The organism is Ornithinimicrobium cavernae, from assembly GCF_003121625.1.
GTDB lineage: Bacteria > Actinomycetota > Actinomycetes > Actinomycetales > Dermatophilaceae > Ornithinicoccus > Ornithinicoccus cavernae.
The window spans coordinates 56,659-169,808 of record NZ_QDDJ01000005.1; the positions used below are offsets into that span (position 1 = coordinate 56,659).

Annotated in this window: 110 protein-coding genes (1 of these 110 running past the window's edge); 60 read left to right on the plus strand and 50 right to left on the minus strand. The window is 72.1% G+C overall.

Annotation, left to right across the window (positions count from 1 at the left end; genetic code table 11):
* Positions 1-38 precede the first annotated feature (38 nt).
* Positions 39-629: a 2'-5' RNA ligase family protein gene (locus DA085_RS06530; protein WP_202619130.1), complete on the plus strand. Its 591-nt coding sequence runs from the start codon at positions 39-41 to the stop codon at positions 627-629.
* Complete coding sequence (gene cobU, locus DA085_RS06535) at positions 626-1,153, plus strand: bifunctional adenosylcobinamide kinase/adenosylcobinamide-phosphate guanylyltransferase (RefSeq protein WP_109472160.1); 528 nt, start codon at positions 626-628, stop codon at positions 1,151-1,153. The genes DA085_RS06530 and cobU overlap by 4 nt, the downstream gene beginning before the upstream one ends.
* 29 nt (positions 1,154-1,182) lie before the next feature.
* Here the strand turns inward: cobU and DA085_RS06540 are convergent, their stop codons facing one another.
* The 3 genes from DA085_RS06540 to DA085_RS06550 are packed head-to-tail and all read right to left on the minus strand — an operon-like array spanning position 1,183 to position 3,682.
* Positions 1,183-1,941, minus strand: a complete 759-nt coding sequence (locus DA085_RS06540; protein ID WP_237565343.1) for an adenosylcobinamide-GDP ribazoletransferase — start codon at positions 1,939-1,941, stop codon at positions 1,183-1,185.
* Positions 1,938-3,035, minus strand: coding sequence for a nicotinate-nucleotide--dimethylbenzimidazole phosphoribosyltransferase (cobT, locus tag DA085_RS06545; RefSeq protein WP_237565344.1), 1,098 nt, complete (start codon positions 3,033-3,035; stop codon positions 1,938-1,940). The genes DA085_RS06540 and cobT overlap by 4 nt, the downstream gene beginning before the upstream one ends.
* A gap of 56 nt (positions 3,036-3,091) precedes the next feature.
* The gene (locus tag DA085_RS06550; RefSeq protein ID WP_109472161.1) at positions 3,092-3,682 is read right to left on the minus strand and encodes a mycothiol transferase; all 591 of its coding nucleotides are present in this window, start codon (positions 3,680-3,682) and stop codon (positions 3,092-3,094) included.
* A gap of 98 nt (positions 3,683-3,780) precedes the next feature.
* Between DA085_RS06550 and DA085_RS06555 the strand changes: the two genes are divergently transcribed.
* On the plus strand, positions 3,781-4,785 hold the full coding sequence (locus tag DA085_RS06555; protein WP_109472162.1) for a helix-turn-helix transcriptional regulator: 1,005 nt from the start codon (positions 3,781-3,783) through the stop codon (positions 4,783-4,785).
* Positions 4,786-4,900: 115 nt separating this feature from the next.
* Here the strand turns inward: DA085_RS06555 and DA085_RS06560 are convergent, their stop codons facing one another.
* Entirely contained in the window at positions 4,901-6,130 is a 1,230-nt protein-coding gene (locus tag DA085_RS06560) for an RNA polymerase sigma factor (RefSeq protein WP_202619131.1), read from the minus strand.
* Between the two features lie 86 nt (positions 6,131-6,216).
* The gene (locus tag DA085_RS06565; RefSeq protein ID WP_109472163.1) at positions 6,217-6,606 is read right to left on the minus strand and encodes a YciI family protein; all 390 of its coding nucleotides are present in this window, start codon (positions 6,604-6,606) and stop codon (positions 6,217-6,219) included.
* Positions 6,607-6,737: 131 nt separating this feature from the next.
* Here DA085_RS06565 and DA085_RS06570 point away from each other — a divergent pair, with 131 nt between their 5' ends.
* Positions 6,738-7,148, plus strand: a complete 411-nt coding sequence (locus DA085_RS06570; RefSeq protein WP_109472164.1) for a VOC family protein — start codon at positions 6,738-6,740, stop codon at positions 7,146-7,148.
* Between the two features lie 27 nt (positions 7,149-7,175).
* On the opposite strand, the gene DA085_RS06575 is transcribed toward DA085_RS06570, so the two are convergent.
* Positions 7,176-7,409, minus strand: a complete 234-nt coding sequence (locus DA085_RS06575; RefSeq protein WP_109472165.1) for a hypothetical protein — start codon at positions 7,407-7,409, stop codon at positions 7,176-7,178.
* A 90-nt stretch (positions 7,410-7,499) separates the two neighbouring features.
* Between DA085_RS06575 and DA085_RS06580 the strand changes: the two genes are divergently transcribed.
* Entirely contained in the window at positions 7,500-8,393 is an 894-nt protein-coding gene (locus DA085_RS06580) for a universal stress protein (protein ID WP_109472166.1), read from the plus strand.
* Positions 8,394-8,399: 6 nt separating this feature from the next.
* Here DA085_RS06580 and DA085_RS06585 read toward each other — a convergent pair whose 3' ends face one another.
* The 6 genes from DA085_RS06585 to DA085_RS06610 form a co-directional block, all read right to left on the minus strand.
* On the minus strand, positions 8,400-9,131 hold the full coding sequence (locus tag DA085_RS06585; protein ID WP_109472167.1) for a type 1 glutamine amidotransferase: 732 nt from the start codon (positions 9,129-9,131) through the stop codon (positions 8,400-8,402).
* Positions 9,132-9,258: 127 nt separating this feature from the next.
* On the minus strand, positions 9,259-10,413 hold the full coding sequence (locus DA085_RS06590; protein WP_109472351.1) for an ABC transporter ATP-binding protein: 1,155 nt from the start codon (positions 10,411-10,413) through the stop codon (positions 9,259-9,261).
* Positions 10,414-10,454: 41 nt separating this feature from the next.
* Positions 10,455-11,528 carry an ABC transporter ATP-binding protein gene (locus DA085_RS06595; RefSeq protein ID WP_109472168.1) on the minus strand — a complete coding sequence of 358 codons (1,074 nt, stop codon included), beginning with the start codon at positions 11,526-11,528 and terminating at the stop codon, positions 10,455-10,457.
* Positions 11,529-11,538: 10 nt separating this feature from the next.
* Positions 11,539-12,480 carry an ABC transporter permease gene (locus tag DA085_RS06600; protein ID WP_109472352.1) on the minus strand — a complete coding sequence of 314 codons (942 nt, stop codon included), beginning with the start codon at positions 12,478-12,480 and terminating at the stop codon, positions 11,539-11,541.
* Positions 12,481-12,499: 19 nt separating this feature from the next.
* Complete coding sequence (locus DA085_RS06605) at positions 12,500-13,510, minus strand: ABC transporter permease (protein ID WP_109472169.1); 1,011 nt, start codon at positions 13,508-13,510, stop codon at positions 12,500-12,502.
* Positions 13,511-13,630: 120 nt separating this feature from the next.
* Entirely contained in the window at positions 13,631-15,349 is a 1,719-nt protein-coding gene (locus DA085_RS06610) for an ABC transporter substrate-binding protein (protein ID WP_109472170.1), read from the minus strand.
* 174 nt (positions 15,350-15,523) lie between these two features.
* Between DA085_RS06610 and DA085_RS06615 the strand changes: the two genes are divergently transcribed.
* The 11 genes from DA085_RS06615 (at position 15,524) to DA085_RS06665 (ending at position 29,353) form a co-directional block, all read left to right on the plus strand.
* Positions 15,524-15,946: a (deoxy)nucleoside triphosphate pyrophosphohydrolase gene (locus DA085_RS06615; protein ID WP_237565345.1), complete on the plus strand. Its 423-nt coding sequence runs from the start codon at positions 15,524-15,526 to the stop codon at positions 15,944-15,946.
* 31 nt (positions 15,947-15,977) lie between these two features.
* Positions 15,978-17,882: a translational GTPase TypA gene (gene typA, locus DA085_RS06620; protein WP_109472172.1), complete on the plus strand. Its 1,905-nt coding sequence runs from the start codon at positions 15,978-15,980 to the stop codon at positions 17,880-17,882.
* Entirely contained in the window at positions 17,879-18,763 is an 885-nt protein-coding gene (gene mshB, locus DA085_RS06625) for an N-acetyl-1-D-myo-inositol-2-amino-2-deoxy-alpha-D-glucopyranoside deacetylase (protein WP_237565346.1), read from the plus strand. Before typA ends, mshB begins: the two co-directional genes overlap by 4 nt.
* A gap of 46 nt (positions 18,764-18,809) precedes the next feature.
* On the plus strand, positions 18,810-19,325 hold the full coding sequence (locus tag DA085_RS06630) for a flavin reductase family protein (RefSeq protein WP_237565347.1): 516 nt from the start codon (positions 18,810-18,812) through the stop codon (positions 19,323-19,325).
* 19 nt (positions 19,326-19,344) lie between these two features.
* Positions 19,345-20,130, plus strand: coding sequence for a class I SAM-dependent methyltransferase (locus DA085_RS06635; protein WP_109472355.1), 786 nt, complete (start codon positions 19,345-19,347; stop codon positions 20,128-20,130).
* A gap of 328 nt (positions 20,131-20,458) precedes the next feature.
* A complete protein-coding gene (locus DA085_RS06640; protein ID WP_109472173.1) occupies positions 20,459-22,063 on the plus strand; it encodes a xanthine dehydrogenase small subunit in 1,605 nt (534 codons plus the stop codon).
* Complete coding sequence (gene xdhB, locus DA085_RS06645; RefSeq protein WP_109472174.1) at positions 22,060-24,525, plus strand: xanthine dehydrogenase molybdopterin binding subunit; 2,466 nt, start codon at positions 22,060-22,062, stop codon at positions 24,523-24,525. Before DA085_RS06640 ends, xdhB begins: the two co-directional genes overlap by 4 nt.
* A 1-nt stretch (position 24,526) precedes the next feature.
* Complete coding sequence (xdhC, locus tag DA085_RS06650) at positions 24,527-25,402, plus strand: xanthine dehydrogenase accessory protein XdhC (RefSeq protein WP_109472175.1); 876 nt, start codon at positions 24,527-24,529, stop codon at positions 25,400-25,402.
* Between the two features lie 382 nt (positions 25,403-25,784).
* Positions 25,785-27,509: a VanW family protein gene (locus DA085_RS06655; RefSeq protein WP_109472176.1), complete on the plus strand. Its 1,725-nt coding sequence runs from the start codon at positions 25,785-25,787 to the stop codon at positions 27,507-27,509.
* A 127-nt stretch (positions 27,510-27,636) separates the two neighbouring features.
* Entirely contained in the window at positions 27,637-27,966 is a 330-nt protein-coding gene (gene fdxA / locus DA085_RS06660; RefSeq protein WP_109472177.1) for a ferredoxin, read from the plus strand.
* Positions 27,967-28,066: 100 nt separating this feature from the next.
* Positions 28,067-29,353: a citrate synthase gene (locus tag DA085_RS06665; protein WP_109472178.1), complete on the plus strand. Its 1,287-nt coding sequence runs from the start codon at positions 28,067-28,069 to the stop codon at positions 29,351-29,353.
* 134 nt (positions 29,354-29,487) lie between these two features.
* Here the strand turns inward: DA085_RS06665 and DA085_RS06670 are convergent, their stop codons facing one another.
* Complete coding sequence (locus DA085_RS06670; RefSeq protein WP_237565348.1) at positions 29,488-30,360, minus strand: hypothetical protein; 873 nt, start codon at positions 30,358-30,360, stop codon at positions 29,488-29,490.
* Between the two features lie 101 nt (positions 30,361-30,461).
* Between DA085_RS06670 and dapE the strand changes: the two genes are divergently transcribed.
* From dapE to DA085_RS06695, 5 genes are read left to right on the plus strand one after another with little or no spacing between them, the layout of a single operon-like run.
* Positions 30,462-31,538, plus strand: coding sequence for a succinyl-diaminopimelate desuccinylase (gene dapE, locus DA085_RS06675; protein ID WP_109472179.1), 1,077 nt, complete (start codon positions 30,462-30,464; stop codon positions 31,536-31,538).
* A gap of 58 nt (positions 31,539-31,596) precedes the next feature.
* On the plus strand, positions 31,597-32,325 hold the full coding sequence (locus tag DA085_RS06680) for an LOG family protein (RefSeq protein ID WP_109472180.1): 729 nt from the start codon (positions 31,597-31,599) through the stop codon (positions 32,323-32,325).
* Complete coding sequence (locus DA085_RS06685) at positions 32,322-32,666, plus strand: DivIVA domain-containing protein (protein ID WP_109472181.1); 345 nt, start codon at positions 32,322-32,324, stop codon at positions 32,664-32,666. The genes DA085_RS06680 and DA085_RS06685 overlap by 4 nt, the downstream gene beginning before the upstream one ends.
* A complete protein-coding gene (locus DA085_RS06690) occupies positions 32,653-33,087 on the plus strand; it encodes an SRPBCC family protein (protein ID WP_161958436.1) in 435 nt (144 codons plus the stop codon). Before DA085_RS06685 ends, DA085_RS06690 begins: the two co-directional genes overlap by 14 nt.
* Positions 33,084-34,283, plus strand: coding sequence for a hypothetical protein (locus tag DA085_RS06695; protein WP_109472183.1), 1,200 nt, complete (start codon positions 33,084-33,086; stop codon positions 34,281-34,283). Before DA085_RS06690 ends, DA085_RS06695 begins: the two co-directional genes overlap by 4 nt.
* Before the next feature lie 134 nt (positions 34,284-34,417).
* Here the strand turns inward: DA085_RS06695 and DA085_RS06700 are convergent, their stop codons facing one another.
* Both DA085_RS06700 and DA085_RS06705 read right to left on the minus strand, forming a co-directional pair.
* Complete coding sequence (locus DA085_RS06700) at positions 34,418-35,221, minus strand: enoyl-CoA hydratase/isomerase family protein (protein WP_109472184.1); 804 nt, start codon at positions 35,219-35,221, stop codon at positions 34,418-34,420.
* Positions 35,218-36,045 (minus strand): PaaX family transcriptional regulator, encoded by an 828-nt coding sequence (locus DA085_RS06705; RefSeq protein ID WP_154402121.1) that lies wholly within the window; start codon positions 36,043-36,045, stop codon positions 35,218-35,220. Before DA085_RS06705 ends, DA085_RS06700 begins: the two co-directional genes overlap by 4 nt.
* A gap of 143 nt (positions 36,046-36,188) precedes the next feature.
* Here DA085_RS06705 and DA085_RS06710 point away from each other — a divergent pair, with 143 nt between their 5' ends.
* Entirely contained in the window at positions 36,189-36,356 is a 168-nt protein-coding gene (locus DA085_RS06710) for a DUF3117 domain-containing protein (protein WP_109472186.1), read from the plus strand.
* A 6-nt stretch (positions 36,357-36,362) separates the two neighbouring features.
* On the opposite strand, the gene DA085_RS06715 is transcribed toward DA085_RS06710, so the two are convergent.
* A complete protein-coding gene (locus DA085_RS06715; RefSeq protein ID WP_109472187.1) occupies positions 36,363-36,995 on the minus strand; it encodes an O-methyltransferase in 633 nt (210 codons plus the stop codon).
* A 118-nt stretch (positions 36,996-37,113) separates the two neighbouring features.
* Between DA085_RS06715 and sigE the strand changes: the two genes are divergently transcribed.
* From sigE to DA085_RS06730, 3 genes are read left to right on the plus strand one after another with little or no spacing between them, the layout of a single operon-like run.
* Positions 37,114-37,692: an RNA polymerase sigma factor SigE gene (sigE, locus tag DA085_RS06720; RefSeq protein ID WP_237565349.1), complete on the plus strand. Its 579-nt coding sequence runs from the start codon at positions 37,114-37,116 to the stop codon at positions 37,690-37,692.
* A 47-nt stretch (positions 37,693-37,739) separates the two neighbouring features.
* Positions 37,740-39,272, plus strand: a complete 1,533-nt coding sequence (locus DA085_RS06725) for a S1C family serine protease (protein WP_109472188.1) — start codon at positions 37,740-37,742, stop codon at positions 39,270-39,272.
* Positions 39,273-39,279: 7 nt separating this feature from the next.
* Positions 39,280-39,672 carry a twin-arginine translocase TatA/TatE family subunit gene (locus tag DA085_RS06730; RefSeq protein WP_237565350.1) on the plus strand — a complete coding sequence of 131 codons (393 nt, stop codon included), beginning with the start codon at positions 39,280-39,282 and terminating at the stop codon, positions 39,670-39,672.
* An 83-nt stretch (positions 39,673-39,755) separates the two neighbouring features.
* On the opposite strand, the gene DA085_RS06735 is transcribed toward DA085_RS06730, so the two are convergent.
* The 3 genes from DA085_RS06735 to DA085_RS06745 all read right to left on the minus strand — a co-directional run bounded on the left by DA085_RS06735 (position 39,756) and on the right by DA085_RS06745 (position 42,920).
* Positions 39,756-40,889 (minus strand): Mrp/NBP35 family ATP-binding protein, encoded by a 1,134-nt coding sequence (locus tag DA085_RS06735; RefSeq protein WP_109472189.1) that lies wholly within the window; start codon positions 40,887-40,889, stop codon positions 39,756-39,758.
* A gap of 95 nt (positions 40,890-40,984) precedes the next feature.
* Positions 40,985-41,593, minus strand: coding sequence for a DUF1003 domain-containing protein (locus DA085_RS06740; RefSeq protein ID WP_419866502.1), 609 nt, complete (start codon positions 41,591-41,593; stop codon positions 40,985-40,987).
* Positions 41,586-42,920 carry a magnesium transporter MgtE N-terminal domain-containing protein gene (locus DA085_RS06745; RefSeq protein WP_109472360.1) on the minus strand — a complete coding sequence of 445 codons (1,335 nt, stop codon included), beginning with the start codon at positions 42,918-42,920 and terminating at the stop codon, positions 41,586-41,588. Before DA085_RS06745 ends, DA085_RS06740 begins: the two co-directional genes overlap by 8 nt.
* Positions 42,921-43,057: 137 nt before the next feature.
* On the opposite strand from DA085_RS06745, the gene DA085_RS21815 reads away from it, so the two are divergent.
* The 3 genes from DA085_RS21815 (at position 43,058) to DA085_RS06755 (ending at position 44,979) form a co-directional block, all read left to right on the plus strand.
* A complete protein-coding gene (locus tag DA085_RS21815; RefSeq protein WP_272914477.1) occupies positions 43,058-43,180 on the plus strand; it encodes a hypothetical protein in 123 nt (40 codons plus the stop codon).
* 76 nt (positions 43,181-43,256) lie between these two features.
* On the plus strand, positions 43,257-43,907 hold the full coding sequence (locus DA085_RS06750; protein WP_202619132.1) for a YflT domain-containing protein: 651 nt from the start codon (positions 43,257-43,259) through the stop codon (positions 43,905-43,907).
* A gap of 52 nt (positions 43,908-43,959) precedes the next feature.
* Positions 43,960-44,979 carry an LLM class flavin-dependent oxidoreductase gene (locus DA085_RS06755; RefSeq protein ID WP_109472190.1) on the plus strand — a complete coding sequence of 340 codons (1,020 nt, stop codon included), beginning with the start codon at positions 43,960-43,962 and terminating at the stop codon, positions 44,977-44,979.
* A 13-nt stretch (positions 44,980-44,992) separates the two neighbouring features.
* On the opposite strand, the gene DA085_RS06760 is transcribed toward DA085_RS06755, so the two are convergent.
* Entirely contained in the window at positions 44,993-46,486 is a 1,494-nt protein-coding gene (locus tag DA085_RS06760) for an aminopeptidase P family protein (RefSeq protein ID WP_109472191.1), read from the minus strand.
* 60 nt (positions 46,487-46,546) lie between these two features.
* On the opposite strand from DA085_RS06760, the gene DA085_RS06765 reads away from it, so the two are divergent.
* Positions 46,547-48,058, plus strand: a complete 1,512-nt coding sequence (locus DA085_RS06765; RefSeq protein WP_237565351.1) for a threonine/serine exporter family protein — start codon at positions 46,547-46,549, stop codon at positions 48,056-48,058.
* A gap of 63 nt (positions 48,059-48,121) precedes the next feature.
* Here the strand turns inward: DA085_RS06765 and DA085_RS06770 are convergent, their stop codons facing one another.
* A complete protein-coding gene (locus tag DA085_RS06770; RefSeq protein ID WP_109472192.1) occupies positions 48,122-48,805 on the minus strand; it encodes a hypothetical protein in 684 nt (227 codons plus the stop codon).
* A 74-nt stretch (positions 48,806-48,879) separates the two neighbouring features.
* Between DA085_RS06770 and DA085_RS06775 the strand changes: the two genes are divergently transcribed.
* Positions 48,880-49,740, plus strand: a complete 861-nt coding sequence (locus DA085_RS06775; RefSeq protein WP_109472193.1) for a PHP domain-containing protein — start codon at positions 48,880-48,882, stop codon at positions 49,738-49,740.
* A 9-nt stretch (positions 49,741-49,749) separates the two neighbouring features.
* On the opposite strand, the gene DA085_RS06780 is transcribed toward DA085_RS06775, so the two are convergent.
* A complete protein-coding gene (locus tag DA085_RS06780; RefSeq protein WP_109472194.1) occupies positions 49,750-51,267 on the minus strand; it encodes a DEAD/DEAH box helicase in 1,518 nt (505 codons plus the stop codon).
* 209 nt (positions 51,268-51,476) lie between these two features.
* On the opposite strand from DA085_RS06780, the gene DA085_RS06785 reads away from it, so the two are divergent.
* Positions 51,477-52,172 carry a ferritin-like fold-containing protein gene (locus tag DA085_RS06785; RefSeq protein WP_161958437.1) on the plus strand — a complete coding sequence of 232 codons (696 nt, stop codon included), beginning with the start codon at positions 51,477-51,479 and terminating at the stop codon, positions 52,170-52,172.
* A gap of 94 nt (positions 52,173-52,266) precedes the next feature.
* On the opposite strand, the gene DA085_RS06790 is transcribed toward DA085_RS06785, so the two are convergent.
* From DA085_RS06790 to DA085_RS06800, 3 genes are all read right to left on the minus strand, one after another.
* The gene (locus tag DA085_RS06790; protein ID WP_109472196.1) at positions 52,267-52,548 is read right to left on the minus strand and encodes a GlsB/YeaQ/YmgE family stress response membrane protein; all 282 of its coding nucleotides are present in this window, start codon (positions 52,546-52,548) and stop codon (positions 52,267-52,269) included.
* A gap of 151 nt (positions 52,549-52,699) precedes the next feature.
* On the minus strand, positions 52,700-52,924 hold the full coding sequence (locus tag DA085_RS06795) for a DUF3107 domain-containing protein (protein WP_109472197.1): 225 nt from the start codon (positions 52,922-52,924) through the stop codon (positions 52,700-52,702).
* 44 nt (positions 52,925-52,968) lie between these two features.
* Positions 52,969-53,661: a TetR/AcrR family transcriptional regulator gene (locus tag DA085_RS06800; RefSeq protein WP_237565352.1), complete on the minus strand. Its 693-nt coding sequence runs from the start codon at positions 53,659-53,661 to the stop codon at positions 52,969-52,971.
* Here DA085_RS06800 and DA085_RS06805 point away from each other — a divergent pair.
* Genes DA085_RS06805 through DA085_RS06815 form a run of 3 tightly spaced genes read left to right on the plus strand, consistent with a single transcriptional unit; the run spans position 53,656 to position 60,609 of the window.
* The gene (locus DA085_RS06805) at positions 53,656-53,982 is read left to right on the plus strand and encodes an MGMT family protein (protein WP_109472198.1); all 327 of its coding nucleotides are present in this window, start codon (positions 53,656-53,658) and stop codon (positions 53,980-53,982) included. The two genes, DA085_RS06800 and DA085_RS06805, sit on opposite strands and share 6 nt — an antisense overlap.
* A 16-nt stretch (positions 53,983-53,998) precedes the next feature.
* Positions 53,999-57,322 (plus strand): UrvD/REP family ATP-dependent DNA helicase, encoded by a 3,324-nt coding sequence (locus DA085_RS06810; RefSeq protein WP_161958438.1) that lies wholly within the window; start codon positions 53,999-54,001, stop codon positions 57,320-57,322.
* Positions 57,319-60,609, plus strand: a complete 3,291-nt coding sequence (locus DA085_RS06815) for an ATP-dependent helicase (RefSeq protein ID WP_237565353.1) — start codon at positions 57,319-57,321, stop codon at positions 60,607-60,609. Before DA085_RS06810 ends, DA085_RS06815 begins: the two co-directional genes overlap by 4 nt.
* A gap of 61 nt (positions 60,610-60,670) precedes the next feature.
* Here the strand turns inward: DA085_RS06815 and DA085_RS06820 are convergent, their stop codons facing one another.
* Positions 60,671-62,740: a phosphotransferase gene (locus DA085_RS06820; protein WP_109472200.1), complete on the minus strand. Its 2,070-nt coding sequence runs from the start codon at positions 62,738-62,740 to the stop codon at positions 60,671-60,673.
* A gap of 83 nt (positions 62,741-62,823) precedes the next feature.
* Between DA085_RS06820 and nudC the strand changes: the two genes are divergently transcribed.
* From nudC to DA085_RS20885, 5 genes are all read left to right on the plus strand, one after another.
* A complete protein-coding gene (gene nudC / locus DA085_RS06825) occupies positions 62,824-63,780 on the plus strand; it encodes an NAD(+) diphosphatase (protein WP_109472201.1) in 957 nt (318 codons plus the stop codon).
* Between the two features lie 107 nt (positions 63,781-63,887).
* Complete coding sequence (locus DA085_RS06830) at positions 63,888-65,924, plus strand: ATP-dependent DNA helicase UvrD2 (protein ID WP_109472364.1); 2,037 nt, start codon at positions 63,888-63,890, stop codon at positions 65,922-65,924.
* Positions 65,925-66,023: 99 nt separating this feature from the next.
* Positions 66,024-66,206 carry a hypothetical protein gene (locus DA085_RS06835; protein ID WP_109472202.1) on the plus strand — a complete coding sequence of 61 codons (183 nt, stop codon included), beginning with the start codon at positions 66,024-66,026 and terminating at the stop codon, positions 66,204-66,206.
* A 229-nt stretch (positions 66,207-66,435) separates the two neighbouring features.
* Positions 66,436-66,699, plus strand: coding sequence for a WhiB family transcriptional regulator (locus DA085_RS06840; RefSeq protein WP_237565372.1), 264 nt, complete (start codon positions 66,436-66,438; stop codon positions 66,697-66,699).
* A gap of 34 nt (positions 66,700-66,733) precedes the next feature.
* On the plus strand, positions 66,734-66,886 hold the full coding sequence (locus tag DA085_RS20885) for a hypothetical protein (RefSeq protein WP_154402123.1): 153 nt from the start codon (positions 66,734-66,736) through the stop codon (positions 66,884-66,886).
* A 70-nt stretch (positions 66,887-66,956) separates the two neighbouring features.
* Here DA085_RS20885 and DA085_RS06845 read toward each other — a convergent pair whose 3' ends face one another.
* Positions 66,957-67,835: a hypothetical protein gene (locus tag DA085_RS06845; RefSeq protein ID WP_109472204.1), complete on the minus strand. Its 879-nt coding sequence runs from the start codon at positions 67,833-67,835 to the stop codon at positions 66,957-66,959.
* A gap of 146 nt (positions 67,836-67,981) precedes the next feature.
* Positions 67,982-68,155 (minus strand): DUF5679 domain-containing protein, encoded by a 174-nt coding sequence (locus tag DA085_RS21300; RefSeq protein WP_109472365.1) that lies wholly within the window; start codon positions 68,153-68,155, stop codon positions 67,982-67,984.
* Between the two features lie 187 nt (positions 68,156-68,342).
* On the opposite strand from DA085_RS21300, the gene DA085_RS06855 reads away from it, so the two are divergent.
* Complete coding sequence (locus DA085_RS06855; RefSeq protein ID WP_109472205.1) at positions 68,343-68,963, plus strand: M48 family metallopeptidase; 621 nt, start codon at positions 68,343-68,345, stop codon at positions 68,961-68,963.
* 96 nt (positions 68,964-69,059) lie between these two features.
* On the opposite strand, the gene DA085_RS06860 is transcribed toward DA085_RS06855, so the two are convergent.
* Complete coding sequence (locus DA085_RS06860; protein ID WP_237565354.1) at positions 69,060-70,532, minus strand: zinc-dependent metalloprotease; 1,473 nt, start codon at positions 70,530-70,532, stop codon at positions 69,060-69,062.
* Positions 70,533-70,655: 123 nt separating this feature from the next.
* On the opposite strand from DA085_RS06860, the gene DA085_RS06865 reads away from it, so the two are divergent.
* The 3 genes from DA085_RS06865 to DA085_RS06875 all read left to right on the plus strand — a co-directional run bounded on the left by DA085_RS06865 (position 70,656) and on the right by DA085_RS06875 (position 73,376).
* Complete coding sequence (locus tag DA085_RS06865; protein ID WP_109472206.1) at positions 70,656-71,756, plus strand: NAD-dependent epimerase/dehydratase family protein; 1,101 nt, start codon at positions 70,656-70,658, stop codon at positions 71,754-71,756.
* Between the two features lie 67 nt (positions 71,757-71,823).
* The gene (locus DA085_RS06870; protein WP_237565355.1) at positions 71,824-72,258 is read left to right on the plus strand and encodes a molybdenum cofactor biosynthesis protein MoaE; all 435 of its coding nucleotides are present in this window, start codon (positions 71,824-71,826) and stop codon (positions 72,256-72,258) included.
* On the plus strand, positions 72,255-73,376 hold the full coding sequence (locus DA085_RS06875) for a YlbL family protein (RefSeq protein WP_109472208.1): 1,122 nt from the start codon (positions 72,255-72,257) through the stop codon (positions 73,374-73,376). The genes DA085_RS06870 and DA085_RS06875 overlap by 4 nt, the downstream gene beginning before the upstream one ends.
* Before the next feature lie 64 nt (positions 73,377-73,440).
* Here the strand turns inward: DA085_RS06875 and DA085_RS06880 are convergent, their stop codons facing one another.
* Positions 73,441-73,959 carry a PPA1309 family protein gene (locus DA085_RS06880; protein ID WP_237565356.1) on the minus strand — a complete coding sequence of 173 codons (519 nt, stop codon included), beginning with the start codon at positions 73,957-73,959 and terminating at the stop codon, positions 73,441-73,443.
* 170 nt (positions 73,960-74,129) lie between these two features.
* Between DA085_RS06880 and DA085_RS06885 the strand changes: the two genes are divergently transcribed.
* Complete coding sequence (locus tag DA085_RS06885) at positions 74,130-77,303, plus strand: UPF0182 family membrane protein (RefSeq protein WP_237565357.1); 3,174 nt, start codon at positions 74,130-74,132, stop codon at positions 77,301-77,303.
* Positions 77,304-77,576: 273 nt separating this feature from the next.
* Positions 77,577-77,837, plus strand: coding sequence for a 30S ribosomal protein S20 (gene rpsT / locus DA085_RS06890; RefSeq protein WP_109472211.1), 261 nt, complete (start codon positions 77,577-77,579; stop codon positions 77,835-77,837).
* Between the two features lie 288 nt (positions 77,838-78,125).
* Here the strand turns inward: rpsT and DA085_RS06895 are convergent, their stop codons facing one another.
* Positions 78,126-78,578 carry a CoA-binding protein gene (locus DA085_RS06895; protein ID WP_109472212.1) on the minus strand — a complete coding sequence of 151 codons (453 nt, stop codon included), beginning with the start codon at positions 78,576-78,578 and terminating at the stop codon, positions 78,126-78,128.
* Between the two features lie 126 nt (positions 78,579-78,704).
* Here DA085_RS06895 and DA085_RS06900 point away from each other — a divergent pair, with 126 nt between their 5' ends.
* The 3 genes from DA085_RS06900 to DA085_RS06910 all read left to right on the plus strand — a co-directional run bounded on the left by DA085_RS06900 (position 78,705) and on the right by DA085_RS06910 (position 81,601).
* Complete coding sequence (locus tag DA085_RS06900; protein ID WP_154402124.1) at positions 78,705-79,163, plus strand: hypothetical protein; 459 nt, start codon at positions 78,705-78,707, stop codon at positions 79,161-79,163.
* A 103-nt stretch (positions 79,164-79,266) separates the two neighbouring features.
* Complete coding sequence (locus DA085_RS06905; protein WP_109472214.1) at positions 79,267-80,286, plus strand: LLM class F420-dependent oxidoreductase; 1,020 nt, start codon at positions 79,267-79,269, stop codon at positions 80,284-80,286.
* A gap of 241 nt (positions 80,287-80,527) precedes the next feature.
* The gene (locus tag DA085_RS06910) at positions 80,528-81,601 is read left to right on the plus strand and encodes a type IV toxin-antitoxin system AbiEi family antitoxin domain-containing protein (protein ID WP_109472215.1); all 1,074 of its coding nucleotides are present in this window, start codon (positions 80,528-80,530) and stop codon (positions 81,599-81,601) included.
* 83 nt (positions 81,602-81,684) lie between these two features.
* Here the strand turns inward: DA085_RS06910 and DA085_RS06915 are convergent, their stop codons facing one another.
* From DA085_RS06915 to DA085_RS06930, 4 genes are all read right to left on the minus strand, one after another.
* Positions 81,685-83,304, minus strand: coding sequence for a Na+/H+ antiporter NhaC family protein (locus DA085_RS06915; RefSeq protein WP_109472216.1), 1,620 nt, complete (start codon positions 83,302-83,304; stop codon positions 81,685-81,687).
* A gap of 123 nt (positions 83,305-83,427) precedes the next feature.
* Positions 83,428-83,838 (minus strand): DUF2255 family protein, encoded by a 411-nt coding sequence (locus DA085_RS06920; RefSeq protein ID WP_109472217.1) that lies wholly within the window; start codon positions 83,836-83,838, stop codon positions 83,428-83,430.
* 43 nt (positions 83,839-83,881) lie between these two features.
* Complete coding sequence (locus DA085_RS06925) at positions 83,882-85,654, minus strand: acetyl/propionyl/methylcrotonyl-CoA carboxylase subunit alpha (protein ID WP_109472218.1); 1,773 nt, start codon at positions 85,652-85,654, stop codon at positions 83,882-83,884.
* A 60-nt stretch (positions 85,655-85,714) separates the two neighbouring features.
* Entirely contained in the window at positions 85,715-86,458 is a 744-nt protein-coding gene (locus DA085_RS06930; protein ID WP_109472219.1) for a FadR/GntR family transcriptional regulator, read from the minus strand.
* Between the two features lie 228 nt (positions 86,459-86,686).
* Between DA085_RS06930 and DA085_RS06935 the strand changes: the two genes are divergently transcribed.
* Both DA085_RS06935 and DA085_RS06940 read left to right on the plus strand, forming a co-directional pair.
* Positions 86,687-88,372 (plus strand): L-lactate permease, encoded by a 1,686-nt coding sequence (locus DA085_RS06935; protein ID WP_109472220.1) that lies wholly within the window; start codon positions 86,687-86,689, stop codon positions 88,370-88,372.
* A gap of 71 nt (positions 88,373-88,443) precedes the next feature.
* The gene (locus tag DA085_RS06940; protein WP_109472221.1) at positions 88,444-89,706 is read left to right on the plus strand and encodes an alpha-hydroxy acid oxidase; all 1,263 of its coding nucleotides are present in this window, start codon (positions 88,444-88,446) and stop codon (positions 89,704-89,706) included.
* Positions 89,707-89,734: 28 nt separating this feature from the next.
* Here the strand turns inward: DA085_RS06940 and DA085_RS06945 are convergent, their stop codons facing one another.
* Both DA085_RS06945 and DA085_RS06950 read right to left on the minus strand, forming a co-directional pair.
* A complete protein-coding gene (locus DA085_RS06945) occupies positions 89,735-90,940 on the minus strand; it encodes a cysteine desulfurase-like protein (protein WP_109472222.1) in 1,206 nt (401 codons plus the stop codon).
* 115 nt (positions 90,941-91,055) lie between these two features.
* Positions 91,056-91,478 (minus strand): MerR family transcriptional regulator, encoded by a 423-nt coding sequence (locus DA085_RS06950; protein WP_109472223.1) that lies wholly within the window; start codon positions 91,476-91,478, stop codon positions 91,056-91,058.
* A 61-nt stretch (positions 91,479-91,539) separates the two neighbouring features.
* On the opposite strand from DA085_RS06950, the gene DA085_RS06955 reads away from it, so the two are divergent.
* The 3 genes from DA085_RS06955 to DA085_RS06965 all read left to right on the plus strand — a co-directional run bounded on the left by DA085_RS06955 (position 91,540) and on the right by DA085_RS06965 (position 96,009).
* Positions 91,540-92,724, plus strand: coding sequence for an acyl-CoA dehydrogenase family protein (locus DA085_RS06955; RefSeq protein WP_109472224.1), 1,185 nt, complete (start codon positions 91,540-91,542; stop codon positions 92,722-92,724).
* 26 nt (positions 92,725-92,750) lie between these two features.
* Positions 92,751-94,343: an acyl-CoA carboxylase subunit beta gene (locus DA085_RS06960; protein ID WP_109472225.1), complete on the plus strand. Its 1,593-nt coding sequence runs from the start codon at positions 92,751-92,753 to the stop codon at positions 94,341-94,343.
* A gap of 118 nt (positions 94,344-94,461) precedes the next feature.
* The gene (locus DA085_RS06965) at positions 94,462-96,009 is read left to right on the plus strand and encodes an alpha/beta hydrolase domain-containing protein (RefSeq protein ID WP_109472226.1); all 1,548 of its coding nucleotides are present in this window, start codon (positions 94,462-94,464) and stop codon (positions 96,007-96,009) included.
* Between the two features lie 66 nt (positions 96,010-96,075).
* Here DA085_RS06965 and DA085_RS06970 read toward each other — a convergent pair whose 3' ends face one another.
* The 6 genes from DA085_RS06970 to DA085_RS06995 are packed head-to-tail and all read right to left on the minus strand — an operon-like array spanning position 96,076 to position 101,093.
* A complete protein-coding gene (locus DA085_RS06970) occupies positions 96,076-96,912 on the minus strand; it encodes an EamA family transporter (protein WP_109472227.1) in 837 nt (278 codons plus the stop codon).
* A gap of 9 nt (positions 96,913-96,921) precedes the next feature.
* Positions 96,922-97,929 (minus strand): hypothetical protein, encoded by a 1,008-nt coding sequence (locus DA085_RS21925; RefSeq protein WP_337189764.1) that lies wholly within the window; start codon positions 97,927-97,929, stop codon positions 96,922-96,924.
* Positions 97,926-98,570 carry a Maf family protein gene (locus DA085_RS06980; RefSeq protein WP_109472228.1) on the minus strand — a complete coding sequence of 215 codons (645 nt, stop codon included), beginning with the start codon at positions 98,568-98,570 and terminating at the stop codon, positions 97,926-97,928. Before DA085_RS06980 ends, DA085_RS21925 begins: the two co-directional genes overlap by 4 nt.
* Before the next feature lie 27 nt (positions 98,571-98,597).
* A complete protein-coding gene (locus tag DA085_RS06985; RefSeq protein ID WP_109472229.1) occupies positions 98,598-99,281 on the minus strand; it encodes a PadR family transcriptional regulator in 684 nt (227 codons plus the stop codon).
* A 37-nt stretch (positions 99,282-99,318) separates the two neighbouring features.
* Positions 99,319-100,080, minus strand: coding sequence for an ABC transporter permease (locus DA085_RS06990; RefSeq protein WP_109472230.1), 762 nt, complete (start codon positions 100,078-100,080; stop codon positions 99,319-99,321).
* Positions 100,077-101,093, minus strand: a complete 1,017-nt coding sequence (locus DA085_RS06995; RefSeq protein WP_109472231.1) for an ATP-binding cassette domain-containing protein — start codon at positions 101,091-101,093, stop codon at positions 100,077-100,079. The genes DA085_RS06990 and DA085_RS06995 overlap by 4 nt, the downstream gene beginning before the upstream one ends.
* Positions 101,094-101,278: 185 nt before the next feature.
* On the opposite strand from DA085_RS06995, the gene DA085_RS07000 reads away from it, so the two are divergent.
* A complete protein-coding gene (locus tag DA085_RS07000; RefSeq protein WP_109472232.1) occupies positions 101,279-101,869 on the plus strand; it encodes a DinB family protein in 591 nt (196 codons plus the stop codon).
* A gap of 22 nt (positions 101,870-101,891) precedes the next feature.
* On the opposite strand, the gene DA085_RS07005 is transcribed toward DA085_RS07000, so the two are convergent.
* From DA085_RS07005 to DA085_RS07020, 4 genes are all read right to left on the minus strand, one after another.
* Positions 101,892-102,818, minus strand: coding sequence for a transglutaminase-like domain-containing protein (locus DA085_RS07005; protein WP_109472233.1), 927 nt, complete (start codon positions 102,816-102,818; stop codon positions 101,892-101,894).
* Between the two features lie 68 nt (positions 102,819-102,886).
* Positions 102,887-103,447 (minus strand): dihydrofolate reductase family protein, encoded by a 561-nt coding sequence (locus DA085_RS07010; protein WP_109472234.1) that lies wholly within the window; start codon positions 103,445-103,447, stop codon positions 102,887-102,889.
* A 67-nt stretch (positions 103,448-103,514) separates the two neighbouring features.
* A complete protein-coding gene (locus DA085_RS07015; RefSeq protein ID WP_109472235.1) occupies positions 103,515-104,387 on the minus strand; it encodes a MerR family transcriptional regulator in 873 nt (290 codons plus the stop codon).
* 3 nt (positions 104,388-104,390) lie between these two features.
* Positions 104,391-106,076 (minus strand): DUF885 domain-containing protein, encoded by a 1,686-nt coding sequence (locus DA085_RS07020; protein WP_237565358.1) that lies wholly within the window; start codon positions 106,074-106,076, stop codon positions 104,391-104,393.
* Positions 106,077-106,133: 57 nt separating this feature from the next.
* Here DA085_RS07020 and DA085_RS07025 point away from each other — a divergent pair, with 57 nt between their 5' ends.
* Entirely contained in the window at positions 106,134-106,559 is a 426-nt protein-coding gene (locus DA085_RS07025; RefSeq protein WP_109472236.1) for a PPOX class F420-dependent oxidoreductase, read from the plus strand.
* Between the two features lie 30 nt (positions 106,560-106,589).
* The gene (locus DA085_RS07030) at positions 106,590-107,291 is read left to right on the plus strand and encodes an MOSC domain-containing protein (RefSeq protein WP_109472237.1); all 702 of its coding nucleotides are present in this window, start codon (positions 106,590-106,592) and stop codon (positions 107,289-107,291) included.
* Positions 107,292-107,389: 98 nt separating this feature from the next.
* Here the strand turns inward: DA085_RS07030 and DA085_RS07035 are convergent, their stop codons facing one another.
* From DA085_RS07035 to solA, 3 genes are read right to left on the minus strand one after another with little or no spacing between them, the layout of a single operon-like run.
* The gene (locus DA085_RS07035; protein WP_109472238.1) at positions 107,390-107,617 is read right to left on the minus strand and encodes an acyl-CoA carboxylase subunit epsilon; all 228 of its coding nucleotides are present in this window, start codon (positions 107,615-107,617) and stop codon (positions 107,390-107,392) included.
* The gene (locus tag DA085_RS07040) at positions 107,614-109,221 is read right to left on the minus strand and encodes an acyl-CoA carboxylase subunit beta (protein ID WP_109472239.1); all 1,608 of its coding nucleotides are present in this window, start codon (positions 109,219-109,221) and stop codon (positions 107,614-107,616) included. Before DA085_RS07040 ends, DA085_RS07035 begins: the two co-directional genes overlap by 4 nt.
* Before the next feature lie 24 nt (positions 109,222-109,245).
* Positions 109,246-110,394 carry an N-methyl-L-tryptophan oxidase gene (gene solA / locus DA085_RS07045; RefSeq protein ID WP_109472240.1) on the minus strand — a complete coding sequence of 383 codons (1,149 nt, stop codon included), beginning with the start codon at positions 110,392-110,394 and terminating at the stop codon, positions 109,246-109,248.
* 90 nt (positions 110,395-110,484) lie between these two features.
* Between solA and DA085_RS07050 the strand changes: the two genes are divergently transcribed.
* The 4 genes in view from DA085_RS07050 to DA085_RS07065 are tightly spaced (at most 47 nt apart) and all read left to right on the plus strand, a layout consistent with a single transcriptional unit that may run on beyond the window.
* A complete protein-coding gene (locus DA085_RS07050; RefSeq protein ID WP_109472241.1) occupies positions 110,485-111,243 on the plus strand; it encodes a biotin--[acetyl-CoA-carboxylase] ligase in 759 nt (252 codons plus the stop codon).
* 9 nt (positions 111,244-111,252) lie between these two features.
* Entirely contained in the window at positions 111,253-112,065 is an 813-nt protein-coding gene (locus tag DA085_RS07055; protein ID WP_109472242.1) for an enoyl-CoA hydratase/isomerase family protein, read from the plus strand.
* Positions 112,066-112,112: 47 nt separating this feature from the next.
* Positions 112,113-112,796, plus strand: coding sequence for a response regulator transcription factor (locus tag DA085_RS07060; RefSeq protein WP_109472243.1), 684 nt, complete (start codon positions 112,113-112,115; stop codon positions 112,794-112,796).
* Between the two features lie 8 nt (positions 112,797-112,804).
* Positions 112,805-113,150: the beginning of a sensor histidine kinase gene (locus tag DA085_RS07065; RefSeq protein WP_109472244.1), read on the plus strand. The gene runs 704 nt beyond the window's last position; 346 of the gene's 1,050 nt are visible here — the first part of the coding sequence; its start codon is at positions 112,805-112,807; the stop codon falls past the right edge of the window.

Consider the following 113,150-nt stretch of genomic DNA (forward strand, 5'->3'; position numbering starts at 1 on the left):
GTCAGGGGGAGCGCCGGGCGAACGACAGAATCGGCAGGGTGTCCACCCACCGCGCTGCCACCGACGCCTGGAGTGGGGACCACGTGGACCGTGGGCACACGGTCCTGGCGGTGCCCGTGCCGGAGCTGGATGACTTCGTGCGCCGCCGGACCGCGCACTACGACGCGGCCTACCTGTCGGCTGACCCGCACTTCGGTCAGGCCCACGTGACGGTGCTCGGCCCGTGGGTGCGCGAGCCCACGTCGGCAGACCTGGCGATCGTGGCCGGGATCGCCGCGGCGGCACGTCCGTTCACCTACCGACTGGCCCGCACGGGTGTCTTCCCCAACGGCATCATCCACCTGCTGCCCGAGCCCGCGGACCCCTTCGCGGCGCTCACCGCACGGGTGTGGGGCAGCTTCCCGGACCACGCACCTTACGCCGGGCAGTTCCCGGACGCCACGCCCCACGTGACCCTCGACGCCGTCGGCCCCGGTGTGGACGAGGCGGACGTCCGGGCACTGCTCGGCGACCTGGTCCCGGCGCACTGCCGTGCCGACCAGCTCCAGCTGCAGTGGTGGCAGGCTGGGCACTGCCACGTCCGGTGCACGTGGCCGCTCGGAGTGGCGACGACAGAAGGAGCAGTATGAGGGTCCTGGTCACCGGGGGCGTCCGCTCCGGCAAGTCCCACCACGCGGAGACCCTGCTGCGCCAGGAGGCGCGCGTCACCTATGTGGCGCCTGGCCCCGACGAGACCGAGGAGCCCGACCCGGACTGGGCGCGCCGGCTGGCGGCCCACCGGGAGCGCCGCCCGGCCACCTGGACGACCGTCGAGACGACCGACCTCGCGACCGCGCTCGCGGAGAGTGACGAGGCCGTCCTGGTGGACTGTCTCGGCACCTGGCTCACCCGGACGATCGACCGGCGTGCCCTGTGGGAGGCGCCGGTCGAGGAGGTGACGGCCGTGGTGCGCCACGAGGTCGCCGGCCTCGTGGCCGCCCTGGAGCGGTCGCAGCCGGTGGTCCTGGTGACCAACGAGGTCGGACTCGGCGTCGTGCCGGCCCACCGCTCCGGGCGGCTGTTCCGCGACCTGCTGGGAGAGGTCAACCGCGAGGTCGCGACGGCCTGCGAGGAGGTCCACCTGGTGGTCTCCGGGCGCGTGCTCGTGCTCTAGCCGGACCGGGTGGACGAGCGGCTCTGCCGTCAGGCGAGCCCGAGCAGCAGGATCGCCAGGCTCAGCTCGACGCAGGCACCGAGGACGTCACCGGTCACGCCACCCAGCCTCCGCACCGCCACCCGCAGCGCCACCGCGACCCCCAGCGCCGCGAGCACCGGCGCGAGAAGCCCACCGAGATGGAAGCCCGGCAGGAGCGCGACCGCCCAGACGAGACCTGCGGTGACCAGCCACGCGAGCCCAGACGCCACCGGGTGGACCGCGCCGGCCACCGCCGCGCCCAGCCCGTCGGGCCGCGCCGCCGGGACACCGCGCACGCAGGCGAGGGCCAGGCTGCTGCGCGAGGCCACGACGGCTGCGGCCGCCAGCAGCGGCCCCCACTCCTGAGCGGTGAGCGAGGCCAGCGCCACCACCTGGAGTCCCAGGACCACCACGAGGGCCACCACCCCGGAGGGACCTGCCGTGCCCGAGCGCATCACCTCCAGCGACCTGGCCCGGTCGGTGGAGGCGGTGAGCCCGTCCACCGTGTCGGAGAGGCCGTCGAGGTGCAGCATGCGGCTCGCCCACGCCAGCAGGGCCACGGCGAGCAGGCCCACCGCCAGCGGCGGGAGGTGGCCCTCCCGTCCCCACCAGACGAGCACCGCCACGCCGACCGCGACCGGCACGGCGGTGAGCGGGGCCGCGAGCATCGCCACGCCGGCCACGGACCGGTCGACGACCTCAGGGGGCCGCACCGGGATGCGCGTCAGCGTGCCGAGTGCCAGGCGCCAGCCGTCGCGCAGGCTCACCCGAGCTCCTCCAGCAGGGCCACGTCGCGGAGCAGGGCGACCGCGCTGTGGAGCAGGGGGACCGCGGCGACGGCACCGGAGCCCTCACCCAACCGCATACCCAGGTCCAGGAGAGGGGTCAGTCCCAGGGCCTCCAGGGCCAGTGACTGCGCCGGCTCGGGGGAGCGGTGCCCCGCCGCGAACCACGCGGCGGCGCCCGGGGCGATCCGCTCGGCGAACAGCCCGCAGGCGACTCCCATGAGGCCGTCCAGCAGCGCAGGGACACCCTCGCGGGCCGAGGTCACCAGAAACGCTGTCGCGGCGACGAGGTCCGCGCTGCCGAGGGCACGGAGGGTCTCCGCGGGGTCCGCGGACCGGGCCCCGACCCGGGCCAGGGCCTGGTCGACCACCTCGGACTTGTGCGCCAGGGCGATGTCGTCGACGCCGGTGCCGCGCCCCACGACCTCCGCAGCGGGCCGACCCAGCGCCGCTGCCACCAGGGCCGCCGCCGGCGTCGTGTTGCCGATGCCCATGTCACCGGTGAGCAGGAGGTCCGCGCCCGCGGCGATCTCCTCCCTGGCCACCGACTCACCCGCGGCCCACGCCGCGTCGAACTCCCCGGCCGTCAGGGCGTCGTCCAGGTGGATCGGCGCGCTGCCCTGCCGCACCTTGTGCCGCTGGAGCGCGGTGCGCACCCCGTCGTCGAGGTCGGTGAAGTCATCGCTGCAGCCCAGGTCCAGCACGCGGACGTGCACCCCGTGGGTCCGCGCGAGGGCGCTGACGCCGGCACGTCCGGCCAGGAAGGTGCGGACCATGGCGCCGGTGATCTCCGGGGGAAAGGCCGAGACGCCGTGCCGGGCCACACCGTGGTCCCCGGCGAGGATGACCAGGCGCACCGAGGCCAGCGGGGCGGGGGGCACGGATCCCTGGGCGGCGCTCAGCCAGACGGCCACCTCACCGAGCCGCCCGAGCGCGCCGGGAGGGGTGGCCAGGGCGGCCAGCCGCTGGGCGGCCTGCTCGCGGGCGGCGGCAGAGGGTGCGGTGACTCCGGTGATGACAGGCTCCTGGGGCGGTGTTGGCGGGGACGACCCAGCGTAGGGCGACGCCCGCACCACGCCGCATACCGCCCCCGGTGCCGCATACCGCCCCCGGTGCCGCATACCGCCCCCGGTCACGACACGGGACGCCACCCGGGCGGAGGGTTCTCACCCACCAGGCCGTCCACCGCCTCACGCAACAGGTCAGCGTGACCGGTGTGTCGTCCATACTCCTCGATGAGGTCACAGACCAGGCGGCGCAGGCTCGCGTGGTGGCCCGCCCCGTCGGACAGGGCGGTCGGCTGGTCGAGGCCCCCGTCGGCGATCGCGTCCCGGAGCCGCTGCCTGGCCCGGGCGACCTTGCCGTCATAGAGCGCGTAGAGCACCTCGGGCTCGTCGTCGGCCGCGGTGGTGAACTCCCACTCCGGCTCCGCGTCCCAGACCTCCGGGTCCCACGGTGGCCCGGGATCCACGTTGCTCAGCTTGAGGAAGAACGTCTGGTCCTCCACGAGCGCCAGGTGCTTGAGCAGCCCGCCGAGGGTCAGCGCAGAGGCCCCGACCCGCGTGGTGAGGCCGGCGTGGTCCAGCCCGTCCGCCTTCCAGCGGAAGGTCGTGCGCAGCCGCTCGAGCATCCCCAGCAGGTGCTCGAGCTCGCTGCCCGCCAGCGGTGGTTCCCAGGGGGTAGCAGCCTCGGCAGGAGCGGTGTCAGCGACGGGTTCGGTCATGGTGTGCCTCCTGTGCTCGGCGCCGACCGTGCGGCCAGCCCCCGTGGGCCGACCGTAGACTCGATCCCGGACGATCAACGGCAGGGACGGAGAGGTCAATGCGGTCCGAGGTCAGCCCCACCGCCCGCGCGCTGCTCACCCTGGAGCTGATCCAGGGGAGACCGGGCATCACCGCGGACCAGCTGGCCGACCGCCTCGGGGTCAGCTCGCGCGCCGCCCGGCGCTACGTGGCGATCCTGCGCGAGGCGGGCATCCCGATCGTGTCCACCAGCGGCCCGGCCGGTGGCTACAGCCCGGGGAGGGGGCTGCGGCTGCCGCCGGTGCTGTTCAGCCAGGACGAGGCGCTCGCCCTGGTCATGGCGGTGCTGGACGGTCACCACCCCGCCGCGGACCCCGCTGACCCCGTCGGCGCGGCCCTCGGCAAGATCCTGCGCGCCATGCCGGAGCGTGTGGCCGCGCAGGCGGAGTCCGTGCGCAGGACCGCGGCCGCGGCCCCCGACAGGACCGCCGCGCGCCCGGACCCGGAGACGACGGCCACGCTGGTGAGCGCCTGCGCGGACCGCCGGGTGGTCGAGCTCGCCTACCGCTCAGAGTCCGGCAACGAGTGGACCTCGCAGGTCGAGCCGTGGGCCCTCGTGGTGCGCTACGGACGCTGGTACCTGCTGTGCCGCGCCATCGAGCGCGACGCGGTGCGCACCTACCGGGTGGACCGGGTGCAGCGGGCCGGCCTGCGCCCGGACACCTTCGAGCCGCCGGCGGACCTCGACCCGGTGGCCGCCCTCGAGCGGCACCTCGGCGCGGGGTGGGAGTACCCCACCGAGGTCGTCATCGACGGGTCGCTGGACCTCTGTCAGCGGGTGCTCGGCCCGGTCGCGGGGGAGCTGACAGCCATCGACGCGACGACCACCCGGCTCACCGGCAGCACCAGCAACCCCCACGGGTATGCCGAGCGCCTGGTCTCCCTGCCCGTCCCCTTCCGCGTCGTGCGGGGACCGGAGCTGCGCGCCGTCGTGCGGGAGCTCGGTGAACGCCTCGTGGCGGCCGCGGAGCAGGCGGCGCCGCCACACGCACTGGCAGTTCGCGAGGCAGGGCGACAGGGCTGAGCACGACCACGGCCCGGCCGCCGACGAACTGCCAGTCCGTGTGGTGATCGGTCGGGCGCGGGGCCGGCACCGTGACCTCGAGCGCTGTCGGCGGGGGCGCGCGAGGGCCCGCGGGTCAGGTGAGACGCGCGAGCCTGGTGTTGAGATAGCGCTGCTCCGGGAGGCTCTGGGTCAGCGAGGCGGCGGCGCGGTAGGCCTCGACCGCCCCGGACACGTCGCCCGCGAGCTCTCGCAGGTGGGCCGCGGCCGCCAGCACCCGGTGGTTGCGTCGCTGCGCCGGGTCGTCCAGCAGGGGCTGGAGGCGCTGCAGGCCGGCCCGGGGGCCGTGCGCCATCCCGCTCGCGATCGCCAGGTTGAGGGTGACGGTCGGGGACGGGGCCTGCCGCTCGAGCATCCGGTAGAGCGCGCAGATCTGCAGCCAGTCCGTCTCCTCCCACGTGGCCGCCCCCGCGTGCACGGCGGCGATGGCCGCCTGGAGCTGGAACGGCCCGACCGGCCCGCGCGGCAGCACCCGCTCGACGAGGGTGGTGCCGCGACGGATCGCCAGCCGGTCCCACCGGGCCCGGTCCTGCTCGGCCAGCGGGACGAGGTCGCCGGTCGGCGAGAGACGGGCGGCCGCGCGGGCCCGGGTGAGGAGCACCAGCGCCAGGAGGCCGGTCGTCTCGTCGTCGTCCGGCAGGGCGCGGTGCAGGCGCTCGGTCAGGCGCACCGCCTCACGGGTCAGGTCGGTGTCACCGAGGTCGGTGCCGCCGTAGTGGCCCTCGTTGAACATCAGGTAGAGCGCGTGGCGCACGGCGTGCAGCCGGGCGGGCAGCTCCCGGGCCGGGACGGCGTCGAAGCGTGCGCCCGCCCGTTCCAGCGTCGCCTTGGCCCGGCTGATGCGCTGGGCCATCGTCGTCTCGGGCACCAGGAACCCCGCGGCGACCTGTGCGGTGCTGAGCCCGGCGACCGCCCGCAGCGTGAGCGCGACCTGCGACGGCGGCGTGAGGGCCGGGTGGCAGCACAGCAGGAGCAGGTGCAGCGTGTCGTCCCGACCGTTGCCGGCCGCCTCGTCGGCCCCGGGCGCCACGGCAGCGCCCGGGGTCAGTGAGTGGTCACGCAGCTCACGCTCCACCCGGGCGTTCTCGCTGCGCAGCCGGTCGATCATCCGCCGGGAGGCCACCCGCACCAGCCAGCCGCGCGGGTTGTCCGGGACGCCGTCCCGCGGCCACTGCTCGGCCGCCGCCAGCAGCGCCTCCTGCACCGCGTCCTCACACGCGCCGAGGTCTCCCGAACGGCGCAGCAGGGCAGCAAGGACCCGTGGGGCCTCCTCGCGCCACACGTCCTCCAGCCCTGACAACCTCACCTGTCCAGTCTCCTCGCCCGCAGGGCCGGTCCCCGCCCCCAGCGGCAGCGGCGGGGAGACCGGCCTGTCGGCATACCGGCTGCCGGTCAGACGTCCTCGCCGCCGGGCCACATGACCGGTCGCAGCTCGACGGTGTCGCCGGGACTGGCGAACTGCCGGGCGATCTCCTCCGCGCGGGAGCGGTCGGCCACGTCGATGAGGAAGTAGCCGGCGAAGTGCTCCTTGGACTCCGCATAGGGACCGTCGGAGGTGATCGGCCCGCCGTCCCAGCGGTAGATCGTGCTCGTGGCGGGATCGCCCAGCGCCTCGGCGGTGACCAGCTCGCCACGCTCGCTGAGCTCGGAGAGCAGCGCCTCGAACTCCGCGTTCATCTGGGCGCGCACCTCCGGTGACTGGGCCTGCAGCTCGGCGTTGAAGTCGCCGGTCGGGTGGCCCCACGGCTGCGGGTTGGAGTGGATCAGGATCACGAACTTCATGGTGCACCTCGTCGTCGTGGAGGGTGGCGGGTCCACCCTCTCACCGAGGACGTCGGAGCCGCGCGCCGATCCTCGACACCGTCGCGCAAACCGCTTGCCGCGGCACGGTCCGGAGCGTGAGGCTGGAGGCCATGACCTCCTTCATCTCGCACACGACGATCGACTGCACGGACGCCTACGCGCTGTCGACCTGGTGGCAGGGCGTGCTCGGCTACGTCGAGGACGCCGACGACCCGAACGAGCCCGGGCACGAGGAGTGCCCGATCTCCGACCCCGGGACCGGGCACACGCTGCTGTTCATCGAGGTGCCGGACCCGACGCCCGGTAAGAACAAGTTCCATCTGGACCTCCGGCCCCGCGACCTGACCCAGCAGGAGGAGGTCGACCGGCTCGTCGCCCACGGGGCCACCGTGACGACGGACCACCGCGGGCTCTACGGACCGGGCACCGGCTGGGTCACCCTGGCCGACCCCGAGGGCAACCTGTTCTGTGTCCTCAGGTCGCCGGCGGAGCGGGCCGCCGTCGCCGCCGAGCAGTCCTGAGTCCGCGGTCCGCGCGGCAGCGCCGAGTCAGCGACCGGCTGCGCGGTTGCGCGGGTGCTGGCGGGCGACCCGCTCGTTGCCGCGCCGGTAGTTGCCCGTGACCCGCGCCATGAGCAGCTGCTCGTCCCCGGCGCCCACGTCGTCGAGGAAGTCCGCCGCCCGCCGCCCCCGCAGGGTGGTCGCCAGCCGCCCCCGGTGCCAGATGCGGACCACCCCGGCCGGTGTGACGGCATACTCGAAGCCCTCTGGTGCCTGTCCCATCCGGCTACCCTGGCGCAGTCCGGCGCCCGGGCGCCACCGGATTGCGTGCGACATACTGGACCCACCAGCCCGGCACAACGGAGGAGACCGATGACCAAGGGATCTGTCGTCGTGGGCGTTGACGTGCCCGGCACGAGCGGGGACGCGGTCCGGTGGGCCGCGCACACCGCGGCGCTGCACGGGGTGCCCCTGAAGCTGGTGCACGCGGCCGACGAGGTCGCCGGGCTGCCCGGTGGTGTCGTGGACCCCGAGGACACGACGACCCGGGACGTGCTGCGGGACAACACCGAGGCCCTGTCCACGCTGCAGCAGGCGGTCGGCGAGGTGCGCGCGACCTTCCCGGACCTGCCGGTCGAGCCGGTCGAGGTCGTGGGCGACGCCGTCGAGGTGCTGCTGGCCCACCAGCAGGACGCGCTCCTGGTCGTGGGGACGGGCCACCGCAACGCGCTCTCCGAGCTCATCCTCGGGTCGACCTCCCTCGGCGTGGCGATGCACGCCACCAGCCCGGTGGCGGTCGTGCCGCCCGACGCCCGGCACGAGGGCGACCCCCACGGCCTGGTCGTCGTCGCCGTGGACGGCAGCGCCGACAGCGTCGTCGCGGCACGGGTCGCCTGCCACGAGGCCCGGGCGCGCGGCGCCAGGGTGCTGGCGGTCAACACCTGGGGGCTGGAGGTGGTGGGCGGCTTCGTGGTCACCGAGTCCGACCAGGAGGAGTTCGCGGCGCTGCAGGAGCGGCAGCGGCAGCAGGTCGAGCAGGCGCTGGCCTCCGCTCGCCGGGACTACCCCGAGGTCGAGATCGATGTCGACATCGTCCACGGCAAGGTGGTGCCCACGCTGCTGGACCGCTCGGCCACGGCCGACCTCCTCGTGCTGGGCAGCCGCGGCCTGGCCGGCTTCGCCGGCAAGCTGCTCGGCTCGGTGAGCCAGCGCGTGCTGCGCGGCTCCGCCTGTCCCGTGGTGATCGTCAAGGCGTCCGCGTCCTGACGTCCCTCAGGACTGGTGGGCGTCCTTGACGACCCGCGCCCAGCGTCTGGCCAGCGGCTCCCACGCCCTGCGCAGCGCCGAGGCGCTGCCCTCCACCGCGTCCGCCACGGCAAACACGTCGATCCCGTCGGGCCGGGCCTCCCGTGCCGACGGCTTGTCGGTGGTCCAGCTGCGGAAGATGGCTGGGGACGCCTCGGGGTGGAACTGCACGCCCCACGCCCGCGGGCCGAAGCGGGCGGCCTGGACCGAGCCGTCCGGGGAGAGCGCGAGCGTCGTGGCCCGTCGGGGGAGAGCCGTGGCGATGTCGTTGTTCCACTGGACCGCCTGCACGCCCGGCTCGAGCGCCGAGAAGAGCGGGTCGGTCGCTGCCTCCGGGGTCGGGGAGAACGGCGTCAGCCCACGCGAGTGCCCGTGGGGGTTGCGGGCCACGGTGCCGCCGAGGGCCACCGTCGCCAGCTGGTGCCCGAGGCAGATCCCGAGGAACGGGTCGCCGGCAGCGATCACGGTCGCAATCAGGGCGCGGGTGGGCGGCAGCCACCGGGTCGTCGCGTCGTCGCCGGCCCCCATCTCGCCGCCGAGGACGAGCAGACCCGCATGGTCGGTCAGCGACGCGGGGATCGCCCGCCCGCGGTGCGCCTCGAGGACATCGAGCTCGAGCCCGGCGGCGAGCAGCCAGTCCGCGAACCAGCCTGCGGGGCAGTTGTCCTCGTGTTGCACCACGAGCACGGTGGGCTTCATTGCCGCAATCTAACCCAGCAGTAGCCCAACGGGGCGTTGGTCGTCGCCTCCGGGCCACGGGTCGTCGCGTCGCCCTGTCGGTGGGCCCGCTCGGGCCGACCCGACAACCACGGCGCGGGCCGGCCGTCTAGCGGGCCTCGATGACCGACGCCGGCCCGAACAGGCCCTCGTCGTGGTCGGACTCCGTGGCCGTCGGGTCGGTGAGCGTGACCGCCACCTCGTGCGGTTGCAGCTCACCGCTGGCGATCTGCTCGGCCCAGTGGCAGGCAACGCGCTGGCTGGGCGGCACCCCGTCGATCTGCACGACCCGCAGCTCCGGACGCTCGGTGTCGCACCGGGTCTCCTGCCGCCACGGGCAGCGCGTGTGGAACCGGCAGCCGGACGGCGGGTTGGCCGGACTCGGCAGGTCACCGGCCAGCAGGATCTGCTCCCTGCTGTCCTCGACCACCGGGTCGGGGACCGGCACGGCCGACATCAGGGCGCGGGTGTAGGGGTGCAGCGGCTGGGCATAGAGGTCGTCGGCCTCGGCCTCCTCGACGAGCGCGCCGAGGTACATCACCCCCACGCGGTCGCTGATGTGACGGACGACGGCGAGGTCGTGGGCGATGAGCAGGTAGGTCAGCCCCAGCTCCTCCTGGAGGTCGGCCAGGAGGTTGATCACCTGCGCCTGGACCGAGACGTCGAGGGCGCTCACCGGCTCGTCGGCCACGATGAGCTGCGGGTTCACCGACAGCGCCCGGGCGATCCCGACCCGCTGGCGCTGCCCCCCGGAGAACTCGTGGGGGTACTTGCTCAGGGCGGTGCGGGGCAGCCCGACCGCCCGCAGGAGCTCGATCAGCCGCTCTCGGGCGCCGCCGCCCATGACCAGGCCGTGCGCCCGCATCCCCTCGAGGAGGAGCTGCTCCACCGTCTGCCGCGGGTCGAGGCTGCCCAGCGGGTCCTGGAAGACCATCTGCATGTGCCGCCGCTGGGTGCGCAGCGCCTCGCCCCCGAGAGACGCCAGGTCCGTGCCGTTGAACAGCACCTCGCCGTCCGTGGTGGTCTCCAGCTGCAGGATGGCGCGGCCGAAGGTCGACTTGCCGCAGCCCGACTCACCGACCAGACCGTAGGTCTCGCCCCGCCGGATCTGCAGGTCGATCCCGTCGACGGCATAGACGTGGCCGACCGTGCGGTCGATGAACACGCCCTTCTTGATCGGGAAGTGCACCTTCAGGCCACGGACCTCCAGCAGTATGTCGTCACTCGCGCCGGGCGTGCGACCGCCGGTCGGGTCCTCGGTCACGTCGGGGGAGGGCACCTGCTGCGGGTCCTGGGTGGGGCTGCTCACGGTGTCTCCTCCTCGGCCGGCTGGCCGCTCCCTGCGGCTGTCGGCGGCGCCGGCAGCGGGTTGTGACACCGCAGCAGGCGGTCGGGGCCGTGGCCCGGGTCGGGCACCAGCTCGGGCGTCTGCTGGACGCACACGTCGATCGCCGAGCTGCAGCGCGGGGCGAAGGCGCACCCCTGCTCCCAGGGGATGTTGTCGGAGACCGAACCCGGCACCGGGGTGAGCCTGCCCCGCTCCTCGTGCAGGCGCGGGATGGAGGCCAGCAGGCCACCCGTGTAGGGGTGACGCGGGCGGGCGAACAGGTCGTGGCGACCTGCGCGCTCGACGATGCGTCCGGCATACAGGACATTGACCTCGTCGCACAGGCCGGCCACCACCCCCAGGTCGTGGGTGATCATGACCAGGGCGGTCTCCGAGTCCTGGACCAGCTCCTTGAGCAGGGCGAGGATCTGGGCCTGGATCGTCACGTCCAGCGCGGTGGTCGGCTCGTCGGCAATGAGCAGGCGGGGCTCGCAGGCCAGCGCCATCGCGATGAGCGCGCGCTGCCGCATGCCGCCGGAGAGCTGGTGGGGGTACTCCTTCAGCCGCCGCGTCGGGTCGGGGATGCCGACCTTGTCGAGCATCGCCCGGGCCTGCTCCCTCGCCTCGCCCCTGGAGACCCGCTTGTGGCGCTCGATCACCTCGGCGACCTGGGTCCCGAGCGGCACGACCGGGTTGAGGGAGGACAGTGGGTCCTGGAAGATCATCGCCAGGTCGCGCCCGCGCCGGTCCCGCAGCTCGTTGCCGGACATGGTGAGCAGCTCCTCGCCGGCGAACGTGGCGCTGCCGCCGATCGTGTTGCCCCGGGCCGGGAGCAGACCCATGATCGCCAAGGAGGTGACGGACTTGCCGCACCCGGACTCACCGACCAGACCGACGGTCTGGCCGGGCGCGACGTCGAAGCTGACGCCGTCGACAGCACGGAACTCACGGCGACCCCTGCCGAACGTGACCGTGAGGTCACGGACGGCCAGCAGCGGGGCGGTGCGGGCGGAGCGGTCCAGGGCAGGGTCCGCGGTGGGCTGGGCGGTCATCTCGTCCTCCTCAGCGACGGGACTTGGGGTCGAGGGCCTCGCGCAGGGACTCACCCATCAGGGTGAAGCCGAGCGCGACGACGATGATGCAGACGGCGGGATAGACGGCGACCTCGGGGTGGGTGTTGAAGTACTGCTGCGACCTGCCGAGCATCTGGCCCCACTCGGGCTGAGTGTCGTCGGGGTTGCCCAGTCCCAGGAAGGACAGCGCGGCCGCGTCGATGATGGCCACGGCCAGCACGAGCGTGCCCTGGACGATCACCGGGCCGACCGAGTTGGGCAGCATGTGCCGGAAGACGATCGGCGCGGGGCGCACGCCGAGGGCCCGGGCGGCCAGCACGTGGTCGCTGTGCCGCTGAGCCATCATCGAGCCACGGAGCAGCCGGGCGAAGATCGGGATCTGGATGATGGCGATCGCCAGGATCACCGTCCACTGGCTGGGGCGCGCGAACATCGCGGCCAGGGAGAAGGCCATCAGCAGCGAGGGGATGGACAGCATCACGTCGACGATGCGCATCACGATGGTGTCGGCCCAGCCGCCGATGCCGCCGGCGATGGTCCCCAGGACCATGCCGCCGGCAAAGCCGCCCAGCGTGGCGAGGACGCCGACGATCAGGGTCTGACGGGCCCCGACCATCAGCCGGGAGAGCATGTCGCGGCCGGCGTCGTCCGCGCCCAGCGGGAAGCCCGGCTGGGGGCCGGGGACCGGGTTCTGCGTGGTGCGCTGGTCGATGAGGAGACGGGCGGCCGGGTCGTGGGGCGCGATCCACGGCGCGATGACGGCGAGGATGACGAAGGCGGCGATGATGACGGCCCCGATGAGGAAGACGGGGTCGCGGCGCAGCCGGTGCCAGGCGCTGCGCCAGAGGCTCACGCCCTCCTCGTCGGAGAGCGCGCCGGCCTCGGCGAGGGAGTCGATCCGGGCCTTCTTGCGGTCACCGGGCTTGGTCAGGGAGGTCACGGAGGGGTCCTCACTTCGTCCGGACGCGCGGGTCGATGACCGCGTAGGCGATGTCGACGAGCAGGTTGACGACGATGTAGATGAGCGCGGCCATCATGATCAGGACCTGCAGCACGGGGTAGTCCCGCCGCTCGAAGCCGATGGCGAGGGCCTGCCCGATGCCCTGGTAGGCGAAGACCTTCTCGGTGAGGACGGCCCCGGCCAGGAGGGCGCCGATCTGCAGGCCGACGATCGTGACGACGGGGATCAGGGCGTTGCGCATGATGTGCCGGCCCCGGATGGTGCGTGCCGTCAGGCCCTTGGCGCGCGCCGTGCGCACGTAGTCCTCCTCCATCACGTCGATCACCGCGGCCCGGGTGATCCGGAAGATGATGGCGAACGGGATGGAGCTCAGTGCGACCGCCGGCAGGATGAGGTGCTTGAAGGCATCCCAGGCGGCGTCCCACTCGCGCGTCATCAGCCCGTCCAGCATGTACATGTTGGTGATGTGGGTGGCGTTGATGCCGACGCTCGCACGGCCCGACGGCGGCAGCCACCCCAGCTGCACGGCGAAGATGTACTTCAGCACGTAGGCCAGGAAGAAGACCGGGACCGCCACCCCGATGAGGGAGAAGACCACGCTGCCCGTGTCGAGCCAGCCGCCCTTGCGCCGGGCCGCGATATAGCCCAGCGGGATCGCCAGCGTCAGGGCGATGACCATCGCGACGATGCTGAGCTCGATCGTCGCGGGCAGTCGCTGGACGAAGACGTCCCACGCCGGCTCACCGCGGTAGACACCGTTGGAGATGCCGAAGTCCCCCCGCAGGGCACGTTCCAGGAACCGCCAGTACTGCACGAAGATCGGGTCGTCGAGACCGAGCTGCGCGCGGAGCTCGGCGGCCGCCGCGGGCGTGCCGCGCTCGCCGAGCAGCGCGCTGACCACGCCGCCGGGCAGCGAACGCAGCCAGGCGAAGAGCAGCACGCTCAGCACGAACAGCGCCAGCACCGCCTGCAGGAGCCGGCGAACGATGAATCTCAGCACAAGACCTCCAGGGGCAGAGTCGGCTGTCCGGACAGGATGACGGGCTGGGCCAGTGTGCAGCCCAGCCCGTCGTCTGTCCTGTCCCGCGTCAGGATAGACACGGGATGGGGCGGTGTCGCGTTACTCGGTGACGGTGACCGTGGAGAAGTCCTCCGCCGTCAGCGGGCTGGCGACCATGCCCTGCACGTTCGGCCCCACGACGATCGCGGGCGGGCTGTGCGAGAGCGGCAGGCCGGGCAGCCACTCGGGGCTCATGATCTTGGCGTTGAGCTCCTCGTACAGCTGCGTGCGCGTGGCCTCGTCCGGCTCGGCGTCCGCCGCGGCGATGGCATCCTGCAGCTCGCCGTGGAAGGGGTAGGCCGAGGTGCCGAACTGGTTGTCGTCACCGCAGAAGAACGCGCAGAGGAAGTTGTCCGCCGAGTTCAGGTCACCGGTCCAGCCCAGGAAGAAGGCGGGGGCGCGGCTGGCCTGCGTGTCGTCGATGTAGCCACCGGCCCAGGGCTTGGTGATGGTCTCGACGGTGATGCCGGCTGCCTCCCAGTCGGCCTTCACCTGGTCGTACACGCGCTGGGGGTCCGGCATGTACGGGCGGCTGACCTCGGACGGGTACCACAGCTCGATCGTGAGGTCGGACTTGCCGGCCTGCTCGAGCAGGTCCTTGGCCTTCTCCACGTCGTACTCGTAGGCGGCGATCTCGCCGTTCCAGCCGCTGACGGTGTTCGGCATGAACTGCGTGGCCACCTCAGCACCCTCGGGCAGCTGGGTGGAGACGAACTGGTCACGGTTGAGCGCGTGGTAGAGCGCCTGACGGACCAGCGGGTCCTCCAGCTGGGGGTCGGCGACCGGGTTCAGCGCGAGGTAGAGCACGTTGAACGGGTCCCGGATGAGGACCTGGTTGCCGGCGTCCTTCAGTGCCTGCCAGTCGACCGGGTTGGGCAGGTCGTAGCCGTGGATCGTGCCGGCCTCGAGCTCCTGACGGCGGGCGTTCTCGTCCGCGATGATCTTGAAGACGAGGTTGGCCACGCCGGCCGGCTCGCCCCAGTAGTCCTCGTTGCGGACCAGGTTGACCGTGCCACCGGCGTTGTCGTAGGACTCGAACTTGAACGGTCCCGTGCCGGTCGGGTGCTCCTGCGCGTACTCCGGGAAGACGAAGGCGTCACCCTCCAGGGCGATCCCGTTGGCGTCGTACTCCTCCATCGCGGCAGGAGAGTGGATGGCGTAGGAGGACTGGCTCAGCACCATCGGGAACTTGCCGGTCACACGCGAGACGGTGACCTGGGCGGTGAACTCGTCGGTCGCCTCGCAGCCCTTGTAGAGCGTGTCCTCACCGAAGCCGAAGTCGTTGCCGTAGTAGTAGGCGCCCGACGGGCTCTGGCCGGCCTCGTTCTGGTCGGCCCAGCGCTCGAAGTTCGCGCAGACCGCCTCGGCGTTCAGGTCGGTACCGTCGTGGAACTTCACACCCTCCTGGATCGCGAAGTCCCAGACCAGACCGTCCTCACTGGTCCACTCGGTGGCCAGCTCCGGCACGGCCTCGGTGCCGCCGGGCTCGATGCCGATCAGGTTCTGGAAGATCTGCCGCGTCACCCGGAAGGTCTCACCGTCACTGGCGTAGAACGGGTCGAACGTCGTCGGGGCGCCCGCGGCGCCGAAGACGAGCGTGGCGTCGGACGCGGCGGACCCGCCGTCGCCTCCGGTGGCATTCGTGTCGTCGGCGTTGTCGCCGGCAGCGTTGTCGCCGCCCGTGTCCCCGCCGTCGTCGCGCTGGGACTCCGCGCAGGACGTCAGGACGAGTGCCAGCGCGGCGGTCCCGGCAATGGCCGCAACCTTGCGGATAGTCATTCTGCCTCCTCATGGGGCCGCCGGACGGAGATCGGGCGGCTGGTCGCAATGGGCCCAAGGTAGGCGTCTGCCGACCGGAGTGGAAGGACGTGACGCGGATCGATGCCGAACCTTGACCAAAGTGTGTCCGAGGGGCCGGATCTCCCCGGTCGCGGTGCCGAATACTCTGGCGCAGTGACCGATCGACTCGTGGTGGCGGCGGCCCTCGTCGACAGCCTCGACCGGCCCACCCAGCTGCTGGCGGCGCGGCGCTCGGCGCCGGCCGCACTCGCGGGGCAGTGGGAGTTCCCCGGCGGCAAGGTCGAGCCGGGGGAGGCCCCGGTGGACGCCCTCCGACGTGAGCTGCAGGAGGAGCTGGGCGTCGGCATACGGCTCGGGAAGCAGATCCCCGGTCCCCGGGACGGCCGGTGGCCGCTCACGGTCCCCGGCTACACCCTGGCGCTGTGGTGGGCCGTGCCGGTCGGTGAGCCACGTCCCCTGGAGGACCACGACCTGCTGCGGTGGCTCACCCGCGACGAGCTCGCGACGGTCCCCTGGCTGGAGAGCAACGCCCCCATGGTCGGTGCCGTGAGCACGGAGCTGGTCGCGAAGTCGTGAGCATGGCCCGTGGGATGCGAAAATCATCCTCATGCCCCTGAAGAATCGCGACGACATCCGGAATGTCGCCATCGTTGCCCACGTCGACCACGGGAAGACCACGCTGGTCGACGCCATGCTGTGGCAGGCCGGCGCGTTCACCGGACACGACGCCGAGTCACACACCGTGGAGCGGGTGATGGACAGCGGTGACCTGGAGCGTGAGAAGGGCATCACGATCCTGGCCAAGAACACCGCCGTCCACTACAAGGGCGCGGCCGCCCAGGAGCGCGGCCTCGCCGACGGCGTCACCATCAACATCATCGACACCCCGGGCCACGCCGACTTCGGCGGCGAGGTGGAACGCGGTCTGTCCATGGTCGACGGGGTGGTCCTGCTCGTGGACGCCTCGGAGGGGCCGCTGCCGCAGACCCGCTTCGTGCTGCGCAAGGCGCTGGCCGCGCGGATGCCGGTCATCCTGTGCATCAACAAGGTCGACCGCCCCGACTCGCGCATCGAGGCGGTGACGGAGGAGGTCTACGAGCTCTTCCTCGAGCTGCTCGACGATGCCGGCCAGGGCGAGCAGGGGCTGGAGTTCCCCATCGTCTACGCCTCGGCCAAGGCCGGCCGGGCGAGCCTGACCCAGCCCGCCGACGGTGAGCAGCCGGACAGCCCGGACCTGGAGCCGCTGTTCAGCACCATCCTGGACACCATCCCGGCGCCCTCCTACGACCCGGAGGTGCCGCTGCAGGCGCACGTCACCAACCTGGACTCCTCGCCATTCCTCGGCCGGCTGGCCCTCTGCCGCGTCCACTCGGGCACCATCACCAAGGGGCAGCAGGTCGCGTGGTGCCGCAGCGACGGCAGCATCCAGAAGGTCAAGATCACCGAGCTGATGCTCACCGACGCGCTCGAGCGGGTGCCCGCGACGAGTGCCGGCCCGGGCGACATCATCGCGATCGCCGGCATCCCCGAGATCACCATCGGTGAGACCCTCGCCGACGTGGACGACCCGCGCCCGCTGCCGCTCATCACGGTCGACGAGCCGGCGATCAGCATGACGATCGGCACGAACACCTCGCCGCTCGCCGGTCGCGTCAAGGGCGCCAAGGTCACCGCACGTCTGGTCAAGGACCGGCTGGACAAGGAGCTCATCGGCAACGTCTCGCTGCGGGTCCTGCCCACCGAGCGCCCCGACGCCTGGGAGGTGCAGGGCCGTGGCGAGCTGGCCCTGGCGATCCTGGTGGAGCAGATGCGCCGCGAGGGCTACGAGCTGACCGTCGGCAAGCCGCAGGTGGTCACGCGCGAGATCGACGGCAAGCTCCACGAGCCGGTCGAGCGGCTCACGATCGACGCCCCGGAGGAGCACCTCGGCACCATCACCCAGGTGCTCGCGGCCCGCAAGGGGCGGATGGAGCAGATGTCCAACCACGGCACCGGGTGGATCCGGATGGAGTTCGTCGTGCCCGCCCGCGGGCTCATCGGCTTCCGCACCGAGTTCATGACCGAGACGCGCGGCACCGGCATCGCCAACCACGTCTTCGACGGCTACGCGCCCTGGTTCGGCGAGATCCGGACCCGGCAGACCGGCTCGCTGGTGTCGGACCGCACCGGGGTGGCGACGACCTACGCCATGTTCAACCTGCAGGAGCGCGGCTCGATGTTCCTGGAACCCACCACGGAGGTCTACGAGGGCATGATCGTGGGCGAGAACTCGCGCGCCGACGACATGGACGTCAACATCACCAAGGAGCGCAAGCTCACCAACGTCCGGTCCGCCGGAGCCGACGTCCTGGAGTGGCTCATCCCGCCGCGCAAGCTGTCCCTCGAGCAGTCGCTGGAGTTCTGCCGCGAGGACGAGTGCGTCGAGGTCACCCCGGAGGCCGTGCGGATCCGCAAGGTCGTCCTGGACCAGACGGAGCGGGCCCGCACCGCCGCGCGGGCCCGGAGGCCGTGACCAGGCCGTCCCCGGGCGCGGCCCTGGCCGACCCCGGGGGCCGTCGGCTCCGGGTCGTGGCGGTGCACGCCCACCCGGACGACGAGACGCTGGCCACCGGTGTCGCACTGGCCCACCACGTCGCCCGCGGCGACGTGGTGCACGTCATCACCTGCACGCTCGGTGAGGAGGGCGAGGTCATCCCCTCGGACCTCGCCCACCTGGAGGGCGACCCCGCGCTGGGGCCGCACCGCGCCGGGGAGCTGGACCGGGCGATGGCCGAGCTGGGGGTGGAGCACAGCTACCTCGCGGCCGGCGCGAGCCGCGACAGCAAGCCGCGCTGGCGGGACAGCGGCATGGCCGGGTCACCGGCGGCCGCGCACCCCCGCGCGTTCGCCGGTGCCTCCGTCGCCGAGGCGGCCGAGCTGCTCGCAGAGCGGCTCGCGCTGCTGCTGCCGGACCTCGTCCTCACCTACGACGCCCAGGGCGGCTACGGCCACCCCGACCACATCCAGACCCACCGGGTCACCGTGGCCGCGGTCGCCTCGCTCCCCGAACGGGTCCGACCCCGGCTGTATGCCGTGCTGACCCCTCGGTCGTGGGCGCGCGAGGACCGGGCCTGGCTGGCCGAGCACGTGCCGGCCAACGGCCTGTCCGTCCCGGCTGCCGACGACCCGTTCCCCCCGTCCGTGGTGGACGACGACCTGGTCACCCACGAGGTGGTGGACCCGGCCGTGCTCGCCGCACAGGTCAGGGCCCTGCGCCAGCACGTCACCCAGGTGACGGTCCTGGAGGACGCCCCCGCCCCCTACTACGCGCTGTCCAACGACATCGCGGCGCGGCTCGCCGGGCGTGAGGGCTACACCGAGCTGGACCCGCGGACCGGTGACCTCATCCGGTGAGGCACGATGGGGTCCGGGGACGCGAGCAGTGCTGAGAGGAGCTGGTGTGGTCGATGACCCGGGCGTTGCGCCGCTGCCCGTCGACCCCCAGGCCTACCGCCGTGCCATCGGCCGCTTCGCGACCGGGGTCACCGTGGCCACGACCTTCGCGGGTCGCCACGACCACGCCATGACGGCCAACTCGATCACCAGCGTCTCCCTCGACCCGGTGCTCATGCTCATCTCCGTCGAGCAGTCGGCCCGGTGGCACCAGGCGGTCCTGGACTCGGGGGTCTGGGGCATCAGCATCCTGGCCCACGGTGCCCGGGCGACCGCCTCCTGGCTCAGCACCCCGGGGCGGCCCCTGCATGCACAGCTGGACCGGGTGGCCCACCACCGCGGGGCGGCGACCGGGGTCGCGCTCCTCGACGGTGCCCTGGCCATGTTCGAGTGCCGCACCACGGGCGTGCACGCCGCCGGCGACCACAGCCTCGTGGTCGGCGAGGTCGTCGGCCTGGAGGTCCCACCGCGGGTGGACCCCGCCCTGGTCTACTACCGGGGCCGCTACGGACAGCTCGACTGACACCGGCGCGGTGGTGGGTGTGGACGGGCGGGCAGCCGACGGGAGCGCTGGTGACGCTGACTACGGCAGGATCGGCACGGCATACGGCGACTATCGGCGACCGGACCCCCGCCTGGCGCGCGCCCTCACCGCCGCCGTCGGAGGGGCACGTCGGGTTCTCAACGTCGGTGCCGGCACCGGGTCCTACGAGCCGGTCGACCGCCGGGTCACGGCGGTCGAACCCTCCGCCGCCATGCGCGCCCAGCGACCAGCGCACCTGTCACCGGCGGTCGACGCCACCGCGGAGGACCTGCCCTTCCCGGACGACGCGTTCGACGCGGCCCTGACCACCTTCAGCGTCCACCAGTGGCAGGACCTGTCGGCCGGCCTGCGCGAGGTCCGCAGGGTGACCCGCGGCCCTGTCGTGGTGCTGACCTGCGACCCCGACCTGCTCGACCGGTTCTGGCTCGCCGACTACGCCCCCGAGGTCATCGCCACCGAGGCGCGGCGCTACCCGCCCCTGCACCGGGTGACCGAGGGACTCGGTGGTCGCACCACCAGCACGCTCGTGCCGATCCCGCTCGACTGCACCGACGGGTTCAACGAGGCCTACTACGGCCGCCCCGAGAGGCTGCTCGACCCCGGGGCGCGCCGCGCCTGCTCGGCGTGGAGCTTCGTGGGGGAGGACGTGCACGAGCGGTTCACCGCCGACCTGACGCGCGACCTCGCGACCGGGGCGTGGGACCGGCACCACGGCCATCTGCGGAGCCAGCCGGTGTTCGAGGGGTCCCTGGTCCTGGTCGTGTCCGAGCCGGTGGCCTCCTGAGACCGTGCCCACGCACACCCGGGCCGGCACGCCGTCCGTGGCGCACGCCACGCGCACCCGGCCCGGCACGCCGTGTGCAGGTTCTCGAGGGGGAGGGAAGGGCGGATACGCCGAGCGGTGGCCCGCGGAGGGATGGGACCCAGGCAGGGCCTGCGGTGGGGGACAGGCGTGCACCCCGCCACCCGACCGCCTCACACGCGGCGCTGGGCGGGTGGTGCAGGTGGCGTGAGTATGCGCGGGAGTGCCGAGGGTGTCGGGGCTATGCTCGAAAGTCACAGCACGGGCCGTCGTTCGCATGGATAACCGGCGACCCGGGTGCCACCGAACCATGCACCGTGCGGTCACCGTCGTCCGCACGGCCACGGCCGGAGGGAGCACTCCGTTGGGCTCGACCGAGATCACCGTCAACGGCGCGAGCCGTCCCTGCCTGACCGGGCCCCACACCAGCCTCCTCGACTGGCTCCGCGAGCAGGGCTGGACCGGCGCCAAGGAGGGCTGCGCCGAGGGGGAGTGCGGAGCGTGCGCGGTGCTCGTCGCCCGCCCCGACGGTCCCGGCCGGACGCGGTGGGTCGCGGTGAACTCCTGTCTCCCACCCGCGCTCGCGCTGGATGGTCAGGAGGTCGTCACGGCCGAGGGCCTGGGCTCCCCGCCGGGGCCGAGCGGCGCGGCAGCGCTGCACCCGGTGCAGCGCGAGCTCGCAGACCGCGGTGGGTCGCAGTGCGGCTACTGCACGCCCGGGTTCGTGTGCGCGATGGCTGCCGAGTTCTACCGTCCGGAGCGTGCGGGGGCCAGCACCCAGACTGCCGGGACGGAGAGCCTCCGCGCCGGGGACCGCCCGGACGAGCACGGACCCAACGGGTTCGACCTGCACGCCCTGAGCGGCAACCTGTGCCGGTGCACCGGCTACCGGCCCATCCGCGACGCCGCCTACGCCCTCGGCGACCCGGACCCGACGGACGCGCTCGCCCTGCGCCGGGAGCAGACCGCCCCCGCGCCGGCAGCGACCCGGGTGACCTCCGGGCAGGGGGAGTTTGTGCGGCCGAACGACCTGCCGGAGCTGCTCCACCTCGTCGGGGAGGCACCCGACGCCGTGCTCATGGCCGGCGCCACCGACGCGGGCGTCGAGCGCCACCTGGGACACGCCAGGCCGCCGCTGGTGCTCGCGATCGATCACCTGGAGGAGCTCCGGGGCCTGGACCTCACGTCGGATGCGGTCGAGATCGGTGCCGCCCTCACCCTCAGCGAGATCGAGCGGTCCCTGGCCGGGCGCGTGCCGCTGCTGGACCAGCTGTTCCCACAGTTCGCCTCCCGCCTGATCCGCAATGGCGCCACCCTGGGCGGGAACCTCGGCACGGGGTCACCGATCGGGGACGCCGCACCCGTGCTGCTGGCGCTGGACGCCACCCTGCTGCTGTCATCCGCTGCGGGCGAGCGGACTGTGGCCCTAGCCGACTACTTCACCGGCTACCGGCAGAGCGTCCGCGCGCCCGGCGAGCTCATCCGCGCGGTGCGGATCCCCCTGCCACCGGCACCACACGCGGCCTTCTACAAGATGGCCAAGCGCAGGTTCGACGACATCTCCTCGGTCGCCGTGGCCATCGCCGTGCGCCTGGAGGCAGGCGCGGTCGCCTCGGTCCGGATCGGCCTGGGCGGGGTGGCCGCGACACCGGTCCGGGCGCTGGCCACCGAGGAGACGCTCACTGGACGGACCTGGGACACCACCACCGTGGCGCGTGCGGCGGACGTGCTCGCGGGCGAGGGCACGCCGTTGGACGACCACCGCGCCAGTGCCCGTTACCGCCGCGCGATGCTCGAGCAGGCCCTGCTGCGCTTCCATGTCGAGCACCCGCGGTCCGATTCTCCCCACAAAGCCGCGACAGGCGGTCCGAACGTCCCCAAGAATGGGTGGGACACGGGGGAGGTGACGCGGTGAGCACGCCACTGTCCCGGCGGCCGCCGCAGGCCGTCGTTGGCCACACCGTCGCGCACGAGAGCGCCGAGCTGCACGTCACGGGCGCCGCCCTCTACACCGACGACCTCGTGGGGCGCACGGCCGCGGTGCTGCACGCCTGGCCCGTGCAGGCCCCCCACACCCACGCCCGGGTGACCGGGCTGAGGACCGACCCGGCCCTCGGCATACCCGGTGTCGTGCGGGTGCTCACCGCCGCCGACGTGCCGGGGACCAACGACGCCGGGGTGAAGCAGGACGAGCCGCTCTTCCCCGACGAGGTCATGTATCACGGGCACGCCGTGTGCTGGGTGCTGGGCGAGACGCTCGAGGCCGCCCGACTGGGTGCCGAGGCCGTCGAGGTGACCTACGAGCCGCTGCCGTCGGTGCTCACCCTCGCCGAGGCCATCGCGCAGGAGTCGTTCCAGGGGACCGCGCGCACGGTCGCCCGCGGTGACGCCGCGGCCGGGCTCGAGCGGTCGGTCCACCGGTTCCGCGGCGAGCTCGAGATCGGTGGTCAGGAGCACTTCTACCTGGAGACCCACGCCGCGCTCGCGAGCCTCGACGACGGCGGCCAGGTGTTCGTGCAGAGCAGCACCCAGCACCCCTCGGAGACGCAGGAGATCGTCGCGCACGTGCTCGGCCTGCGCAGTCACGAGGTGACCGTCCAGTGCCTGCGGATGGGCGGCGGGTTCGGCGGCAAGGAGATGCAGCCGCACGGCCTGGCGGCGGTCGCGGCCCTCGGCGCGGTGCTCACCGGCCGCCCGGTCCGGTTGCGGCTCAACCGCACCCAGGACATCACCATGACCGGCAAGCGGCACCCCTTCCACGCCTCGTGGGAGGTCGGCTTCGATGCCGACGGCCGGCTGCAGGCGCTCCGGGCGACCCTGACCTCCGACGGCGGCTGGTCCCTGGACCTGTCGGAGGCCGTGCTCGCCCGCGCGCTGTGTCACGTGGACAACGCCTACTTCGTGCCGGACGTGGAGCTGCACGGCCGCATCGCCCGGACGCACAAGACCTCACAGACGGCGTTCCGCGGGTTCGGCGGGCCGCAGGGCATGCTCGTGCTCGAGGACATCCTCGGGCGGTGCGCACCCGCCCTGGGCCTCGACCCCACGGAGCTGCGGCGGCGCAACCTCTACCGACCGGGGCAGAGCACGCCCTACGGCCAACCGGTCCGGCACGCCGAGCGCCTCCCGGCCGTCCTGGACGAGGTGACGCAGCGCGCCGACCTGGCCACACGGCATACCGAGATCGCGGCGTTCAACACCGCCCACCCGCACCGCAAGCGCGGGATCGCCTGCACGCCCGTCAAGTTCGGCATCTCCTTCAACCTCACCGCCTTCAACCAGGCCGGGGCGCTCGTCCACGTCTACAAGGACGGGTCGGTGCTGATCAACCACGGTGGCACCGAGATGGGCCAGGGACTGCACACCAAGATGCGGCAGGTGGCCGCCACCGCCCTCGGGGTGCCCCTCGGCGCCGTCCGGCTCGCGCCCACCCGCACCGACAAGGTGCCCAACACCTCGGCGACCGCCGCGAGCTCGGGGTCGGACCTGAACGGCGGCGCGGTCAAGGACGCCTGCGAGCAGATCCGTGACCGGCTGACGGTCGTGGCCGCCGACCTGCTCGGCGTCGACCCCGGGGAGGTCGACGTCAGCGACGGCACCGTGAGCGGTGGTGGACGGAGCGTGCCGTGGCCCGAGCTGGTGCGGGAGGCCTACCTGCGGCGGGTGCAGCTGTTCGCCGCCGGCTACTACCGCACCGAGGGGCTGCACTGGGACGCCACCCGGATGCAGGGCGAGCCGTTCAAGTACTTCGCCTACGGCGCCGCCGTGTCCGAGGTCGAGGTGGACGGTTTCACGGGCGCCTACACGTTCCTGCGCACCGACATCGTCCACGACGTCGGTGACAGTCTCTCCCCGCTGGTCGACCTCGGCCAGATCGAGGGCGGCTTCGTCCAGGGCGTCGGGTGGCTGACGCTGGAGGACCTGCGGTGGGACACCTCCGACGGCGACGGCCGGGGCCGGCTCGCCACCCGTGCGGCCAGCACCTACAAGCTGCCGTCCTTCTCCGAGCTGCCCGCCGAGCTGAACGTGCACCTGCTCGAGCACGCCACCGAGGACGGCGCGGTCTACGGCTCCAAGGCGGTGGGGGAGCCGCCCCTGATGCTCGCGTTCAGCGTGCGGGAGGCGCTGCGGCAGGCCGTCGCGGCGTTCGGCCCTGCCGGCCACGTCGTCGAGCTGGCCTGCCCGTCCACCCCCGAGGCCGTGTTCTGGGCTGTCCAGGCCGCTCGCCGGGCCCGTGGGGCCCCGACGGTGCCGGACGGTGCCGGTGCCCGCGGTGACCGGCAGCCGGTCGACGGGCACAGCCCGGGGCCGTATGCCGAGGCGCACCCCTCCGTCAGCTCCCCCGAGCCGCTGGTCACCCGCCGGACGGTGGACTGAGGTGGACTGGCTCCGGGCGCTCGCGCACCTCCGGGAGGAGGGCCGGTCCGGCGTGCTCGTCACCGTCACCGCGGTCCGCGGCCACGCCCCGCGGGAGGCCGGCGCCAAGATGGTGGTCGGGACCGACGACACCTGGGACAGCATCGGCGGCGGCAACCTCGAGGCCAGTGCCGTGGGCCGCGCCCGGCAGCTGCTGGCGGCCGGCACCACGGAGCCCGAGCGCCTCGAGCTCTCCCTGAACGAGCACGCCACCACCGCCTACGGCCGTCAGTGCTGCGGTGGCGAGGTGAGCCTCCTGCTCGAGCCGCTGGCCGCCCGCCCCGTCGTCGCCGTCTTCGGGCTGGGACACGTCGGACAGGAGCTGGCGCGGACCCTGTCCCGGTTGCCGCTCGTGGTCCACCTGGTCGACAGCCGGGCGGGCCAGGTTCAGCAGGTGCGCGCACTCGGGCTGGACGACGCGATCGCCGACCTCCACCCCACCCACGCCCCGGCCCCGGAGACGGTGCTGGCCGAGCTGCCTCCGCACGCCCACGTGCTCGTGATGACCCACGACCACGCCGAGGACCTCGTGCTGTGCGACGCCGCCCTCCGCCGCGGCGACCTCGGGTCCGTCGGCGTGATCGGGTCCTCCGCCAAGTGGCAGCGGTTCCGCAAGAGGCTGCGCGAGGCGGGGCACCCGGAGGCGGCCGTCGCGACGATCACCAGCCCCATCGGGTTGCCCGGACTGCCCGGCAAGGAGCCGGCCGTCATCGCGATCAGCGTCGCGGCCGCCCTCCTGCAGACCCTGCAGGCCGAGCTGGTGCCTACCGTGCAGGACGAGCTGGTGGGCCAGCGTGAGGTCGGGCCGCGCATCAGCCGTCGCATCAGCCCTTCGTGAGGTCGGGCCGCGCATCAGCCGTCGCATCAACCCTTCGTGAGGTCGGGCCGCGCATCAGCCGTCGCATCAACCCTTCGTGAGGTCGAGCCGCGCATCAGCCGTCGCATCAACCCTTCGTGAGTGACGTTTGACCCCCTATCGGGGTGTGAGATCCACTCACGAGCGCGATCGGTGGCGGCGTCGGGTGGTGGATCGGGTGGCGGGATGGTGGCGGGGTCGGGTGGCCCAGGGAGGTCACAAGTCGGCATCGATCCGGGGCGGAGTGCCAACCTCACCCGCCCGGTGACGCGTCTGGGTCAGGAGGGCACGGCATACTGCCACAGACGCATGAGCGTCAGCCCAGCCCCGGAACGACACAGACGACCAGCGAGGGAAGCCGCCCGTGGAAGAACGACAGAGCCTGCCGGAGGAGCCGCAGCGCAACGAGTGGATCGGCATCCTCGTGCGCAGCCTGGTTGCCGTGCTCGTGCTCGGGGGTGGCTACTACGCGGCGGCGCAGTACCTCGGTGGACGGGTCCCCAACGGGACGGCAGTCGAGGGGATCGCGATCGGCGGGCTGAGCCCGGAGGACGCCCGGTCGACCCTGGAGACCCGCCTGGAGGACATGGCCACCGAGGAGGTGGCGATCGACGTGGAGGGCGAGACCTTCCGCATCGAGCCGGCCGAGGCGGGCCTCACGCTGGACCTGGACACCACGCTCAGCAACATCACCGGCGTGAGCTATGACCCCCGGGTGCTGTGGCACCGGATCGCCGACGGCGGCGAGGACCTGCCGCTGGCGGTGACGGTGGACCGGGCGGCCCTGGAGCGGGCCGTGGGGGAGGTCGCCGCCGACGTCAGCATCGAGCCGACGGAGGGCAAGGTCTGGTTCACCGTCGGGGAGGTCCGGTCCAAGGAGTCCGAGCTCGGTCGCGAGCTCGACGTGGCAGCCACCAGCGACGCCATCGAGGGGGTGTGGCCCCAGGTCACGACGGTGACCGGCACGGTGACCCCGACCGACCCGGTCCTGGCCCAGGCGGAGATCGAGCGGTTCGTCGGCGACGTCGCCGGACCCGCCGTGGCCGGACCCATCACCGTCGACGTCGACGGCGAGAAGAGCCAGATCAGCCCCAACCAGATCGCCCGGCTGCTCGAGGTGCGCCAGCGCGACGACCACACCCTCTCCCTGCACCTCGACACCGAGGGCGTGCTCAAGATCGTCAGCGGCACGCTCGAGGAGGCGACCGTCGCCCCGCAGAACGCCGGCGTGGTGCTGGACGGGGGGCGGGCCGTGATCACCAGGGCACGGATGGGCCAGGTCGTCGACGAGGAAGCCCTCATCGAGGAGTTCAAGAAGGCTCTGCAGAAGGAGGGCAAGCACCGCGTCGCGAAGGTGGGGACCACCGAGGTGAAGCCGGAGATCACCGACGAGGACGCGGCGAAGTGGGACATGTCGGCCATGGCGACGTTCCGCAGCACGTTCCCCGGTGGGGCCGCCAACGCCGACCGCACCGAGAACATCCGCGTCGGTCTGGGCCACGTCAACGGCACCGTCGTGATGCCTGGGGAGACCTTCAGCCTGGCCAACACGCTCGCCCCGATCACACCGGAGCGCGGCTACGTCGAGGCCGGCGTGATCAGCGGGGGCCGACTGGTCAAGGGCATCGGCGGTGGCCTGTCCCAGGTCTCGACCACGGTCCTCAACACGGCCTGGGAGGCCGGGGTGCGACTCGACGAGTTCCACCCGCACTCCTACTACATCGAGCGCTACCCGGTCGGCAAGGAGGCCACGATCGCCGTGGGGCTCCTGGACAACCGCTGGACCAACGACACCGACACCCCGATCGTGGTGCAGACCTACATCGACGGCAGCGACATCGTCATGACGTTCTGGGGCGACCGGAAGTACGACGTCGACACGATCACCGGCGCCCGCACCAGCTACGTCCAGCCGGAGAAGAAGAAGGACGACAGCGCCTCGTGCCTGCCGCAGAGCCCGCAGCCGGGCTTCACGATCACGGTCACCCGCATCCTGTCGCAGTCCGGCAGCGAGGCCGGCCGCCAGTCCTACACCACGACATACCACCCCTCGGACGAGGTCGTCTGCACCAACCCGAGCCGCCGGTGACCAGCGTGATGCCTGCCACAGAGGGACGGGGCGGCTTACCGCTCTGCCGGGCCGAGCGGCATACTAGGAGGTGGTCTGTCCCGTGCCCGGGCCACTACACCACCACCAGCAGGAGCAGGAGCCGTCGATGACTTACGTGATCGCCCAACCATGTGTTGACCTGAAGGACAAGGCGTGTATCGACGAGTGCCCGGTCGACTGCATCTACGAGGGTGAGCGGATGCTCTACATCCACCCCGACGAGTGCGTGGACTGCGGTGCCTGTGAGCCGGTGTGCCCTGTCGAGGCCATCTACTACGAGGACGACACCCCCGAGGAGTGGGCCGAGTACTACAAGGCCAATGTCGAGTTCTTCGACGACCTGGGGAGTCCCGGGGGTGCCGCCAAGCTCGGGCTCATCCCCAAGGACCACCCGATCATCGAAGCGCTGCCCCCGCAGGAACAGAACGACCACTGACCGCACCCCCGGTCCGGGCGGGAGCTGATACTCCGCTGCTCGGGCACCGACCGCCCGGCGCACCAGCACCATGGTGCGCCGAACCCGAGCAGGAGGACATATGACCGACACCGCCCGACTCACCCACCAGGGATCCGACCTTGAGCTCCCCGTCGTACCGGCGGTCGAGGGCAACAACGGCCTCGACATCTCCTCGCTGCTGAAGACGACGGGGGACGTCACGCTGGATGTCGGCTTCGTCAACACCGCCTCCTGCAAGTCGGAGATCACCTACATCGACGGCGGCGAGGGCATCCTGCGCTACCGCGGCTACCCGATCGAGCAGCTCGCGGAGAAGTCCAGCTTCCTGGAGACCAGCTACCTGCTGATCTACGGCGAGCTGCCCACCGCCACCGAGCTGGAGGAGTTCGACCAGCGGATCCGCCGGCACACGCTGCTGGTCGAGGACATGAAGGGCTTCTTCAACGGCTTCCCGCGCGACGCGCACCCGATGCCGGTGCTCTCCTCCGCGGTCTCCGCCCTGGGCACCTTCTACCAGGACAGCCTGGACCCCTTCGACCCCGAGGCCGTCGAGATCTCCACGATCCGGCTCATGGCCAAGCTGCCGACGATCGCGGCCTACGCCTTCCGGAAGAGCCAGGGGCAGCCGTTCCTGTACCCGAACAACGACTACAACCTGGTCGAGAACTTCCTGTGGATGACGTTCGGGCAGCCGACCGAGGCCTACCAGCTGGACCCGGTGCTGTCCAAGGCCCTGGACCTGCTGTTCATCCTGCACGCCGACCACGAGCAGAACTGCTCGACCTCGACGGTGCGCATGGTCGGCTCCTCCGAGGCCAACCTGTTCTCCTCCATCTCCGCCGGCATCCACGCCCTGTCCGGGCCCCTGCACGGTGGCGCCAACTCCGCGGTGCTGACGATGCTCGACCAGATCAAGGACAGCGGCGGTGACGTCAAGGACTTCGTCCGCAAGGTCAAGAACAAGGAGGAGGGCGTCAAGCTGATGGGCTTCGGCCACCGGGTCTACAAGAACTACGACCCGCGCGCCGCCCTCGTCAAGCAGACCGCCCACGAGATCTTTTCCAAGGTCGGCGGTGGCAACCCGCTGCTCGACCTGGCCATGGAGCTGGAGCAGACGGCCCTCGAGGACGAGTACTTCGTGGAGCGCAAGCTCTACCCGAACGTCGACTTCTACACCGGCCTGATCTACGAGTCGATGGGCTTCCCGTCCAACATGTTCACCGTGCTCTTCGCGATCGGCCGTCTGCCCGGCTGGATCGCCCAGTGGCGCGAGATGATCAACGACCCGGCCACCAAGATCGGTCGGCCCCGTCAGCTGTATGTCGGGTCACCGGCCCGCGACTACGTCGCCGCTGACGCTCGCTGACCTGAGATCGTGCCAGGCCCCCGTTCCGGTTCGCCGGGGCGGGGGCCTTGTCGTGCTCGGGCCACGGTGCGCCCGGTGGGGCGGAACGTCGGGCCACGGTGTGCTCGGTCGAGAGGGGGAGGGCAGGGGGGCGGTTAGCCGGTGGCGACGGTGAGGGTGACGGTCGTGCCGTCGGGAGCGGCTCCTGTGGCCTGCCAGGTGAGCGGGTCCGCGTGCCGGTCCCAGACCCGGTCGGCGACCTCCACGCGCACGATCTGCTCGACCTCCGCGTGGGTGACCGCCCAGCTCGCGACTGCCCACGCCTGGTCCGCACCGGAGGCCTCGATCCGGACCTCGGCACCCTCGGCGGTGCCCTGTGCGCCGAAGGTGCGCCCGGCCTTGTCCAGGACGTCCTGGGCAGACCCGCTGCCGGAGGGCTCGTCCAGCCGGCACGCGACCCCTGCGTGGGTCTGGCCGACCAGCGCGGAGGCCATCACCCGCGCCTCGCCCTCGTGGTCGGCGTAGGCGTCCGGGTAGCCGCTGCGCTGCACCTCCTGGGCGATCTCCGTGACCACCCACTCGGACCAGTCCGGCACGGCCTCGAGGGCGTCGAAGAACGCATTGGCGGCGTAGACCGGGTCGGTGACCTCCTCGGGGCTGCCCCAGCCCTGGCTAGGCCGCTGCTGGAACAGGCCGAGGGAGTCGGCGTCGCCATAGTTGAGGTTGCGGAGCTTGGACTCCTGGATCGCGGTCGCCAGGGCGATGGTCGCCGCCTTGGGCGGCAGCCCGCGCTCGATCGAGACCATGCTGATCGTGGCGGCGTTGGCGGCCTGCTCGGGCGTGAGGCGCTCCGTGCTGTCGCCGGCGGTGAGCTCGCACGTCGGGCTGCGGAACTCCTCGATCACCCAGCGGGCACCGATCGCGCCCACCAGCACCGCCACCGCCGTGACGGCGGCGAGGGTCAGGAAGCTGCGCCGCCGCGGCCGGCGGGCCTCGGCGGCCGGGTCATCCTGGCCGGCCGGGGTCATGGAGCCAGTCTAGTCGCGGGCGGACCCGCGAACGGCCCCCGGCCGCGCGGCATACGGCGCCGTGGGGGCCTGTGAACGCACGGCCCGGTTAGGGTCGGGCCATGCCCAACGAGACCCGACTGGACCTGGCCCAGGACGTCGTGAGCCTGACCACCAGCCTGTGCAACATCCCCTCGGTCAGCCTGGCGGAGGGGCCGCTGGCGGACGCGATCGAGGTCGCGCTGCGCGCCCTGCCGCACCTGAGCGTCACGCGCGACGGCAACGCCGTCGTGGCGCGCACCGGACTCGGCCGGCCCGAGCGGGTCGTGCTCGCCGGGCACCTCGACACGGTGCCGCTGACGGAGCCGGCCAACCTGCCCGTGCGCCGCGAGGGCGACTACCTGGTGGGGAGGGGCACCACGGACATGAAGGGCGGCGTGGCGGTGCAGCTGCGGCTCGCCGCCGACCTGACCGAGCCGAACCGGGACATCACCTACGTCTTCTACGACGTCGAGGAGATCAGCGACGAGCACAACGGTCTGGCCCGGCTGGCCCGCGCCCACCCCGACCTGCTGACCGGCGACTTCGCCGTCCTCCTGGAGCCCACCGACGACGCCGTCGAGGGCGGCTGCAACGGCAACCTCACGGCCCTGGTGCACACCCGCGGACGGGCCGCCCACTCCGCACGGCCCTGGATGGGTCACAACGCCATCCACGACGTCGCCGAGGTCCTGGCCCGGATCGAGCGCGGTCAGCTCCCGGAGGCCGAGGTCGACGGACTGACCTACCGGCAGTCGCTGAACGCCGTCGGCGTCACCGGCGGCATCGCGCACAACGTGATCCCGGACCATGCTGTCGTCACCGTCAACCTGCGCTTCGCGCCGCACTGGGACACGGAGCGGGCGGAGTCCTACCTCGTGGACGAGGTCTTCGCCGGTCTGGAGGTCGAGATCATCGACCGTGCACCGGGAGCCCGCCCCGGCCTCGACCGGCCGGCCGCCGCGGCGTTCGTCGACGCGCTCGCCCTGCCGGTCCGGGCCAAGCAGGGGTGGACCGACGTGGCTCGCTTCTCCGCCCTGGGCATCCCGGCGGTCAACTTCGGCCCCGGCGAGGCGCAGTACGCGCACGCCGACGACGAGCGCTGCCGCACCGACCAGATCGTCGCGGCCGAGGCCGCGCTGCGCCGATGGCTCGCCTGAGGCCCGCGGACCGCACGCCGGTTGCGCTCCGGCCGCCCCGACGGTTTAGGTTCGTGTGGTGAGCCAGCCCAAGGAGTACCGCAAGGGTCCGGTGACCCTGCGGGGACGCAAGGTGCCGACCAGCACGACCGACCAGCGGCTGCTGGACAACGCCGGCCCCGGCGACTGGGTGCACACCGACCCGTGGCGCGTCATGCGGATCCAGTCCGAGTTCGTCGAGGGCTTCGGGACCCTCTCCGAGCTCGGTCCCGCCGTGAGCGTCTTCGGCTCGGCGCGGCTCGGGCCCGACCACCCGGTCTACGAGCTGTCCACGGCCGTCGGCACCGCGCTCGTCGAGGCCGGCTACGCCGTCATCACCGGTGGCGGACCCGGCACCATGGAGGGCGCCAACCTCGGAGCAGTCAAGGCGGGAGGCACCTCGGTCGGGCTCGGCATCGAGCTGCCCTTCGAGACCGGCCTCAACCCGCACGTGAACCTCGGCATCAACTTCCGCTACTTCTTCGCCCGCAAGACCATGTTCGTCAAGTACGCCCAGGGCTTCATCGTGCTTCCGGGCGGGTTCGGCACCCTCGACGAGCTGTTCGAGGCGGTGACCCTCGTGCAGACCGGCAAGGTCACGCACTTCCCGATCGTGCTCATGGGCACCACGTTCTGGGGGCCCATGCTGGACTGGCTGCGCGCCACGCTCGTCGCCGAGGGCACGATCTCCGAGGTCGACCTCGGCCTGCTGCAGCTCACCGACGACCCCGACGAGGCGGTCCGGATCATCCGCGAGGCTCGTCGGTGATCCTGATCCTGGTGATCGTGGGCGTCCTCGCCCTCGGGGTGCTGGCGGCGGCACTGGTGCTGCGCACCGGTGTCCCCGGGGTCGCGGACCCCGTGACCAGCCAGTCCTTCGAGCCCCTGGCGCGCGGGACGGTGCGGTCGGACGACCTCATCGAGCTCCGGTTCGACCAGGCGCTGCGCGGCTACCGGATGTCGCAGGTCGACAGCGTCCTGGACCAGCTGGCCGAGGAGCTGCAGGACCGGGACGCCGAGATCGCCCGCCTGCGGGCCGAGCTCGCCGACGTCCCGGTGGACTTCACCGGCCGGGACCAGACGCCGGAGAGTGACCGTGGGGACCTTTGAGATCGCGCGGACCCTGCCGGCCGACCCCGGACGGACCTTTGCCGTCCTGGGTGACCTCGCGTCATACGGCCAGTTCCAGCCGCTGACCCGGATCCGGGCGACCCCCGGCCCGGTGGGGCCCGGCTGGACCTTCGTCGCCTACACCGGCCTGGGGCCGCTGTCCGTCGTCGACCGGATGGTCGTCACCGAGTGGGCGCCCGGGGAGCACTTCACGATCGTCAAGCTCGGGCCCGTGCTGGACGGTGGTGCGGAGGTGCACCTCATGCCGGAGGGGAGCGGCACGCGGGTCGTCTGGCGGGAGGAGATCGTGCCCCGGCCGGGCTGGTTGGGGCGCCACACCGCCCGGCTCACCGACCCACCGATGCGCTGGTTCCTGGGCCGTTCGCTCGACCGGATGGCCGAGCGGATCGGGGACCGGTGACCCGCTCGACCGGGCGGTTCCTGCTGGTCCTGCTGGGCCTCTACACCGCCTTCCGGCTCTTCACCACGGTGCTCCTGCTGTGGATCGTCGACGTACACCAGGACCCGCTGATCTTCAGCGGTGAGGTGCACCGGTACTTCGACCTGGCCACCCTGTGGGACGGCGCCTGGTACGAGAAGATCGCGACCACGGGATATCCCGACCGGTTGCCGGTGGACGCGAGCGGCGAGGTCCAGCAGAACGAGTGGGCCTTCTACCCGATGTTTCCCACCCTCGCGACGTGGCTGACGGCGCTGACCGGGTGGCCGTTCGCCGTGGCCGGGCCCGTCGTGGCGACGCTGGTCGGCTATGCGGCGGCCGTGGTGATGGGGCTGATGCTGCGTGAGCGGGTGGGTTCCGTGGCCGCGCTCGGTGGGGTCGCCCTGTTCGCGGCCTTCCCCACGGCGCCCGTCCTGCAGGTGGCCTACACGGAGTCGCTGGCCACCCTCCTGCTCTGCATCGTGCTGTGGCTGCTCATCCGCCACCGGTGGCTGGCTGCCGGGGCGGTCGCCCTGCTGACCGGCCTGGCCCGGCCGATCGCGCTGCCGCTGGGCCTGGTCGCCCTGGTGGCGGTGGTCCTGCGCTGGCGTCGGCGGCACGAGGAGCCGGTGTCCCGGGGGGAGTATGCCGCGATGTTCGCTGCCCTTGCCGGCTGCGGTCTGTCGGGGCTCATCTGGCCGGCCCTGGTCTGGCGGGGCACGGGCGTCCCGGACGGCTACACGGTGACCATGTCGGCCTGGCGCGCCGGTGAGGAGGTCGTGCCGTTCCTCCCGACCCTGGAGATGGTGAAGTGGCAGTTCGGCGACCCGCGCGGCGTGTGGCTGCTGGTCGGCTTCTTTGCGCTGCTCGCCGTGATGGTGCTCGGTCCCTGGGCCCGCGGCCTCGGACCGGTCCTGCAGACCTGGAGCCTCGGCTACCCGTTCTACCTGGCGGCCGCGCTGGACCCCTGGACCAGCATCTACCGCTACCTGATCCTGCTGTTCCCGGTGTTCGTGGTGCTCATCGGGGGCGGGTGGCCGCCCTCGGACCGGCGGGCCGGACCGACCTGGCTCATCGTGCTGCGCACCGTCGTGATCGTCGCGCTGTTCCTCGGCTGGCAGGTGTGGTGGTCCTGGGAGCTGTTCCGCTTCGAGCCCCCGCGCGACAACCCGCCGTGACCCGCCGTTTTCGTAGGGGCTTCGTTGGTGCTGCACGTCTTTTCATAGGGGTTCTGCTGGACGCCGGGAGCAGGCCGATCAGCAAAATCCCCACCAGAATGCGGGATCGAGCAGCGAGACCGCTAGAAAAAGTGTCAGCGGCCCTCGAAGACCGGCTTCTCCTTGGCCAGGAAGGCAGCGACCGCGGCCCGGTGGTCGGCCGTCGCGCCGGTGCTGTTCATCAGCTCCCCCTCGTGGGCGAGGGACTCGCTGAGCGTGTGCCCGGCGGAGAACGCCACGGCTCGGCGCACCGCGCCGTAGGCCTTGGTCGGGCCGGCCGCGAGGGTCTGTGCCACCTCGCGCACGTGCGCCTCGAACTCCTCGTCGGCGACCACCTCGCTCGCCAGGCCCAGCGACAGGGCCTCCTCGGCCTTCACGGTGCGGGGCCGCAGCAGCAGCTCCTTGGCCCGGGCCGTGCCGATCAGGCGGGGCAGGTGGTAGGACGCGCCGGAGTCGCAGGAGAGCGCGATGCCGGTGAAGGCCATGTTGAAGCCGGCCGAGGCCGCCAGGATGCGCAGGTCGGTGGCGAAGGCGAACGACGCGCCGGCGCCGGCGGCGACGCCGTTGACCGCGGCGATCACGGGCTTGTCCATGGTGGCCAGCAGCTCCACGACCGGGTTGTAGTGCTCCTGCACCGTCGAGCCCAGCCCGAAGCTGTCCGACTGCATCTGCTGCACGTGCTCCTTGAGGTCCTGCCCGACGCAGAACGCCCGGCCCGAGCCGGTCAGCACGACGCAGCGGACGGACTCATCCTCGGCGACCTCGCGCAGCGTGGTCAGCAGCGCCTCCTTGGTCGCTGTGTCGAGGGCGTTCATCGCGTCCGGGCGGTTGAGGCGCACAGTGGCCACGCCGCCGTCGCGCTCGAGGGTGACGGGGCTGGAAACAGTCGTGTCAGTCATCGCTGGGTGTCCTCTGCGGTCGCGGGGTCCGGTGCCGGTGCCCCGGCCGAGGCCAGGGCGTCTCCCACGAAGATACGGGCTGGCTGCAGGAGCTGGTCAGCCACCTCCAGGAACAGCTCGCGGGCGGCCTGTCCCGGCCAGCCCTCGGGGAGCACCTCGGCGGGCAGCGCCGGGTCGACGAAGAGGAACTTGCGCCACCGGTGCACCAGCGTCGCACGGACGCGGTAGGCCTCCTGCGGTGTCCACGAGCTGCGGACCCGGTCGCGCAGCCGGGCCGTGTCCTCCGCGAAGTCGCGGTAGCTCGCGGCGAGCTCGGTGAGGTCCCAGGTGCGGGCCACCACGCGGTCGGCGTCGGGCAGGTCGGTCGTGGTGAGGACCGAGTAGTCGATGCCCAGGGCATCGAGCGCGGCGGCGAGCTCCGGGGCCGGCCGGGCCGCCAGCCACGTCTGCGGTGCCATCCGTCCGTAGCCGAGGAAGCCCAGCGTGGCGGCCACCCGGTCGCGCTGGCCCCGGTCAGCGGGGCGGCCGGTCACCACGAGCTGCCAGCGACCGTCCCAGCCGGCCGTGTCCGGTCGGTAGATCCGGGCCCACGCCTCACCGAGCCGTTCCCGCCCGGCCGGTGTGGCGGCATACCCGCGGATGGTCCTGCGGGTCTCCGGCTGCAGCCAGCCCTGGGAGGTCATGCGCGACACCGCGGTGCGCGTGGCCGGAGCGGCGATGCCGCACGAGCCGAGAAGGGTGATCACACCGGAGATCGGGGCCCAGTAGCCGCGAGGGCCGAGGTGATCCCCGTAGAGGTCGAAGACGGCAGCCCGGGCTCGCACGACCCCAGTGTGCCGCACGCCGGTCAAGGACCCAGATTTCGGGGGAGGCTGGTCACGGGGGATAATAGGCTTCCAAGCACTGACCGTCGCGGCCTCGCGGCAGGGAACTCGCGGCCCGCGGCCGCGTCAGGAGGAGATCAGACATGGCAGCCATGAAGCCCCGCACCGGCGACGGCCCGCTCGAGGTCACCAAGGAGGGCCGGGGGATCGTCCTGCGGATGCCGCTGGAGGGCGGCGGCCGTCTGGTCGTGGAGATGAACGCCGACGAGGCCACCGCCCTGGGCGAGGCCATCAAGGGCTGCCTGGGCTGAGCCCCCTCAACGCTTGACGGCGGCGAACAGCCCGTCACCCACCGGGAGGAGGGCCGGCACGAGCCGGTCGTCCTCCCGCAGTGTCTTGCCGAGGTCCCGGATCACCGTGGTGCTCTCGTCACGCGCGGCCGGGTCGGCCACCCGGTCGTGCCACAGCATGTTGTCCAGGACGAGGATGCCGCCGCGGCGCAGCACCCGGATCCCGTGCTCGGCGTACAGCGGGTAGCTGGGCTTGTCGGCGTCGATCAGCACCATGTCGTAGGTCGCGTCGTTCAGGCGGGGGAGCACCTGCGTGGCGTCGCCGCCGATGACCCGCGTGCGTTGCGGGGGGATGCCCGCCTCCGCGAACGCCTTCTTGGCCATCCGCTGGTGCTCGGGCTCCACGTCGATCGTGGTGAGAATGCCGTCCGGGGCCATCCCCTGCAGCAGCCACAGCCCCGAGGAGCCGGCGCCGGTGCCGATCTCCACGACCGTCCGGGCCTGCAGGGACGCCGCCAGCAGCCGCAGCACGCTGCCGACCGCCGGGTGCACGGGCACGGCACCCAGGGCCTCGCCCTCGCCCGCCGCCCGCTCCATCAGTTCGCTGGGGGCGATGAAGCTCTCGGCGTAGGCCCAGGACGCCAGTTTCTGAGTGCTCATGGCCCCACACTAATGCGCCGCGGGCCCTCAGGAATCTCCCAGCCAGGTCTGCCAGTGTGTGAGGACGGTGATCGCGCAGCAGGGGCGCGGTGGCCCCGCCTCGGAGATGGAGGACACCATGGACGCACCAGAGCAGGACTGGCAGGTCCCCACGTGGGACGAGATCGTCCGAGACCACTCCGCCCGGGTCTACCGGCTGGCCTACCGGCTCACCGGCAACCAGCACGACGCCGAGGACCTCACCCACGACGTCTTCATCCGCGTCTTCCGCTCGCTGCACACCTACCGCCCCGGCACCTTCGAGGGCTGGCTGCACCGCATCACCACCAACCTGTTCCTGGACCGCGTGCGCCGCAAGCAGCGGATCCGGTTCGACGCGCTGAGCGACGAGGCCGCCGCCCGGCTCCCCAGCAGGCTGCGCGGGCCGGAGGAGCAGTATGACGCCACTCACCTGGACGACGACGTCCAGCGGGCACTGGCCGGGCTCTCCCCCCAGTTCCGCGCGGCCGTCGTGCTCAGTGACATCGAGGGCTACTCCTACGAGGAGGTCGCCCAGACCCTGGGGATCAAGCTCGGCACGGTGCGCTCGCGCATCCACCGTGGCAGGGCCCAGCTGCGCGAGGCCCTGGCGCACCGCGCCCCGCAGCCCGCGCGCTCCAACATCTCCCACAGCCAGCCGATCCCCGTCCTGGGCTGAGGGGCGCGGGTTCGGTCCCGCTCAGGTGATCAGGCAGAATCAGGCCCATGGCTGACGAGCGAGACCTCGACGACGCGGACGGCACCGACACAGCCGACCGTCCCTCAGCCTCCGAGCCCGGGGCGGGCCACGATCGTGGGGCGGACTCCGACCGTGGGGCGGGCTCCGACCGCGACGACACGTCCGCGCTGCCCATCGACCGGACCTCGGCGATCCCGCTCGCCCAGACCTCTGCCTTCCCGCCCTACCCGGGGCCCGGGACCGTGGGCCACTCCGCCTACGCCCCGCCCTCCCCGCAGGGCAGCCATCCGGCCTACTCGTCCACGTCGGACCCCTACGCGGCGACCACGTCGGACCCCTACGCGTCGCCGCTGCCCAGCGGCTACGCCACGTCCACGCCCGCCAGCCACCCCGCCTACGGCGACACGTCCTCCCAGGCCGGCCACACGGCATACGGCCAGGGGAGCGGAGCGACGGCGCCACCCCGGCCCCGACGCTCCCCGGGCGCCGGACTGCTGGTCGGCGCCCTCGCGCTCGGCCTGGTCGGCGGCGGCGCCGCGGGCTACCTCGGCGGCCTCCTGGCTGAGGACGAGCAGGAGCCCACGGCCAGCGTGATCGAGGCCGCGCCGGTCGGCACCACGCCGCCCACCGCCGTCACCACGATCGCGCAGCACGCCCTGCCCAGCGTCGTGTTCATCTCGGTGGGCTCCGGTGCCGGCGGCGGGGTCGGCTCGGGCTTCGTGGTGCGCGAGGACGGCTACCTGGTCACCAACAACCACGTCGTCGAGGGGGCCGGCGACAACGGCACGGTCCAGGTCACCTTCTCGGACGGGCGGGAGATGGAGGCCGAGATCGTCGGCGCCGACGCGGAGTACGACATCGCGGTGCTCAAGGTCGACGAGACCGGCCTGCAGCCCCTCGAGTTCGGCAACTCCGACGAGCTGCAGGTGGGTGCGTCGGTGGTCGCCGTCGGGGCACCGCTCGGGCTGGACAACACCGTCACCTCCGGCATCGTGTCGGCGCTGAACCGGCCGGTCATCGCCGGGGGCGGCTCGGGGTCGACCTCCTACATCAACGCCATCCAGACCGACGCGGCGATCAACCCGGGCAACTCCGGTGGCCCCCTGCTGGACCTCAACGGCCACGTGGTCGGCGTCAACTCCGCCATCGCACAGATCCCCGGCGACCTCGGTGGCGGCCAGTCCGGCAGCATCGGTCTGGGCTTCGCGATCCCGGCCCGGCAGGTGGAGCACACCGCCAACCAGCTGATCGAGACCGGTTCCAGCAACCACCCGATCATCGGGGTGATGCTCGACATGACGCATACCGGGCCGGGCGCGAAGGTGCTCGAGGAGGGCCTCGCCGACAGCCCCTCCATCGTCGAGGGCGGGCCGGCCGACGAGGCCGGCGTGGAGCCCGGCGACCTGATCCTCGAGGTCGACGGTGAGGAGATCGAGCACGGCAGCCACCTGATCATCGTGCTGCGCAGCCACGTCATCGGCGACGAGGTCGAGCTCCTGCTGCGCAGTCCCGACGGCGAGGAACGCACCGTGACGATGACCCTGCAGGGCTCGGAGTAGGCGCGCCGTGCTCAACCTCAGTGGCGGCGAGCTCATGCTGCTCATCGTGCTCGCGCTGGTGATCCTCGGTCCGGACAAGCTGCCCGGGTATGCCGCCAAGCTGGGTCAGTTCGTCCGCTCGGCGCGGGACATGGCTGAGGGAGCAAAGACGCACATCCGCGAGGAGATGGGCCCCGGCTTCGACGACGTCGACTGGAGCGCCCTGGACCCTCGTCAGTACGACCCCCGCCGCATCGTGCGCGAGGCCCTGTCGCCGGAGTCCACAGTGGCAGCGCCGCGCGAGTCAGCCTCGGCGCGGGCGGCCAACGAGGCCGCGATCGCCGGAGGCCGTGCCCCGAGGCCGCGGGCCCAGGCCTTCGACCCGTCGGTCCCCACGCCGTGGGACCCGGACGCCACCTGAGCCGACGGAGGTCGCCCACCGCACTCGGCTCGACTGGGCCGTGGGTTAGGTCGCCGTGCGCTCGGTCGGGGGTTGCGCGGAGGTCAGCGGCCGGTCGGGGTGATGCCGAGCTTGCGGCCGGCCAGGCCGCGCCCGCGCTGCGCCAGCTGGCGGGCGATGCCCCGCAGAGCGGTCGCCGCGGGGGAGTCCGGCGTCCCGAGCACCGCGGGCACCCCGGAGTCCGAGCCCTCGCGCAGGGTCGTGTCGAGCGGGATCTGACCCAGCAGCGGGACCTCGGCACCGATTGCGCGGGACAGGCTCTCGGAGACGGCCCGGCCGCCGCCGGAGCCGAAGATCTCCTGGCGGCTGCCGTCGGGCAGCTCCAGCCAGGACATGTTCTCGATGACGCCGACCAGGCGCTGGTGCGTCTGCAGGGCGATCGACCCGGCGCGCTCGGCCACCTCCGCGGCGGCCTGCTGCGGCGTGGTCACGACCAGCAGCTCGGAGTTGGGGAGCAGCTGGGCGATGCTGATCGCGATGTCGCCGGTGCCCGGCGGCAGGTCGAGCAGCAGGACGTCCAGGTCGCCCCAGAAGACGTCGGACAGGAACTGCTGGACCGCGCGGTGCAGCATCGGGCCGCGCCACACGACCGGCTGGTTGCCGGGCACGAACATCCCGATCGAGATGACCTTCACCTCGTGGGCGATCGGGGGCAGGATCATGTCGTCGACCTGCGTCGGCTGCTGCTCCACGCCGAGCATCCGGGGCACCGAGAAGCCGTAGATGTCGGAGTCCACCACGCCCACGCGCAGCCCCTCGGCCGCCATCGCGGCGGCCAGGTTCACGGTGACCGAGGACTTGCCGACGCCGCCCTTGCCGGAGGCCACGGCATACACCCTGGTCAGCGTGTCCGGCCGGGCGAAGGGGATCTCCTTCTCCGGCGCCCCGCCACGCAGCTGGGACCGCAGCGCGCCGCGCTGCTCGTCGCTCATCACCCCGAGCTGCACCCGGACGTCCGTGACGCCCGCGACGGACTGGACGGCACTGGTGACGTTCTTGGTGATCGTGTCCTTCATGGGACAGCCGGGCACCGTCAGCAGGATCGTGGTGTTGACCCGCCCCATCTCATCGATGTCGACCGCCTCGACCATGCCGAGCTCGGTGATCGGCTTGCGGATCTCGGGGTCGTCGACCGTCGCCAGGGCAGCGTTGACGGCATCAAGGGTGGGAGCAGACATGTCCCCATGGTACGTCCGCACGCTGCACGTTCCGTGCCGAGGGTGACTGACCGCAGGCGGGTCCGGTCGCGGCTCCCGCGCGGTGCGTGCGCGTCCTATCGGTCCCGGCCGTCGGCGACGGGCGCGGTCTCGTCGGTGTCGGGTCCCTGCAGGCGCAGGCCGCGCTCCTCCATCTCCTCCAGCAGGCTGCGCAGCTCGCTGCGGACGAAGTCCCGGGTCGCCGCGTCCCGCATCGCGATCCGCAGGGCCACGACCTCCCGGGTCAGGAACTCGGTGTCGGCCAGGTTGCGCTCGTCCCGCGTCCGGTCCTGCTCGATGACGACCTTGTCGCGGTCGGCCTGCCGGTTCTGGGCGAGCAGGATCAGCGGCGCGGCGTAGGAGGCCTGCAGGCTGAGCATCAGCGTCAGGAAGATGAAGGCGTAGGGGTCGAACCGCAGGTCTGCCGGCGCCAGGAAGTTCCAGGCGATCCAGACCAGCACGAAGACCGTCATGTAGCCCAGGAAGCGGGCGGTGCCCATGAACCGGGCAAACCCCTCGGCGAACCGGCCGAAGGCATCGGGGTCCATCTGGGGCCGGGTGACCAACCGGCGGCGCGCGGCCAGCGGCTGGTCGAGCCGGTCGGCGCGCCGTTCCACCTCGCGGTCGACCGCGCGCTCGGCGAGCCGGTCGCGGCGCGGTGGCGGGCTCGGAGTCGGCTCAGACACGGGCTGCCCCCTGGGAGTTCGTCTCGGTGCTCGGCGGTGTGCCCGACTCGTCGTGCCGTTCCTCGCGCCAGTCCTCCGGGAGGATGTGGTCGAGCACGTCGTCGACGGTCACCGCACCGAGCAGGCGCCCCTCGTCGTCGGTCACCGGCACCGCCACCATGTTGTAGTTCGCCATCAGGCGGGTCACCGTCTCCAGGGACGCGTCTCCGGGGACGGGCTCGAAGTCGCGGTCCACGATGGAGCCGATCGACTGGTGGGGCGGCTCCCGCAGCAGCCGCTGGATGTGCACGATCCCCAGGAGCCGCCCGGTCGGTGTCTCCAGCGGTGGGCGGCAGACATACACCAGCGAGGCCACCGCCGGCGAGATCTCCTCGCGCCGGACCATGGCCAGTGCCTCCGCGATGCTCGCCTGGGGGCCCAGGATGACCGGCTCGGGGGTCATCATGCCGCCGGCCGTGTCCTGGTCGTAGGTCAGCAGCCGCCGGATCGGAGCCGCCTCGTCCGGCTCCATCATCTCCAACAGCTCCTCGACGGTCTCCGCCGGCAGCTCAGCGAGCAGGTCGGTCGCGTCGTCGGGCTCCATCACCTCGAGGACGTCCGCCGCCCGCTCCGCCGTCAGGCCGGTGAGGATCTCGATGCGGTCGTCGTCGGGGAGCTCCTCGAGGACGTCGGCGAGCATCTCGTCGTCCATGGCCCTGGTGACCTCGGCCCGGCGCTTGGGGGAGAGGTCGTGGATGGCGTCGGCCAGGTCGGCCGGCTTGCGGTCCTCCATGCTCTCCAGGAGTGCGTGGGCACCCTGCTCGGCCACCGACAGGTGCAGCCCCTCGACGTCGTCGATGGGCACCAGCACGGTCTCGCCCCTGGGCCGGCGCAGCCGCAGCCCCGGACGGGACGGTGCCGGAGCGCCCTTGCGGCAGAACACCCGGGTCACCACCCAGTCGCGGCTCGGCTGCAGCTCCAGGGCCACGTCCTCGACGACGGCCGGCTCCGGCCCGGTGTCCCGGTCGATCATGACGCGGACGGGCCGGTCGAACAGCTCGGCGACCACGCTGGTCTCGCCCGGGCGCTGCTCGAAGCGGCGCATGTTCACCAGGCCGGTCGTGATGACCTGCCCGGCATCGATGGTGGTCACCCTGGTCATCGGGAGGAAGACCCGCTTGCGGCCGGGCACCTCGACGACCAGCCCGATGGACCGGGGGCCGGTGCTGCGGCGCCGCGTCGACATGGCGAGGACCACGTCGCGCACCCGACCGACCTCGTCGCCGAGCGGGTCGAAGACGCTGAGTCCGACCAGGCGGGCGACGAAGACGCGGGGGTTGCTGCTCACCACCGCAGGATAGCGAGGGGACCGTGGGCGGCCGCTGTGTGACCGACCTCACCGGCCGTCTGGGAATCTCCTGGTAGCCCGCGGCGCTGTACCCACTGAAGAGTCTTCACGCAACGAACAGGAGCACGAACACCCTGATGGGTTTCCAGACCGGCAGCACCTATGACTACGCCACCCTCCGCGCCTTCCGCCACCGCCTGCCCGCGGATGTCGCACGCAGGGCCATGAAGCCGCGCAGGCGGTTCTTCGGCCTGCGCTGAGTCCCAGCACTCGCCCGCACGCACGGCCCGGACGCTCGGTGAGCGCTCCGGGCCGATTCAATGTCAGGATGGCTCTGTGACCAGCATCTCCAGCACCGGCCGCGGCCCGGTCAGTGGCCTGACCCTCGAGTACCCCATGTCGCTGGGTGTCTTCGACAAGTACGAGGACGCCCAGAAGGCCGTCGACTTCCTCTCCGACCGGGAGTTCCCCGTCGAGAACTGCATGATCGTCGGCACCGACCTCCGCCAGGTCGAGCGCGTCACCGGTCGCCTCACGACGGGGCGCGTGGCGCTGGCCGGCCTGGTCACCGGCATCTGGATGGGCCTGTTCGTCGGCCTCATCTTCGCCCTCTTCGCCCCCAGCGGCGACGCCTTCACGACCGTCCTGTGGTCCATGCTGTTCGGTGCGGTGTTCGCCCTGGTGTGGGCGCTGCTGGGGCACGCGCTCACGCGCGGCCGGCGTGACTTCACCTCGGTGTCGCAGGTCATCGCGACGCGCTACGAGGTGCTGACCGAGCACAAGTTCGCCCAGCGCGCCCGTGACCTCCTGGTCGAGCTGCCCGGCGGCCCGGGCTCGCTCACCCACCGGCCGCCCACACCCTCGCAGCCGCCGGCCCAGCAGCCGCCGTCGGCCCCGCCCCAGCAGCCCTCGGCAGGCCCCGGCGGCCCGCAGACGCCGCCCGCCGGGCCCGGCCACCGCCCCGGTCCGCCCGACCCGCAGGGCTGAGCACGCGGCATACGGACGGAATGCCCTGCGGTGCACGGAGGTTGGTGACGGAGTGAAGAAGATCGGGTTCCTGTCCTTCGGTCACTGGACCGACTCCCCGCACTCCCAGGTCAGGACGGCCTCCGACGCCCTGCTGCAGTCGATCGACCTCGCGGTCGCAGCCGAGGAGATCGGTGCCGACGGCGCGTACTTCCGGGTGCACCACTTCGCCCAGCAGCTGGCCTCCCCGTTCCCGCTGCTGGCGGCCGTCGGTGCCCGCACCGAGCGCATCGAGATCGGCACCGGGGTGATCGACCTGCGCTACGAGAACCCGCTCTACCTGGCCGAGGACGCCGGCGCCGCCGACCTCATCTCCGGTGGCCGGCTGCAGCTGGGGATCAGCCGCGGGTCGCCCGAGCAGGTCATCCGCGGCTATGAGTACTTCGGGCACGTGGTCCCGCAGGGCACCACCGACGCCGAGCTGGCCCGCGAGCGTGCGCTGCGGTTGCTGGAGGTGCTGGAGGGCGAGGGGTTCGCCGAGCCCAACCCTCGCCCGATGTTCCCCAACCCGCCGGGACTGCTGCGCATCGAGCCGCACTCACCCGGACTGCGCCGCCGGATCTGGTGGGGTGCCGGCTCGCGTGCCACGGCCGAGTGGACCGCCCAGCAGGGGATGAACCTGATGAGCTCCACCCTGCTCACCGAGGACACCGGCGTGCCCTTCCACCAGCTGCAGGCCGAGCAGATCCAGGTGTTCCGCGACGCCTGGCAGCGTGCCGGCCACGACTGGGAGCCGCGGGTCTCGGTGAGCCGCAGCATCTTCCCCCTGGTCAGTGCGACAGATCACCAGCTCTTCGGGCTGCAGACCCGCAGCCAGGACCAGGTCGGTCGGCTCGAGGGAGGGTTGGCCAGGTTCGGCAAGACGTATGCCGCGGAGCCGGACCAGCTCATCGAGCAGCTGGCCGGTGACGAGGCCGTCGCGGCGGCGGACACCCTGCTGCTCACGGTGCCCAACCAGCTGGGCGTCGACTACAACGCCCACATCCTGGACAGCGTGGTGCGGCACGTCGCGCCGGGGCTGGGCTGGCGCTGAGTCCCCGGGTCGTCTAGCGCTGGCCGCCCGCGCGGACCCACGCCTCGACGTCGTCGGCCGTGCGGGGGAGCGCGGCGGACAGGTTGCGGCAGCCGTCCTCGGTGATGACGACGTCGTCCTCGATGCGCACCCCGATGCCGCGGTACTCCTCGGGCACCAGCAGGTCGTCGGACTTGAAGTACAGACCCGGCTCGACGGTGAGGACCATGCCCGGCCTCAGCTCGGCGTCCAGGTAGTCCTCGCGCAGCGCCAGCGCACAGTCGTGCACGTCGAGCCCGAGGTGGTGGCTGGTGCCGTGCACCATCCAGCGGCGGTGGAGCTGGCCGTGCTCGGGGTCCAGCGTGCTCTCCACGGTGACGCCCTCCGGCAGCAGGCCCCACTCGAACAGCCTGGTCGCGATGACGCGGATGGCCGCGGCGTGGATGTCGCTGAACCTGTTGCCCGGACGCGCGGCTGCCAGGCCGGCCTCCTGGGCCTCCAGGACGGCCTCGTAGACCCTGCGCTGGGTCTCGGTGAACGTCCCGTTGACGGGGACCGTGCGGGTCACGTCGGCGGTGAACAGCGAGTCGACCTCCACGCCCGCGTCGAGCAGGAGCAGCTCCCCGTCGCGGACCTCACCGGTGTTGCGGATCCAGTGCAGCGTCGTCGCGTGGTCGCCCGCGGCGCAGATCGAGTCGTAGCCCACGCCGTTGCCGGAGTGGCGCGCGTGCAGGCCGAAGACGCCCTCCACCCAGCGCTCGCCCCGCCCGCGACGGACCGCCTCGGGCAGCTCGGCCACGACCGCGTCGAAGGCCTCGGCGGTGGCGTCGCAGGCCACCTGCATCTGGTTGATCTCCCACTCGTCCTTGACCAGGCGCAGGGTGGACAGGAAGCGGGACAGCTCGCGGTCGGCCTCCACGGCGGCCTCCGCGTCGTGCTGCGCGGCCTGTGACCGGGCGATCTCGACGAGCTCCGACACCTCGGCGTCGGCCTCGGCCACCACCCGGACGGTCACCGCCCCGGCGTCCTTGGCGACCGCGTCGGACAGCTCGGACAGGTCGCGGGTCGCGACGCCCAGCTCGGAGGCCATGCCGGCCAGGGTGGGACGGCGCCCGACCCAGAACTCACCCACCCGGGAGTCGGCGAAGAACTCCTCGGTGTCGCGCCCGGCGAGCGGTCGGAAGTAGAGCACCGCCTCGTGGCCGCCGTCCTCGAGCGGGTCCAGCACCAGCACGGCGTCCGGCTCCCGGTCCGACCCGAGGCCGGTCAGGTGCGCGAACGCCGAGTGCGGCCGGAAGACGTAGTCGGTGTCGTTGCTTCGGACCTTCAGCCCACCCGCGGGGAGCACGAGCCGCTCCCCGGGGAAGGCGGCGGAGACCGCCTCCCGGCGCGCTGCGGCATACGTCGCGGCCTCGGTCGTCCCGGGCAGCTCCTCCCCGTGCTCAGCCCAGCCGCTGGCGATGAACCGGCGGAACTCGGGGTTGTTGGGGCGGCTGCGGTGCTCTGCCTTGTGCTGCTTCTCACTCACGCGGCCATCCTTTCACGCCCGGGGACGCAGCAGCCCGGAGGAGTCCCTACGCTGGTCGGTGTGAGCGACGAGCCGAGCCTGCCCGACCTGCCGCTGGGGGGCGATGTCACTGGCCCCCAGGTGATCACCGGGCGGCAGGTGCGGGCCGTCCCGCGCGTCGGCAGAGCCTGGCGGCACCGCGCGCAGTGGGCGGTGCGCGGTGTCGGTCCGCCCACCGTGGCGATCGGCCTGCCCGGCAGTGACGACGCCGTCTCGCAGCGGCACGCGCGGGCCGTGATCGACCTGGCCCTGCGGGTGGGTGAGGCGATGCTCTCCACCGGGGCCTCGGCGGCCGACGTGGTGGCCACCGTGCTCCGCCTGGTCGGTGCCTACGGCATCCGTTCGGCCCACGTCGACATCACCTTCACCTCGATCACCGTCTCCATCCACCGCGGCCTGGACGAGGACCCGCTCGCGGTCATGCGGGTGATCCGGGTGCGCACCCGGGACTACACGCGGCTGCAGAACCTGCAGCTGCTGGTCGATGAGATCGCCCAGCCCCAGCCCGGGGAGGACGCGCCCGACCCCGAGGTCGCCCGGGACCGGTTGGCCGCGGTGCTGTCCGCGCCCCACCCCTACCGCCGCTGGCTGGTCACGGCGGGCGACGCCATGCTGGCGGTCGGCGTCGTTGCACTGTTCGGTGCCGGCCCGATGATGTGGCTCATCGCCGCCGTGACGACCGTCGTGGTCGTCGCGGTCCAGCGCAGGCTGACCCGGGCCGGGGTCGCCGACTTCCTCAACCAGGCCGTGAGCGCTGCCATCCCCACCATGGTGGCGGTCGTCATCTTCTGGACGCGCTCCAAGGGTTGGGAGATCCCCGGGGTCGAGTCACCGTCCCTGGTGGTCATCTCGGGGATCATCCTGCTGCTGTCCGGGCTGAGCGTGATGGGCGCGGCCCAGGACGCCATCGACGGCTACTACGTCACTGCCTCCGCACGCGGGCTGGAGGTCCTGATCCTGACCCTGGGCCTGGCGGTTGGGGTCGCCACCGTCCTGGGCATCGCCTGGCGGCTCGGCATCCCGATGGAGATCTCGCCCTTCATCTCCGTGGGTGGCATGCCGCTGCAGTCCACCCTGGCCGCCGCCGCGATCGGGGCGGGCTTCGCCTGGGCCACCTACACCGGGTTCCGGGCCGTGTTGCTGGCCACGGCCATCGCGGCCGGGTCGTGGGCCGTCTACGAGCTGATGATCCTGGCGAGTCTGGGGCCCGCGGAGGCCGTGGTCGTCCCGGCGATCGTCGTGGGCGCGGTCGCCTATGCCGCCCACCGCCTGCTCCGTGTCCCCGAGCTGGCGATGGTGATGGCCGGGATCGTGCCGCTGCTGCCCGGCATGGCCGTCTATCGCGCGATCTTCCTCGGCATGGACAACACGGTGCTGCTGCCGCAGGCAGCGGCCGAGGTCGTGCTGGCGGTCTCGACCGGCCTCGGCCTGGCCGGCGGGGTCTGGATCGGCCAGTACCTCGCCCGGCGCCGGTTCGGGCTCGACGTCGCCGCGCAGCGCGCCCGGATGCGCGCGCGAGGTGCCCCCCGCTGACCGGACCACCGTATGCCGCTGGGCCGGGTCACCGGACCCGGCCCAGCGGCATACCCGGGCAGGTCAGTCCTGCCAGGCCCAGGTGGACAGGAGGTCCTCCATGATGGGCTGGCTGGCCTCCTGCTGGGACTTGGCCGTGCTGAAGGTCGTCACGTAGAGGCGGTCGTTGTGCTCGGCCCACCACTGGGTCTGTGCGACCTCGACGCCACCGGTCGTCCGGGTGAGGACGAAACCGTAGGCGTCGGTGCCGTCGATCTCGATGGGGTCGAGCATCTCGTAGTCACCGTCGGCCCCGGCCACCTGCTCGGCGGCCGCCTCGATCGAGTCCGCGAGGTCGCCGATCGGCTCCTCGCTGGCGACCACGAGGTTGACGAAGAAGTCGTCGGTCATCTCGTCGTCCCGGACCGCGATCTCGACCTGCTGCTCCACCTGGTCGCGCACGTCCAGCCACCCGTCGGGCGGGGTGATCTGGAAGGCCCCGTCCGCAGCGGTGACCGGGCCGCTGGGGGCCGCCGTCTCCTCGGCCGCGTCCGTGGGCTCCTCGGTGGCCCCGTCGTCCTCGGGTGCCTCGGTGGTCGGTGCCCCGTCCGTGGTCGCCGGACCGTCGGTCGTCGAGGACTCCTCGGTGGTCTCCGCCGGCGGGGTCTGCTCGACCTCCGGCTCGTCGCCGCCGCACCCCGCCAGCAGCAGGGCGCTCAGGGTCGCGGTCACGGCCACGGCGCGGAAGGGGGTGGGGGTGCGTCGCATCAGGGTTCCTCGGTCTGTGGGGGACTGCTCACCCGATCCAGTATGCCGGGGGAGGCCTCAGTAGGTTGAACGTCATGAGGATCGACCTGCACACCCACTCCACCTGGAGCGACGGCACCGAGACACCGGAGCAGGTGGTCGGGGCGGGTGTGGCCGCGGGGCTGGACGTGCTCGCGCTCACCGACCACGACACGGCGGGCGGCTGGGCAGAGGCCGACCGGGCCGGTCGCGCGGCGGGCCTCACCGTGATCCCCGGACTGGAGCTGTCCTGTCAGAGCCGGGGGACGAGCGTGCACGTGCTGGCCTACCTGGTGGACCCCGACGGCGAGGTCCTCCGCGAGGAGATGCAGCGGGCGCGGGACTCCCGTGGCGCCCGGCTGCGGGCGATGGCCGACCTGCTCATCGCCGACGGCTACCTCGACTCCTACGAGCAGGTGCTCGCACAGCTGGAGGACGGGGCGACGGCGGGGCGACCGCACCTGGCGGACGCGATGGTCGCCGCGGGACGCTACCCCGACCGCAACGCCGCCTTCGCGGGGGTGCTGGGGTCGGGGTCGCGCTACTACGTGGGTCACTACGCCACCGACGTCATCCGTGCCGTCGAGGTGATCAGGGACGCGGGCGGGATGGCGGTGCTGGCGCACCCCCTGGCCGGCGCGCGGGGACGCGTCGTCGGTGACGACGTCATCGAGGCGATGGCCGAGGCCGGCCTGGGCGGGATCGAGGTCGATCACCGCGACCACTCACCCCGGGAGCGGGCGCACGCAGCGGCGCTGGCACAGCGGCTGGGCCTGCTCCCCACCGGCGCCAGCGACTACCACGGCGCGGGCAAGGTCAACGAGCTCGGCGAGAACACCACGACCCCGGAGGTGCTCGCCGCCCTGCTCGAGCAGGGCAGCGGGGCGGCGCCGTTGGGAGCCGAGCTCAGCTGGTGAGTGCGGTGGTCACTCGCCGGCGCGCTGGGTCGCCTGCTGGTCGCTGCCGCCACGACGGCGCTGGCGACGGCGCGGCTTGCGCTGGGGCGACTCACCGTCGGCAGGACGCGTGCCCGACTGGGCCTCGGCGCCTCGCTCCGACTGACCCCGGCCGCCGCCCGAGCGGCTCCTGCCACCGGAGCGGCCCGGCCCGCCGCCGGTGCGGTCCCCGCGGCCGCGGCCCCCGCCGCCGTGCCGCCCACCGGTCTCACCAAGGTCCTCGTAGCGCTCGGCGGCCAGCCCCTCGCGGGTCCGCGCCGACCTGGGCAGGGTGCCCCGGGTGCCCTCGGGGATCTTCAGCTCGCTGAACAGGTGGGGTGAGGAGGAGTAGGTCTCGGTCGGCTCGGGGATCCCGAGGTCGAGAGCCTTGTTGATCATGCCCCAGCGGTGCAGGTCGTCCCAGTCGACGAACGTGAGCGCCACGCCCGTGGCGCCCGCGCGACCGGTGCGGCCGATGCGGTGCAGGTAGGTCTTCTCGTCCTCGGGACACTGGTAGTTGATGACGTGCGTGACGTTCTCGACATCGATGCCGCGGGCGGCCACGTCGGTGGCGACCAGGACGTCGACCTTGCCGTTGCGGAAGGCGCGCAGGGCCTGCTCGCGCGCGCCCTGACCCAGGTCGCCGTGGATGGCGGCGGCCGCGAAGCCGCGCTCGGTCAGGTCGTCGGCGACCTTGGCCGCGGTGCGCTTGGTGCGCGAGAAGATGATCGTCAGCCCGCGGCCCTCGGCCTGCAGGATCCGCGCCAGCATCTCCACCTTGTCCATGGCGTGCGCGCGGTAGACGAACTGCTCGACGGCGGCCACGGTGTGGCCCTCGCCGTCCTCACTCATCGCCCGGATGTGGGTCGGCTGGGTCATGTAGCGGCGAGCCAGCGACACGACGGCGCCCGGCATGGTGGCCGAGAAGAGCATGGTCTGGCGGCCGGCGGGGGTCATCGACAGCAGCTTCTCGACGTCCGGCAGGAAGCCGAGGTCCAGCATCTCGTCGGCCTCGTCGAGGACGACGGTGCGGGCGTGGCCGAGGTCCAGGTGACCCTGCTGGGCCAGGTCGATCAACCGACCGGGGGTGCCGACGACGATCTCGACACCGCGGCGCAGCGCCTCGATCTGCGGCTCGTAGGCGCGACCGCCGTAGACGGTCAGGACGCGGATGCCACCACGCTGGGCGGAGGCCTTGGTCAGGTCACTGGCGACCTGGACGGCCAGCTCCCGGGTCGGGGCGACCGCGAGAGCCTGGGGGGCGCCCGGCTTGGGCAGGGCGTCGAAGCCCTCGTCCTGGGGCGCGGTCACCCGCTGGATCATCGGGAGGCCGAAGCCGAGCGTCTTGCCGGTGCCGGTCTTGGCCTGGCCGATGATGTCGTGGCCGTCGAGGGCGACCGGCAGGGTCATCGCCTGGATGGGGAACGGGTGGGTGATGCCGCCGTCCGCGAGGGCGGCCACGATGTCGGCGTGGACGCCGAAATCGGCGAAGGTGCGGGTTTCTTCCATGGGAGACGTCTTCCGGTCAGCGGACCCTGAGCCGGGAGGACAGACTGATGTCGCCCGGTGTCCGGCGCGTGCGCGCCGCAGGAGGGCCCTGCGTGGTCGGGCCGATCGGAAGTCTTCTGGGGCGGCTGCTGTGGCAGCCAGGCGTCATGCCGACCGGGCACCGCTGGTGTGCTCAGTCTAAGCCCTCGACGGAGCGCTACGGTGCAGGCATGGATCCTGTGCACCCAGACGGCCCGGCCACGGCCGCGACCGGACCATCGGCGGAGGCCCTCACCGACCTGCTGGGGGCGATCGGTTACGCCGAGCTCACCGCGGGGCTCCGGATGGCCACCGACGCGCTGGGTGCCCCCGGCCTGGGCGTCCGGATCTGGATGGGCCGCGCCGCCGGCGCGGAGCTCGAGCACTTCGAGCGCATCGCCGCACGGCTGCGGGAGCTGGGCCACGATCCGGAGGTGGTCATGGCCCCCTTCGCCGCGCCGGTGGACGCCTTCCACGAGCGCACCCGCCCGCGGGACTGGCTGGAGGCGCTGGTCAAGGCCTACGTCGGCGACGGCATCGCCCGCGACTTCTACCGGGAGGTCGCGCAGCACGTGGACGGACGCTCCCGGGAGCTGATCGAGTCGGTGCTGCAGGTCGACGCCCAGGACGAGTTCGTGGTGCGCGCCCTCACCGACGCCATCGAGCTGGACCCCGCGGTGGCGGGGCGCCTCGCCCTGTGGGCCCGGCGCCTCGTCGGGGAGGCGATCGCGCAGACGCAGTATGTCGCGCTGGAGCGGGACGCGTTGCTGGGCCTGCTGGTCGGTGGTCACGGGAACGGTGTGGACCTGGCCGACCTCGGACGGATGTTCACCAGGCTCATCGAGCTGCACGGCGAGCGGATGGCCAGGCTGGGCCTCACGCCGTGACCCGGCCCCACGGCATACGGCCCGTAGCGACCTGGCCACACGAAGAGGCGTGGCCCCCCGGACGGGGACCACGCCTCTTGTGGTGCGTGAGAGGTCAGCCGAGACGCTTGTTGGTGTCCCTGCCGGTGACCGCGCCGTAGATCAGCACGAGCACGATGGCGACCACGACGCCGAGGGCGAACGCGATCCAGTCGACACCGCCGGTGTTCTCGTTGCCGCTCATCAGCGTGTAGAGCCAGGACCCCAGGAGAGCCCCCACTGCACCGAGCAGGATCGTCATCGGGACGGAGATGTTCTGCTTGCCGGGAAGGATCAGACGCGCTAGCGGGCCGATGATGCAGCCGGCGATCAGCGCCGTGATGATGGTCCAAATCATGTCGATCGCACCTTTCTGTGCCACCGGGCTGATGGCGGTCGTTGACCTGGTTGCCCGAGCCTGACCGGGAGGGTCAGGGCCATCCGCAGTTTATCGGGATGCCGTCTCACAGTGTGGGATCAGACGATGGGGCGGTCTGTCCTGCGTGCGTTCAGTAGCTGCCGAACCCGACCCGGCCGGCCTCCTCGACACCGATCTCGACGTAGCCGACGGCCTCCACGGGGACCACGACGCGGCGACCCTTCTCGTCGGCCAGCTCCAGGACCTTCTCGCCGGCGAGCGCGGCCGAGACGATCTTCTGGACCTCGTCGGGCTTCTGCGAGGACTCGATGACGACCTCACGGCTGACGTGCTTGACACCGATACGAACTTCCATGCTCCCTCAAATCTCTGGTCGGTCTGTGGTCTTCGGCGTCAACGTTAGTCGGAGCCGGTTTCTGCCCGGTTGAGCGGGAACCGTCCCAGACCGCGCCAGGCAACCGTCGAGATGAGCTCGATCGCCTCCTCCAGCGGTGTCTGTCGCCCCTCGGCGACCCAGCGCTGGGCGCACGCCTGGGCCATACCGACCAGGCTGACCCCCAGCAGCTGGGCACTGCCGAAGGGCATGCCGGTGTCCTGGACGATCAGCTTGGCGACGGCGTCGGCGCACTGGCGGAACGGCCGGTCGAGCAGGTCGCGGACGGCGGGCTCGCTGACCAGGTCGGTCTCGAAAAGCAGCCGGTGCGCGTCGTGCGGGGCGTCCGCGAACTCGAAGTAGGCACGGACCGTCGCGGCCACCCGCTCGGCGTTGTCCTCGCTGGAGGTCAGGGCGGCCTCCAGCTGGTCGATGAGCAGGTCGCTCTGGGTCTCGAGCAGACCGAGGTACAGCTCCAGCTTGCCGTCGAAGTGCTGGTAGAGAACCGGTTTGCTGACCCCTGCGCGCTCGGCGATCTCGTCCATCGAGGTCGCGTGGTAGCCGGACTCGACGAAGGCCTCCTGAGCTGTGGCGAGCAGCTGCTCTCGGCGGGCCGCTCGGGGGAGACGAGCGGGTGGGGTGACGTCGTTGCTCGGCAGGTGGTCCTCCTCGGGTCGTGCTCCCGCGGGAGCTCTCGGTCCTATCCTGGGTCGATGCACCCAGACCTGGCGGACCCTGCGCCACTTCCCGTCTTCGCGGGCCGGGTGATCGAACTTGTTGACAGTATCCCGTCCGGCCGCGTCCTGAGTTACGGGGACGTGGCGGAGCTGCTGGAGTACGGCGGAGCCCGCCAGGTCGGTCAGGTCATGTCCCGGTACGGCGGTGGGACGTGCTGGTGGCGCATCGTGCGGGCGGACGGGCGGCTGCCGCCGGGCAAGGAGGACGAGGCGCGGGCCCGGCTGCTGGCCGAGGGCACCCCGCTGACCAGCCGCGGCGTGGAGATGCGCCGCGCCCGGTGGGACGGTGTCAGTGGCTCCTGATCTGATGGGGCCGGTGATGACCACGGAGGAGCTGCTCGACGACTCGCAGCTGGCGGCTGTCCGTGAGCGGGTCCCGGTGCTGCAGGTGATCGGCGCCCCGGGCACGGGGAAGACCACCGTCGCCGTCGCGACCGTGGTGGACCGCGTGACCAGGGACGACCTCTCGGCCGACACGGCGCTGGTGCTGGCGCCCACGCGGGTCGCCGCGGGTCGGCTGCGTGACGCGATCACCGCCGCCGTCGGCGGCACGACGACCCAGCCGATGGCGCGCACTCCCTCCGCCTTCGCCTTCAGCCTGCTGACCGATGCTGCCGCGTCCGAGGACGAGCCGCCGCCGCGGCTGCTGTCCGGTGCCGAGCAGGACGTCGTGCTGGCCGACCTGCTCGCCGGCCACCGCGAGTCCGGACGGGGACCGGCGTGGCCGGCCGGCCTCCGCGACGCCCTGTCCACCAGGGGTTTTCGTGACCAGCTGCGCGACCTGCTCATGCGCACCGTCGAGAACGGCCTGGGGCCCGAGGAGCTGAGGGACCTGGCCAGCCGTCACGGTCGATCGGAGTGGGCGGCGGCAGCTGAGGTCCTGCGGGAGTACGACGAGGTGACGGCGCTCCAGCGCCCCAGCACCTACGACCCCGCGTGGATCTGCACGGCGGCCGCCGACCGGCTGGCCGCGGACCCTGAGCTGCTCGACCAGGTGCGACGACGGGTGCGCCTGATCGTGGTCGACGACGCGCAGGAGCTCACGGCCTCCGCTGCCCGGCTGGTCGAGCAGGTCTACCACCCGGGCCTGTCGGTGGTCCTGATCGGCGACGGCGACGTGACCGGTCAGGGGTTCCGCGGTGCGGACCCGGCCCGGTTCAGCCGTCTGGCGGACCGGCTCGCCGCCCGCTCCGGCGGGGTGCCCCGCCGTGCCGTGCTCACCGTGAGCCACCGCCGCTCCGCCGGCCTGCTGGAGGCCACCGGCCGGGTGGTCGACCGCATCGGCGCCACGACGGGCACCGACCACCGCCGGCCAGCGGCCACCGCGGAGGGCGGCGGCGACAGCGCGGCGGGCGGCGACAGCGCGGAGCCGTTGCAGGTGGTCACGGTCCGCAGCGCGGCCCAGGAGGCCGCCCTGGTCGCCGGCTGGTTCCGGAATGCCCACCTGGGTGACCGGAGAACACCCTGGTCACGGATGGCCGTCCTGGCGCGCAGCCGCTCGCGGCTGGACCAGGTGCGGCGTGCCCTCGTGGGTGCTGGCGTGCCGGTGCACGAGCCGCCCAGCACCGGACCGCTCCAGGAGCACCCCGTCGTGCGGGCCCTCCTCCTGGCCTACGAGGTGTGTCTCCGGCCGCCGGGGCAGGGCTGCTCCGCGGCCGAGGCGGTCGAGCTGGTCACCTCCCCCCTGGGCGGTGCCGACCCGGTCGCCCTCATGCGGCTGCGCCGGGTGCTGGCGGCAGCAGAGCGCGAGGACGGCGGAGCCCGACCGTCCGAGGAGGTGCTGGCCGCCCTGCTCGACCAGCCGGCCGGGCTGCGGCTCCTCGGGTTCGACGCGGGCCCGGCCGCGCGCCTCGCCGAGGTCCTGGCCGCCGGTCGCGCCGCCGCGACCCGGGGGCCGGACGGCGGCTGGGCACCGGGTGTCACCGCCGAGACAGTGCTCTGGGCCCTCTGGGCCACGGCCGGCGTGGCCGACTCCTGGCGTGCCGCGGCCCTCGCCGGCGGGGCGGCAGGAGCACGCGCCGACCGTGACCTGGATGCCGTGATGACGCTGTTCGGTGCCGCCGAGTCGTATGTCGACCGGTTGCCCGGGCGTGGACCCGACGGTTTCCTTGCCCACGTCCGGGCGCTGGAGGTGAGCCCCGACTCGCTGGTGGCCAGGGCCCGTCCGAGGGAGGCCGTCGAGGTGCTCACCCCGCAGTCGGCGGCGGGCAGGGAGTGGGACCTGGTCGCCGTGGTGGGCGTCCAGGAGGGCGTGTGGCCCGACCTGCGGCTGCGGGACTCACTCCTGGGCGCCGAGACGCTGGTGTCCGTGCTCCACGGGCGGCCGGTCGAGGGCACGGCCGGCCTGCGGGCCGCCCAGGCCCAGGTCCGGGCGGACGAGGTCCGGCAGTTCTACGCCGCCCTGACCCGCAGCGCCGGCTCGCTCCTGGTGACGGCCGTCGCCAGCGTCGACGACCAGCCCTCGAGCTTCCTGGACCTGGTGGACCCCACCGACGGCGAGCGGGTTCCGGTCGACGTCGCACCGCCCCTGACGCTGCGGAGCCTGGTGGCCAGGTTGCGTGCAGACGTGGTCCGGGCACAGCGCGACGGGGACCACGCTGCACGGGACCGGGCGGCCAGTCACCTGCTCACCCTGGAGGAGGCCGGCGTCGGGGGCGCGGCCCCGGCCGCCTGGTGGCGTGGCCGGAGCCTGTCCGACGACCGGCCGCTCCAGGAGGACGGCCCCGTGCCCGTGTCGCCCTCGCGCGTGCAGGCGTTCAGTGAGTGCCAGTTGCGGTGGCTGCTCGGCAGCCACGGCGGCGACGCCGGCGGGGCCACCGCCAGCGCCGTCGGCACCCTGGTGCACGACGTGGTCTCCGCGGCGCCAGGGGCTGCTGCCGAGGAGCTGACGGAGGCGTTGCGGGGCCGGTGGCACGAGCTGGCGCTGGGGGAGGGCTGGGTCCAGACCCGGCAGTGGGAGCGAGCCGTGCGCATGCTGCACCGCTACACCAGCTATGTGGCCGAGGCGACCGCACAGGGGCGTGAGCTCCTCGGGGTCGAGCTCGACCTCACGGCGCAGCACGAGCGCGCCCTCATCACCGGGCGGGTCGACCGCCTGGAGCGCGACGCAGCGGGTGAGCTGCTGGTGATCGACCTCAAGACCGGCTCGTCCCGCCCCGCCCGCAAGGACATCCCGCACCACCCGCAGCTGGGGGTCTACCAGGTCGCCGTCGTGGAGGGCGGGGGCGAGCGACTGCTCGCTCAGCTCGATGACGGGCAGCCTGCAGGGCAGCCGCCCGACGACCGGCGGCACTCCGGCGGTGCTCCGACCGAGGGCACCACGGGGGCCCGGGCAGGGGAGGTCCGAGAGCCGCTCGAGGCACCGTCCACGCCGGGACACACTGACCGGCCCGGCGTGGGGACCGCAGGTGCCGCGCTGGTGCACCTCGGCGCCCCGGGCGGGACGACGACCCTCAACCACGGGCTGCAGCGACAGGCGCCGCTGGGCGAGGACCCCGAGCCGGAGTGGGCCCACGACCTGGTCGCGCGCACGGCCAGCGGCATGGCCGGTGCCCAGTTCCCTGCCTCACCCGGTGCGTGGTGCCGCGTGTGTCCAGTGAAGTTCAGCTGCCCCATCCAGCCGGAGGGGCGGATGCTCGCGTGAACCCACACCTGTCCACCACACCCCTGGAACAGCGCGGAGAGATCGGTTCCCCCGTGGGCAACGGCCCGGGACGACCGTCGCTCGGCGCGCTCGAGATCGCGGCCGCCCTCGGTCAGCTGCCACCCACGGCGGAGCAGGTCGCGGTGATCGAGGCACCGTTGGAGCCGACCCTCGTGGTCGCGGGCGCCGGGTCGGGCAAGACCGAGACCATGGCGGCCCGGGTGGTCTGGCTCGTCGTCAACGGCATCGTCCGCCCCGAGGAGGTCCTGGGCCTCACCTTCACCCGCAAGGCGGCCATCGAGCTCGGCGAGCGGATCGGCCGTCGACTGCGCACCGCCACCGAACGGGGTCTGTGGTCGCCTGAGGAGGACGAGGTGCCTCTCCCGGAGGTCTCGACCTACCACGCGTATGCCGGACGCCTGGTCTCCGAGCACGGGCTGCGGTGGGGCATCGAGCCCGACTCCCGACTGCTCTCCGAGGCGTCGGCCTGGCAGCTCGCGCACGAGGTGGTGCACACCACCGACGCCGACCTGTCGGGATTCGAGAAGGCTCCCTCGACCCTCGTGGATGCTGTGCTGTCCCTGTCGGGGGAGCTGGCCGAGCACCTGGTGGAGACCGCGCCGGCCCGGGAGCTGGTCGAGCGTTACGCCGCGAGGCTGGTCGGCCTTCCCGGTCGGGACCACAAGAAGCCGCTCAAGATCGCCGCGGACACGGCCGCCGACCTGCGCGACCAGGCGCGGGTCTATCCGCTGGTGGACCGCTACCGCGAGCTGAAGCGCGCCCGTGGCCTCCTCGACTTCGCCGACCAGATGGCCATCGCGGCCCGCCTGGCCGCAGCGCTGCCGTCGGTCGGCGCCCAGGAACGCCAGCTGCACCGCGCGGTGCTGCTGGACGAGTTCCAGGACACCAGCGAGGCCCAGATGGTGCTGCTGTCCAGTCTGTTCTCCGGTCACCAGCTCCCCCTGACGGCGGTCGGCGACCCCAGCCAGTCCATCTACGGCTGGCGCGGGGCCAGCGCCACCACGCTGAGCAGCTTCCCCGAGGAGTTCCCGGCCGGTGGACGGCCCGCCACCGTGCTGCCGCTGTCGACCTCCTGGCGCAACTCCGAGCGCATCCTGAGCGTCGCCAACGACGTGTCAGCGGCGCTGCGGCGCGCGAGCAGGGTGCACGTCGCCGAGCTGCGGCCCCGGCCGGGAGCCGAGGCGGGCAACGTGCGGGCCGCGCGCCTGCTGACACACCGTCAGGAGGCGGACTACGTCGCCGAGTGGGTCCGTGGCCACTGGCTGGACGCCGACGGAGCCCCGACGGGCCGCACAGCCGCCGTCCTGTGCCGCAACCGTGCCCAGTTCGACCAGGTCGTGCAGGCACTGCGGGAGCAGGGTCTCCCGGTGGAGATCGTCGGGCTGGGTGGGTTGCTCAGTGCTCCCGAGGTCGCCGACCTCGTCGCGCTCCTGACCGTGGCGCAGGACCCGACCAGGGGCGATGCGCTGATGCGCCTCCTGACCGGACCCCTGTGCCGGCTGGGTGCGGCGGACCTCGACGGGCTCTGGGCGTGGGTCGGCGCGCTGGCCGAGCGCGACGGGCTGCCACGCAGCGAGGTGGTGCTCTCCGACGCCCTCGACCGGCTCCCACCGCCCACCTGGACCGCCTCACGGGGCCGCAGGGTCAGCGAGGTCGCCCGAGACCGGGTGCGCGCACTGGGGCAGGCCGTCGACCGGGTCCGGTCCCTGGCTGGTCTGCCGCTGCCCGAGCTGCTCGTCGAGGCCGAGCGGGCGATCGGCCTGGACCTGGAGGTCGCCTCCGATCCCGACCTGCCGCCCGCCTGGGGACGGGCCCAGCTCGATGCCCTCGCGGAGGTTGCCGCGACGTTCTCGGTCACGGCTGAGCGACCGACCCTCGGTGGCTTCGTGGACTGGCTCGAGGCCGCCCGGGAGCGGGAGCGGGGCCTGGAGATGGCCGAGGTCGCGGTGTCGGAGTCGGCGGTCCAGGTCCTCACCGTCCACGCGGCCAAGGGCCTGGAGTGGGACGTCGTGGCGGTGCCGGGACTGGCCGAGGGCATCTTTCCGTCCTACTCGACCCAGACCAGGGTCACCGAGACGGGATGGAAGGCACGGACGCCCACCGACAGGGGGTGGCTCACCGGCATCGGCAAGCTGCCCTACCCGCTACGCGGTGACGCCGCGGGGCTCCCCGCTGCCCCGTTGGACGCGGTGCAGGACACCCAGGAGCTCAAGGAGGGTCTCGAGGCGTTCGCGATCGCCGGCGGACGTCACCAGCTGCAGGAGGAGCGACGTCTGGCCTACGTCGCCTTCACCCGCGCGCGGCACGACCTGCTGGTGACCGCCCCCGTCTGGTCCACAGGCCAGTCGCCGCGGGAGACCTCGCGCTTCCTCCTGGAGCTCGTCGCAGCGGGCGACGGTGTCGAGACCGACCGCTGGGAGGCGATGCCGGACCCGGACGACCCTCAGCAGGCAGTCAACCCGTTGCTGGCGGAGGAGGAGCTGGCTCCCTGGCCCACGGTCCCGGATGCCCGTCGACGGCTCGTCGCCGATGTCGTCCAGGCGGTCCTGGACGCCCGCCGCACCGGCACGCTGACCTCCCCGGGACCGGAAGACGAGGTGGGCGCGGACGTCGCCCGCTTGCTGCGCGAGCGCGAGGAGCTGCGCGCCTCGCGCCAGACCGCCGGCCAGGCGCAGCTGCCAGCGCACCTGTCCACCTCCGGCCTGGTCCAGCTGACGGCCGACCGCGACGCCTATCTGCGCGATCTGCGGCGGCCTGTCCCCGGGCCGCCCGCTCACGCAGCCCGTGCCGGCACCTCCTTCCACGCGTGGGTGGAGCGGCACTACGGCATGCCCTCCCTGGTCGAGGTGGAGGAGCTGCTCGCAGACACCGAGGACACCGGTCACGAGCTGGTGGACCTCTCCCGTATGCGGGAGAACTTCCTGGCCAGCGAGTGGGCCGGCAGGGTGCCGGTCGAGATCGAGGTGCCGGTCGAGACGCTGATCGGAGGTCGGGCGATCCGTGGTCGGATCGACGCCGTGTTCACCGAGGCCGACGGCTTCGTCGTGGTCGACTGGAAGACCGGTGCGCGTCCCGGCAGCGAGCGGGAGGCCACGCGGATCCTGCAGCTGGCGGTCTACCGCGTCGCCTACGCCAGGCTGCGTGGCATGGACCCCGACCGCGTCGGGGCTGCGTTCTTCTATGCGGCGACCGGTGAGACGGTCCGCCCCGACCTGCCGCCCGAGCTGGACCTCCAGGAGCTGGTGGCGCGGGCCACCGAGGGGTAGCCGGGCGGACTGGTGTCTGCGGACGGGTGTGTCCGGCGAGGTGCTCCGTGGTCCTCGCGGGTCAGGCGCGACCGGGGCCGTCGGTCTCAGAGGGGTCGATGTCCGCCTCATCCGGCATGCCGTACAGCGTGTGGAGGCGCTCGCGGGTCTCGCGCTCCTCGCGCTCCTGCTCGCCGTCGCCCTCGCGCTCCCGCTCGCCGTCCTCCTCGCGCTCCCGCTCGCCGTCGTCCTCGCGCTCCCGCGCGTGGCCGTCCTCTCGGGCCCGCGCCTCACGCTCCGACGGCTCGAGTGCCAGGTCCTCGCGGGTGCCCTGCGCTGACTCGCCTGCCGAGGTCTCGTGGCCGGCCGCGGTCGCCCTGCCCTCGGGCGGGTCGACACTCCCGCCGTCCAGCGGGGAGGGAAGAGGTTCGTCCGGCTCGTCCTCCAGCATCTCGGGGAGGGTTGGCACGGAGGGGGCCGGCTCGTCAGGGGCCGACGTGTCACCCGCGTCGGGCGCCGACGACAGGTTGTCCGACGTGACCTTCGTGTCCGACCTGCCCTGGTCCCCGGCAGGAGCGGCAGCGGCGACGGCATCGACCGTGTCCTGGTCGGCCTCGTCTGCGCCCTGATCGGCGACGTCGGTTCCCTGGTCGGCCTCGTCGGCACCCTGATCGGCGACGTCGGTTCCCTGGTCGGCCTCGTCGGCACCCTGGTCCGCGACGTCAGTGCCCTGGCTGCTCTCGTGGGCCTCCTCGACGGGACGGAACATCGGGATCGGGGCCGTGACATCGGCCGGGGAGACCCGCGGTGCCGGCTCGTCCCTGCTCGCGTCGTCGGTGGTCGCCGCACCGTTCGCTTCGTGCAGCTCCTCGTCGCGGGCGGGTCCCTGGTCGTGGGCGTGGTCGCGCTCGGGGTGGGCCGGCTCGAGGTGCCCGCCGTCGGCGGGAGGCTCCACCACGAAGGCCGGCTCGTCGTCCTCTTCCGGGACCGGCGGAACCGGTGCGGTGGACAGGCTCTCGGCACCCTGCACCGAGGCGAACTGCTGCTCAGGCGCGGACTGATGCTCGTCCACGGACTGCCCGTCCGCGGACGGCTGACCCTCCGCAGGCTGCTGGTCCTCCAGAGGGTGCTCCCCGTCGACAGGCTGCGCGCCCTCGACGAGGTGCTCCTGCGCAGGTTGGGTCGTGACCGGCGGGGCCAGGGCGGTCCGCGGGACCAGGGAGTCGTCATTGGCGGTCAGCCGGTCCAGCTTGCGCAGCTGATCCGCTCGGCCCCGGACGAAGGCCTGGTCACCGGCACCCATGCCGGCCACCAGACCGGTCAGCAGGCGCATCTCGGAGGCCAGGCGCGCGCGGTTCAGCAGGTAACCGTCCGGCCGCTGCGACCGTGCCATCGAGTAGCTCTCCAGGACCGCGTCAACCGCCCGCGGGTGGGACTTCTCAACCAGTCGGGCGAAGTCCTCCGCGGGATCGGCCACCTGGGCGCGCTCCCAGCCGGTGAGGCCAACCACCCGGCCGCTGGACGCGTCGTCGTCGGAGAAGGCGACCAGGAAGGAGGACCCGTCGAGGGAGCCATGGGTCGGGACGGTCGTGAACTGCCACATCGGGGCAGCGTCCAGAGCCTGCTCCCACCGGGCCAGCAGACCGTTCGGGACGTGACCGGTCTCGGCGGCCCGGTCCAGCTCGGTGAGCTTGCGCGCGCGGTACTCGGCGGCGTCGAAGACGGGGACGGCGTGCTCCTCGAACAGCTCCCGGGGCATGTTGTGGATCGCCGCGACCGCACGTCCGACCGCGCTGGCCAGGCCGGCCCCCTGCGGCAGGTGCCGCAGGCTGAGAGCCAGCCCCTCGACATACGGGTAGACAGCGGCCCTGCCGTCCGGCCCGAGGTCGGCATAGCCCGCGGCCGCGGGCACCCTGAACGGCAGGTGCTTGCCCAGCTGCCGGACCAGGTCGTCGTTGCGCTCCAGCTCGGCACCCGCCGCCGCGCTCAGTGGTGAGCGGACCACCCACATCCGCCCGGTGACGTCCTCGACGAGGGCGGACTGGTGGAGGGGGTTCTCCTCCGCCGTGCGGACGGCGGCGACCGACACCGGCCGCATGCCGGGCACGGCGGCGGTGGCCAGTGCTGCCAGGGCCAGGTCGCTGCGAATCACGGTCCCTACCGTATGACGTCCGGTCCGCACCGTGCTGGACGCCGCGCGACACGACTGTCCTCAGACCCGCCTACAGTGGAGACGTGAGTCTGGATTCCGAGTCACTGCTCGACCTGTCGCTGTCCCGGGGGACCCTCCACCGCAATGGCAACGGCCGGCGGGACGGCGACCCCGTCGCGCGTGCCCTGGCAGACGCCGGCACCCGGGTCATCGACCTCGCCGATGGGCGCGCGCTGACCTGCCGGGTCGACGGCCGGCTGCGGCTGGTGCACCGCGCACCGCGGTTCGACGACGCCGCCGCGACCACGCTGTATCTCGGGCACGACGACGAGGGCACCACCTACGTGGCCGTGCTCCGTCCCGAGGGCGGCGACCTGCCCGAGGAGACCGCCCGCGGGTGGCGCACCCTCCGGGAGGTCGGCTCCGACCTCGATGACACGGACGCCGGGGTGCTGACCACGGCCGTCGCCCTGGCCAACTGGCACGCGCGCCACGGCTACTGCCCGCGCTGTGGCGCCCACACCGAGGTCGAGGAGGGCGGCTGGGTCCGCCGGTGCACGGCCGACGGCTCCCAGCACTACCCGCGGACCGACGCGGCGATCATCGTGGCGGTCATCGACCGGGACGAACGGATCCTGCTCGCCCGGGGTCCGCACTGGGCGGAGAACCGGCTGTCCGTGCTGGCTGGTTTCGTCGAGGCCGGCGAGTCGCTCGAGTCCGCCGTCCGTCGGGAGGTCCGGGAGGAGGTCGGCCTCTCCCTCGGTGAGCTCACCTACCGGGGCAACCAGCCGTGGCCGTTCCCCGCCTCGCTCATGGTCGGCTACACCGCGCTCGCCGAGGGGACCGAGCTGACCCTCGACCCCGTCGAGATCGCGGAGGCGCACTGGTTCACCCGGGGCGAGCTCTCCTTCGCCGCGCGCTCCGGCGAGGTCGCCCTGCCACCGCGCGTGTCGATCGCCCGGCACCTCATCGAGCACTGGCACGGCGGTCCGCTCGAGGTGGCCAGCGACAGCAACCCTGTGCCCGGACCGGCCCGGTGACGCTGCCGCTCCAGGGGTCCGCGACAGGTCCGCCCAGCTCGCCGGACGACATACTGCGGGGTCTGGACCCGGAGCAGTATGCCGTCGCGGCCACCCCGACCGGACCGATGTGCGTCCTGGCCGGGGCGGGGACCGGGAAGACCCGGGCGATCACCCACCGGATCGCGTATGGCGTGTGGTCCGGGACCTACCAGCCGTCCCAGGTGCTTGCGGTCACCTTCACCGCCCGCGCGGCGGGGGAGATGCGCACCAGGCTGCGTGGCCTGGGCGTCCCCGGGGTGCAGGCCCGCACCTTCCACGCGGCAGCACTGCGGCAGCTGCAGTTCTTCTGGCCGCAGGCCGTCGGTGGTGCCCCACCCGAGGTGGTCGCGCAGAAGGCGCCCGCCGTCGCGGAGGCCGCCGGACGGCTCCGGCTGCGGCTGGACCGGCCCGCGCTGCGTGACCTGGCCGCGGAGATCGAGTGGGCGAAGGTCAACCTGATCACCCCGCAGGGCTATCCGGAGGCGGTCCGCGGCCGCCGGGACGGTGTGGCAGGCCTGGACCTCACCGCGGTCGCCCGGCTGATGAGCACCTACGAGGACGTTAAGGGGGAGCGGCACGTCATCGACTTCGAGGACGTGCTGCTGCTGATGGTCGGGATCCTCGACGCTCACCCCAGGATCGCAGCGTCGGTGCGGGACCAGTACCGCCACTTCGTCGTCGACGAGTACCAGGACGTCAACCCGGTCCAGCAGCAACTGCTGGACCTGTGGGTCGGCGGGCGCGAGGAGGTCTGCGTCGTCGGGGACCCCGCCCAGACCATCTACTCCTTCACCGGGGCCTCACCCAGGCACCTGCTGGAGTTCCCGCAGCGCCACCCGGACGCCACCGTGGTGCGCCTGGTGCGCAACTACCGCTCCACGCCCCAGGTCGTGCAGCTGGCCAACCTGGTGCTGGGCCCCGGCGCCCGCGGCGGGGTCGAGCTGCGCGCCCAGGGCGAGGCGGGACCGCAACCACGCCTCACGGCCTACCCGGACGACGTGGCCGAGGCGGCGGGCGTGGCCGGTGAGATCCGTGCCCGGATCCATGCCGGCACGCCCGCGGCCCAGATCGCCGTGCTGTTCCGCACCAACGCCCAGTCCGAGGCCGTCGAGTCCGCCCTGGCCGGACGCGACGTGCCCTACCTCGTGCGTGGTGGGGAGCGGTTCTTCTCCCGCCCCGAGGTGCGCCAGGCGGTGCTGTTGCTGCGGGGTGCGAGCCGCAGCGACACCGGCAGCCGGCCGTTGGGGCAGACGGTCCGCGACGTGATCGGCGGCGCGGGCTGGAGCCCGCAGCCCCCGACGGCAGGGGCCGCCAGCCGGGAGCGCTGGGAGTCGCTGGAGGCGCTGGCCAACCTCGCCGACGACCTGGTGACCGTGGAGCCGGAGGCCCGCGTGGCCACCTTCGTGGCCGAGCTCGACCGGCGGGCGGCCGAGCAGCACGCGCCGACCGTGCAGGGCGTCACCCTCGCCTCGCTCCACGCGGCCAAGGGGCTGGAGTGGGACGTCGTCTTCATCATCGGCTGCAGCGAGGGGCTCCTTCCTGTGTCGATGGCCGAGGGTGCTGAGCGCATCGAGGAGGAGCGCAGGCTGCTCTACGTGGGGCTGACCCGGCCCCGGCGGGAGCTCCTGCTCAGCTGGGCGGCGGCCCGCGGCTCCGGCGGCCGGGGCACCCGCAAGCCCTCCCGCTTCCTCCAGCCGGCGGGGCACCTGCTGGGACTGCGCAAGGGGGCGCAGGGCCGCACCGAGAAGGCCACCGTCCGCACCCCCCGCCGACCCAAGACCTGCCGCACCTGCGGCACCGTCCTGGAGACCGCGGCGGAACGCAAGGTCGGCCGTTGTGGCGACTGCCCGCCGACCTACGACGAGGCGACCTTCGAGCGACTGCGGGACTGGCGCCTCCAGGTGTCCAGGGAGCAGGACGTGCCCGCCTTCGTCGTCTTCACCGACGCGACCCTGACGGCGATCGCCGAGTCGACACCGACCAGCACGGAGGCGCTGGCCCGGATCGCTGGCGTCGGGCCCCGCAAGCTCGACCTCTACGGTGCGGACGTGCTCGCTGTTCTGGCTGGTCAGGGCGTTTCTGAGGGGCCGCACAAAGATTCTCCAGCAAATCGCGATAAATAGATTGCGCGCCCGTGAGGGCCCGGCGTACGGTAGGTCCTGACCAACCCGCCGGGGGTGACAACCGGGGGCCGACAGACACGAGTGAGAGGAGGCGGAACCATGGAGACCATGACCATGACTGGCAAGGCAGGCACCAAGGGTGCACTGTGCCGTGTTTCCGTCCGCCCGCTCGAGGTTCGGCGGGTGCGCGTCGGCACGGACATCTTCGGTGCCGGTTTCGGTGCCGCCATCGACAACCCTGCCACCGATGTGGCGTTCCCCCGTGTGAGGGCTCTGGACTAGGTCCACCTCCCCCTCGCAGGCCGCGGAACCCCATCAGAGGATCCGCGGCCTTTGTGCATCTGCAGTAGGTGCCCCAGGTCACGGTCCTCCACCAAGGAGCCAAGCCATGACTGATCAGGACGGGGCCACGGGCCCACACCGCCACTGCACATCTCGCGAGGAAGGGAACAGCGTGTCAACCCACGCAGGCGTCAGGAACGCCGAGTACACCGAGCCGTCGACTCCCTGGTTGGTCGGGGGGACCATCGACACCGAGGCCGAGCTGCCCTGCCGGGAGCACCCGGCGGACCTCTGGTTCGCGGAACTGCCCGAGGAGGTCGAGGCGGCCAAGGCACTCTGCAACGACTGCCCGATCCGCGCCCTCTGCCTGGAGCAGGCACTGGAGCGGCGCGAGCCGTGGGGTGTCTGGGGCGGTCAGCTCGTGCTCCAGGGTGTCGTGGTGCCGCGCAAGCGGCCCCGCGGCCGGCCCCGCAAGAACCCCGTCGCCGCCTGAGCGGCGCGGACCCACACTGACAAGGAGACCCACGATGTATCACCTGATGGAGGAGCAGCTGGCTCGTTCCCGGCACCGGGAGCGGACCACGGAGCTCGAGCGGGCGCACCGGCAGAAGCTGGCCGGTGGCCTGCAGCCGACCGCCCAGCGGCAGCACCTGCTGCTGGCACACCTCCTGATGCGGTGACACCGGCACGTGCCGGGGCGCATTGCCAGTCGTCGCAGCAGGACCACCCACCGAGGCGGGGTCGACACACCTACCGTGTGCCGGCCCCGTCTCCCGCTGTGTCCGGTGCGCCGCACCCGCAGCGCGGGTGCGGCGTCCAGACCCTCGTGTGGACCTCGGGCCACGGCAGGCCGACGTGCCAGGAGACGCCGAGGGCCCGGCCGGGGGCGGTCACGCACTCCAGCACGAGCATGGTGACCATCGTGGCGATGGTGGCTGCCTGGGCCGGCGGGGCGTCCACCGCATGAGCCAGATCGGTTGGGGGAGAGCTCAGCTGGGTGAGGATGCTGGGCCACGCGTGATCGCGGTCGCCGCGGTGGAGGTCCAGGCAGCGCAGGCAGGCTGACCGGCCGGGGTGGATGAGCGGGCCGATCACCACCTCGCCGTCGCGCAGGACCACTGGCAGGTGCGGGACACCGGCACGCTGCCAGGCCCTGCCCTCGTCCGGCGCCACCACGTCCCGGGAGCAGACCACCGCCAGGTCGCCGGGTCCGCACCCCGCGCTGTCGCCTCCCGCGTCCCCGCGGACGTCGTCCTGGGTGACGAGCCGGCCGACCCCGGCCCCGCGCAGCTCCTGCCCGAGCCGCTCGACCACGGTGCCGCGGCCGCTCACGCAGACGACCTGCTCGGCGGGCACTTCGACCGGAGCCTCGCGGTCGACCAGCAGTCCGTGCCCGCGCAACGTGTCCACCAGCTCCTCGACGCGTTGGAGGGGCACCCCGAACTGGCGGGCCAGGGAGGCGTCACGCGACGTGCCCGCCGCACCGGTGAGCGACAACAGGAGGTCGGTCTCGCGCTCGGTCAGTCCGGCGAGCACGATGCCGCTGGCCGGCGAGAGACCGAACTGGACCTCGCCGGCGCCGCGCCGCACCGCGCGGGCCGTGGGGCGGAGCCGGACCATCGGGGACATGTCGTGACCCTGCCACGGGAGCAGCGCGGCGCGAGGGCGTTATCCACAGTGAGGCCTGGAGGGCTGTCGTGAGGCCAGGTTCCGGACAGCACGAGGGCGGGTCGGTGCAGACACCGACCCGCCCTCGTGCAGGCGTGACTACCGGCTCAGGCGCTGGTGGCCTTGCCGAGGATCCGGTTGAGGTTGGTGCCACACACCGGGCACTTGCCCTTGGCCATGCGACGGCCGTTCGTCTCCACAACGTTCCCCTCAGCCTCGCGCTTCTCCTTGCACTTCACGCAGTAGAACTCGCCCTGGTAGGTCTCGTTGGTCTCAGCCATGGTCACTCACTCCTCATCATTTCGCGGGCCGGAACCCGACTCGTGCGGGTCGTGCGACCCGCAATTCCTTCCCACCCTAGACACACCCACGCACGAATCACGCACAATTCGTGCTCAGACTGCTGCGTGTCGTGTGCCTGTGGACATCCGTGTTCCGGGTCCATCCAGGCGGCTAACGTGGCCTCCCATGACCGGCAGACCTCTCGACCACGGCGGCGCAGGATCCCCCAGGACGCCGCAGCCGCGCATCGAGATCCGTCGCAGCAGCCGGCGGCGACGCACCGTGTCGGCGCGTCTGGAGGGCGACACCCTCGTGGTGCTCATGCCGGCCGGGCTCAGACCCGAGCAGGAGCAGGAGCACGTCGACCGGCTCCTCGCGAGGGTCCTGCGGGCCCGGGCGCGCGAGCGGCTCCAGCGGGACGACCTGATGGGACGGGCCCTGGCCCTGTCGGAGCGTTACCTGGACGGAAGGGCGCGCCCGACGTCGATCCGCTGGGTGACCAACCAGCAGCAACGCTGGGGCTCCTGCAGCCCGGCGACGGGCGCCATCCGACTGTCGACCAACCTCGAGGGCATGCCGGCCTGGGTCGTGGACAGTGTGATCGTGCACGAGCTGGCACACCTGCTCGAGGCCAACCACGGGCCACGTTTCCAGGCCCTCGTCCGTCGCTACGAGCGTTATGAGGAGTCCAGGACCTACCTGCGGGGCGTCGCCTTCGGCATGGGGCGCCCCGAGCTGGACACCGCGCTCGGAGCCGAGGGGGACGCTGACCCGACTGCTCCGGTCGACGACGTCGAGGAGACCTGAGACCTGCTCGTCACCGGCGGGCCGCCCCGAAGGCGGGCAGGCTGTCGCAGCTGCCGGTGTCGCTGTAGCAGCCGTCGTTGTCAGCGACCTGCTGGCTCAGGACTCCTCGTCGTTGAGCAGACGCTCCAGCTCCTCATCCATGCTCGAGTCGTCGGTGTCGGCGCGGGTGGCGCGCTCGACGAAGCCCAGCGGGTCGTCGAGGTCGGCGGCCCGGGGGGCCAGGTCGGGGTGGTCCCAGGCCCGGTCACGGGCGCTCGCGCCCGCCTCGGCCTCCAGGGCGGCCCACAGGTTTGCCGCGTCGCGGAGCCGCCGCGGGCGCAGCTCGAGGCCGACCAGGGAGGCGAAGACCTTCTCCGCCGGCCCACCCGTGGCGCGGCGCCGCCGCACCGCCTCGGCGAGGGACTGGGCATTGGGCAGGTGTGGCTCGCTCGCGCGTCCGGCGACGGTGTCGACCCACCCCTCGACCAGCGCCAGGTAGGTCTCCAGGCGGGTCAGGGCGGCGCGCTGCGCCTCGCTCGGCTCCGGGGAGAACAGCGAGCCCGAGACGGCCTCCTGCATGGCCTGCGGGTCGTTGGGGTCGACCGTCCGCAGGGCCGCCTCGATGCCCTCCGTGTCGAACCTGATGTCCCGCGCGTAGTCCTGGACCGCGGTGAGCAGCTGGGGGCCCAGCCAGGGGACAGCAGCGAACAACCGGACGCGGGCGGCCTCCCGGACCGCGAGGTACAGGTGCACCTCGCCCGGGTCGATCTGCAGGCCCTCGGCGAAGGCCGCGACGTTGGCGGGCACCAGGGCGACCGTCTCGCCAGGCAGCAGCGGGAGCCCGACCTCGGTGCCGGACACCGTCTCGGTGGCCAGGCCACCGACGGCCTGCCCCACCTGGGCACCGAACATGCCGGCGCTCATCCGGCGCATCATCGGCTCGATCTGTCCCAGGAGCGCGCGAGGGTCCATGCCCTGGGGGATCCCCGGCAGCTGGGGGAGCTCGCCGTCCCCGAGCTCGCGTAGCTGGTCCTGCATGGCGCCGGTCATGGCGGCCGCGACGCCCGCGGCGACCGGCTCGGTCAGGGTCTGCCACACCGGCATGCTCTGCTCGACCCACTCGGCCCGGCTCAGGGCTCGCACGCGCCCCTCGGGGGGCGCCAGGTCAGTGACCTGGTCCAACCAGAGGTTGGCCACCTGCACGACCTGCTCGACGTCGCGCTGCGTGGAGTCGGCGATGCTCTGGTCGCCGGTCTCCGCGACGGCCCGCCGGGCGGCGTCGGTCGCCACGCCCATGTTGACCGCGGACCCGTCGTCACCCCCGGACATCATGGCCTGCACCTGCGCCTGGACCATCTGCATCATGGCGGGGTCGATCTGCCCCAGCCCCATGGCCTCCAGCTGCTGGCGCAGCTCGGGTGGCAGCTCACCCCCGCCGAACAGGGCGCCCAGAGGGTCCTCGGCGCCGCCCGGGGAGGCGCCTGCTCCGGAGCCCTGGTCGCCGCTGCCGCGGAAACCCATCGGCTGGTTCTGGCCGTCGGTCTCGTTGTCACCGGCTCCGCGGTCGCCGGGGTTCTTCTCGTCCGACACGGCTCTTCCTTCCGTCGCGCTGTATCCGGTTGCCCATCATGCCCGTCCTGAGAGGATGATCGACGGCAACGCCGCTCCAGGTGGCGCACCAACCGTTACCCGACACAACACGAGGAGCCGCCCATGAGTTCCCAATCCGGGCGCTTTCGCTCTGGGCGTACGCCCGGCTCCCTGCGGGTCGCCGTCACCCGGGCGGGCTCGCGTCTGGGCACGGCGGTCGCCGGAGCGCTGACGGCCGACGGCGACGAGGTGATCGGGCTGGACAGCCGGTCCGGTGCGGCGACCGACGTGCACTGGCGGCTGACCGACCTGACCTCGCCGCACCTCGTGGACGCGCTGCGCGACGTGGACGCCCTCGTGCACCTCGCGCACGGGGTGCACCTGGCCAGCGAGCTCTCCGAGGACCCGGCTGTCCGACGGGACCGGATGATGCGGGAGCTGCAGACCCTCACCGTCTCCGCCGCGGCGGCGGGGGTCCGGCACCTCGTGGTGGTGACCAGCGCGATGATCTACGGTGCCCGCCCGGACAACGAGGTGCCGCTCCCGGAGGACAGCCCGCTGCGCTCGGGGGACACGGAGGGCATGGTGGCGGACCTCGTCGACGTGGAGGAGCTGCTGGACCGGGCCCGGGAGGTGCACCCCGGTCTGCGGGTCACCTCCGTGCGGCCCGCGGCGCTGGTGGGACCCGGCGTGGACAGCATCATCACGCGCCACTTCGAGGCTCCCCGGCTGCTGACGCTCAAGGGGTCAGCGCCCCGCTGGCAGTTCTGCCACGTGGACGACCTCGGCGCGGCGGTGCGCGTCGTCCTGCACCAGGAGCTCGGGCCGGTGGTGGCCGTCGGGGCACCCGGCAGCCTCAGCCAGGAGCAGCTCGAGGAGCTCTCCGGCATGCGCCACGTCGCCGTGGCCCCCAGCGCGGCACACGGCGCGGCGGACCGGTTGCACCGTCTCGGGGTGCTCCCGCTGCCGGCCTCCGACCTGGCCTACGTGTCCGACCCGTGGGTGGTCGACCCGCGGCAGCTCATGCGCAACGGGTGGCGCCCCGCCCACGACAACGCCGCCTGCGTCCAGGTCCTGCTGGAGGACGTCAGGGGACACCACGCCCTGATGGCTCGTCGGGTCGAGCGCAAGGACGCGGCCCTGGGAGCGGCCGGCGCCGCGAGCGCAGCCGTGGCGGTCGTCGCCACCGCCGCCCTGCTCCGCCGCCGACGCCGACGACCGTGAGCACCGGACCAGGATGCACCCGGGGGACGCTCAGGCTCTTCCCGGCCGCGTATTGGATGATGGCGCGGTGAGTGGTGTGGAACAGCAGGTCGTCCGTGTCGAGATCGTGGACTCCGGTCCATCGGTCGATGAGGTGCTGGCGGCGGTCCGGCACCCGGCCGCCGGCGCCGTCGCGATCTTCGTCGGGACGGTCCGCGACCACGACGGAGGACGCGAGGGTGTCGTGCGCCTGGACTACAGCGCCCACCCCGACGCGGTGGAGCAGCTCGCCGCCGTGGCCCGGGAGGTCGCTGGTATGCCGGGGGTCCAGCGCGTCGCGGCCGTCCACCGGCGCGGGGAGCTGGCTGTGGGAGACACCGCCGTCGTGTGCGCGGTCTCGGCCGCGCACCGGGCGGAGGCCTTTGCGGGGTGCCGCACGCTGATCGAGCAGCTGAAGGCCAGGGTGCCGATCTGGAAGAAGCAGCTGTTCGAGACCGGGTCCACCGAGTGGGTCGGCCTGTGAACTACTACGGGGGCCAGCCGGTCGAGCGCCCCCCGCACCCACCGCATACCCGCATCGGGTGGGCGACCGGTCTCGGGCTGGCGCTGGCCGTGCTCACTGTGGCGGCCGTGGCAGTGCTCAACCTGGTCACCGTCGACAAGGTCATCTACCGACCCGCCGGGGTGCACGACACGCTCGGTGAGCTGAACGGTGACCCGATCGTGCACGTGGAGGGTCTGGAGACCTACGAGACCAGCGGCAGCCTCGACTTCCTGACGATCCTGATCGACGGGGGGCCGCGTTCGGAGGTCACCGGCTGGGACTGGCTGCTGGCCGAGCTGAACCCGGCGACGGATGTCTACGACGCCGACCTGATCTATCCCCCCGACGTGACCGCGCAGGAGATCCAGGAGCAGAACGTCGAGCTCATGTCGCAGTCGCAGCTGGGTGCAGCGGTCGTGGCGCTGCGGGCGATCGGCATCGAGGTGCCGGAGGAGGTCAAGGTCGCCCAGGTGATCAAGGACGCCCCGGCGGCCGACACCCTGGAGGTGAACGACCAGATCGTCTCGGTGGACGGCACGGAGATCACCAGCCCGGAGGACGTGCGCGTCAGGCTCCAGGACTATGAGCCCGGTGAGGCGGTGCCGTTCACCATCCTGCGGGACGGTGAGGAGCTCGAGCTCGACGTGCCGACGGGGGAGGGCGACCCCGACCCGCTCGACCCCGACGCGCCACCGCGCACCGTCATCGGCGTCTACCTGGCCAGCGACTTCGAGCTGCCCTACGAGGTCACCATCGACGCCGGCAACGTCGGCGGTCCGTCCGCGGGCATGATGTTCTCACTGGCCATCTACGACAAGATCACCCCGGGGCAGCTCACCGGCGGCCTGGACTTCGCCGGCACCGGCACGATCAGCTCGGACGGCACGGTGGGTGGCATCGGTGGCATCCGGCAGAAGATGCACGCCGCGGAGGATGCCGGCGTGGACTACTTCCTGGCCCCCGCCGAGAACTGCGACGAGGTCTCCGGCCGGGTCCCTGGGGACCTGGACGTCGTCAAGATCGAGACCTTCAGCCAGGCCCGGGACATCGTGGAGGGCCTCGGCAAGGGGGAGGACGTCGCGCTGCCCCGGTGCTGAGGGAAGGGTGGCCCGGGGGGCCTCGGCAAGGGGGAGGACGTCGCGCTGCCCCGGTGCTGAGGGGTCAGTTGCTGAGGGTGGCCCGGAGCGCCTCGACGAGGCCGGGGGCGATGTCCTTGCCGATCGCGACCGCGTCGTCGCTGTCGTGCTCGCGCTGCCGCAGCAGGCACACCGACTCGCCGCTGCGCAGCACCGCGGCCAGCAGGCGGACGTCCCGGCGGGCCGGGTGCTGAGCCAGCGCCTCGGTCGCCTCGGTGGGGTTCAGCGGGAGGTCGCGCTCGGCCTCCGGTGGCACCACGATGCGCTCGAGCGCGATCGCCGCACCGTCCACCCCGTCGGGCCAGCCGAGCGTGCCGAGCATCGTCTCGATGTTGGAGGTCTGCGCCATGCCCTCCTGCTCGATCGAGGTCAGCCCCTCCGGCGGTGAGCCGGCGAGCTGGGCGCGCAGCCCCGGCTCGGCGTCCATCAGCGCGTCGGTGCGGACCAGGGCGAACAGCCTGGGGGCCTGGTCCCAGCCCAGTTTGGCGACGTGCCGCTCGGTGTCGGCGGCGGCCTTGGTGAGGATCTCTGACAGGTCGGACACCAGCCCATCGTGCCATCCGCTGCCGTCGACGCGGGACGCGTCGCCGCCCGACGGCCTGGGGGGAGCGGCCCTGCCGACCTGGGCACGGCTCCCGCCGGGCCGCTGGGTTAGCGTTGGGGGGACAAGTGGTGGGCTGGCCGACCCGATCGGCCGCGAGGAAGCGGGTAGCAGTGACTGAGCGTGATGGGACGACTCCGGAGGAGCCGCAGGACGACTCGGCCCGGATGCCCAAGGACCCGTGGTCCCGGGGCCCGGAGAACCCGTTCGGGATCGGCTCCCGCGGACCGCGCGGACAGGGCACGGCTGCCGGCGCCGGCGGGGGGCGGCCGGGCGGTGGGCGGCCCGGTCTGGGAGGACGAGGCAGGTTCCTGCCGACCGTCCTGATCCTGGTCGGTGTGCTCACCGCCATCACCTGGCTCGCCCAGCTGTGGACCGAGTTCCTCTGGTACGACTCCGTCGGCTACCGCACCGTGCTGACCACCCGGTTGCTCACGCAGATCGTCCTCTTCGTCAGCGCGGGTGTCGTCACGGGCCTCCTCGTGTGGTCCTCGCTCCACCTGGCCTACCGCAACCGGCCGATCTACGCCCCGAGCAGCCCCGAGCAGGTCAACCTGGACCGTTACCGCGCGGCGCTCGACCCCGTGCGCCGCCTGGTCTTCCTCGGCGCCCCGATCCTGCTCGGCCTCTTCGCCGGTTCGGCGATGGCCGCCCAGTGGCAGACCGTGCTGCTGTGGGTGAACCGCCAGCCGTTCGGGGTGACGGACCCGCAGTTCAACATCGACGTCGGGTTCTTCGTCTTCACGATGCCGTGGCTCAACGTCCTGGTCAGCTTCGCCACGCTGACCCTGGGGCTGGCTCTGGTCGGTGCGCTGATGACCCACTACATCTACGGCGGCCTGCAGCTGCAGGGGCCGGGGGAGAAGACCACCCCCGCTGCCCGGATCCACCTGTCGGTCCTGCTCGCCGTCCTGGTCGGGGTGCGGGCGCTCGCCTTCTGGCTGGAGCGCTACAGCCTGGCCACCGCTGAGCACGGGCGGATGACCGGCATGACCTACACCGACGTCAACGCGGTCCTGCCGACCCGAGGCGTCCTGGCCATCGCCGCCATCCTCTGTGCCCTGCTGTTCCTCTCCACGATCTGGACCCGCAACTGGCGCCTGCCGCTGATCGGCCTGGCCGGGCTGGTCGTCATCGCTCTGCTGGTCGGAGGCGCCTACCCGGCCCTGGTCCAGTCCCTGCGCGTGCAGCCCTCGGAGGCGCAGCTGGAGGAGCCCTTCATCCAGCGCAACATCGATGCCACGCTCGCGGCCTACGGGCTCACCGACACCGAGGTCACGCCCTACGAGGCCGAGACGGAGGCGACGCCCGGCCAGCTCCGGGAGGACGCCGAGACCGTGCCCGGCATCCGCATCGTCGACCCGGCGATCGTGTCCGACACCTTCCGGCAGCTGCAGGGTGTGCGCAACTACTACCAGTTCCCCGACGCCCTGGACGTCGACCGCTACGACGTCGACGGTGAGACCGTGGACACCGTCGTCGCGGTCCGTGAGCTGCGGCTCGACGGCATCCCCGATGCCCAGCGCAACTGGGTCAACGACCACACGGTCTACACCCACGGCTTCGGACTGGTCGCCGCCTACGGCAACCAGCGCACCAAGGACGGCGAGCCGATCTTCTATCACCGCAACATCCCGCCCGTCGGCGAGCTCGGTGACTTCGAGCCGCGGATCTACTTCGGCGAGCACTCCCCGTCCTACTCCATCGTGGGTGCCCCCGACGGCGCCACCCCGCGGGAGCTGGACTTCCCCGACAGCGCCAACGAGTCAGGGGAGACCCGTAACACCTACACCGGTGGCGGCGGTGTCGACATGGGCTCCTTCGCTCGCCAGCTGGCCTACGCCATCAAGTACCGCCAGGTCGAGATCCTGCTGTCCGACAGTGTCGGCCCCGAGTCCCGGATGCTGGACCACCGGGAGCCACGGGAGCGCGTCGAGCGGGTCGCCCCGTGGCTACGCCTGGACGGTAACCCCTACCCGGCGGTGGTGGACGGGCGCATCAAGTGGATCGTGGACGGCTACACCGTGTCCGCGAACTACCCCTACAGCGAGCTCGAGGCCCTCGGTGAGGTCACCACCGACTCGCTCGTGGCGACCTCGCAGAACGTCCGTTCCATCGGCCAGGGCGACGTCAACTACATCCGGAACTCGGTCAAGGCCACCGTCGACGCCTACGACGGCGAGGTCACGCTCTACGCCTGGGAGGAGGAGGACCCGCTGCTCAAGGCGTGGTCCTCGGCGTTCGAGAACACCGTCCAGCCGATGTCGGAGATCGACGGTGAGCTGATGGGGCACCTGCGCTATCCCGAGGACCTGTTCAAGGTGCAGCGCGAGGTCATGGCGCGCTACCACGTGGACACCGCTGAGGCGTTCTTCGGTGGCCAGGACTTCTGGGAGGTGTCGGCCGACGAGAGCGCCGCCGGAGACACCGTGGTCGCGATGCCGCCGTACTACCTGAGCATCGCCATGCCCGGTCAGGAGGAGCCCACCTTCTCCCTGACCAGCACCTACATCCCCGGTGGGGACCGACAGAACCTCGTGGGTTACCTCGCTGTCGACGCCGATGCCGGCGACACAGCCGGCGAGAAACGTGAGGGCTACGGCCAGATGCGGCTGCTGGAGCTGCCGCGTGACTCCACCGTGACGGGTCCGGGACAGTTCCAGAACGAGATCGAGTCCTCCAACGCCAACTCCGAGGCGTTCACCCAGACCCTGTCCCAGTTCCTGTCGCTGAACCGACAGGCCGGGTCACGGGTCGAGATCGGCAACCTGCTGACCCTGCCGGTCGGCGGTGGGCTGCTCTACGTCGAGCCGATCTATGTCCGCGCGGCCGGCGGGTCGTCCTACCCGCTGCAGCGTCTGGTCGTGGTCTCCTTCGGCAACGAGCTGGCCTGGTCGGACACGCTGGACGGTGCACTGGACGAGCTGTTCGGCGGGGACTCCGGTGCGACGGCGGGCGATGAGGGGACCGGCACCGACGAACCGGTCACCGATCCGGTCGTGCCGCCTACCGAGGGCGTCGAGCCGCCCGGAGACGGTGAGGACCAGACCGCGGAGCCGCCCACCGGCGAGGAGCCGACCGGAGACCTCGCCGACGCCGTGGCCGACATCCAGACGGCCTACGAGGACGGCCAGGCAGCGCTGCGCGACGGCGACTGGGAGGCCTTCGCCGAGGCCCAGCAGCGGCTCGACGAGGCGATCGCCCGCGCGATCGAGCTGTCGCCGGAGGGCGGCTCCGTCAGCGTGGACCCGACCGACGACACCAGCGAGACCACCGCGACGCCCTGACGCTCCTGCCTCCACCGGCTCCGGCCGGTGGAGGCGGAGCCCAGCCAGCCGGGCGACGTCCCGCAGGCAGGGCCGGGTCGGGACCGATCCGCATACGGCAGTTTGGGTCAGCTCCCACCGGACTGGTAGATTTCGTCCTTGCGTGCGCGCTTCAGGTCGTGCGCGCATGCAGCACAACCCTCACACGGTTCACGCAAAGGGTGCCCCACGCCCGGTCCCGAACTGTGTGTGTCGCCCTCAACGACACAATCCGACCAAGCAGGAAGACTTTTCGTGGCAAACATCAAGTCCCAGATCAAGCGCATCAAGACCAACGCCAAGGCCACCGAGCGCAACCGCGCCCACAAGGCCGAGCTGCGCACCTGGATGCGCAAGTTCCGCGAGGCGCACGCCTCCGGCGACGCCGAGGCGACCCAGTCCGCCCTGCAGGCTGCGTCCCGCAAGCTGGACAAGGCGGTCAGCAAGGGCGTCATCCACAAGAACCAGGCCGCCAACAAGAAGTCGGCGATGGCCAAGAAGGCCCTGTCTCTCTGAGGCTCCTGCACCATGACGCGAGGGCGTCCACCCGCTGGGTGGGCGCCCTCAGTCGTCCTGGTTGGCGCTCCATGCGCCCAGTGGGCCGGGATGTCGGTCGCTCGGTGGGCCGGGGTGTCGGGTGACCGCGCGCTCGGTGGGCCGGGACGTCAGGTGACCGCGCGCTCGGTGGGCCGGGGTGTCGGGTGACCGCGCGCTCGGTGGGCCGGGGTGTCGGGTGACCGCGCGCTCGGTGGGCCGGGATGTCGGGTGACCGCGCGCTCGGTGGGGTTGTAGTGAGGGTGGGCCTCAGAAACCGCTGGGGGTGCTGTACTCGATCTTCGGGCAGGTGTCCATGACAACACTCAGCCCGGCGTCCTTGGCGCGCTGCGCCGCCTCCTCGTCGACCACGCCGAGCTGCAGCCAGACGGCGGTGATGCCGAGGCGTTCGGCCTGCTCGATCGCCTGGTCGACGACCGCTCCCACCCGCGAGGAGTTGACGAAGCAGTCCACGACGTCGACCGTGACCCCGTCGGGGATGTCCGCCAGGCTGGCATAGCCGGTCTCCCCGAGCGTGGGCTCGGCGCGCGGGTGCACGGGGACCACCCGGTGGCCGAGCGATTCCTGCAGGAACCGGGCCACTCCGTAGGCGGTGCGGGCGGTGTTGGCCGACAGCCCCACCACGGCCCAGGTTGCTGAGGTGTGCAGCAGCCGGGTGATGACGCTGTCGTCGTTGCGGTGCCGGCGACGTGTCTCGGTCATGTACCCAGTATGCGTGTGTCCTCCGCCGAGCGGCGATCTGGTCCCCTGGTCGGACCCTCCTGTGGCAGGGTAATCCCGTCGAGAGCGCAGGTGAGAGGGCGGGCAACGGTGGACCGAGGCGACCAGTTGGTCAGCAGACCGCACTGGAGCACGCGGCTACGCCTGGTCATCCCGGGAATCGTCGTGCTAGCCATGGGCGTGCTCGGCGCGGTCAAGGGCAACCACCTTGCCTGGGTCCTGGTGGCAGTAGGTCTCTTCGGGCTCTCTGAGCTGTGGCGCTCCGTGAGGGTCCGAGACGGGCGACTGGTCGCGCAGGGCCGGATCGTCCGACGGACCGTGGCACTGACGGAGCTGACAGCGATCGGGGTCTCTCCGGTGCACCGGGTCTGGGTCGGTGCGGCCAGCCGCAGACCGTTCTACCTGCGCATGGTCAACGACCTCGGCGCAGCCGCGTCCAACCCCACGCCGTCCCCCTTCGCCGAAGGCCTTGATCGACTCGCCCGGCAGGCTGGGGCAGACCTGGCCGGTCAGGCTCCGCAGGACGGTTTCCCGCCCCGCGGCACCCGACCGTTCTTCTCCGCCTGACGACGCACCGGGCCCCGCCTGACGACGCACCGGGCCCCGCCTGACGACGCACCGGGCCCCGCCTGGTGCGCGCGGAGCCGGCCGAGCAACATACGTTGTCCCTATGCGCTTCGGAATCTTTGTGCCCCAGGGCTGGCGGATGGACCTGCACGGGATCGCCCCGGCCGACCAGTGGCAGGTGATGCGGGACCTGGCGGTCCGTGCGGACGAGAACCCGCAGTGGGAGTCGATCTGGGTCTATGACCACTTCCACACCACGCCCGAGCCCACGCACGACCCGTGCCACGAGGCGTGGACCCTCATGGCGGCCTTCGCGGCCGCCACGTCCAGGGTGCGGCTCGGCCAGATGTGCACGTGCATGAGCTACCGGGAGCCGACCTACCTGGCGAAGGTCGCAGCGACAGTCGACATCGTCTCCGGCGGGCGGACCGAGATGGGCATCGGCGCAGGCTGGTACGAGCACGAGTGGCGGGCCTACGGCTACGGCTTCCCGCGGGCGGGGGAGCGGCTGGCGCGGCTGCGCGAGGGGGTGGAGATCTTCCGCCAGGCGTGGACGACAGGCAGCGCCACGCTGGACGGCGAGCACTACCAGGTGGACGGGGCGCTGGTGCACCCGCGGCCGCTGCAGGGCACGAGTCTGCCCGGGTCGGAGGCCAACGGGATCCCGATGTGGATCGCAGGCGGTGGCGAACAGAAGACGCTGCGGATCGCCGCGGAGTACGCCGACTACACCAACTTCTTCGGTGACCTGGAAGGCTTCAGGCACAAGTCGGAGGTGCTCGCCGGACACTGCCGCGACATCGGCCGGGACCTCGACAGCATCGTGCGCAGCTCCAACTACAACACCGCCATCGGTCGCGACGAGGCCGAGGTCGAGGAGCGACTGGCCTGGCTGCGCGACCACATGGTCACGACGGGACAGTCCGCGGAGAAGGCCGACGCGGCCATCGCGAGCATGCGCAGGCAGCCGGCCGTGGGCACGCCGGAACAGATCGTCGAGAAGCTCGGCGCGCTGCGTGACGCCGGGCTCGGCTACGCCATCCACTACTTCGCCGAGGCGGCGTGGGACACCTCCGGCATCGAGCTGTTCGAGAGCGAGGTCATCCCCGCGCTCGCCGACTGACACCGCGCCGGGTGGCACGTGGGCTCCCGCCCCTCGACGCCGCTCTGCGCGCTGATGTGGTCCTGTGGACTTTCTTCCTCTGTGTGGGCTTTTGCACCGCACCGCGGGAAAAGTCCACACGGAGGGAAGAAGTTCACGCGGCGCAGCCGGGGGGCCAAGGGCGGTGGAGCCCAAGCCTTGGAGTGGGCAGGCCTGTGGACGGACCCGGCGCATCGAAGCGGTCCCGGTGCACGATGAGCCGATGGATCAGCAGACGGAGCAAGCCGTCCGCAGCGTGGCTGGCGGACAGTGCCGCACCATCAGTCGGCCGCAGGCGCTCGCGGCCGGCATGAGCTCGAGGCAGATCGATGGTCAGCTCCGAGGGCGCCGGTGGCAGCGGATCCACCCCGGGGTCTACGCCACCCACACGGGCCCCCTCGACTGGTCGGCGCGAGTCTGGGCGGCCGTGCTCTACACCGGGTCCGGTGCCGCGCTCTCGCACCAGACAGCAGCATTCATCTGGGGCCTGGAACCCCGAAGACCCTCGGTGCTGAGCCTGGCGATCCCGAGCCGTCGCACGGTGGTGCGCCAACCAGGGCTGAGGGTGGTGCGACGACGTCGGGTCGAGGTCGTGAGGCACAGGCGCCTGCCGATCACCAGCGTCCGGCAGACGGTGCTCGACCTGACGGCGCAGCCCGGATTCACCCTGGACGAGACCGCGGCGCTTCTCGGACGCGCGTCCCAGCGCAATCTCCTCGACCCGGCCGCGCTGCTCGAGCTCCTGGACGCCCAGTGGCACCACCCGATGGCGGGTCGGTTGCGCCGGGCGTGCGCGGATGCTGTGGAGGGCGTCGAGAGTCCGCTGGAGCTGAGGGTCCTGCGTGGTGTCATTCGCGGGCACGGCCTCGCGGGGTTCGAGCTCCAGGTCCCTCACGATGACCAGGATCCACCGGTCTCAGGGCTGCACGTCGCGGCGACCGCGAACCGCGACGGCGAATCAGGGCACCGGGGCCTCGGGGTGGCAGGTGGGCGGCGGCACGTGCGGCGCAGCGACCTGCGCCACCGGGCCCTCGGCATCCGGGTCGAGGGTGATGGCCTGGCCTGGCACGGAGGTGATCGGTTCCACGAGGACCGGTGCCGGGACCGGGAGGCGGCCGCCGTGGGTGACGTCACGGTGCGGGTCACGTGGGACGCGGCGGAGGACCCGTGTCAGGTGGCGTTGGATCTCGCCTGCACGATGACGCACCGCGGGTGGACCGGTGTCCCGACACGGTGCGGCACGTCCTGTGACGTTCCCGAGCGCTGGGCGGTGCGCACCAGGAGGGCGGCAGGCTGACACCCGTCGAGCCTCCGACGCGTACCCTGCGCTGCGGCGTGATCGAGCGGACCCACCGGGGCGGTGGCCGGTGAGTCGCCGGGTTAGTCGGGTTGGGGGAGCAGCCGGTCGGCCTGCTCCTCGATCGGGATCTCCTCCTCGAGCGGGGTGAGCAGGGCCTTGGCGGCCACGGCGCTCAGGCCCAGGGTCACGAGCGTGGCCAGCAGGCCCGCGGTGCCGCTCCTCGTGAGGGCGAACACGACGTAGCCGACCAGGGCGATCCCGGCGGTGACCAACGCGTAGGGCAGCTGGGTGGTGACGTGGGTGATGACGTTGCACCCCGAGCCTGTGCTCGACAGGATCGTCGTGTCGCTGATCGGTGAGCAGTGGTCGCCGAAGACCGCCCCGGCCAGGACCGCCCCGAACGCGGCGAGCAGCAGCTCCGACCCGCCGTCGACGTTGTTCATGATCTGACCCGCGATCGGCAGCAACAGCCCGAAGGACCCCCACGAGGTGCCGGTGGAGAAGGCCATGGCGCCGGCCAGCAGGAACATCAGCGGGATCAGCCAGGCCGGGGGCACCGAGGCGGCCTCGACCAGGCTGCCGAGGTACTCACCGGTGCCGAGCCGGCCGATCAGATCACCCAGCATCCAGGCCAGGAGCAGGATGGACACGGCCGGCATCATCGACTTGATGCCCTCCCAGAACCCCCTGCCGAGGGTGGCGGTGCGGAACCTCGGGTTGTCCGAGGTGTAGCGCAGGTAGTAGTAGAGCGCGGCTCCCAGCCCGAGCGCCCCGCCCCACACTAGTGCCGCGCTGACGTCGGTGTTGGCGAAGATCGACAGGACGTCCCAGCTCCCTCCGGCGCGGTAGCCGGTCCAGGCGATCCCACCGAGCACGCCCGCCACGAGCAGCAGGAACGGGATGACCAGGGCGCGCTTGGCACCGGGGTGGTGCACCGGCAGGTCCTCGGCCAGCTCGCCGGGGATGACCTCGTCCGGGTTGAAGGTGCGGCCTGCGGTGAGGGCGCGGTGCTCCTCGCGGCGCATGGGGCCGATCTCGATGTGCAGCAGCACCATCACCCAGACCATCAGGACGGCCGCGATGGCGTAGTAGTTCATGGCCGCCGCCCCCAGGAAGGCGCCCACGTCGCTGACCACCAGTGTCGACCCGGCCACGATCGGCGCCATGATGCCGATGATGCTCGCGCCCCAGCTGGAGAACGGGGCCAGGACCGAGACCGGCGCCGAGGTCGAGTCGACGATGTAGGCCAGGTGGGCCCGTGAGACGTTGTGCTTGTCCGTGACGGGGCGCGCGACCTGCCCCACCGCGAGCGCGTTGAAGTAGTCGTCGATGAAGATCACGATGCCGAGGGCCGCGGCCAGCATCTTGGACCCTCGCCGGGTGCTGATGCGCTGCACCGCCCAGTCCGAGAACGCGCGGGTGCCGCCCGACATCATGATGAGGGCCGCGATGACGCCCAGCGTGAGCGTGAAGGCGAGGATGAAGACGTAGTAGGTGTTGACGGCGCCCTCGGACCAGAAGATGGCCGAGAAGGCCTGCCAGACCAGGGTGATGGTCTCGATGGGGTCCAGGTCGGCGACCAGGAAGGCGCTGGCGACGACCCCGGACCCCAGGCTCACCAGCACCCGCTTGGTCGCCAGGACGAGCACGATCGCCAGGACCGGCGGGAGGATCGTCAGGATGGGGTAGTGCTCGACCATGTCACGTCCTCCGCAGGTGGTGGGCTGCTCCGCTGCACGAGCCAACCACGGCGGGGTCGCTGTCGCCACCGCCACGCCGGATCGCCTGCGGCCCGCCCGGCTGCGGCGGCCCCGCCGGTGCGGTCAGACCGGTTCGACGCGGAGGGTGCAGGCGAGCGCATCCTCGCTGAGCATCTCCCGGACGGACGAGGGCTCTGCTGCGTACTTGCGTCGCAGCTCCTCGCTGATCGCGGACTGCACCGCGTCGTCGACCGGCACGTAGGTCGTCGTGACCGGCTCGCGGGGGAGGTCCAGCGCGGCCGGGCGGTCGCGTTCGGAGATCTTGCCGTCGCCCATCGCGAAGGCCACAGGACGGCCCGAGCGGACGTGCCGGTACCACCAGGAGCCTGGCCCGTAGGCCGAGCGCAGGTAGGGCACACCGTCGAGCACGACCGACCAGATGGGGGTCGCGATGGGCTCACCGCTGGCCCGCGTGGTGACGATGGCCACCACGTGGGTCCGGTCGAGCAGGTCTACCACGTCGTCAAAGCTCATGCGCGTGTCAGCAGTCGGACGGGCCGGTGCATTCCCGGGCGGGTCAGTCCTTCAGCTCGCAGATCGCTGCACCGTTGCCGACGGTCTGCCCGACCTCGGCGGCCAGACCGGTGACGGTGCCCGCCTTGTGGGCGTTGATCGGCTGCTCCATCTTCATCGCCTCGAGCACAACCACCAGGTCGCCCTCGGCCACCTGCTGACCCTCCTCGACGGCGATCTTGACGATGGTGCCCTGCATCGGTGCGGTCACGGCATCACCGGAGGCCGCCGCCGCGCCACCGCCGGAGCGGGACCGCTTCGGCGCCTTCCTGCGGGCACCGGTCCCGTTGCTGCTGCCGAGCGCGAGACCGCCGGGCAGGGAGACCTCCACGCGCTTGCCGCCGACCTCGACGACCAGGTTCTGCCGCTCCTCGGGCTCGGTGTCGGCATCCGCCGTCGGGCCGGAGTAGGGCTCGATCCGGTTGTCGAACTCGGTCTCCATCCAGCGCGTGTGCACCGAGAACGGGGTCGTCGGGTCCTCCGGGGCGAACGCCGGGTCCTCGACGACGGCGCGGTGGAAGGTCAGGGCGGTCGGCATGCCCTCCACGACGAACTCGGCCAGCGCGCGCCGCGACCGGGCCAGGGCCTCCTGCCGGGTCCGGCCGGTGACGATGAGCTTGGCCAGCATGGAGTCGAAGGCGCCGGCGACGACATCCCCCTGCTCCACACCGGAGTCCACGCGCACGCCCGGGCCGCTGGGGACCCGGTAGGTCAGCACGGAGCCCGGCGCGGGCAGGAACCCGCGGCCGGGGTCCTCGCCGTTGATGCGGAACTCGAAGGAGTGACCACGGACGTCGGTCGCGTCGTAGCCCAGCTCCTCACCGTCGGCGATGCGGAACTGCTCGCGCACCAGGTCGATGCCGGTGACCTCCTCGGTGACCGGGTGCTCGACCTGCAGGCGGGTGTTGACCTCGAGGAAGGAGATGGTGCCGTCCTGGCCGACGAGGAACTCGCAGGTGCCCGCCCCGACGTAGCCGGCCTCCTTCAGGATCGCCTTGGAGGCACGGTCCAGCTCGGCCTGCTGCTCCGGGGACAGGAACGGCGCGGGGGCCTCCTCGACGAGCTTCTGGTGACGGCGCTGCAGGGAGCAGTCCCGGGTGGAGACCACGACCACGTTGCCGTGCTGGTCGGCCAGGCACTGGGTCTCGACGTGGCGGGGCCGGTCGAGGTAGCGCTCGACAAAGCACTCGCCGCGACCGAAGGCCGAGACCGCCTCGCGGACCGCCGAGTCGAACAGCTCGGGGATCTCCTCGATGGTGCGGGCGACCTTCAGCCCACGTCCGCCACCGCCGTAGGCCGCCTTGATCGCGATCGGGAGCCCGTGCTCCTGGGCGAAGGCCACGATCTCGTCGGCGTCTGCCACCGGGTCCTTGGTGCCGGGCACGAGCGGGGCGCCGGCAGCCGTGGCGATGTGCCGGGCCCTGACCTTGTCGCCGAGGGCGTCGATGGCCTGCGGGCCGGGGCCGATCCAGGTCAGTCCGGCGTCGAGGACGGCCTGGGCGAAGGAGGCGTTCTCCGCCAGGAAGCCGTAGCCCGGGTGGACCGCGTCGGCCCCGGACTGCTTCGCGATGTCGATCAGCTTCTCCTGCACGAGGTAGGAGTCGCCCGGCGTGCTGCCCCCCAGGGCGTAGGCCTCGTCGGCCATCTTCACGTGCAGCGCATCACGGTCCGGCTCGGCGTAGACGGCGACGGACCCGAGGCCGGCGTCCTTACAGGCACGGGCGATGCGGACGGCGATCTCGCCGCGGTTTGCGATAAGGACCTTGCTGATCGGCATGGGCACACACTAATGCCAGGCCGTATGCGGTGTGGTGGGCGAGGTGCTCGGAGCCGCGTCTCAGTGCTCGGTCAGGTCGGGGAGGGCCGACGCAGCGCCCCGGATGTGGGCCTCGACGAGATCGGCGGCCAGATCGGCCCGGCCCTCGCGGATCGCCTCGTGGATGCCGTGGTGCTCGGTCCGCAGCACCGACGCCAGGGCCTCCCAGTCGGTCACCTTGCGGAACGCCTCGAGGTGGCGCGAGCGCAGCGAGGCGCGGATCGCCTCGGTCAGGTTGGAGAAGAGCCGGTTGCCGCCCGCCTGGGCGATGGCGACGTGGAAGTCCGTGTCGGCGTCGTTGAACGTCTCCCGGTCCAGACTCTCCGTGTCCATCAGGGTCAGGGGGACGCGCATGGCCTCGACGGCCTCGGCGCTGGCCCGTTGCGCGGCGAGCGCGGCGCTGGAACGTTCGAGGAGGATGCGCGCCTCAACGACCTCGTCGACCTGGAAGTTGGCGAGCTCGACGTGCAGCCGGAGGAGTCGGGTCAGCGCGGCGCTCGGCATGGAGGCGATGAAGGTCCCGGCGCCGCGACCGGAGCCCACGCTCGATCGCAGGACACCGTGGCTCTCCAGGACGCGGATGGCCTCCCGGACGCCGGCCCGGCTCACCTGGAGGCGGGCAGCCAGGTCACGCTCGGGCGGGAGCGGATCACCCACCGTGAGGGTCCCGGCCATGATCTGGTCCTCGATGGCCTCGATGACCAGCTCGTGCGTGCTGTTGCGGGCCACCGGACCCCACGCCGGGCCGCTCTCCGCACTCGCCATCTGTGGTCCAACCTCTGGGTGGTCGTGTCCTTGTGTGGTCTGAGTCAGTTGTAGCACACGGGCGGCGCTAAAGAACTTCTTGGCGCGAGGGTCTTGACGCCGCCCCGGCGCATCCCTACTCTTCTCTTAGTGGTCAGACCACTAAGAGATCAACCAATACATCCCTAACCACCCAGTCCATCAACGGCGATGAACCAGTGTCGCGCCGCCGATGAGTACGGAGGCGATATGTACACCCCTGATCTGGCGCCGGTCGCAGGAAGCCTGTTGTGGTCCTCCCTGGTCGCGCTGCTGCCGCTCGTGACGATCTTCGTGACGCTGGGCGTGCTGTGCTGGAAGGCCTACTGGGCAGGCCTGGCCGCTCTGGCTGTCGCCGGGTTCGTGGCGGTGCTTGCCTACGGCATGCCGATTCACCTGGTTGGGCTGTCCGCCACCCAGGGGTTCGCCTTCGGCCTGTTCCCCATCATGTGGATCGTCGTGAACGCCATCTGGCTCTATGAGCTCACGGTCCGGTCGGGGCGCTTCGAGGACCTGCGCCTCGTCATCGACCTGATCTCTGACGACCCACGCGTGCAGGCGATCATCATCGCGTTCTGCTTCGGTGGCCTGTTGGAGGCGCTGGCCGGGTTCGGTGCCCCGGTCGCGATCACGGGCGTCATGCTGATGGCCGTCGGCTTCACCGCCATGCGGGCGGCGAGCGTCGTCCTGATCGCGAACACCGCCCCCGTCGCCTTCGGGGCCATCGCGATCCCGATCATCACCGCGGGCAACCTCACCGGCATCGACTACGAGCACATCGGTGCAGTGGTCGGTCGGCAGACGCCGTTCCTCGCGGCCCTGGTCCCCTTGTTCCTCGTGGTGCTGGTGGACGGCCGCCGGGGTCTGAGGCAGTTGTGGCCGCTCGCCGCGACCGTGGGGGTGGCCTTCGCGGTGGCGCAGTTCGTCTCCTCGAACTGGCTCTCCGTGGAGCTCACCGACATCGTCGCCTCGTTGGCGGGTCTGGCCGCCGCCGTGCTGGTGCTGCGGGTGTGGAAGCCGAGCGGCGGCCGGGAGGCGCTGCAGCGGATGGACAGCGAGCGCGCGCACGAGGATGCCGACCCGGTCTCGCCGGAGGCCGCCGGAGGTGGCGTGGCGACCGCCCGACGCACGACGGTGGCGCTCACCCCGACCAGGGTGTTCCTCGCACTGTTCCCCTACCTGCTGGTCATTGCGGTCTTCTCACTGGCCAAGCTCTGGGCGCCGCTGACCGGCTGGCTGGCGGGGACAGATGTGAAGATCCCCTGGCCCGGGCTGGACGGCAACGTGTTCACCCCGGCCGGCGAGCTCTCGACCAGCACCGTCTACAGCCTCCAGTGGCTCTCCTCTCCCGGCACGCTCCTGCTGGTCTCGGGCCTCGTGGTGGCACTCGTCTACCGGATGTCGGGCAGGGACACCCTCGGCGTCTACCGGGAGACCGTCGTCAAGCTCCGCTTCGCCATCCTGACGGTGGGCTCCGTCCTCGCCCTGGCCTATGTGATGAACCAGTCCGGCCAGACGATCACCATCGGTTCCTGGATCGCCGGCACCGGCGCGGCGTTCGCGTTCTTCTCGCCGGTGCTCGGCTGGCTGGGCACCGCGGTCACCGGGTCGGACACCAGCGCCAACGCGCTCTTTGCCACGCTGCAGCAGACCGCCGCCGAGAAGGCCGGCATCGACCCGGCCCTGCTCGTCGCGGCCAACACCTCCGGTGGTGTGGTGGGCAAGATGATCAGCCCGCAGAACCTCACCATCGCCGCCACCGCGGTCGGTCTGGTCGGCCGGGAGTCCGATATCTTCCGGAAGGTCATCTGGTGGAGCGTGGGCATGCTGCTCGCCCTGTGCCTGCTCGTCGGACTGCAGTCGACAGTCCTCTCCTGGATGATCCCCACACCATGACCCGACTCGAGCAGCCCGAACAGCCCGTCCCGCCGACGGTGCCGTCCCGCCCCCCGAAGGAGACAGCCAGCATGGTCCAGCGTCAGGCCCCTCGTCCCGCAGAGGTCCTCGAGCTCATGAAGTTCAAGAAGTTCGAGCGCAACGGCCGCAGGCGCCGTCTGCAGTCGGCGCAGACCATCGAGGACCTGCGCCGGATCGCCAAGCGGCGGACACCGGCAGCCGCGTTCGACTACACCGACGGTGGCGCCGAGGACGAGATCTCGCTGAAGCGCGCCGTGCAGGCGTTCGAGGACGTGGAGTTCCACCCGGCGATCCTCAACGACGTCTCAGAGGTCAGCACCGCGACCACGGTCCTGGGCGACACCTCGGCGCTGCCGTTCGGGATCGCACCGACCGGCTTCACGCGCCTGATGCAGACGGAGGGAGAGGTGGCAGGTGCCGGGGCCGCTGGTGCCGCGGGCATCCCGTTCACCCTCTCCACACTGGGCACGACCTCGATCGAGGCCGTGAAGGCGGCCAACCCGCACGGACGCAACTGGTTCCAGCTCTACGTCATGCGCCAGCGCGAGATCTCCTACGGCCTCGTCGAGCGTGCGGCCGCCGCAGGCTATGACACCCTGCTGTTCACGGTCGACACGCCCGTGGCCGGCGCCCGCCTGCGGGACACCCGCAACGGCTTCTCCATCCCGCCGCAGCTCGCCCTCCGGACGGTGGCCAACGCCTCGCTGCGCCCCTGGTGGTGGTGGGACTTCCTGACCACCGCCAAGCTGGAGTTCGCGTCCCTGTCGGAGACCGGTGGCACGGTCGGGGAGCTGCTCAACTCCGCGATGGACCCCTCGATCAACTACGGGGACCTCGCCGAGATCAGGGCGATGTGGCCGGGCAAGCTGGCGGTGAAGGGTGTCCAGACGGTCAGTGACGCCCGGAAGCTGACCGACCTCGGAGTGGACGCGATCGTGCTCTCCAACCACGGCGGGCGACAGCTCGACCGCGCACCGGTGCCCTTCCACCTGCTGCCGCAGGTCGTCCGCGAGGTCGGGCGGGACACCGAGATCATCGTGGACACCGGCATCCGCAACGGCGCCGACGTGGTCGCCTCACTGGCGCTCGGCGCGCAGTTCACCCTCATCGGCCGGGCCTACCTCTACGGCCTGATGGCCGGCGGCCGACAGGGCGTGGACCGGGCGATCGAGATCCTCGCCGACCAGGTCCGGCGCACCATGCAGCTGCTCCAGGTCCGCAGCGTCGAGGAGCTGAACCCCTCGCACGTCACCCAGCTCACCCGGTTCAACCGCGTGGACCTCGCGTCCCAGGAGGCCATCGAGCGGGTCTGACAGGCGGCCGGCGGACGGAGGAGTGCGATCAGCCGCAGGGCAGGGTCCGCAGTCCCTCGAGCAGGCGGTCGACGTCCGCCTCGTCGGTGTACGGCGCCAGCCCGACCCGGACCCCGCCGTCGGCCCCGAGTCCCAGGTGGTGGCTGGTCTCCCAGGCGTAGAAGTGGCCCGCGGGGGCGTTGACGCCCCGGTCGGCGAGGTGCTGCCGGACCGTCTGCGGGTCGACTCCCTCGATGGTGAGCAGCAGTGTCGGGGTGCGCCTCGCGGCGTTGCTGTGGAGCCGGACTCCCGGCAGCTCGCGGAGGGCCGGCTCGAGGCGGGACAGCAGGTGCTCCTCGTGTCCCTCCAGGGCGGCGTATGACGTGGCGAGCCGCTCCCTGCGGGTGCCGGTCTGTCCCGGGACCAGGTCGGCCAGGAAGTCCACCGCGGCGGTCGTCCCGGCCAGCAGCTCGTAGGGAAGGGTGCCGAGCTCGAAGCGCTCGGGGACAGCGTCCGTCGAGGGCAGCAGCTTGGCCGGCCGGAGCGGCTCCAGCGTCTCCGGCCGCGCGGCCAGCACACCACAGTGCGGGCCGAGGAACTTGTAGGGCGAACACACCCAGAAGTCGGCGCCGGAGGCCTCCAGGTCGGGGAGCGCGTGGGCCGTCGCGTGGACACCGTCGACCCAGAGCTGCGCCCCGACGCCGTGCACCAGCTCGGCGATCGCGGGCAGGTCGGGACGGGTGCCGATGAGGTTCGAGGCCGCGGTGAGCGCGACCAGCACGGTCCGCCCGGACAGCGCCGCCGACAGGTGCTTGGTGGTGAGCTCACCCGTCGCCGGGTCGAAGTCCACCCACCGGACGGTCGCACCCGCCTGCTCCGCGGCATACAGCCAGGGACGCACATTGCAGTCGTGGTCCAGACGACTGACCACGACCTCGTCCCCCGGCTCCCAGCCCGCCGCCAGGGTGCGGCTGACGTGGAAGGTCAGCTCGGTGGCCGACCGGCCGAAGACCACGCCGCGCGGCTCCACGGCGAGGAGATCGCCCATCGCCCGGCGGGCGGCCCCCACGATCTCCTCCGCGCGGCGCTCGGCCGCGGTGACCGTGCCCCGGTTGGCGACGGCCGCCAGCAGTGTGTCCGCGACGGCGCGGGCCACCGGCTCGGGCGTCTGGGTGCCACCCGGTCCGTCGAAGTGGGCCGCGCCCTCGGCGAGGGCGGGGAACTGGGCACGGACGGCAGCCACGTCATACGTCATGGGCCGATCCTGCCGCACCTGCGCAGGCCCACGGCAGGAGGGTGGTGCTCTCTCGGGCGGGTCAGAACCGGCGCCGCAAGGGCCGCGGTCTCACGCAGTGAGGTGTGGGAGACCGCTACGAGGGCCGGCGTGAGCCGAGGCGCCGCAGGTCCTCCTGGCAGCGGTGCTGCAGCTCCTCCAGCTCGGCGAGGGAGTCCTCGATATCGCGGCGCCGGCTCTCCAGGTCCTGGCGGCGGTCGTCGATCTGGGCCAGGAGGTACCGCAGCTGACCGGCCTCACCCGGCTGCTCGTCATACATGTCGATGATCGTGCGGATCTCCTCCAGCGGGAACCCGAGCCGCCGACCCCGCATGATCAGGGCGAGCCGGATGCGGTCCCGGCGGTGGTAGATCCGCTGGGTTCCGCGGCGCTCGGGCGAGATCAGGCCGAGCTCCTCGTAGTGGCGCACGGTGCGGTGCGTGATCCCGAACTCCTCGGCCATCTCCGCGATGGTCCAGGTGCTCGGTGGGTGAGGGGCCGCGGCCTGCGCACTTGTCATAGCCACCCATCGTGCTTTACGTTGACGTTAACGTCAAGCACCGAAGAGAGGCCGGCCAGCGATGTTCGAGCTCAGCAAGGACCACGAGGACTTCCGTCGACTCGTCCGCGACTTCGCGGAGGCCGAGATCGCCCCGCACGTCGAGGAGTGGGACCGCACCAGCCACTTCCCGGCCGACCTCGTGCCCAAGATGGGCGAGCTGGGCCTCTTCGGTCTGGAGGCGCCCGAGGAGTTCGGTGGCGCCGGGATGGGCCACGAGGGCTTCTCCTACCTGTGCGTGGCGATCGAGGAGCTCGGCCGGGTCGACCAGGCCATGGGCATCACGCTGGAGGCCGGGGTCGGCCTGGGCATCAACCCGATCCAGACCTACGGCTCCCAGGAGCAGAAGGAGCGCTGGCTGCCGGACCTGGTGCAGGGCAAAGCGCTCGCCGGTTTCGGTCTCACCGAGCCCGAGGCCGGCTCGGATGCCGGCGCCACGCGCACCCGCGCCGTCCTGGAGGGTGGTGAGTGGGTCGTCAACGGGGCCAAGTCGTTCATCACCAACTCCGGCACGGACATCACGTCCGTCGTCACGGTGACCGCCAGGACCGGGGAGCTGGCCGACGGCCGGCCCGAGATCAGCGCGATCATCCTGCCCAACGGCACGCCCGGGTTCACCGTCGAGCCGCCCTACCGCAAGCTCGGCTGGCACATCTCCGACACCCACGGCCTCACCTTCGAGGGCGCCCGGGTCCCCGAGGCGAACCTGCTCGGCGAGCGCGGCCACGGGTTCAAGCAGTTCCTGAAGACGCTGGACGACGGTCGCATCGCGATCGCCGCCCTCGCCGTCGGCTGCCTGCAGCGGATGCTGGAGGAGACCACCCGCTACAGCCAGGAGCGCCTGGCCTTCGGCAGGCCGATCGCGACCTACCAGGGTGTCTCGTTCCAGGTCGCCGACATCGCGGTGATGACCGAGGCCGCCCGGGCCCTGGTCTACAAGGCCGCCTGGCTGCGTGAGCAGCAGGCCGCGGGCAGGCGCTCGGTGGCGGAGGTCAAGCAGGCCGCCGCGATCGCCAAGCTGTATGCCACCGAGTCCGCCGTCACCGCCACCAGGATGGCCACGCAGGTCTTCGGCGGCAACGGCTTCATGGAGGAGTACCCCGTCGCCCGGTTCTACCGCGACGCCAAGATCCTGGAGATCGGCGAGGGCACCTCCGAGGTCCAACGCATGCTGATCGCCCGCGGCCTCGGCCTGCCGGCCGCCTGAGCCCGACACCTGACACGATGAGCGCTATGACCTCCCAGCCCGATCCCGGCCAGGCGCCCTTCGCCGACCCCACCGAGGGGACCGACGCCCGGGTGGGGGACGTCCGCCGCCGGTTCGCCACGGCATACCAGGACTCCCAGGCACCCTCGGAGAAGGCGCGGGCCAAGCTCGACAGCCAGAACAAGCTCTATGTCCGCGACCGGATCGCCCTGCTCTTCGACGAGGGCAGCTTCGTGGAGGACGGCCGCTACGCCAACGCGACTGCGACCGGGCTGCCCGCGGACGGGGTGGTGACCGGTCGCGGCGAGGTCGACGGCCGCCCCGCGATCGTGGTGGCCAACGACCCGACCGTCAAGGCCGGCTCGTGGGGCGCCCGGACGGTGGAGAAGATCATCCGGGCCACCGAGGCGGCCCTGCGCGAGGAGCTCCCGATCTTCTGGTTCGTCGACTCCGCCGGCGCGCGCATCACCGACCAGGTCGAGCTGTTCCCCGGCCGTCGCGGGGCAGGGCGGATCTTCCACAACCAGGTCGCGCTGTCCGGCAAGGTGCCGCAGATCTGCTGCCTGTTCGGCCCGTCGGCCGCCGGTGGTGCCTACATCCCCAGCTTCACCGACCTCATCATCATGGTCGAGGGCAACGCCTCGATGTACCTCGGCAGTCCGCGGATGGCCGAGATGGTCGTCGGGGAGAAGGTCTCGCTCGAGGAGATGGGCGGCGCCCGGATGCACTGCACCGTCTCCGGTGTCGGTGACCTGCTGGCCGCCGACGACACCGAGGCGATCGAGCTGGCCAAGCTGTACTTCTCCTACGTGCCGGACAACTGGCGCAGCCCCGTCCCCCGCTACGAGGCCGAGGAGCCGGCGGCGCCGCTGACCCGGCACACCGTCCCGGAGTCGGAGTCACTGCCGTTCGACATCCGCGAGGTCATCGACGGGCTGGTCGACGACGACAGCTTCTTCGAGATCAAGCCGCTGTTCGCCGCGGAGCTGGTCATCGGTTTCGGCCGCATGGCGGGGGAGACCGTCGGGATCGTCGCCAACAACTCCGCGGTCAAGGGCGGGGTGCTGTTCACCGACTCCGCCGACAAGGCCACCCGGTTCATCTGGCTGTGCGACGCCTTCGGGATCCCGCTGGTCTACCTGGCCGACGTGCCGGGCTTCATGATCGGCTCCGAGGTCGAGCGCGGCGGCATCATCCGGCACGGGGCCAAGATGGTCTCGGCCGTCTCCGAGGCGACGGTCCCGCAGTTCTGCGTGGTGGTCCGCAAGGCCTACGGCGCCGGCCTGTATGCGATGGGCGGCCCGGGGTTCATGCCGGACGCCACCCTGGCACTGCCGACCGCCAAGATCGCGGTGATGGGCCCCGAGGCGGCGGTCAACGCGGTCTACGCCAACAAGATCGCCGAGATCGCCGACCCGGACGAGCGCGCCGCGTTCGTGGCCGCGCGTCGCGCGGAGTACGAGGAGGACGTCGACCTGGAGCGGCTCGCCGCCGACCTGGTGATCGACGGGGTCGTCGAGGCCGACGCGCTCCGGGCGGAGCTGCTGCACCGGCTGCGGTATGCCGCGCGCCGGGACCGGCACTTCTCCTCCCGTCATCGGGCGGTCCCGCCGGTCTGACCCCGCCTGGGCGGGGGCCGGGGGCAACATGCGGCAACACCCTTGCGTGCGGCGGGCGCTCGGTGAGGCTCGGGGACGATCGACCCCCTTGTCGACCTCGTCCCGAAGGAGCCTTCCCATGTCTGCGTCCCACCGAGCGACGGTCGCCACAGCCGTCGCCGCCCTGGTCCTGTCGGCCGCCCCGGTCACGGGGGCAGCGGCCGATCCCGGCGATGCCCTCGACGAGCTGACGGCCGTGCCGTCGGTGGTGCACGTCCCGCGCACGACCGACTCCTACCCGTTCAACGCGGCCGACCACGCGCGCGTGCCGGTCGACCTCGAGGGCCACGGCTACGTCGAGGAGGAGTTCTTCCTCTCCGGCTACGCCAACGTCTACACCAAGGCCGACGGCAGCCTGGGCGTCCAGCGCAGCGAGGTCCCCTACACCAACCGCATCCTGGTTCGTCGTCCAGCCCAGGAGCAGCGGGCCTCCGGCACCGTGATCGTCGACATCTACAACGCGTCCAACGGCTACGACATCGAGGACATGTGGCGCCGGCTGTACAGCACCATCCTCGAGAACAACCACACCTACGTCGGGGTGACCAGTAAGCCGATCAACGTCGACGCCCTCTACACCTTCGACCCGGCCCGCTACGACGACCTCACCTGGCAGGACGAGGAGTGCGAGCGGACGCCTGTGGACCTCGAGGCACCGGGCGGCGTGTGGCAGGTGGTGCCCTGCACCGAGTCCGGCCTGGCCTGGGACATCTTCACCCAGACCGGCAACGCCCTGCGTGACCCGGTCGCGGGCAGCCAGCTCCTCGGTGGGGCCGAGGTCCGGACGATGCTGCTGGTCGGCCAGTCCCAGTCCGGGATGTATCTCAACACCTACGTCAACCACTTCCACGAGGCGGTGACCGCGGCCAACGGGCACCACGTCTTCGACGGCTACCTGACGGCCGCGGCCAACTGGGTCGAGCGCCCCATCAGCGACGCCGAGTTCCAGAACCCCGCGCTGGTCGACGACGGGCTCGGCCTGGCCTTCCTCGAGGGCCCACAGGAGCCGGTCGACGTGGACGTGCCGTGGCTCAGCGTCGACACCGAGGGCGACGCGCTGCTGTTCCCGAAGGTCGCGCTGCTCCCGCGCGAGCTGGACGGCGACGCCCGCGTCTGGCAGGTTCCGGGCACGTCGCACACCTACTCGATGTCGCCCGTCGTGCCGGACAACGCCGAGCTCCTCAGGGCCGGCCGCCCGGCCCGGGTCTTCCCGTCGGTCTACACGCCCTACCCCGGCGAGCCCGCGATGTGGGCCGCCACCCAGGCGCTCGTCGACGCGCACCAGCGCGACACGGCGCTGCCGGACAGCCGCTGGTTCGAGCGCGATGCCGACGGGAACCTCGCGCGGGACGAGGCGGGCAACGCCCTCGGCGGTGTGCGATACGGGCTGCTGGAGTCCGGCGTCGCGGAGTTCCTCGGTGCCGCCGCTCCCGGCGACATGAACGGCGTCGCAAACCCGGTCAGTCTGACCGAGTTCGGGCAGAGGTGGAACAACCGCTCGCAGTTCCTGGCCGAGCAGCGGGCCCTGGACAACAGGCTGCGCCAGCAGGGCTACCTGACCAGGGACGGGCATGACCTCATGGCCGAGCGCGCCGAGGTCGTCCTGGACCGGATCGGCGTCCGCTGAGCTGACCGTCGTCCCGGCGTGCTGCACCCTCAGGTGCCGCGCCGGGACGGCCGGCCCGCGGCACCCTCACCCTGCAGAGACGAGCACGATGGCGGCTGCAGCCCCAACCAGGCCCACCACCTGGGCACGGCTCAGGCGCTCCCGCAGCAGCGTGATGCCCAGGAGCACGGGGAGGACGGGGTACAGCGAGGACAGGACGACCGCTGTCGTCATGAGCTGCTCGCGGGTGGCGAGCAGGTAGAGGAGCAGAGCGAGCGTCGCCAGCGCTCCGGTGCCGACGGCTCCCAGTGACAGGCGCAGGCCCAGTGGCTGATGGGGACCGGAGGTGACGACGGCCGGGAGGATGCACACTGCGGCTGCGAGGCGGCCGGCCACGATCGGCCACAGGCCGGCTTCGGCGCCCGCCTGGGCCAGGGCGGTGTACTGCAGGGCGATCCAGACGCTGGCCACGAGCGCGTCGGTCACGCCGTCGGCTGTGCCGGACCGCGTGGACCCACGGGACCGGGAGACCAGCCAGATCGCGGGCACGGCCGCTGCGATCCCCAGCCAGGCCAGCGCGGAGGGCCGGTCGCCGAGCACACCCACACCGACCAGCACCGGCAGGGCGACACCGCCCACCGCGCTGACCGGCACGACGACGCTCATGTCGCCACGGCTCAGCCCGCGGTACAGGAAGATCATGCCCAGGCCGGTGCCCACACCGGACAACGCACCCCAGGCGAGGTCCGCCGGTTGGGGTAGGCCCCAGCGCAGGAGCACCGCCACGACGAGGCTCAGCACCAGGCCGGCGGTCTGGCTCAGCAGGGCGATCACCAGGAAGCTGCGCCGACGGGACAGCAGACCCCCGAAGTAGTCGGCGAACCCGTAGGCGGCGGAGGAACCGAGGGCGAGCAGCACGCCCATGTCGTGTGGCTAGCCCTGGTCCTGCGCCGGGGTCGCCTCGTGCCCGGGCAGGCCGACCGTGCGGCGCTGCTGCTTCAGGCGGGCCTCGTGCAGGTGGCGGGTGCCGCCCACGAGCGCCTCCCGGGCCTCCTGCTCCAACCGGCGGAACACCGACCAGTAGGTGTCGTCGTAGTCCTCGACGACCTGGAAGCTCCACCGACCGGGTAGGACGTTGCGGCCCACGAGCTCGGTGTCGATCCGGTCGGCGATCTCGTCGTGGCCGGCACGCCGGAGCAGGTCGACCGCGTCCCCCAGCGCGAAGTCGGCCGACCCCGTCATCTGGTGGAACCGGTAGAGGTCGCCCCGGGCGATCTCCACCTTCTCGAGCGCCTCGCTGAGCCTGCCCAGCGCCTCGATCGTCAGTTCGTCGACATCCGGCGGGGTGCGGTGCGCGTCGTCGGGCAGGTCGCCATCCATGCCGTCAAACGTAACCGGGACCAACCGGTCCGGCACGTCTTGGGGACGGGTGACTGAGTCATGGGATGACTCAGTCACCCGTCTCTGCACCTGGTCCGTCGTCCCGCGACAGGCCCCTACGCTGGACCGCCCCGGTGCGCACCGCCCTCGCCGGGCCACGAGGGCGCGCTCGGCGGCGGCGCGCACCCGGGCGTTCTCGTCGTCCCGGAGCGCCGCCACCTCACCTATCAGGGGAGTCAGGGCGTGGGCACGCACGACCTTGCAGGCCATCTCGCGCACCCGCCAGTGGGGGTCGGCCAGCGCTGCCGCGACGGCCGCGAGCGCCTGGTCGTCCCACACGTAGAGCAGGCCGCGGGCGCCCCACACCCGGCGCCAGTAGGGCAGCCAGTCCTCGGTGCCGCCCAGCCAGGCGAGGTCGGGGTCGTCCGGTCGTTCCCGATCCAGCACGAGCCGGCAGCACCAGTCGAGCACCACGTCCGTGCCCAGGGTCTCGACCGCCGAGGCGAGCAGGACGCGCGGCGGGGCGCCGCGCGCCGGTCCGCTCTGCCGGCCGTGCGTCATACGGCCGATCGCAGTGTGTGCCAGGGGATCCCGAGGTCGTCAAGCAGGTTGCGGAGCAGCGGCAGACTCACGCCGACAACCGTGTGGTAGTCGCCCTCGATGCCGCGCACGTAGGGCCCGCCGAGTCCGTCGACGGTGAAGGCCCCAGCCACGCGCAGCGGTTCGCCGGTGGCCACATAGGCCTCGATCTCCTCATCGGACAGGTCCGCGAAGTGCACCAGCGTCGAGGACGTGGCACCGACCGTGCCACCCGTCCCGCCGTTGCCGGCGTCGCGCAGGTCGACCACCCAGTGACCGGTGTGGAGTATGCCGGAGCGCCCGCGCATGCGCTGCCAGCGGCTGACCGCCTCGGCCGGGTCGGCAGGCTTGCCGTGGACCTCACCATCGAGCTCCAGGACCGAGTCGCAGCCGAGGACGACGTCGCCCCCGGGGTCGGTGGCCGCGACGTCCTCACACTTGGCCCTGGCCAGCAGCAGCGCCACGTCCGCGGCCTCCAGGGGACCACCGGCGGCCTGCTCGGCGGCGGTCTGCGCCGCGGTCTCGTCGACCGACGACACGACCACCCGGGGATCCACCCCGGCCGAGCGAAGCGTCGACAGTCGGGCGGGGGAGGCAGAGGCGAGAACGAGGGAGGCAGGCACCGGCCCACGGTATCGCCCGGAACCGCCTCAGCGCTGCTGCTCCAGCAGCCGACGGTAGCGCTCGCGGTCCTGGTCCATCTGCCAGCCGGGATCGTCCTCGGCGGGCTGCCAGGCCCAGTCGTCGTCCAGCCGGTAGGGCAGGGCCCCGGAGACGAGGTCTGCCAGGACCTCCTCGAGCCAGTGCAGCTCGGTCGTCAGCTTGCGGCCCCAGAGGGCCAGCATCCTGCGGGCGTGCGGCGGGCCGAGGTCCTCGGCGGCCGTGGTCGCCCGTGGGGGTCGGGGCTGCTGACCCGCCGGCGGCGGCTCCGGCAGGCCCGCCAGGTGCTCCTGGAGGGCCTGCCGTCGGCGCTCGAGCGCGGGGACGGCCTCGTCGCCGGCCAGCGGCAGCATGCTGAAGGCCGCCGAGAAGCCGCGGCTGTCATAGAGCGTCACCGTCTCCAGCCCCTCGCGCAGCAGGCGGGACAGCTCCGCCTGCCCGGGCGCCGCGAGCTCGTAGACCGACACGTCCCGGGTGCCGTCGACCACCTCGTGGCGCACCAGCAGCCCGCGCTCGGCGAGGCTGGACAGGCCGTGGTAGATGGACCCCGGGCGCACGTTGGCCCACTGGTCGATCTGCCAGGACACCAGCTCGCGACGGATCTGGTAGCCGTTGACGGGCCCGAACATGGCCACTGCCCCCAGCAGGAGCATCCGGGTGACGTTGACGGCCATCGCCCGATCCTAGGTGCTGGCGTGCTGCCGGAGAGCTCTAGGCGTTCTCGCGCCGGAAGACTGCGGTGCCCCACCAGATGGCCAGGACACAGAGGCCCACGGACCATGCGGCACCCCACATGATGCCGCTGGTGGCGAAGTCGCCGGCGAAGCCGTTGCGCACCGCGTCGACGACCCAGCGGAACGGCATGAAGTCGCTGGTGCGCTGGAGCCAGTCGGCGCCCAGTGTCATCGGCAGCATGATCCCGCTGAGCAGCAGCACGGGCATCATCACCATGTTGATGACCGGCGCCATGACGTCCTCGCTCTTGGTGGTGAGCGCCAGCGCGTTGGAGGCAGCGGCGCAGGCCCCGCCGATCAACAACGTCAGGCCGACCCCCAGCAGCACGCCGCGCAGCGGGGCACGCATGCCCATGGCGAACCCGAGACCCACCAGGATCAGCGCCTGGACCAGGAGCTGGAGCAGGTCACGCATGAGCCGTCCCACCAGGAGGGCTGTCCGGCTGGCGGGGGTCACCCGCTCGGCCTCGACGACGCCCTCGCGCCACTCCGCGATGAGACCGAAACCGGCGAAGAACGCCCCGAACATGCCGAGCTGCACCAGCAGTCCGGGCACGAGGAACGTGTAGGCGTTGTCGGGGGCGCCCGGGAAGCTGGCGACGATCGGCTCGAGCAGCGGGCCGAAGAAGAACAGGTAGAGCACCGGCTGCAGGATCCCGATGAGGACCCACGCCGGGTTGCGCAGGTTCATCCGGAGCTGTCGGCGGAACACGATGAAGGACTCGCGGAGGAAGGTCATCGGGTCGCTCCTTCGAGGATCGTCTCGGCACCCTCTGGCGCCGGGTCGGTGGTGGTCTCGGCGTCGCGCAGCGAGCGCCCGGTGAGGGTGAGGAAGACGTCGTCCAGCGTCGGGCGGTGGACCTCGATGGAGTCCAGCGTCGTGCCGCTGCCGACCAGGGCCCGGAGCAGCCCGGGCACCTCACGGCCGGCGCGCGGGACCCGCCCGCGCACGTGGCGCCCCTCGACGCTCACGTCGCTCGCGATGGCCTCGAGATGCGCCCGGGCGCCGCCCACCTCGGCATCGGAGGAGACCTCGAGGTCGACCAGGTCACCGGAGACCTGCGCCTTGAGGTTGTCGGCGGTGTCGCTGGCCACGATGCGGCCCTTGTCGATGATGATGATCCGGTCGGCCAGAGCATCGGCCTCGTCGAGGTAGTGCGTGGTGAGGAAGACCGTCGCGCCGCGCCGGGCACGCAGGCCCGCGATGTGCTCCCAGAGGTTGGCCCTTGCCTGCGGGTCGAGACCGGTGGTCGGCTCGTCGAGGAAGACCAGACCCGGGTCGTGGATCAGGCCCATGGCGATGTCGAGGCGCCGCTTCTGGCCGCCGGACATGCTGCGGGGCATCCGCCTCCAGAGCCCCTGGAGGTCCAGCTGCTCAAAGAGCTCCTGGCCCCGGCGCACGGCGTCCGCCCTGGACATCCCGTAGAGCATGCCGTGGTCGGCAACCTCGTCCCCGGCGAAGGCCGCGGAGAACGTGGAGCCGACCTGCGAGACGTAGCCGATCCGCTGACGCACCTGCTGGGACTGGGAGACGACGTCATAGCCGGCCACGGTCGCCGTCCCCTCGGTGGGGCGCAGCAGCGTGGTGAGCATCCGCAGGGTGGTGGTCTTCCCAGCGCCGTTCGGGCCGAGGAAGCCGACGACCTCACCCTCGGCGACATCGAGGTCGACCCCGGCGACGGCGTGGACCGGTGTCTTGTGCCTGCCCTGGCCGGTCAGGAAGGTCTGCTTGAGACCTCGTGCGTGAATCATGGGGACCCCTTCCGAGTGATCAAATTTGAATAGATGAAGAGTAGGGCACAGTGCAGACCTGTGACAACCTGTTTTCTGAGCGACTGGCCGGAACCCTTTCTGCGGCTGGCGGGCGCCGTGTCCGAGGGCGGGCCCACGCCGCGCTCGCGCGGCGTGATGTCAGTGGTCGGCGCTACCGTCGGAGGATGACGACGGATGCGCAGAGGCCCGGGGCGAGTGAGCGCGAGACGCTCGTCGAGATCTATGACGACCAGCGGCACAACCTGCTGATCGCGATGCGTGGCCTGAGCGAGGAGCAGGCCCGCACCCGCAGCACCTCGAGCCAGCTGACGCTCGGAGGCCTGCTCAAGCACGTCACGCTCAACGAGCAGGGATGGCTCAGGACCATCACGGAGGCGGACCCGGACGCCGAGTTCGACATGGCCGCCGCCGAGCACGCCTACGAGCTCACCGAGGGGGAGACGTTCCAGCAGTGGCTGGAGGAGTTCGCGGCCCAGGCCGCGCGGACCAATGCCTTCATCCGCGAGGTGCCTGACCTGGAGGCGCTGATCCCGCTGCCCAGGGCGCCGTGGGCGCCCGACCCGGGACACCAGAGCGTCCGCCGGATCCTGCTGCACATGTTCCGCGAGACGGCGCACCACAGCGGGCACGCGGACATCATCCGGGAGGAGCTGGACGGCGCCAGCACGACGATGACCATGGCGCGCGACGCAGGGATGTTTGACCAGGACGCAGGGATGTCTGACCAGGAGCGAGCACAGGAGCGCGACGGATAGGTCGGTGCAGAGACGCGGCCGGCTATACCGCGGGTCGCGGTGCGCTGAGGCTCTCCACCACAGGGGGTGCCTGCACGGCAAACGGGTCGTGGCGCCGCACTGTGGGACCCGGCCGCAACCGCGGCGACGTGGTGTAGAGCCTGGTCAGTTCGGCCTCGGCCGCTGACGCGCCGGCATCGGCAGCCACCGTCAGCGCGGCGACCCGGTCGGTGAGCGCCACCGTCTCCGGGGACAGCTGCTCCCCGGGTGCCGCCATGCCTCCCCAGGCGTCCCACAGCAGGAGCTCGTCGCCGTGCCGGTGAGCGACGTCCCGCAGGACGTAGTTCTGGATGAACCAGGGCCCGCGCACCGGGCTGTTCGGGCAGGCTCCGAACTCCTGGGCGTCCAGGTCGCCAGCCCGCCACCCGCGCCAGGCCTCCGCGGCGGTGATGAAGGGCGACTCCAGCCCGAACGGCATGTCCATCGGCGTCTCCAGGGTCCCGCGCGGCCCGGTCAGCTCCGGGTCGAACCGCACCCACCGACCACCGCCGGCGGGCAGTCTGGCCTCGACGACGACGTGGTCGTGACAGAAGCCCGGGTTGAGATAGCGAGCAAAGCCGACCCGCCCCCGAGCGGCGATCCCGTGCTGCCGCAGCACCGCGCAGGCGAAGAGGGCGTGGTCGCGGCAGCAGCCCTGGACGCGCTCGGTCAGTTCGCGATGCTCCGCGAGTCTGGAGCCGTGACGCTCCTGGTCGCGGTCGAGGGTGCGCACGAGCCACCGTCCGTGGATGTCCGAGCGAGTATGCGGCGGCAGCACAGCCTGGTCCTCGCGATAGTGGACGATGAGGTTGCGCGCTGCTGCGGACACGCTCTCGACGTCGGGGTCGACCGCCGCGAGGAGGTGCCCCCACGGGCCCGGATCGCTGTAGCGGGTGTGGCGGGAGGGCCGGAACGGTTCTGTCTCGGTCATGACTGCAGCGTGCACCCTGCCCCAGGGGCAGGGTCAACACGACTGCGCGCGGGCTCGTGCCGTGCCGCTCAGCGGGTGCGGTAGCGGGCGTAGATCAGCCCGCTGTCGAAGGCCCGCTGCTCCACCAGCTCAAGTTCGAGACGGACGCCCTCCGGGAAGAACCGCTTGCCGCCGCCGACCGCGGTCGAGGTCATGAACAGGTGGTACTCGTCCACCAGGCCGGCCCGGACCGCCTGGGCAGCGAGGGTCGGTCCGTCGACGGTGAGGTCGTGGTCGGACTCGGACTTGAGTGCGCGCACCTTCTCCGGGTCGAAGCTTCGCTCGATCCTGGTCCGCGCGCTGGCCACCGTCTCCAGCGTCGTGGAGTAGACGACCTTGTCCGCGGCCTGCCAGTCGTCGGCGTACTGACGGACGTGCGGCGGAAGGTCGGGCGCGGTGTGGGCCGTCTCCCAGTAGACCATCGTCTCGTACATCCGTCGCCCATAGAGGTAGGTGCCGACGGGCCGGAAGAGGTCATTGATGAAGGTGTGCACCTCGGGGTCATCGGCGGCTCCCGTGCCGAGGTCTCCCTCCGCGGCCTCGGCATAGCCGTCGAGTGAGGTGATCATCGAGCAGATGAGCTGGCCCATGTGTTTCCTTCCGGTCGACTGCGGCTGTTCGCAGTGCTGGAACTGGGACCGCCGTGGGTGCCAGAAGTCATCGGGTCCTGGTGCCACGGGTCCCGGTGCCACGGGTCCCGGCGGGGCGGTAGGGGCGCACGATCTCGGCAACGGGACCGGCGTCTGGTCGCTCGTCCCAGGGGACCGGATAGATCTCACGGGGTGGTCCATCCGGTCGACCGTGCTCACCGATCCACTGCTCCACGGTGGCATAGGCGTCCAGGATCGGGGGATACCGACACTGTTCCGCGGTCAGCGCGACGACCGCCTCCCGGCGTGAGGGCTCGACCCGGAGCACGATCCTGCGCGATGGTGTGACCTCGCCCTCGTAGGGGACACAGACCTCGATGGGGCCGTCGCTGTCCGGGGTGACGACACCGTGGTACAGCACCCAGTGCTCAGGCCCGTGCACAGCCCCGGCTTGCTGCAGGTGCTCGCGCACGTGGGTCCGCAACTCGATGATCGTCTGCACCAGGGCCTGCTGACTGACGTGCGCGGTGATGCTGGCCAGGGTCCGCTCGGGCGCGTGTCGCAGGTGCACCGGGAAGGCCGGCCGGGGACGCTCGAGCAGGGCGTCCCGCAGGTAGGCCACGATGCCGGCCCGCTGGGCGGTCTCCTCCTCCTGCGCAGACCACCACTGCCCGAGCAGGAGGGCCGCCTCCGCATCCTCGGCCCGGGTGAGCACCCGGATCCGGGCCAGCGGCATGCCCGCCTGGCGTAGCAGGCCGATCCGTCGGGCGTGGTCGACCTGACCCGGCGCGTAGTAGCGGTAGCCAGAGCTCGGGTCCACCTCAGCCGGCGTCAGCAGGCCGGAGGCGTCGTAGAGCCGCAGCGCCTTGGTGGACAACCCGGTGGCCCGAGCGAACGCACCACTGGTCAGCCGTCCGTCTGCCCCCGGTCTGGTGCCCACAGCTCAGAGCTTGCCAAGGACCGCCTGCCGCAGTGTGTCCAGTCCGACGCCACCGATGTCCAGGGCGCGTCGGTGGAACGCCTTCAGGTCGAAGGCGTCGCCCTCGGCCTCGCGGACCTGGTCGCGCAGCCCCAGCCACAGCCGCTCGCCGATCTTGTAGGCCGGCGCCTGTCCCGGCCAGCCCAGGTAGCGGTCCAGCTCGAACCGGGCAAAGCCCTCGTCCATGTTGGTGTGGTTGTTGAGGAACTCCCACGCCTTGTCATAGGTCCACTCACCCCCGCCGACCTCCTCGGGCGCCTCGAAGCCGCAGTGGATGCCGATGTCCAGCACCACGCGGGTCGCCCGCAGCGCCTGGCCGTCGAGCAGGCCCATCCGGTTGCCCGGGTCGTCCATGTAGCCCAGGTCGGCCATCAGCCACTCGGCATATAGCGCCCAGCCCTCGCCGTGACCGGAGGTCCACGAGGCCAGCCGGCGCCACCGGTTGAGCAGCTCGCCGCGGTAGACCGTCTGCCCGATCTGGAGGTGGTGGCCCGGGACGCCCTCGTGGTAGACGGTCGTCAGCTCGCGCCACGTGGTGAAGTCGGTGACGCCCTTGGGCACCGACCACCACATGCGGCCCGGCCGTGAGAAGTCCTCGCTCGGCCCCGTGTAGTAGACGCCGCCGGTCTGGCTGGGCGCGATCATGCACTCGATCCGGCGGACCGGCTCGGGCACGTCGAAGTGCGTGTCGGCCAGGTTGGCGACCGCCTCGTCGGCCGTGGTCTGCATCCACTCGCGCAGGGCGTCGGTGCCCTTGATCTGGTAGCGCGGGTCGTCGTCGAGGACCGCGATGGCCTCCTTGACCGTCGACCCCGGCCGGATGGCCTGCGCCGTCTCCAGCATCATCGCGTCGATCCGCGCCACCTCCTCCAGGCCCCACGCGTAGGTCTCCGCGAGGTCGATCTCCGCCCCGAGGAAGCTGCGGGAGGCGAGCCGGTAACGCTCGACACCCGCCGCGTCCGACTCCGGCGCCTGCGGCAGCAGCTCGTCCGTCAGATAGCTGGCCAGCGTGCCGAAGGCCCCCTTGGCGTCCTCGACGGCCGCCGCGAGCTCCGCGCGCAGCTCCTCGGACTGGCCCTGCGCCTCGGTGAGCAGCGCCCCGTAGGTGGACGCCTCCCCGGCCTGGTCAGCACACTGCTCGGCCACCTTCTCGACCTGGCGGCGGGGCGAGACCTGGCCGCGCCCGGCAGAGAAGGCCAGCGCTCCCGCATACTGCTCCAGGGCCGGGCCCACGGCCCGCAGGCGACGGGTGATCACACCCCAGTCCTCGGCGGTCTCCTTGGGCATGATGTCGAAGATGTCGCGGACGGACTGCACCGGGCAGGCGATCACGTTGAGCTCGACCGGGTCCGTGCCGGCCAGCACCCGCTCGAGGACCTCGACCTCCAGCGAGAGACGCTCACGCAGCGCCGCGAGCGTCACCCGGTCCACGTCGTCCTCGACCGGGACGCCCTCCAGCGTGGCGAGCGTCCGGCCGTTGAGGTCGACGAGCGCCTGCAGCCCCGTGGTGGACAGGTCGTCGATCTCGTCGGTGCGCCCCGGCACACCCAGATAGGTCGCGGTCATCGGACTCAGATCGATGCCCGCCTGGAGGTGCTCCTCGGCGATCCGGTCGATGGCGGTGGGGGGACGGCTGGTGGTGTCGGTCACGGGTCGACGCTATCCCAGCGGGGCCGTGCGGGCAGCGAATTTCGTTACGTTGGCGCCATGGCCCTCACCGACGCGCACCGCGAGTTCCTGACCGCCCACGACCTGGCCACGCTGGCCACGCTCAAACGGGACGGCCGACCGCAGCTGTCCCAGGTCGGCTACCACTTCGACGCCGGCACCGATACGTTCCGTGTCTCGGTCACGGGGGACCGGGCCAAGACGAGGAACCTGGGGCGCGACCCCCGCGCGACCTTGATGGTGGCCGGCGGTCGCTGGGAGTACCTCGTGGTCGACGGCGACGCCGCCCTCGGCAGGGTGACCACCGACCCGCAGGACGCGGCGGCTGACGCACTCGTGGACCTCTACCGCACGCTCTCGGGGGAGCACCCGGACTGGGAGGAGTTCCGCACGGCGATGGTGGCCGAGCAGCGCCTGGTGCTGTCGGTGACCGCCACGCACGCCTACGGCATCCTCCCGTCCTGACGCGGTGGGCGGCCGCGTACGGTGGCGGCCATGCAGAACCAGCCCCGTGTCCTGTCCGTGAACGTCGGAAAGGCCGTGGTGACGGAGCACACCAGTGCACCGACGGGGACCACCGGGATCGACAAGTATGCCGTCAGCTCGCTGACCGTGCGGGCGCCGGGACCGAAGGCGGGTGGCCTGGGCAGCGGTGTGGTCGGGGACCACATCGGGGACCGCCGGTTCCACGGTGGTGACAACAAGGCGGTGTACCTGTTCGCCCGCGAGGAGCTGGACTGGTGGGAGTCCGAGCTGGGGCGGTCGCTGCGCTCAGGGATCTTCGGGGAGAACGTCACCACGACCGGTCTGGACGTCGACGGGCTCGTCGTGGGCACCCGGCTCGTGTTCGGCGACCTTGCCGGCCCGGGCGCGGCACTGACGGTCGCGGGTCCCCGTATCCCGTGCCGTACCTTCGCCGGGCACCTGGGGGAGCGGCAGTGGATCAAGCGGTTCACGGTCCGCGGGCTGACCGGTGCCTACTGCTCGGTGGAGCTCCCGGGCGAGATCTTCACCGGCGATCCCGTGACGGTTCTCGACGTCCCGGACCACGGGATCACCGTGCCCCGGCTGTTCCGGGCGCTCACCGGTGACCTCGAGCTGGCCGAGCAGGTGATCGCCTCCGGTGCCCTCGCCGGGCCCGACCTGGCTCAGCTGGCCGAGTCCTTCGAGCGCCGCACGGGCCGCCGACCCGCCTGAGCCGACCCCGCGAGGTGGCGTGTGCAGGATGCCGGCACGTGGAGGGGCCGTGCACGTAGGGTGAGTCAGGCCAGGCTCAGTGGCTCAGGACGCCCGCCTCAGTGGGGCAGGCCAGAGGCGCGCCAGGCCCCGGGGCCGGGAGCGACCCTGCTCCCGGGGACGCGTGAGGCGTCGCTCCAGAGCGACCGGCGAGGGGACGGCGCAGCGCCACCGTTCCCACCCGCGGAGGCCGCGGTGAGGACGGCCACCAGCACCGCGATCTCCTCGGGTGTGGCCTTGCCGGAGACGACCCTGAGGGTCGGCGTGGACGTCTGCTCGGTGCTCACAGCGGGATGTTCCCGTGCTTGCGCGGGGGTCGGGTGTCCCGCTTGGTGGCCAGGGTGCGCAGGGCCTTCATGATCTCGACCCGCGTCTCCGACGGGGCGATGACCGCGTCGACGTAGCCGCGCTCGGCCGCGATGTAGGGGTTGGCCAGGGTGTCCTCGTACTCCTGGATCCGGGCGGCGCGCTCGGCGTCGACGTCGCGTCCCTCCGCGGCAGCCTGGGCCAGCTGCTTGCGGTAGAGGATGTTCGCCGCGCCCTGGGCCCCCATCACCGCGATCTGGGCGGTCGGCCAGGCCAGGTTGATGTCGGCGCCGAGGTGCTTGGACCCCATGACGTCGTAGGCGCCACCGTAGGCCTTACGGGTGATCACGGTGACCAGCGGCACGGTCGCCTCGGCGTAGGCGTAGAGCAGCTTGGCGCCACGACGGATGATGCCGCCGAACTCCTGGTCGGTGCCGGGCAGGAACCCGGGCACATCGACGAAGGTCAGGATGGGCACGTTGAACGCGTCGCAGGTCCGCACGAAGCGGGCGGCCTTCTCGGAGGCGTTGATGTCCAGGGTCCCGGCGAACTGCATCGGCTGGTTGGCCACGATGCCGACCGCGCGGCCCTCGACCCGGCCGAAGCCGCACACGATGTTGGGTGCGAAGAGCTGCTGCACCTCCAGAAACTCACCCTCGTCCAGCACGTGACGGATCACGGTGTGCATGTCGTAGGGCATGTTGGGCGAGTCCGGGATCAGCGCGTCCAGCTCGAGGTCCTCGTCGGTGACGCTCATGTCCGGGTCGGTCTCGAAGACCGGCGGCTCCTCCAGGTTGTTCTGCGGGAGGTGGGCCAGCAGCTCCTTGACGTAGTCGATGGCGTCCTGCTCGTCGCTGCCCATGTAGTGGGCGACCCCGGAGACCGTGTTGTGCGTCCGGGCGCCGCCGAGGTCCTCGAAGGTCACGTCCTCACCGGTGACGGTCTTGATGACGTCGGGACCGGTGATGAACATGTGCGAGGTCTGGTCGACCATGACGACGAAGTCGGTGATCGCGGGGGAGTACACCGCGCCGCCCGCGCTGGGCCCCAGGACCAGCGAGATCTGCGGGATCACCCCGGAGGCGTGGACGTTGCGCTTGAAGATCTCGGCGTAGAGCCCGAGGGCGACCACGCCCTCCTGGATCCGTGCACCGCCGGAGTCGTTGATCCCGACCACCGGGCAACCGACCTTCATCGCCAGGTCCATCACCTTGACGATCTTCTCGCCGAACACCTCACCGAGCGAGCCGCCGAAGACCGTGAAGTCCTGGGCGAAGACGGCGACCGGGCGTCCGTCGACGGTGCCGTAGCCGGTCACCACCCCGTCGCCGTAGGGGCGGCTCTGTTCCTGCCCGAACGCTGTCGACCGGTGCCGGGCCAGCGCGTCCAGCTCGGTGAACGACCCCTCGTCCAGCAGCATCGCGATGCGCTCGCGGGCCGTCTTCTTGCCCTTGGCGTGCTGCTTCTCCACCGCACGCGCGGAGCCGGCGTGCACCGCCTCCTCGACGCGCGCACGGTAGTCGGCGAGCTTGCCCACAGTCGTGTGGATGTCGGGTGCGGTGGCGTCCTGGGGGTCCGCAGTCATGGGGGACAACCTATCCCGCGGGCGTCAGTGGAACCGGCGCGGGTCGAGGAAGCTCGTGTCCGTGAACAGCTCCTCACCGCTCACCCACTGCGCGGCGAGCTCTCCCAGCGCGGACGCGTGCTTGAACGAGTGGCCTGAGCAGCCTCCGGCAACGACGACGCGGCCCGTGTCGTCGGTGGGGCCGACCACGAACTGACCGTCCGGGGTGTGTGCCATGACGCAGGTGACCTGCTCGGCCGGCTCGGGCTCCAGGTCGTCGAAGGTCGCCGCCACCAGGTCGCGGATGTGGTCGGTGTCGCCCGGGTGGATCTCCCGGTCGATGGCGTCGGGGTCGTCGGCGTCAAAGGGCCCGTCGAACTCGTCACCGACCTTGGCCAGGTCGCCGGGCAGCGCGCCGTGCCCCCACATCCACTCCGTGGTCCCCGGGGCGCTGCGGATGAAGACGGGGAGCCGGTCCAGGCCGGCCTCGTGGCCGTCACGGGCGCGGAACCAGGTCATCACGTAGCGGTGGGGTGTCAGCGGCAGGCCGGGGACGAACCCCGCCAGCCAGGGGCCGGCGGCGAGGACGACCCGGTCGGCCCGCAGGTCCCGGTCAGCCAGGCGGACGGTCACACCCCGGGCGTCGGCCTCGACGGACCTGACCCGTTCGCCGGTGATCACCTCGGCCCCGGCGGCGCGGGCCGCCTCGGTCGCGGCCACGATCGCGGCCTCGGGGCGCAGCACGCCGCCGTCCGGGTCCCACACGCCGACGTCGCCGGGATCGAGACGGGCGTGGCCGGGAGCGCGCTCGGCGATCTGCTCCGGGGTGAGCCGCTCGACCGGCAGGTTGTGCTCGCGCGCAGCGGCCAGGGTGCCCTCGATGATGCGCGACCCCGGCGGCCCGATCATGATGCTGCCGGTCTCCAGGAGCAGCTCCTGACCGCTGAGCGCCGACAGCTCGCGCCACAGCTCACGGGCGCGGAGTGCGATGGGCACGAGGCCCGGGTGCTCGAGGCACGCGACCCGGAACAGTCGGGTCCTGCCGTGCGACCCGCCCCACGGGTGACCGGGCTCGTGCTGGTCGACGCCGATGACCCGGACCCCACGCTGGGCCAGCCGCCAGGCCGCGTTGGACCCGATGGCGCCCAGGCCCACCACGATGACGTCTGCGTGTCCACTCTCCCCATCGATCACCCCCTCAGGCTAGGGGGCGGGCCGTCCCCGCACCATGGTCGGGAGCCGTGCCCTCGACGGGCACCGCGCGCGGCGTCCTAACCTGACCGGGTGACCCACCTGACCTGGGAGCGCCCGGAGTGGCTCCCGAGCACCGACTCCACCAATCTCCTGGCCGCCCGCGACCCGCGCCCGGGCCGGGTGGTCGTCGCCGACCACCAGAGCGGCGGCCTGGGACGTCGCGGTCGGACCTGGACCGCCCCGCCGGGCACCTCGGTCGCCATCAGTGTCGTGATCCCGGCGCCGGACCCGCGGCTGATCGGGTGGGTCCCCCTGGTCACCGGACTCGCCGTCGCACGGGCCCTGACGGACAGCCGGTATGCCGTGCCGGCCGTCCTCAAGTGGCCCAACGACGTCCTGGCGCAGGACGACGGTGAGTGGCGCAAGATCTGCGGGGTGCTCGCGCAGGCGCTGCCTGGCGGGGCTCACGGTCCGGTGGTCGTCGTCGGTGCGGGCATCAACATCGACCAGACCCGTGACCAACTGCCCGTGCCGACCGCGACGTCGTGGCGGCTCGCCCGGGGCGGTGAGCGGGGTGCGCTGCTGCCCGACGGCGCGCGCGAACAGCTCGTGACCGACTACCTGGACCGGCTCGCAGACCTGGTGAGCGACCTGGCTGCCGGCCGAGCCGCATACGTGGGACAGTGCTCGACCCTCGGTCAGCGGGTGCAGGTGCACCTGCCGGAGGGAGGCACCAGGACGGGCACGGCCGTCGACATCGACGACTCGGGTGCGCTGGTCGTCGAGGGGGAGGGACGGCGGACCGTCCACCTGGCGGGCGACGTCGTGCACGTCCGACCGGCTGGATAGCCTGGCGCCATGAGCGACCAGGCAACGCACGACGACTCTCCGACCATGCTCCGGGTCACCCGCCACGGGGACGGCGGCCACGTCGTCGAGCTGGCCCTGGACCGACCGGAGGCGATGAACGCGATCTCCACCGCCTTCGCCGAGGAGATCGCCTCGACGACGGCCGCGCTGGCGGCCGACCGGACTGTCCGGGCCGTCGTGGTCACCTCCACACACCCCAAGGCGTTCTGCGTCGGCGCCGACCTCAAGGAGCGCAACTCCTTCACCGACGCCGACCTCATGCGGCAGCGGCCGATCACGCAGCAGGCCTACGGCGGGGTGCTCGACCTGCCGGTGCCGGCGTTCGCGGCCGTCGAGGGGTTCGCGCTCGGCGGCGGCCTGGAGATCGCGCTGTCCTGCGACGTGATCATCGCCGGCGAGGGTGCCCTCGTCGGACTGCCGGAGGTCTCGGTCGGTGTCATCCCGGGCGGAGGCGGCACGCAGCTGCTCACCCGGCGTGTCGGATGGTCGAGGGCGGCCAAGGCGATCTTCACCGCGGCCAAGATGCCCGCGAGGGAGGCCTTCGAGCTCGGGATCCTCGACGAGCTCGTCGCCGCCGGGACCGCGCGTGACCGGGCACTGGAGCTGGCGGGCGTCGTGGCAGGTCACAGCCCGGTCGGCGTGCGCAACGCCAAGCGTGCGATGCGGCTGGGCGCCGGCCTCGACCTGCAGGCCGGCCTCCAGGTGGAGGACGCTGCCTGGAGAGCCACGGCGTTCTCGGCCGATCGGGCCGAGGGAGTGGCGGCGTTCGCGGAGAAGCGCACCCCCAACTGGCCCGGTTAGGCCAGGGTGCCGGTGATTCGCGCCCGGGACTACGTATCATCAACCTCATGACGAGGGTGTTGCTGGCTGAGGACGACGAGACGATCTCCGAGCCGCTGGCGCGGGCGCTGCGCCGGGAGGGCTATGAGGTGGACGTCTGCGGTGACGGGCGGATGGCGCTCACGACGGCCACCGCCCAGCCGCCGGACCTGGTGATCCTGGACCTGGGGCTGCCCTATGTCGACGGCCTCGATGTCTGTCGCCAGCTGCGTCGCGACGGGCTCACCAGCCCGGTGCTGATCCTCACCGCCCGCGGTGACGAGGTCGACACCGTGGTGGGCCTGGACGCCGGTGCCGACGACTACGTGACCAAACCGTTCCGCCTCGCCGAGCTGCTCGCGCGCGTGCGTGCGCTGCTGCGACGCGGCGGCGAGGGGCGCGAGGACGACCAGGAGCGTCCGATCTCCATCGACACCAAGGCGCGCCGGGCCTTCTTCCGCGGGCAGGAGCTGCAGCTCACCGCGAAGGAGTTCGACCTGCTCCGGGTGCTGATGCGCGAGGGCGGCCGGGTCGTCTCCCGCGAGGACCTCATGCGCGAGGTCTGGGACTCCGCCTGGTACGGCTCCACCAAGACCCTGGACATGCACGTGTCCGTGCTCCGCCGCAAGATCGGCGACGACGCGGCCGACCCGAAGCACATCGTCACCGTCCGCGGTGTCGGCTTCCGCTTCGAGAACGAGCCGGAGAGCTAGCCACTCCCGTGGGCGCCGAGTTCCGGTGGTTGGCGCTCGTCGCCGGGGTCGGCTCGGCGGTGTTCGGCCTCGGGCTCTCCTGGGTCGTCGCCACGCTGCTGTTCAAGGTCCAGCGCGACCGCGCGGCCAACGGCGACCCCCTGGTCACCCCGTGGGTGCTCGGCTTCGCGATCCTGCTCACCGCGGCCATCGTCATCTCGGTGACCTGGTATGCCATGCTCCGGCTGGCCGAGCGCCGCGCCGGGCGCACGGCCCAGGCGATGCGCCAGCTGATCCAGCGTGCCGAGGAGTACGGCGCCGGAGGCTTCGCGTTCGAGCCGCTCACCGACGAACTCGTGCCCCTCACCTCCGACA

Bases quoted from the DNA above. Each gene is read 5' to 3' on its own strand.
- cobU (WP_109472160.1), top strand. From the start codon at position 626: ATGAGGGTCCTGGTCACCGGGGGCGTCCGCTCCGGCAAGTCCCACCAC.
- DA085_RS06550 (WP_109472161.1), bottom strand. From the start codon at position 3,682: ATGACCGAACCCGTCGCTGACACCGCTCCTGCCGAGGCTGCTACCCCC.
- DA085_RS06555 (WP_109472162.1), top strand. From the start codon at position 3,781: ATGCGGTCCGAGGTCAGCCCCACCGCCCGCGCGCTGCTCACCCTGGAG.
- DA085_RS06565 (WP_109472163.1), bottom strand. From the start codon at position 6,606: ATGAAGTTCGTGATCCTGATCCACTCCAACCCGCAGCCGTGGGGCCAC.
- DA085_RS06570 (WP_109472164.1), top strand. From the start codon at position 6,738: ATGACCTCCTTCATCTCGCACACGACGATCGACTGCACGGACGCCTAC.
- DA085_RS06575 (WP_109472165.1), bottom strand. From the start codon at position 7,409: ATGGGACAGGCACCAGAGGGCTTCGAGTATGCCGTCACACCGGCCGGG.
- DA085_RS06580 (WP_109472166.1), top strand. From the start codon at position 7,500: ATGACCAAGGGATCTGTCGTCGTGGGCGTTGACGTGCCCGGCACGAGC.
- DA085_RS06585 (WP_109472167.1), bottom strand. From the start codon at position 9,131: ATGAAGCCCACCGTGCTCGTGGTGCAACACGAGGACAACTGCCCCGCA.
- DA085_RS06595 (WP_109472168.1), bottom strand. From the start codon at position 11,528: ATGACCGCCCAGCCCACCGCGGACCCTGCCCTGGACCGCTCCGCCCGC.
- DA085_RS06610 (WP_109472170.1), bottom strand. From the start codon at position 15,349: ATGACTATCCGCAAGGTTGCGGCCATTGCCGGGACCGCCGCGCTGGCA.
- typA (WP_109472172.1), top strand. From the start codon at position 15,978: ATGCCCCTGAAGAATCGCGACGACATCCGGAATGTCGCCATCGTTGCC.
- DA085_RS06640 (WP_109472173.1), top strand. From the start codon at position 20,459: ATGCACCGTGCGGTCACCGTCGTCCGCACGGCCACGGCCGGAGGGAGC.
- fdxA (WP_109472177.1), top strand. From the start codon at position 27,637: ATGACTTACGTGATCGCCCAACCATGTGTTGACCTGAAGGACAAGGCG.
- DA085_RS06665 (WP_109472178.1), top strand. From the start codon at position 28,067: ATGACCGACACCGCCCGACTCACCCACCAGGGATCCGACCTTGAGCTC.
- DA085_RS06670 (WP_237565348.1), bottom strand. From the start codon at position 30,360: ATGACCCCGGCCGGCCAGGATGACCCGGCCGCCGAGGCCCGCCGGCCG.
- dapE (WP_109472179.1), top strand. From the start codon at position 30,462: ATGCCCAACGAGACCCGACTGGACCTGGCCCAGGACGTCGTGAGCCTG.
- DA085_RS06700 (WP_109472184.1), bottom strand. From the start codon at position 35,221: ATGACTGACACGACTGTTTCCAGCCCCGTCACCCTCGAGCGCGACGGC.
- DA085_RS06710 (WP_109472186.1), top strand. From the start codon at position 36,189: ATGGCAGCCATGAAGCCCCGCACCGGCGACGGCCCGCTCGAGGTCACC.
- DA085_RS06715 (WP_109472187.1), bottom strand. From the start codon at position 36,995: ATGAGCACTCAGAAACTGGCGTCCTGGGCCTACGCCGAGAGCTTCATC.
- sigE (WP_237565349.1), top strand. From the start codon at position 37,114: ATGGACGCACCAGAGCAGGACTGGCAGGTCCCCACGTGGGACGAGATC.
- DA085_RS06725 (WP_109472188.1), top strand. From the start codon at position 37,740: ATGGCTGACGAGCGAGACCTCGACGACGCGGACGGCACCGACACAGCC.
- DA085_RS06735 (WP_109472189.1), bottom strand. From the start codon at position 40,889: ATGTCTGCTCCCACCCTTGATGCCGTCAACGCTGCCCTGGCGACGGTC.
- DA085_RS21815 (WP_272914477.1), top strand. From the start codon at position 43,058: ATGGGTTTCCAGACCGGCAGCACCTATGACTACGCCACCCTCCGCGCC.
- DA085_RS06770 (WP_109472192.1), bottom strand. From the start codon at position 48,805: ATGCGACGCACCCCCACCCCCTTCCGCGCCGTGGCCGTGACCGCGACC.
- DA085_RS06775 (WP_109472193.1), top strand. From the start codon at position 48,880: ATGAGGATCGACCTGCACACCCACTCCACCTGGAGCGACGGCACCGAG.
- DA085_RS06780 (WP_109472194.1), bottom strand. From the start codon at position 51,267: ATGGAAGAAACCCGCACCTTCGCCGATTTCGGCGTCCACGCCGACATC.
- DA085_RS06785 (WP_161958437.1), top strand. From the start codon at position 51,477: ATGGATCCTGTGCACCCAGACGGCCCGGCCACGGCCGCGACCGGACCA.
- DA085_RS06790 (WP_109472196.1), bottom strand. From the start codon at position 52,548: ATGATTTGGACCATCATCACGGCGCTGATCGCCGGCTGCATCATCGGC.
- DA085_RS06795 (WP_109472197.1), bottom strand. From the start codon at position 52,924: ATGGAAGTTCGTATCGGTGTCAAGCACGTCAGCCGTGAGGTCGTCATC.
- DA085_RS06805 (WP_109472198.1), top strand. From the start codon at position 53,656: ATGCACCCAGACCTGGCGGACCCTGCGCCACTTCCCGTCTTCGCGGGC.
- DA085_RS06810 (WP_161958438.1), top strand. From the start codon at position 53,999: ATGACCACGGAGGAGCTGCTCGACGACTCGCAGCTGGCGGCTGTCCGT.
- DA085_RS06830 (WP_109472364.1), top strand. From the start codon at position 63,888: ATGTGCGTCCTGGCCGGGGCGGGGACCGGGAAGACCCGGGCGATCACC.
- DA085_RS06835 (WP_109472202.1), top strand. From the start codon at position 66,024: ATGGAGACCATGACCATGACTGGCAAGGCAGGCACCAAGGGTGCACTG.
- DA085_RS20885 (WP_154402123.1), top strand. From the start codon at position 66,734: ATGTATCACCTGATGGAGGAGCAGCTGGCTCGTTCCCGGCACCGGGAG.
- DA085_RS06845 (WP_109472204.1), bottom strand. From the start codon at position 67,835: ATGTCCCCGATGGTCCGGCTCCGCCCCACGGCCCGCGCGGTGCGGCGC.
- DA085_RS21300 (WP_109472365.1), bottom strand. From the start codon at position 68,155: ATGGCTGAGACCAACGAGACCTACCAGGGCGAGTTCTACTGCGTGAAG.
- DA085_RS06855 (WP_109472205.1), top strand. From the start codon at position 68,343: ATGACCGGCAGACCTCTCGACCACGGCGGCGCAGGATCCCCCAGGACG.
- DA085_RS06865 (WP_109472206.1), top strand. From the start codon at position 70,656: ATGAGTTCCCAATCCGGGCGCTTTCGCTCTGGGCGTACGCCCGGCTCC.
- DA085_RS06895 (WP_109472212.1), bottom strand. From the start codon at position 78,578: ATGACCGAGACACGTCGCCGGCACCGCAACGACGACAGCGTCATCACC.
- DA085_RS06905 (WP_109472214.1), top strand. From the start codon at position 79,267: ATGCGCTTCGGAATCTTTGTGCCCCAGGGCTGGCGGATGGACCTGCAC.
- DA085_RS06910 (WP_109472215.1), top strand. From the start codon at position 80,528: ATGGATCAGCAGACGGAGCAAGCCGTCCGCAGCGTGGCTGGCGGACAG.
- DA085_RS06915 (WP_109472216.1), bottom strand. From the start codon at position 83,304: ATGGTCGAGCACTACCCCATCCTGACGATCCTCCCGCCGGTCCTGGCG.
- DA085_RS06920 (WP_109472217.1), bottom strand. From the start codon at position 83,838: ATGAGCTTTGACGACGTGGTAGACCTGCTCGACCGGACCCACGTGGTG.
- DA085_RS06925 (WP_109472218.1), bottom strand. From the start codon at position 85,654: ATGCCGATCAGCAAGGTCCTTATCGCAAACCGCGGCGAGATCGCCGTC.
- DA085_RS06930 (WP_109472219.1), bottom strand. From the start codon at position 86,458: ATGGCGAGTGCGGAGAGCGGCCCGGCGTGGGGTCCGGTGGCCCGCAAC.
- DA085_RS06935 (WP_109472220.1), top strand. From the start codon at position 86,687: ATGTACACCCCTGATCTGGCGCCGGTCGCAGGAAGCCTGTTGTGGTCC.
- DA085_RS06940 (WP_109472221.1), top strand. From the start codon at position 88,444: ATGGTCCAGCGTCAGGCCCCTCGTCCCGCAGAGGTCCTCGAGCTCATG.
- DA085_RS06945 (WP_109472222.1), bottom strand. From the start codon at position 90,940: ATGACGTATGACGTGGCTGCCGTCCGTGCCCAGTTCCCCGCCCTCGCC.
- DA085_RS06950 (WP_109472223.1), bottom strand. From the start codon at position 91,478: ATGACAAGTGCGCAGGCCGCGGCCCCTCACCCACCGAGCACCTGGACC.
- DA085_RS06955 (WP_109472224.1), top strand. From the start codon at position 91,540: ATGTTCGAGCTCAGCAAGGACCACGAGGACTTCCGTCGACTCGTCCGC.
- DA085_RS06960 (WP_109472225.1), top strand. From the start codon at position 92,751: ATGACCTCCCAGCCCGATCCCGGCCAGGCGCCCTTCGCCGACCCCACC.
- DA085_RS06965 (WP_109472226.1), top strand. From the start codon at position 94,462: ATGTCTGCGTCCCACCGAGCGACGGTCGCCACAGCCGTCGCCGCCCTG.
- DA085_RS06970 (WP_109472227.1), bottom strand. From the start codon at position 96,912: ATGGGCGTGCTGCTCGCCCTCGGTTCCTCCGCCGCCTACGGGTTCGCC.
- DA085_RS21925 (WP_337189764.1), bottom strand. From the start codon at position 97,929: ATGACGCACGGCCGGCAGAGCGGACCGGCGCGCGGCGCCCCGCCGCGC.
- DA085_RS06985 (WP_109472229.1), bottom strand. From the start codon at position 99,281: ATGGCCGTCAACGTCACCCGGATGCTCCTGCTGGGGGCAGTGGCCATG.
- DA085_RS06990 (WP_109472230.1), bottom strand. From the start codon at position 100,080: ATGACCTTCCTCCGCGAGTCCTTCATCGTGTTCCGCCGACAGCTCCGG.
- DA085_RS06995 (WP_109472231.1), bottom strand. From the start codon at position 101,093: ATGATTCACGCACGAGGTCTCAAGCAGACCTTCCTGACCGGCCAGGGC.
- DA085_RS07000 (WP_109472232.1), top strand. From the start codon at position 101,279: ATGACGACGGATGCGCAGAGGCCCGGGGCGAGTGAGCGCGAGACGCTC.
- DA085_RS07005 (WP_109472233.1), bottom strand. From the start codon at position 102,818: ATGACCGAGACAGAACCGTTCCGGCCCTCCCGCCACACCCGCTACAGC.
- DA085_RS07010 (WP_109472234.1), bottom strand. From the start codon at position 103,447: ATGGGCCAGCTCATCTGCTCGATGATCACCTCACTCGACGGCTATGCC.
- DA085_RS07025 (WP_109472236.1), top strand. From the start codon at position 106,134: ATGGCCCTCACCGACGCGCACCGCGAGTTCCTGACCGCCCACGACCTG.
- DA085_RS07030 (WP_109472237.1), top strand. From the start codon at position 106,590: ATGCAGAACCAGCCCCGTGTCCTGTCCGTGAACGTCGGAAAGGCCGTG.
- DA085_RS07040 (WP_109472239.1), bottom strand. From the start codon at position 109,221: ATGACTGCGGACCCCCAGGACGCCACCGCACCCGACATCCACACGACT.
- DA085_RS07055 (WP_109472242.1), top strand. From the start codon at position 111,253: ATGAGCGACCAGGCAACGCACGACGACTCTCCGACCATGCTCCGGGTC.
- DA085_RS07060 (WP_109472243.1), top strand. From the start codon at position 112,113: ATGACGAGGGTGTTGCTGGCTGAGGACGACGAGACGATCTCCGAGCCG.